This is a genomic window from Pseudomonas sp. (assembly GCF_050739775.1).
GTDB lineage: Bacteria > Pseudomonadota > Gammaproteobacteria > Pseudomonadales > Pseudomonadaceae > Aquipseudomonas.
This window is the reverse complement of the sequence record NZ_JBOICA010000020.1, coordinates 1-92,510: the sequence shown is the minus strand read 5'-3', so window position 1 is coordinate 92,510 and position 92,510 is coordinate 1. Positions and strand designations below refer to the sequence as shown.

The following is a 92,510-nucleotide window of genomic DNA, read 5'->3' as shown; positions in this document are numbered from 1 at the left end:
GGGCAAGCCCGCTCCCACATTGAAATCTGTGGGAACGGGCTTGCCCCGCGAAGGATAAAGCCTTGCGCTTAGTTCCAGCCAGCCCGATCCATCAGACGAATCGCTTCAGCCTGACGTTTACCCGCGATTTCAACCGGGATGGAGTCAGCCTTGAATGAACCCCAGGCCGCCACTTCTTCCGAAGGTACGACTTTCGGATTGGCCGGGAACTCCTGGTTCACACCAGCAAAAATTTTCTGGGCTTCTTCACCGGTCATCCACTCGACCAGTTTCTTGGCGGCTTCCGGGTGTGGGGCATATTTTGTCAGGCCGATGCCCGACAGGTTGACGTGCACGCCACGGTCAGCCTGGTTTGGCCAGAACAGCTTGACCGCCAGTTTCGGGTTTTCCTTGTGCAGGCGACCGTAGTAGTAGGTGTTGACGATACCGACGTCGCACTGGCCAGCATTGATGGCTTGCAGCAGCGCAGTGTCATCGGAGAACACGTCGGTGGACAGGTTATTGACCCAGCCCTTGATGATTTCCTCGGTTTTCTTCTCGCCGTGGGTTTCGATCAGGGTAGCGGTCAGCGACTGGTTGTAGACCTTCTTCGCCGTGCGCAGGCACAGGCGACCTTCCCAGTTCTTGTCGGCCAAAGCTTCGTAGGAGCTCAACTCTTCGGGTTTGACCCGCTCGGTGGAGTAGGCGATGGTTCGTGCACGCAGGCTCAGACCCGTCCAGTCATGGGACGAGGCGCGGTACTGCTTGGGAATGTTGGCGTCGATCACGTCCGATTTGATCGGCTGCAGGATGCCCATCTGCTCGGCCTGCCAGAGGTTGCCGGCATCGACGGTGAGCAACAGGTCGGCGGTGGCGTTCTGCCCTTCGGCCTTGATCCGCTGCATCAGCGGAGCTTCCTTGTCGGTGATGAACTTGACCTTGACCCCGGTCTTGGCCGTGTAAGCATCGAACACCGGCTTGATCAGCTCGTCGATGCGCGAGGAATACACCACCACCTCGTCCGCCGCTTGGGCGGTGCCGCCCAACAGGGTCAGAGCCAGGGCGGCCAATACGTGCTTGCGTGGCAACATGGTGCAGTCCTCGGAGTTCAAATAGAGGCGCAAATGGTAGTTAATCCTATTTGCCTTCTCAACTGAACTCACCGGGGAGGAGTTACCAGATGTTACGAAAAAAAAGACCTGGCTTCAGGCTCGCGCCAGTTCCGGCAGGTCGCCGCTCAGGCCCAGGGCCTGACGAACGAACACGGCTTTCGCCTCAGGCAGTTGCTCGACCCATTTAAGGCCACTGTTGCGCAACCAGCGCAACGGCAGCGGATCAGCCTGGAACAAACGTTCGAAACCTTCCATGGCCGCCATCAGCGCCAGGTTATGCGGCATGCGACGACGCTCATAGCGGCTCAATACGCGCACATCCGCCAGCCGCTCACCCCGTTCATAGGCACGCAGCAACTCTTCGGCCAGTACGGCCGCATCGAGAAAGCCCAGGTTGACCCCCTGCCCAGCCAGCGGGTGAATGGTGTGCGCAGCGTCACCGATCAGGGCCAGGCCTTCGGCCACATAACGTTTGGCATGGCGCTGGCGCAGCGGCACGCAGAGCCGTGGGTCGGCCTGCAGCACAGCGCCAAGGCGGCCTTCGAAGGCGCGTTCGAGTTGCGCGCAAAAATCAACATCGTCCAACTTCATCAGGCGTTCGGCGTGTTCCGGGGTAGTCGACCAGACGATCGAGCACCAATCCTGTCGGCCATCGCACTGCAGTGGCAGGAAGGCTAGCGGCCCATCGTCGGTAAAGCGTTGCCAGGCTGTGGCCTGATGCGGCTCGGCACAGCGCACGCTGGTGACAATGGCGTGGTGCAGGTAATCCCACTCGCGGGTCTCGCAGCCGGTCAGGCGCCGCACCGCCGAGTTCGCACCGTCGGCCGCGATTACCAGCGGCGCGCGTAACGTACGGCCATCGGCGAGGGTCAGCAGCCACTCGTCACCGGAGCGACGCATCTGCTCCAGGCGCGCGTTGGCCAGCAGGCCAATTTCGCTGTCATGCAGGCGTTCCAGCAGACCATCCTGGACCACCCGGTTCTCGACGATATGCCCCAACACCTCGGCATGCACGCTGGCCGCCGAGAAATGGATCTGACCGGTGCCACTGCCGTCCCAGACGCGCATGTCCGAGTAGGGGCTTACACGTCGCTGCGCAATCCCCTGCCAGGCCCCCACGCGTTCGAGAATGCGCTGGCTGGCCATCGACAGGGCACTGACCCGTGGCTCAAAGGCGGCCTGCTCGTCAAAGGGTTTGATCGACAGCGGACTGCCGTCGAGCAGGAGAATTTCCAGGCCACTGTGCTGTAATGCCAGGGCCAGGGCGCTGCCGACCATACCGGCACCGACAATCAACAGATCTGCGCGCATTTCCATGCCTTAAGCCTGTCTCGCTTGCGGCTTTAGCCGCACGTAAAGGATTTTGTCGACCTGCGCCACCAACTCACCGGCAGCGTCACGGATACCGACCTGAAGTCGTGGCAGGTATTTCTTGCCGCCTGCGGTGTGCTCGCGAATCTCGGCCAGCAACCCATCGTCGATGCGCAGGTCGGCGAACACCGGACCTTTGCCCGGAGCAACAAAATCGATACTGGCCGCCTTGTCCCAGACAATATATTCGCGGCCCAATAGCTCCATCAGCATCAGCATGTAGAACGGATCGACCATCGAATACAGGCTGCCGCCAAACTGGGTGCCGACATAGTTGCGATTGAACCAGCCCAGGCCCATGCGCACCTTCACTTGGCGAAAGTCCGGGCTAATGCTTTGCACGCGAATGCCGGCACCGATGTAGGGCGGATAAATATTCAGCATCCAGCGCAGCATACGCGCACGCCGTGCCAGTTTGCGCGGATCGCCCATGCTCAGCTCCGTGGGTCCGGACGGGTTCCCAGACCCATGGCCTGGCGGGCAAACCAGCGCTTGGCCGGTGGCAACAGATCGAGCCCGAGCAGCCCCAGGTTTCGCCCGGTGGCAATCAGCGGTTGAGCGTTGCCGAATAAACGGGTGACCCGGTCGGAGAAACCCACGGTCAAGTCCTGGTCCAGGCGCTGACGCTCGCGATAGGCTTGCAGCGTAGCAAAATCACCAGGAACGGCAGGGCCTGCCAGCAATCCTTCGGCCAGCGACTGCACATCGCGCAGGGACAGGTTGAAGCCCTGCCCGGCAATCGGATGCAGACTGTGGGCGGCATTGCCCAGGACCACCAGGTGTGGACGCACCTGCTCCTGGGCCTCGATCAGCGACAAGGGGTACAGATTCCGTGCGCCGACTTGACGCAACGTGCCCAAACGGTAGCCGAACACACCCTGCAACTCGCTAAGAAAGCTACGCTCGTCCAGTTCGGCCAGGCGCTTGGCGTCCATGCCGGCGCGGGTCCAGACCAGCGCACAGCGGTTTTCCGGCAATGGCAGCAGGGCCATTGGCCCCTCATCGGTGAAGCGCTCGAAAGCCTGGCCACAGTGGGCTTCGCTCGGGGTGATATTGGCAATCAACGCGCTCTGGTTGTAAGGCCTCTGGCTGACATGGATGCCCAGTTGCTCACGCAGCCCGGAGCGACCACCATCGGCCAGCACCGCCAGGTCGCACTCAACCAGGGTGTCGTCGTTAAGCGACAGGCGATAACCGTCTTCCAGCGCCTGCATGGCGGTTACTTCAGCCGGACAGCGCCAACTCACCACCTCGGCATCCAGGCCTTTCCACAGGCACTGACCCAGCCAGGCGTTCTCCACCACATAACCCAGAGCAGGAACACCTTCCTCCAGCGCATCCAGACGCGTGGCGCCAAAACGGCCACGGTCGGAGACCTGGATCTGGCGGATAGGCTCGGCCCGGCGGGCGATCTGCTGCCACAGGCCCAGGCGCTCGTAGATCTGTCGGGTGCCAAAGGACAAGGCCGAGGAGCGTGCGTCATAGCTTGGCTGGTAAGTGTCACCCGGTGCGAAGGGTTCGATCAGCAGGATCTTCCAGCTGCGGGCCTTGGCACCGGCTTGCAAGGCAAGCGCCAAGCTGGCGCCGACCAGGCCACCACCAATGATTGCCAGGTTCACCCGATTCATGCCGCAGCACTGCGCGCGGCAGCCATCAAGGCCTCGATTTCGACGACCGTCTTCGGCACACCTGAGGTCAGGATTTCACAGCCCTGCTTTGTTACCACTACGTCATCCTCGATACGTATACCAATGCCGCGCCATTTCTTGGCGACACTCTGGTTGTCGGCACCGATATAGATGCCAGGTTCCACCGTCAGGGCCATGCCCGGTTCAAGTACGCGCCATTGGCCACCGACCTTGTACTCACCAACATCGTGCACATCCATGCCCAACCAGTGTCCGGCCCGATGCATGTAGAAGGCCCGGTAGGCTTCGCTTTCGATCAGGTCTTGGACCTTACCCTTGAGCAGCCCCAACGCCACCAGCCCTTCAGTGATCACCTGAACCGTCGCTTCATGGGCGTGGTTCCAGTGCTTGCCCGGCGCAATGACGGCAAACGCCGCTTCCTGGGCCTTGAGCACCAGTTCGTAGATCGCCTTCTGCTCCGGCGAGAACTGCCCGCTGACCGGAAAGGTACGGGTAATGTCGCTGGCGTAGCAGTCGATCTCGCAACCGGCGTCGATCAATACCAGATCACCGTCCTTGAGCAGCGCGTCGTTCTCCTGGTAGTGCAGGATGCAGCTGTTGCGCCCGGCCGCGACAATCGAGCCGTAGGCCGGCATCTTCGCCCCACCTTTGCGGAACTCGTAATCCAGCTCGGCTTCCAGGCTGTACTCACGCAAGCCGGCACGACAGGCCTGCATGGCCCGTACATGGGCCCGGGCGGAAATGGCTGCGGCTTCGCGCATCACTTTTACTTCTGCTGCCGATTTATACAGGCGCATGTCGTGCAGCAGATGATCCAGGGCAACGAACTCGTTCGGTGGCTGAGCGCCAAGACGGGCCTTGGAGCGGATCACGTTGATCCACTCCATCAGGTGACGGTCGAATTCCGGGTTGCTGCCCATGGCCGAGTAGACCCGGTCACGGCCTTCGATCAGGCCGGGCAGGATGTCGTCGATATCAGTGATGGGAAAGGCGTCATCGGCGCCAAAGTCGCGGATCGCACCATCCTGACCAGCACGCAACCCATCCCACAGCTCACGCTGCGGATTGCGCTCACGGCAGAACAGCACGTATTCGCCGTGCTCGCGGCCGGGGATCAGGGCGATCACCGCCTCGGGCTCGGGGAAGCCGCTGAGGTACTGGAAATCGCTGTCCTGGCGGTACACATGCTCGACGTCGCGGTTACGAATGGCAACCGCGGCAGCGGGCAGGATGGCAATACTGTTGGGCTCCATCTGCGCCATCAGCGCCTTGCGTCGACGGGCGTATTCCGACTTGGGGATATGGCTCATGGGCAGTGGGGTCCCTCTACAATCAGTGCAGCGAAGGTTTGGCTGCAGGCGCGACCGGCTTGGCCAGCTCCGTGTACAGCAGCAGCGGTGCGACACGCAGGTATTCCATGACTTCCATATAGTCGCTTTCGCCGTCTTCGGACTCTTCCAGGGCGTCCTGGACCTGAGAGATCGCGTCCAGGTCCTGCAAGACTTCCTTGGCTTCGCCGCTCAGGCTCAGACCACCTGAGTTCAGGCCAAAGCCATAGAGAAAGCCCTTGCACCACTCACCCAGGGCGGCAGCCCGCTCGGTCAGCGCGGCTTCATCGCCCGGCAGCAGCAATACAACAGTGATATCGTCGCCGGTGAGTTCGCCTTTGACCATCTCCTGCAGGCCGATCAAAGCGTTGCGAACGTTGTCTGCCGGATCGTTTTCCAACAGGTGGGCGGCATCGGCCAACCAGGCCTCGGCATCGAAGCCGGCACCGGCGCAACTGCGTCCGAGCAATAGCCCGTGCAGTTCGGCAGGGGAAACAGGATGCCCGTTGCTGCTGAGCAAGGTGGCGAAAGCGGTGTACGGCGAATTGGTATTGGGCATGGGCAACTAGGCGCCAGACGGCGCAATGACTAGAATGAAGACCTTGTATCCTAGCACCGGCAGGCGCGCCAAGACCATCGACGTGGCCAACTCGGGGCAGGCCGGGGCACAAACCGGGCAACCACCCGCCAGACCGAATCGAGTGGCAACCAATGCAAGAGAACGATCTGCAAGCGCTGATGGGCCGATTCGAACTGCTGATTGAGCGAGTCGAGCAACTAAAACGGCAAAATGCACTCCTATTAGCTCAGGAAAAGTCCTGGCGCGAGGAGCGCGCCCACCTCATCGAAAAAAACGAAATCGCCCGGCGTAAGGTCGAATCGATGATTTTGCGACTCAAGGCCCTGGAGCAAGACTCATGAGTTCAAGCAATAGCGTCACTGTTCAGATCCTCGACAAAGAATATTCGATCATCTGTCCGCCTGAAGAGCGCAGCAACCTGGTCAGCGCCGCGCGCTACCTGGATGGCAAAATGCGCGAAATCCGCAGCAGCGGCAAAGTGATCGGTGCCGACCGGATAGCTGTGATGGCTGCACTGAACATCACCCACGACCTGCTGCACAATCAGGAACGCCCTGAAGTACCAGCAGGCGGCGCCACCCGTGAACAGGTACGTGACCTGCTCGATCGCGTCGATCAGGCGCTGGCCGACGATCAAGATTCAAATAAGGGTTGAGTATCGGTATACTGGCGCCACTCCCTGGAGTGCTTGCCAGTCGGTCATGTCCCTGAGCCGATACGCACAACCACGGGGGTTGCACGTGGGGCCGGTGTGCATGTCCGCTTGACGGAAAGCCTTAACGCCTCCTGCAATCTCCACCTTGAACTTTCGGGTTCAAGGGCTACACCGACAGCGGTTCGTCGGGGAGCCTGAATTACCTTTGCCCGCGCCATCAAGCGGGCAAATCGAGCTGTCGCCCCTGGCGCGACAGCCCTCTCTGGGAACGCCCGTGCCATGACCGACACCGCGCCGCTCACCCGCCCCCAACTCCGCCGCCTGTTACGCGATGCCCGCCGCGCCTTGAGCCCGGCCCAGCAACGTCAGGCAGCGCTTGGGCTGTACCGGCAACTGGCCCAGCATCCGCTGTTCCGCCGCGCCCGACACATCGCCCTGTACCTGCCCAATGATTGCGAGATCAACCCACACCTGCTGCTGCGTGAAGCCCAACGGCGCGGCAAGCGCACCTATTTACCGGTGCTGCACGCCTGGCCGAAAAGCAAAATGGTCTTCCAGCGCATCGAGCACGGCGAAAAACTGCGCCCCAACCGTTTTCGCATTCCCGAACCACACATCAGCCTGGCACGACAACGACCGATCTGGGCGCTGGACCTGATCCTGCTGCCGCTGGTGGGGTTTGACCAAGCAGGTGGCCGGTTGGGCATGGGGGGTGGCTTCTATGATCGAAGCCTGGCCTATCAGACCCGTCGCAAAGCCTGGAAAAAACCCTTGCTGCTGGGCCTGGCCCATGAATGCCAGAAAGTCGAACGTCTGGCCCTGGCCAGTTGGGACGTGCCGCTACAAGGAACGGTCTCGGACCGTGGTTGGTACCTGGCGCCTGTCTACGAAGCGCCAGCGAAGTGATCAACGCTGTTGCGGATTGACCGGCATTTGGTAAGGAGCGTCGAGCTTGCGCTCCCAAAGGCTTTGCGCATAACCGGTAGTGACCACACCCAAACCGAAGAGAAACACCAGGATCCAGAGCAAGTCCGGTTTGCGATTCATCGATTGCCCCCCTCAGGCAAACTGATCACGTGTCAGCAACTTTTTTTAAATGGTTGCAGCAGCGTCAAGCTTAAAAGTGGCGCATTCTCCGACAACCTGAGACGACACGCAAACCTTGACGCCAACCGACTGTCGGTTTCATGCAACAGGTTATTTCTAACTTCGCCAGGAGCAGCACCCATGGCCTATTGGCTAATGAAATCCGAGCCCGACGAACTCTCGATCAAGGATCTGGCGCGCCTGCAGCAAGCGCGCTGGGACGGCGTTCGCAACTATCAGGCACGCAATTTCCTGCGCAGCATGGCGGCGGGTGACCAGTTTTTCTTCTACCACTCCAGTTGCCCCGAGCCCGGCATCGCCGGTATCGCCCGGATCAGCAGCGCCGCCTACCCCGACCCGACGGCCCTGGACCCGCAAAGCCATTACTTCGATGCCAAGGCCAACGACGAGAAGAACCCTTGGAGTGCGGTCGACGTTGCCCATGTGGAGACCTTCAGCAAAGTCCTGGGTCTGGGTTACCTCAAACAGCAGGCGGCCCTTGCCGAATTGCCACTGGTTCAGAAAGGTAGCCGTCTGTCGGTAATGCCGGTTACCCCTGAACAATGGGCCGCAGTACTCGCACTGCGTTAAACGGGGCAGACGAGCCAACATACCCCGAAACGCCTTGCCGCTATCCTGGGACGTTTTCGCCGCAGCCTGACGTCCTGGGGACCGTGCGGGTTACTGCACGATCAGGTTGTTGAACAACAGATCATCAACCATCGGCTTGCCTTCTTCGTTTTCCAGTACCTGTTGGACCTGCTTCAGGGCTTCCTGACGCAGCCTCTCCTTGGCCTCGACATTGCTCATGCTTTCCAGGTTCTGTTGGGTAAACAGCGCCACCAACTGATTGCGGATCAGCGGCTCATGATGTTTTACCGCAGTCGCGGCCGCATCGCTGTTGACCCGCAGGGCTACGTCGGCTTTGTACACGCGCAGCTTCGGACCGCCATCAAGGGCATAGTTGCCAACGAACGGTGGGCTCAGAGAGATGTAGGAGACCTTCGGCTCCCCTTCCTTGGCTTCTTCGGCCATGGCCGCCATCGGCAGCATCAGCGCCAGTACCATCAAGATCCACGCTTTCACGAATTCGCTCCTCAAACAGTTGGCGCCAGCATACCCAGCGCACCGGTCAAACCCAAGCCCGGGCTTATGCCGGCCTATCAGGACGGGCCATGCTCGTTGACCCGGCACCTGACCCACCTACACTTATCGGCCACTACGCGCAAAGGAATAGTCCCGATGAAAGCAGTGCTGTGTAAAACCCTGGGCCCGGCTCAGGACCTGGTCCTGGAAGAGGTCGCAAGTCCCGTGCCGAAGAAAAACGAGATCCTTCTGGATGTGCATGCAGCCGGGGTCAACTTTCCGGACACCCTGATCATCGAGGGCAAGTATCAGTTCCAGCCGCCGCTGCCCTTCTCTCCCGGTGGAGAGGCGGCCGGCATCGTCAGCGCGGTAGGTGAAATGGTCACCACTCTCAAGGTCGGCGACCGGGTCATGGCCCTGACCGGCTGGGGCAGTTTTGCCGAGCAGGTGGCCGTACCGGTCTATAACGTGCTGCCGATTCCTGAGCAAATGGACTTCACCCGCGCAGCCGCCTTTGGCATGACCTACGGCACCTCGATGCATGCCCTGCAGCAACGCGGCCAGCTCAAGGCTGGCGAGACCCTGTTGGTGCTGGGCGCCTCGGGTGGTGTCGGGCTGGCGGCGGTGGAAATCGGCAAGGCCATGGGCGCGCGGGTCATCGCCGCAGCCAGCAGCGCCGAGAAGCTCGCCGTGGCCAAGGCCGCCGGTGCCGATGAACTGATCAACTACAGCGAGCACAGCCTCAAGGATGAGATCAAACGCCTGACCGGCGGCAATGGCGTCGACGTAATCTACGACCCCGTCGGCGGCGACTTGTTCGACCAGGCAGTGCGCGGCATTGCCTGGAATGGCCGCCTGCTGGTGGTGGGCTTTGCCAGTGGACGCATCCCGCAGCTACCGGTGAACCTGGCGCTGCTCAAGGGTGCGGCAGTGCTCGGGGTGTTCTGGGGCGCATTTGCCCAGCGCCAGCCGGCCGACAACGCAGCGAACTTCAAGCAGCTGTTTACCTGGTTCGCCGAGGGCAGGCTCAAGCCTTTGGTGTCGCAGACCTACCCGTTGGCCGAGACCGGGGCAGCCATCGACAGGCTCGGTCAGCGTAAAGCGGTGGGAAAGCTGGTAGTGACCATGAGGTAGGACTCCCGCCCTATAGTTGCCCGAGAGAATGGCAGCGCCGGAACCGGGCTTCCAGGTTGCGATCCGGCATGGCGTGACTGCGCAAGGCATTGAGGGTCTGCTCGACGTAGTCACGGGTACTGCCATAGCGCCCCTTGGCATTGGCGAAGATCTGACTGAGCAGATCATCCGGCAGGTTGCCGGCGTAGCACGGCAGATGCCGCTCCAGCACAAAACCCAAAGCCTGGACCTTGCTGCCATCGTCGAGGCGACAGGTAAGCCAGTGTGGCCGATAAGCCGGGTAAGGCATCTCGCGTTGCCACAGAGCCAACAAGGAGTCTTCCAGGTGCTCGTCCGGCAAGCGATAGGCAAATCCGCCGCACGAGCCACCCCGGTCCAGGCCGAAGACCAGCCCCGGACACTCCGGAGTACCCCGGTGCTCATGGGACCAGAGGTAAAGGCCGCGATGATAACCATGCACCTTGGCGCGTCGGCGCTCGGCGGCATTGCACTCCGGGCGCCAGATAAGCGAACCGTAGGCAAACAGCCAGACCGGGCCACCCTGGTGGCGGGACATGGTGTGCTGTACCGAAAACTGAAGTTGCTCGCGAGACAGTTGTTGTCCGAAGTCGAGCAACGGAGGATAGGCCACATTCAAAGATGCAGTTTCAATCGCCGACATAGCTGCCGCCAGAACTCCTCGTGAACTACTGAAGTGAGTCACTGTAAACGAATACATCATCCGCGCACTTACCGTACGGCAGATTGTGTATTGAATACAAGCCTCACCACACCCAGAAAGCGCCCTGTAGCGAGGCTTTGAGAAAACCACGGGGTGTTGTTTCAAGTGTAGCGAAAGTTATTTACGTTACTGGCAATAATAGCCGCCCCCTGCCGAGGGCAAACAACGCTGGCTATTAACGCCGGCACGCTATTGCGGCGTGCCTTATTCCGTCATTCAACCGCGAGGCGCATAAGCAAATACATCGGCGCGCATCTGGTGAGCATCCATGCCGGCTTCGACCAGGGCATCGAGGGTGGCATAGATCATGTTGGGCGAACCACTGGCATAAACATGGACACCCGCCAGGTCGCTCAGATCTTCGCAGACGGCCTCATGCAGCATCCCGCAGCGCCCTTCCCAACCACACAGATCACTGACCACCTTGTGCAGGAACAGGTTCGGCAAGCGCTGCCATTCAGCCCAATGCTCAATCTGATAGAAGTCTTCAGGAAGGCGCACCCCCCAGTACAGGTGAACCGGATGCTTGAAACCCTGGGCCCGGCAATGCTCGATCAAGCTGTGCATTTGCGCCATCCCGGTGCCCGCGGCAATCAGCACCAGCGGTCCATCGGGAAGCTCGGCCAGGTGAGTATCGCCAAACGGCATCTCGAGCCGCGCCATACGGTTGCGCTGCAACTGAGCGATCAACTCTACAGCACTGTTCTCGCGGGCCAACACGTGCAGCTCAAGGTCGCGTCCGCTGTGGGGTGCCGATGCCAGGGAGAAGGCGGCCTTGTCGCCCGCTTCGCGCTCGATCATCAAGTACTGCCCGGCGTGGTAGCGCGGAGGTTTGCCCGCTGGCGCCCGTAGGCGCACGCGCCAGACGTCGCCACCGACCTCGACGCACTCACTCAACTGACAGGCCAGTGTCCGTACCGGCAACTCGCCTAACGCGAGCACGCCATCCCATAACAAGACACAGTCCTCCAGCGGCTCGGCGATGCAGGTGAACAGCTCGCCATGGTCACGCTCCTGCCCATCCTGGCGCACCCGTCCTTCAACCAGCAACGCCGCGCAGACATGGCAGTTGCCATTGCGGCAGCTCTGCGGGCAGTCGTAGCCCAGACGCCGTGCCCCATCCAGAATCCTTTCCCCGGGGTTGAGCACCAACACCGCCCCGGACGGCTGCAAGGTTACCTGCATTTAGTCTATTCCCAACTGGTTCCACAGCTCATCGATCCGCCGGGTGACAGCTTCATCCTTGACGATGACCCGCCCCCATTCACGGGTGGTTTCTCCTGGCCACTTGTTCGTCGCATCCAGGCCCATCTTCGAACCCAGGCCGGATATTGGCGAAGCGAAGTCCAGGTAGTCGATCGGGGTGTTGTCGATCATCACCGTATCGCGCTTGGGGTCCATGCGTGTGGTAATCGCCCAGATCACATCATTCCAGTCACGGGCATTGATGTCGTCGTCAGTGACAATAACGAACTTGGTGTACATGAACTGTCGCAAAAACGACCAGACACCAAGCATGACGCGCTTGGCGTGCCCCGGATACTGCTTTTTCATGGTCACCACCGCCATGCGGTAGGAGCAGCCTTCGGGTGGCAGGTAGAAGTCGGTGATCTCCGGGAACTGCTTCTGCAGAATCGGCACGAACACTTCGTTGAGCGCCACACCGAGAATCGCCGGCTCATCTGGCGGCCGGCCGGTGTAGGTGCTGTGGTAGATCGGCTTTTGCCGGTGGGTGATGCGTTCGACCGTGAACACCGGGAAGCTGTCCACTTCGTTGTAGTAGCCGGTATGGTCGCCGTAAGGACCTTCCGGCGCCATCTCGCCCGGATGTATCACCCCTTCGAGAATGATTTCAGCGGTAGCCGGTACTTGCAGGTCATTGCCACGGCATTTGACCAGCTCGGTACGATTGCCGCGCAAAAGGCCAGCGAAGGCGTACTCGGAGAGGGTGTCCGGCACCGGCGTTACCGCACCGAGGATGGTCGCAGGGTCCGCTCCCAGGGCCACGGACACCGGGAACGGCTGGCCAGGGTGCTTCTCGCACCACTCGCGATAGTCCAGCGCGCCGCCGCGATGGCTGAGCCAGCGCATGATCACCTTGTTGCGGCCAATTACCTGCTGGCGGTAGATCCCCAGGTTCTGGCGCTCCTTGTTCGGCCCGCGGGTCACTGTCAGGCCCCAGGTGATCAGCGGCGCCACATCGCCCGGCCAGCAGTGCTGCACCGGCAGCATGCCGAGGTCGACGTCGCCACCTTCGATGATCACTTCGTGACAGGCAGCATCCTTGACCACTTTCGGCGCCATGGACACGACCTTCTTGAAGATCGGCAGCTTCGACCAGGCATCCTTGAGGCCCTTGGGCGGCTCAGGTTCCTTGAGAAAGGCCAGCAGCTTGCCGATCTCGCGCAGTTCGCTGACCGATTCAGCGCCCATGCCCATGGCCACCCGCTCCGGGGTGCCAAACAGGTTGCCGAGCACCGGAATGTCGAAGCCCGTGGGCTTCTCGAACAATAGCGCCGGGCCTTTGGCGCGCAGGGTGCGGTCGCAGACTTCGGTCATTTCCAGGACTGGAGAGATCGGAACCTGGATGCGCTTGAGTTCGCCGCGCTGTTCCAGGCCACGGATAAAGTCGCGCAAATCGCGATACTGCATGCAAAAGCCTCGTATTCGCCGTACCGGTCGGGGTGCAAAGTGTATCGCCTAACCCGGCCAGCCAGAATAGCCAAAGTACAGATAGCAAAAAGCCGGGTTGCCCCGGCTCTTGCGTAACGCACTCGTTTACTTGCGTTTCATCGACAAGAAGAACTCGTCGTTGGTCTTGGTCTGCTTGAGCTTGTCGATCAGGAACTCGATGGCCGCCACTTCATCCATCGGGTGCAGCAGTTTGCGCAGGATCCACATGCGCTGCAGCTCGTCGTCGGCGGTCAGAAGCTCTTCGCGACGGGTACCCGAACGGTTGATGTTGATGGCCGGGAACACACGCTTCTCGGCGATCTTGCGGTCCAGCGGCAGCTCCATGTTGCCGGTGCCCTTGAACTCTTCGTAGATCACTTCATCCATCTTCGAGCCGGTTTCAACCAGCGCGGTGGCGATGATGGTCAGCGAGCCGCCTTCTTCGATGTTACGTGCAGCACCGAAGAAACGCTTTGGCTTCTCCAGGGCGTGGGCATCGACACCACCGGTCAGGACCTTGCCGGAGCTCGGGATCACGGTGTTGTAGGCACGGGCCAGACGGGTGATCGAGTCAAGCAGGATGACCACGTCTTTTTTGTGTTCGACCAGGCGCTTGGCCTTCTCGATGACCATTTCCGCAACCTGCACGTGGCGGGTTGGTGGCTCGTCGAACGTCGAGGCAACCACTTCGCCGCGCACGGTGCGCTGCATTTCGGTCACTTCTTCCGGGCGCTCGTCGATCAGCAGGACGATCAGGTGGCACTCGGGGTTGTTACGGGTAATGTTGGCCGCGATGTTCTGCAGCATGATGGTCTTGCCCGCTTTTGGCGGAGCGACGATCAGGCCACGCTGGCCTTTGCCGATCGGGGCGCAGAGGTCGATAACCCGGCCGGTGAGGTCTTCGGTGGAACCGTTACCGGCTTCCATCTTCAGGCGCTTGTTAGGGAACAGCGGCGTCAGGTTTTCGAACAGGATCTTGTTCTTCGCGTTTTCCGGCCGGTCGAAGTTGATGGTATCGACTTTCAGCAGGGCGAAATAACGCTCGCCTTCTTTTGGCGGGCGGATCTTGCCGACAATGGTGTCGCCGGTGCGCAGGTTGAAGCGACGGATCTGGCTTGGCGACACGTAGATGTCGTCCGGGCCTGCCAGGTAGGAGGCGTCAGCCGAGCGCAGGAAGCCGAAGCCGTCCTGGAGAATCTCCAGCACGCCGTCACCGGAGATTTCCTCGCCGCTTTTCGCATGCTTTTTCAACAGGGAGAAAATCACATCTTGCTTGCGCGAACGGGCCATATTTTCTATGCCCATCTGTTCGGCCATTTCGAGCAGATCGGTAATCGGCTTTTGCTTGAGTTCAGTCAGGTTCATAAGGGGAGTGACGTAATCATGTAAGAAGGGGAAATTAAGCTTCTGGCTTAATGAAGCCGCGCCGCAAAGAAGGCGACAGGATCGCGTACTGATTCGAATTAGGGATGCGTCGGCGACGGCGTGCAGAGGGCACCGAAGAAACAGTGCGAGGCCGAATGTAACACCTGCTTTTTCTGGCGTCTAGTCACCCGATAAAGAAAAGCCCCGGCGAATGCGGGGCTTTTTTGACTCAGATATTGGCGTCCAGGAAGGCTGCCAGCTGAGACTTGGACAGTGCGCCGACCTTGGTGGCCTCGACGTTGCCGTTCTTGAACAGCATCAGCGTCGGGATACCACGCACGCCGTGCTTGGCCGGGGTTTCCTGGTTATCGTCGATGTTCAGCTTGGCGATGGTCAGTTTGCCCTGGTAGGAAGCGGCGATGTCGTCCAGAACCGGAGCGATCATTTTGCAAGGGCCGCACCATTCAGCCCAGTAGTCGACCAGCACCGGGCCTTCAGCCTTCAGGACTTCGGCTTCGAAGGTGGCGTCAGTGACGTGTTTGATAAGATCGCTGCTCATGGAAGTCTCCAAGGTCGTAAGCAAAAAAACGTGGCCCATCATAGCCGCACCGGCGACTTACAGGAAGTCGCGGACGATTGAGTGTAACTATAGTTGTGCATGACCGCGCATATCATCGCCGTCAAGGAAAGTCATATTTCCTCAATCAACCTGCCCCATATCAAGCCTTGATAAGCTGCGCGTTGGCGTCAGCCCTGGATCGTGGCAGGATTGCCGGGTTATCGACCGAGAAACCATGACCATGCCGCAAACCACAGCCAAGAATCTGTCCTTGATCGCTGCCATCGACTTGGGCTCCAACAGTTTCCATATGGTTGTGGCCAAGGCCCACCATACCGAGATCCGCATCCTTGAGCGGCTCGGGGAAAAGGTTCAGCTGGCCGCCGGGATCAACGAAGAGCGCCAGCTCAACGAAGAATCCATGCAACGCGGCCTGGATTGCCTCAAGCGTTTCGCCCAGCTGATCAGCGGCATGCCAGACGGCGCCGTGCGCATCGTCGGCACCAACGCCCTGCGTGAGGCGCGCAACCGCGGCGAGTTCATCCGCCGCGCCGAAGAAATTCTCGGCCATCCGGTAGAAGTGATTTCCGGTCGAGAGGAAGCCCGCCTGATCTACCTCGGTGTTTCCCACACCCTGGCCGATAACCCCGGAAAACGCCTGGTTGCCGATATCGGCGGCGGCAGTACCGAATTCATCATCGGCCAGCGTTTCGAGCCGCTGCTGCGCGAGAGCCTGCAAATGGGCTGCGTCAGTTACACCCAACGCTACTTCCGTGACGGAAAAATCACCCCGGCGCGCTACGCCCAGGCCTACACCGCCGCGCGCCTGGAGCTGATGAGCATCGAAAATGCCCTGCACCGCCTGACCTGGGACGAAGCCATCGGTTCCTCCGGAACCATCCGCGCCATCGGCCTGGCGCTCAAATCAGGCGGCATGGGCAACGGCGAGGTCAACGCCGAGGGCCTGGCCTGGCTCAAACGCAAACTGTTCAAGCTGGGTGAGACCGACAAGATTGACTTCGACGGCGTCAAGCCGGACCGCCGGGCGATCTTTCCGGCGGGCCTGGCCATCATGGAAGCGATTTTCGATGCGCTGGAACTGCAGCGCATGGACCACTGCGACGGCGCCCTGCGCGAAGGCGTGCTCTACGACCTGCTGGGCCGCCATCACCACGAAGACGTGCGTGAGCGCACCCTGACCTCGCTGATGGAGCGGTATCACGTCGATCAGGGGCAGGCCGCCCGGGTCGAGCGCAAGGCCCTGCACGCCTTCGACCAGGTGGCCGAAGCCTGGGACCTGGAGGACGGTATCTGGCGTGAGCTGCTCGGCTGGGCGGCCAAGGTACATGAGGTGGGCCTGGACATTGCCCACTATCAATACCACAAGCACGGCGCCTACCTGATCGAACACTCGGACCTGGCAGGTTTCTCCCGCGAAGACCAACAGATGCTCGCGCTGCTGGTACGCGGTCACCGACGCAATATTCCCAAGGACAAGTTCGCCGAGTTCGGCGAAGACGGAGCCAAGCTGATTCGCCTGTGCGTGCTGCTGCGCTTTGCGATCCTGTTCCACCACATCCGTGGCACCCAGCAAATGCCCACCGTCACCCTGCACGCCGCTGGCGACAGCCTGGATGTCGAGTTCCCAGCAGGCTGGCTGGAACAGAATCAGCTGACCCAGGCCGACTTCGGCCTGGAGGCCGAGTGGCTGGCCCGGGTCGGCTTCGTCCTCAGCGTACGCTGAGGACCGGGTTGCTCAGGCGCTCGAGCAGAGCCGCCTGGGCACTGCGCGGGTTCTGGTTGCCGGTTGGCGTGCTGCGCACATAGCGGCCGTCCGGTTGCAGGATCCAGGCGTGGGTATTGTCGGTCAGGTACCCTTCCAGTTCTTTCTTCACGCGCAGGATCAACTTCTTGCCCTCGACCGGGAAGCAGGTCTCGACCCGCTTGTCGAGGTTGCGCTCCATCCAATCGGCGCTGGAGAGGAACATCTGCTCCTCGCCGCCATTGAGGAAGTAGAACACCCGGGTGTGCTCCAGGAAGCGACCGATGATCGAACGCACATGGATGTTGTGCGACACCCCGGCAATCCCCGGACGCAGGCAGCACATGCCGCGTACCACCAGATCGATACGCACCCCTGACTGGCTGGCCTTGTACAAGGCGCGGATAATCTTCGGGTCGGTCAGCGAGTTGAACTTGGCGATGATGTGCGCAGGCTTGCCGTCGAGGGCGAACTGGGTTTCGCGCGCGATCATGTCGAGCATGCCCTTCTTCAGGGTAAACGGCGCGTGCAGCAGCTTCTTCATGCGTAGCGTCTTGCCCATGCCGATCAACTGACTGAACAGCTTGCCGACGTCTTCACACAAGGCATCGTCCGAGGTCAGCAGGCTGTAGTCGGTGTACAGGCGAGCGTTGCCAGCGTGGTAGTTGCCGGTACCCAAATGCGCGTAGCGAACGATCTCGCCCGCTTCGCGACGCAGAATCAGCATCATCTTGGCGTGGGTCTTGAAGCCGACCACACCGTAGATCACCACCGCACCGGCGGCCTGCAGACGGCTGGCCAACTGCAGGTTGGACTCTTCGTCGAAGCGCGCGCGCAATTCGATCACCGCGGTGACCTCCTTGCCGTTACGCGCCGCATCGACCAGCGCATCGACGATCTCCGAGTTGGCGCCGCTGCGGTACAGGGTCTGGCGCACGGCCAGGACGTGCGGGTCTTTGGCGGCCTGGCGCAGCAGATCGACCACTGGCGTGAACGACTCGAAAGGGTGCATGAGCAGGATGTCCTGCTTGCCGACCACACTGAAAATATTCTCGGCGTTCTGCAACAGCTTGGGAATCGCTGGCGTGAACGGGGTGTATTGCAACTCAGGGTGACTGTCCAGGCCGGTAATGCTGAACAGCCGGGTCAGGTTGACCGGACCATTGACCTGGTACAGCTCGCTTTCACTCAGGCTGAACTGCTTGAGCAGATAGTCCGAGAGGTGTTTGGGGCAGGTGTCGGCCACTTCCAGACGCACTGCATCCCCGTAGCGGCGCGAGAACAGCTCGCCACGCAGGGCCCGGGCCAAGTCTTCGACATCTTCGGAGTCCAGCGCCAGGTCGGCGTTACGGGTCAGGCGGAACTGGTAGCAACCCTTGACCTTCATGCCCTGGAACAGGTCATCGGCGTGAGCATGGATCATCGAAGAGAGGAAGACGTAGTTATCGCCAGGACCACCCACCTCCTCCGGAACCTTGATTACCCGCGGCAACAATCGTGGTGCCGGAATGATCGCCAGGCCAGAGTCGCGGCCGAAGGCGTCCACGCCTTCAAGCTCGACGATGAAGTTCAGACTTTTGTTCACCAACAACGGGAACGGGTGCGTCGGGTCGAGGCCGATCGGCGTGATGATCGGTGCGATCTCGTCGCGGAAGAAGCGCCGCACCCAGATCTTGAGTTTGGTATTCCAGTGACGGCGACGGATAAAGCGGATCTGGTGCTTTTCCAGCTCCGGCAGCAGCACATCGTTGAGGATCGCGTACTGGCGATCGACTTCGCTGTGTACCACTTCACTGATCCGCGCCAACGCCTGATGCGGCTGCAGGCCATCGGCTCCGGCCTGCTCACGGGCAAAGGTGATCTGTTTCTTCAGGCCCGCCACACGAATTTCGAAGAACTCATCCAGGTTGCTGGAGAAGATCAGCAGGAACTTCAGCCGCTCCAGCAACGGGTAGTTCTCATCCAGCGCCTGTTCCAGCACGCGGATGTTGAACTGCAGCTGGGACAACTCGCGGTGAATGTACAGGCTGCTGTCATCCAAACCGGGGATAGCGATGGCCGGTGCCGCCGGGGCAGGCGCTGGCGCAGGCGCCTCGAGCTCAGCCACAGGCTCAGGCACCGCAGCAGGCTCCGGCGGCGTTTCGAGCATCTGCTCCGGCACGGGCTGGGCTTGCTTCATCTCGATATCACTGAGTACTTCGTTATTCATCTGGCGTTCCTGAAGGGCGTTACTGCCCTCTCATCAATTGAGCAGCGCGAACAGCGAAATAGGTCAGGATGCCATCAGCTCCTGCCCGTTTGAAGGCCGTGAGGGATTCCAGGATCACTCCTTCACTGAGCCAGCCGTTCTGAATCGCGGCCATGTGCATGGCGTACTCGCCACTGACTTGATAGACAAAGGTCGGGACCTTGAATTCATCCTTGACCCGATAAAGGATATCCAGGTACGGCATCCCTGGCTTGACCATGACCATATCGGCGCCTTCGGCCAGGTCCGCAGCCACTTCATGCAGGGCTTCCTGGCTGTTGGCCGGGTCCATCTGGTAGGAGGCCTTATTAGCCTTGCCCAGGTTCAGGGCCGAGCCGACCGCATCGCGGAATGGGCCGTAATAGGCACTGGCGTACTTGGCCGAGTAAGCCATGATACGCACGTTGACGTGTCCAGCCAGCTCCAGCGCTTCACGAATGGCCTGGATACGGCCGTCCATCATGTCCGAAGGGGCTACCACCTGGGCACCGGCTTCGGCATGGGACAAGGCCTGACGCACCAGAGCATCGACGGTGATGTCGTTCTGTACGTAGCCTTCTTCGTCGAGAATACCGTCCTGACCGTGGGTGGTGAACGGGTCTAGGGCGACGTCGGTGATCACGCCCAGCTCCGGGAAACGTTCACGCAGGGCGCGGGTGGCACGCTGGGCGATACCGTCCGGATTCCAGGCTTCGGCACCGTCCAGGGATTTTTTCTCGGTTGGCGTCACCGGGAACAGGGCCAGGGCTGGAATACCCAGTTTCACCCACTCTTGTGCAGCTTCCAGCAACAGATCAATGCTCAGACGCTCGACGCCTGGCATCGAGGCCACTTCCTCGCGGCGATTCTCGCCATCGAGGACAAACACCGGGAGGATCAGGTCATCAACGGTCAGCACGTTTTCGCGAACCAGGCGACGGGAAAAATCGTCACGACGGTTGCGACGCAGACGGGTGGCAGGAAACAAACGGTTAGCGGGGGTAAAGCTCACGGCAGACTCCTGAGCCCGCGCAGGCGGGCGAGCGCGACAGTTATAAGCAGCCATTATGACGCTTGAATGACAGTCTGGGACAACCCTGCGACTTGAGGACGCAGCCATTGTCCTTGTAGGAAATGTTAACGTCGAGACACATTTGGATACTTTCCCCAACGGCCACGAAGGGTTAGGCTGCGCGTTCATTTCGCCAGCACCCAGAAAATGCTCCAACAATTCCTGCAGGATTTTGGCTACTTTGCCCTTTTTCTCGGCACGTTTTTCGAAGGTGAGACCATCCTGGTTCTCGCAGGCTTCCTTGCGTTCCGCGGATACATGGATATCAACCTGGTGGTCCTGGTGGCCTTCTTCGGCAGCTATGCCGGCGACCAGCTCTGGTACTTCATGGGTCGCAAGCACGGGCGCAAGCTGCTGGCGCGCAAACCACGCTGGCAGCTGATGGGCGACCGGGCGCTGGAGCACATTCGCCGCCATCCGGACATCTGGGTACTGAGTTTCCGCTTCGTCTACGGCTTGCGCACGGTCATGCCGGTGGCCATAGGCCTGTCCGGCTACCCACCACGCCGCTACCTGCTGCTCAACGGTATCGGTGCGGCGGTCTGGGCCCTGGCCCTGGGCGCCGCCGCCTATCACTTTGGCGCCATTCTCGAAGGCCTGCTGGGCAACGTGAAAAAATACGAGCTATGGGTGCTCGGCGGCCTGCTGGCCCTCGGCGGCTGCCTGTGGTTGCGTCGTCGCTTCAAGGCGGCGCGCGTCGCCCGCAAGGAGGCGGCTGCCATACAGGCCGAGCAAGCTGAGCAGGCTGTAGCCAAGCAGCACGACCCAGACCAGGACGGTGACCGGCCATAAGCCGGTGATCCCGGCCAGAACCATGGCCGGGACATTCAACCCCAGCCGTGCCAGTTCCAGCCTAAAGGCCCAGGGGCGACTCTCAAGCACCGTGCCGAACACAAACAACCCGAACGCCATCACCCCCCAGCCCAGCAGCAAAGCCGCACCAGACAACTGTTCAGCGTGCTCCATCAGGTAGCTGCCAAAGGCAACGTACACGGCAAACTGCAGCACCACATACACCTGCTGCGGCCAGCCCAGCGGCACTTCAAACTTGCGAAAACGGCTCAGGTCCTGCTTGGGTTGCGGAAAACGCTGCACAACATCTGCCGGACGCCAGCCAGTGGGCATGAACCAGATACGCACCTTGTCCCACCAACGCTCGGCGTGGCGCGCGTCATGCCATAGCTGGGCGTAGAACTGCAGGTTGGCCCATAAGGGATTCCAGCTGGCCAGCGGCGTGGTCACGCCGAAAATCACCGGCTCGTTGTCGTCCTCCTCCTGAAAGGTGCCGAACAGGCGATCCCAGACAATGAACACTCCACCGTAGTTGCGATCCAGATACAGAGGATTTTGCGCATGGTGGACGCGATGATTGGACGGCGTGATGAACAGCCACTCGAACCAGCCCAGTTTGGGAATGTGCCGGGTGTGCACCCAGAACTGATAGAGCAGGTTCAACGCCGCGACCGTGATGAACACCAGCGGCGGCACGCCCAGCACCGCCAGCGGCAGGTAAAAGATCCACGACAGCAGGAAACCGCTGCTGGTCTGGCGCAAGGCCGTGGACAGGTTGTAATCCTCACTCTGGTGATGCACCGAATGCGCCGCCCAGAGAATATTGCGCTCGTGCCCGAAGCGGTGTAGCCAGTAATAGCAGAGGTCGTACAAGACAAAGGCCGCTACCCAGACCCAGAGCGCATCGCCCGACAACTTGAGCAACGCCAGATGCTCCCAGGCCAAGGCGTAGGTGACCAGGCCGACACCCTTGGTCAGCAGGCCTGTGGTCGTCGACAGCACCCCGGTGCTGAGGCTGTTGATAGCGTCAGCCAGACGGTAGGTGCGCATGCCCCGCAGGCGGTCGGCGATCAACTCGACCACAATCAGGACAAAGAAGAACGGTACCGCCAACAGAATCAGATCCATGGGTCATCCATCTCCAGGCTATTGCCCAAGATTAGGCCTGGTTTGCAGGAAACCCTATGGCGACATCTGCCAATTTAGAGGACATTTAGCGCCTCGACTCGGGAGTAGTGAGCATGACCAAAAAAAAAGTTGCAGTGATTCTTTCCGGCTGTGGTGTCTATGACGGCGCCGAAATTCACGAGAGCGTGATCACCCTGCTGCGCCTGGATCAGCGTGGTGCCCAGGTGCAGTGCTTTGCGCCGAACATTGCGCAGATGCATGTGCTCAATCACCTGACCGGCGAAGAAATGCCAGAATCGCGCAACGTCCTGGTGGAATCGGCGCGCATCGCCCGCGGCAACATCAAGGACCTGCGTGAAGCCGATGCCAAGGACTTTGACGCCTTGATCGTGCCCGGCGGTTTCGGTGCGGCAAAGAACCTCTCGAATTTTGCCGTTGAAGGCTCGGGCTGCAGCATCCACCCGGATGTGCTGGCCCTGGCCGAAGCGTTTGCCGAAGCGGGCAAGCCGGTCGGCCTGATCTGCATCTCACCTGCCCTGGCGGCGAAGATCTACGGTCCTGGCGTGGTCTGCACCATCGGCAACGACGCCGACACCAGCGCAGCCATCGTCAAGATGGGCGGTACCCACGAAGAATGCGATGTCCATGACATTGTCGAAGATACCCAGCGCAAGCTGGTCAGCACCCCGGCCTACATGCTGGCACAGTCGATCAGCGAAGCCGCTGGCGGCATCTACAAGCTGGTCGACCGGGTGCTGGAGCTGACCCACGAAGCCGACTGAGTCGGCCCCCACAGCCCCGCGATCAGACCGGAAACTCACGCGCCAGACGCGTGAGGATGCGGTCCAGGGAATTGGCGAAGGCCTGTTTCTCACGGTCACCATAGGGCGCCTGTCCGCCACCGACCTGCCCCTGCTCGCGCAGGTCGGTGAACAGGTTACGCACTGCCAGGCGTTCACCCATGTTGCGCTCGTCGAACTCTCGCCCGCGTGGATCGAGACAGGCAACGCCGTTCTTGACCAGCCGGTCGGCCAACGGCACATCGCTGCAGATCACCAGCTCACCGGGCACGGCATGCTCGACCAGGTAATCGTCGGCAGCATCCGGCCCACTGGGCACGACAATCAACCTGACGCAGGCGAACGCCGGCTTGATCTGGCTCTGCCCGGCCACCAGCACCACTTGCAGCTGGCGCTTGAGGGCAAATTTGACGACCTGATCCTTGGCCGCCTTGGGGCAGGCATCGGCATCAATCCAGATACGCATGACAAAAAATTCCAACAAAAACGGGCCGACAGTATCCCCGCTCGCCCGCTCGGCTTCAAATCAACCCGCTGACACGCGCTGTTTCTCGGCCAGACGGCTGCGCCCGTAAAGAATCGCGATGGCCAGCAAGGCAACCACTTGCGCCGCCAGCGAGTAGGCATCGGCGTGGATACCCAACCAGTCGAAGTCAAAGAAAGCCACCGGACGGGTACCGAACACGCCAGCCTCCTGCAACGCCTTGACCCCGTGACCGGCAAACACCACCGACAAGGCGCACAGCAGCGCGGCGTTGATGCTAAAGAACAGTGCCAGCGGCAACTTCGCCGAACCGCGCAGGATCACCCAGGCAAGCCCGACCAGCAGCACTAGCGCCGTAGCGCCACCCGCCAGTACCGCCTGATGCCCGGCGGGTCCCGCCTGCAACCACAGCGTTTCATAGAACAGAATCACTTCGAACAGTTCACGGTAGACCGAGAAGAATGCCAGCAAGGCAAAGCCGAATCGCCCTCCACCGCTGACCAGGCTGCTCTTGATGTAGTTCTGCCAGGCTGCCGCATGCCGGCGATCATGCATCCACACGCCCAGCCAGAGCACCATGACGCTGGCGAACAGCGCCGTGCAGCCTTCGAGCAGTTCGCGCTGTGCGCCGCCGACATCGATGACATAGGCCGCCAGTGCCCAGGTGCCGAAACCGGCCAGCAACGCCAGGACCCATCCGGCGTTGACGCTACGCACCGCCGACTGCTGGCCGGTGTTGCGCAGGAAGGCGAGAATCGCTGCCAGCACGAGGATCGCTTCCAGACCTTCACGCAGCAGGATCAACAACCCGGAGATATAGCTCAGCGACCAGCTCAGGCCATCACCGCCCAGCAAGTCGGCAGCCTCCTTGAGTTTGGCCTTGGCCGCCTCCAGACGCTGGCTTACCTGCTCAAGCGGCAGGCCGTCCTGTAGCGATTGGCGGTAGGCCATGAGCGACTTTTCAGTGTCCTTGCGTACGTTGGCGTCAACGTTGTCCAAGGAGCTTTCGACCAGTTCGAAGCCTTCCAGGTAGGCCGCCACCGACAGGTCATAAGCCTGCTCGTGGTCACCGCTCTGGTAGGCCACCAAGCTCTTGTCCAGCGTGCTGGCGGTGTAGTCCAGCAACTGCGCCGGGCCACGCTGGACCTGTGGTGGCTGGGCGCGCTGGGCACGAAACACAGCCGCCGCTTGCAGCCCTTGCGAAGCTTCAACTTCCAAAGGTGTCTGGCGAGCCAGATCAGCGAGGTTGTAGGTTGTGTCGCCCTTGGCCTTGGCCGGGTCCGCGGTGAAACTGGCGACATAGGTGGCCAGGTCCCAGCGCTGACGCTCATCGAGCTGGTCGGCAAAGGACGGCATGTCAGTGCCTTCGATGCCTTGCCCCAAGGTGTTGTAGAGATCGAACAGGCTCAGTCGTGCCAGGCGTTCGCTGCTGCGCAGGTTGGCCGGCGGCGGCTCCAGGCCTACTCCCGCCGGGCCGTCACCGGCACCGGTGTCGCCATGACAGACCGAGCAGTGCTGTGCATACAGTGGCGCACCGCGGGTGGGGTCTGGGGTGATGATGGGAGCCTGGCTGACTTCATAGGCGAGCGCCAGCTTGGCACCGAGCTGGCGGGCCTGACGAGCGACGCTGGCACCGTCCTGACGTTGCTTGATCGCCTGGCGCAGGCTGGCCACGCCCTGCTCCAGAGCTTGCCGCTCGGCACGGGCCGGCAAGCCACTGACCAGGCCTTGCAGCACGTCAGTGAACTCCAACTGCTCGCGGTATTCCCCGTCATCCACGACCTTGCCCGCCTCGACCGTCGCCGGATAGTCGGCACCGATGTAGTCGAGCAGGTGCAATGCCTTGGCGGCGTTATCGACAGTGTCGGCCAGCAGAACAGAACTGCTCAGCGCCAGCACTGGCCAGAGCAGCCAGGCGAGCATGCGGGAACGGGGTATCATGAGCCAATCTCAAATAACAATGCGAGGTATTGCATTGTTCACTTCCAATGACGATCGCTCAAGGCTTGCGCGGCAATCTCTGTAAAATTTAGTGACAATTTCATCTTCGTTGCTGCCAAAACAAGAAAGGCGACCCGAAGATCGCCTTTCCTGAATGAACCGCAAAGCAGTCCAGAGGGGTCAAACCGGCGCTCGCCGAATCGTCGCCAGCAAGGTCGCAGCCCCCAGGAACAACCCGGCAAAGGTACGGTTCATCCGCCGCTGTTGCTTAGGCGTGCGCAGCAAACGCAACACCCGCGCCGCCAGTCCGGTGTATCCGGCCATGACCAACAGATCGACGGTGACCATGGTTGTGCTGATGATCAGGTACTGGGGCAGCAGCGGGGCATGGGGGTTGATGAACTGCGGCAGCACCGCCAGCATGAAGATCAGCGCCTTGGGGTTGCTGACGTTGACCAGAAAACCGCGAAACACCAGGCTCAGGGGCTTGCCGATAGGCCGTACGGCAGACTCGTCGCTGATGTCAGCCGGCAGGGCGCGCCACTGTTTGACGGCCAGGTAGACCAGGTAAGCAACGCCGAACCATTTGATCACCTGGAACGCGGTAGCTGACGCTGCGAGGATGGCGCCGACGCCGGCAGCAATGATCGCAATCTGCAGCACCAGGCCCAGCTGCAGGCCCAGGGCGTTCCAGTAGCCGCGCCAGAAGCCGTACTGCAGGCCACAGGACATCGAGGCAATAGCCCCGGCGCCCGGTGAGAGACTGATCACCCAGCAAGCGGCAAAAAATGCCAGCCACGTTTCCAACGACATCGCACACCTCGGCCAAAGCTTGTTACAAAGCTCTAAGCTAGTGCGCTGGCGAAAAAAGCACCATGATTTTTTTCAGCTACCGATCAACTGCCTGCGGTTTTGTCTTCGCCGACCAGTGGCACGACTTCAGCGCCACGCCAGCGCCTGACCGACTTCTGGAAGAACTGACTGTTGGGAACCTGAACAGTCGCCCCACCGGCCTCCGGCAATTCGATCAGCGTAGTGAACAGCAGGTTGATGGCCACCACCCGTCCTTTCACGCCGGGTTTGTCGATAGTCTCGACCAGCTCCACCACGTCGCCGATACGAAACGGCCCGACCGTGAAGATCAGCACCGCACACAACAGGTTCGACAACACACTCCACATGGCGAAGAACGCCACCGCCGCCACGGCCACGAAGCCGGACAAGGCCGTCCACAGCACCGTGGCAGAAACGCCCAGACGCTCGAGCACGAATACCAGCGCGCTGCCCATGATCAGCCAGCGCAGGCCGCCGCGCACCGGCATCATCAGCTCGGGGGGCAAGGGATAGCGTTCGCCCAGGCGCTTCAGGCAGCGCCCGACCAGGCGCTGCAGGACAAATGCGGCGCACAGGATCAGGAGAATCTGCAAACCCATCCAGAACGGTGTAATCCACTCCGGCGGCACTGGCAACTGCAACGACGCCATCAAGACAATGCCTCCAGCTCCGCCTGCATGGTCTCCAGCTGCTCAAGGGCGGCCATCCAGGCTTCTTCCAGCTCTGCTTCGCGGACTTTGACCTTGGCCTGCTGGGCCAGCAAGTCGCGCAGCTCGTCCTTGCGTGCAGCTTCGTAGAGGGCGCTATCACCCAGGCTGGCATCAATCTTCGCCAGTTGCTCATGCAGGCTGCCCAGTTCACGTTCAAGCTTGTCGGCTTCACGCTTGTGCGGGGCCAACTGCTGACGCAGCGCTGCCGCTGCCTGACGCTGGGCTTTCTTGTCGGTCTTGTCGGCGTTGACCGGCGTGCTACTGACCGGCGCGTTGCGCTGGCGGTACTCGACCAGCCAGCGGGTGTAGTCGTCCAGGTCGCCATCAAAGGTCTCGACCTTGCCGTCGGCCACCAACAGGAAGTCATCCGTGGTGCTCTTGAGCAAGTGACGGTCGTGGGAAACCACCAGCACCGCACCACTGAACTCCTGCAGCGCCATGGTCAGCGCCAGACGCATTTCCAGGTCCAGATGGTTGGTAGGCTCATCGAGCAACAGCAGGTTCGGGCGCTCCCAGGCAATCAGTGCCAAGGCCAGCCGGGCCTTCTCACCACCAGAGAAGTTCAGCACCGGCTCGTCGATACGCCCACCGCGGAAGTCAAAGCCACCGAGGAAGTCACGCAACGTCTGCTCGCGCTCGGTCGGCGCCAGACGCTGCAGGTGCAGCAACGGGCTGGCCTTGTTGTCCAGCGAATCCAGCTGGTGCTGAGCGAAGTAGCCCACCGACAGGTTCTCACCACGCACCAGGCGTCCGCCCAATGGCTCCAGCTCACCGGCCAGGTTCTTGATCAGCGTCGACTTGCCCGCGCCGTTGGGGCCAAGCAAACCGATACGCGCCCCCGGAGTGAGCTGCAGCTTGACCTTCTCGAGGATGGTCTTTTCGCCATAGCCCAGGCGGCCTTCGGACAGATCAAGCAAGGGGCTGGAGATTTTCTCCGACTCACGGAAGGTGAAATCGAACGGCGAGTCCACATGGGCAGCCGACAGCTCTTCCATGCGTTCCAAGGCCTTGATCCGGCTCTGGGCCTGGCGGGCTTTAGTGGCCTGAGCCTTGAACCTGGCGATGTACTTTTCCATGTGCGCGCGCTGGGCCTGCTGCTTCTCGTAGGCCTGTTGCTGCTGCGCCAGACGCTCGGCACGGGTACGTTCGAAGGCGCTGTAACCACCACGATAGAGCGTCAGTTTGCACTGCTCGACGTGGGCCACATGATCGACCACCGCATCGAGAAAATCGCGGTCGTGGGAAATCAGTAACAGTGTGCCCGGGTAACCCTTGAGCCAGTCTTCCAGCCAGAGGATCGCATCGAGATCCAGGTGGTTGGTCGGCTCGTCGAGCAACAGCAGGTCGGAGGGGCACATCAGCGCCTGGGCCAGGTTCAGGCGCATCCGCCAGCCACCGGAGAAGTCGCCGACACGGCGGTCCATCTGCTCGTTGGTGAAGCCCAGACCGGCCAGCAGTTTGCGGGCACGGGCATCGGCGGTGTAGCCGTCGGCGCTGTCAAGTTCGATATGCAGACGTGCCAACGCCGTACCGTCGTGGGCCGCTTCGGCGGCAACGAGGTCCACCTGAACCTTGCGCAGGCGGGCATCACCGTCGAGAACATAGTCGACCGCCAGCCGGTCGAGGGTGTCGACCTCCTGGCGCATGTGTGCGATACGCCAGTCAGCCGGTAGCTGACAGTCGCCTGAATCAGGCGTCAGCTCACCGCGCAGCAAGGCGAACAGGCTGGATTTACCGGCGCCATTGGCGCCGATCAAGCCGGCCTTGTGACCGGCGTGCAGGGTCAACTCGGCGCCTTCTAGCAGGCGCTGGGGACCACGCTGTAAAGTGAGGTTCGATAGTCTGATCATAATGGCCGCGGAGTCTACCAGCTTCGTCGGCAACTGGCGCGAGTGGGACCATGCACACCGACCTGTGGAATTTTGCCCTGAATCTTTACGCCCGCCCAGGTGTGGAGGCGGCCTGCCTGCACTGGCAGGATCAAGGCGGCGATGTCTGCCTGCTGCTTTGCGCGGCGTGGCTCAACAAACGCGGTGTAGTAGCAAGTGATCAACGGGTGCAAGCGCTGCGCGAGTCGGCCGAGACCTGGCAGACCGACGTGATCAAACCACTACGCAGCCTGCGTCAACAATGGCGCAAAGCGGCCGTACAGGATCCGCAGTTGGCGAGCTTGCGTGAGCACGTGAAGGGACTGGAACTGGAAGCAGAACGCGTCTTGCTGGAGCGCTTGCAGGGGGTCTGTGAAGGCTGGGCAGCAACAACCGAACCTGGCGCCGACTGGCTGCAATGTCTGGCGCCAATGGACGCCGGTTTGCACCACGACGCGCTGCACAAGCTGCGCGCCGTGATGCAGTCGACTCAGGATCCCGAAGACGGCGTCTGAGACGGCGTTACCGAGGATGCAGGTGCAGGCGTTGTGCTCGCCGATGCAGTGGCTGCAGGTGCTGGCGTTGGCACAGTGGCAGGCTTGGCAGGTGCTTTCGCCGTAACAGGCTTGGCCGCTGCTGGCTTGGCTAGTGCCTTCGCCGCTGCGGGTTTGGCCGCAGGCCTGGCTGGTGCTTTCGCGGCAACAGGTTTGGCCGCTGCTTTCGCTGCTACTGGCTTGGCTGCTGGTTTGGCTGCTGCGGGTTTAGCTGCGGCAGTCCTGACCGCTGGTTTGGCAGCAGGTTTAGCAGCGGCTTTGGCCGCAGGCTTGGCTGCAGGTTTTGTCGCAGCAGGTTTGGCAGGCGCTTTAGCGGCAGCAGGTTTAGCCGCTGCAGTTCTGACCACAGGCTTGGCGGGTGTTTTTGCCGCTACAGGCTTGGCAGCGGTACGCACAGGGGCTTTTGCCGCTGCTGGCTTGGCGGCTGCTTTGACCGCTGGTTTGGCGGCAGGTTTGCTCGCGGCCTTGGCCGGTGCCTTGGCGGCCGGTTTGGCAACTGCAGGCGCAGGTTTTGCCAAACGCTGAGTCAGCGCCTTGGCAGCAGCTTCCTTGACCTTGCCAACACCCTGGGCCAGCTTCAGGCTTTCCTGGGCATCACGCTTGAGTTGCAGAATATAGGTACGCGTCTGCGACTGGCGCTCTTTGAGCGAGTCGAGCAACTCTTCCAGTTCAGCTGCTGCCGACTTGGCCTTGGCCTGTGCCTTGGCTTTTCCGGACTTGGCCGCATCCTGCAATTTGAGACGAGAATTGTGCAGTTTTTCTTGTGCCTTACCGCGTTGCTTTTCCAACTTGGCAAGCAGTTTTTCAGCATCAGCCAGCGCTTGTGAGCAGGCATTTTCCAAATGATCGAGCAGGCTGCCCGAGAGTTGCTGGAGCAGGTGCAACGGCGTACTTACTGGCTTCTTATTGGCCGACATGGTTTACCTCCTGGCTGACGAGAGTGCGGCTCATACTATGCTTCTGCTGCTACCGCCGCTAGGGCATGTTGACAGTATCGAAGGCGCCGCGTTGCATGCCTGGGCAAAGTTGTTATCGCTGCAGCTGGAATCAAGTGTAGATGCTTCACAAAGTGTTGCTGATATTTACACGAGGTCGCAGGCGAAGGCTGGCATACTTTATTTCCACTGAAGCAGGAGTGAGCCAGTGTCGCGCTATCTAATACTAGCTGTTTTTCTATTGCCGGCAGCGCTCATGGCAGCGCCTGCCAATACCACGACAAATGAACACGACCTGGCTTACAGCCTGGGCGCAAGCCTGGGGGAACGCTTACGCACGGAAGTTCCCGACCTGCAGTTGGAAGCCTTGCTTGAGGGATTACGTCATGCTTATCAGAACAAGCCGCTAGCCCTGAGCAAAGAACGCATGGCGGTAATACTCAGCGAACATGAAACCCGGGCCAATGAAACGGCGCTACACGCACAAAACGAACAATTGCTGACAGCGGAAAAACGTTTCATGGCCACTGAGCGAGCCCGCGCCGGTGTCCGCGAATTGGCTGACGGTATTCTCATCAATGAACTGGTCAAGGGTACTGGCGGCAAACCTACTGCCAAGGGCAAAGTCCAGGTTCGCTATGTCGGCAAGTTGCCAGACGGCACTGTCTTCGATCAGAACCAGCAAGCGCAGTGGTTCAACCTGGACAGTGTGATCGAAGGGTGGCAAGTGGCGTTGCCAGAAATGGCGACAGGATCGAAGTGGCGCCTGGTAATTCCTTCAGCCCAGGCTTATGGCGCCGAAGGCGCGGGCGACCTGATTGCGCCCTATACGCCACTGGTGTTCGAGATCGAGTTGCTTGGAGTCGCCGACTGACGCGTCGGCACACCACTCAAGCCTGTAACGCGCCCTCTTCATTGTGCGCGTTGTGCAGTACTTCGATCAGGCAGTCTTCGAGTTCGAAACGCTCGCGTAGCTGACCACCGAGGTTTTTCAACTCTTCGGCGAAACGCTCAATATCGTTGCAATCACCTTTGTGACAGTGATCGTTGAACGACAATGCCTTTTCAGTGCTCACATCGATACGCGGGTTGATCTGTTCGGCCAGCTCCAGCCCGCGCGCGTCACCAAATGCCTTGGCCTCGCTGGCCAGTTGTTCACACACCTCGAAGTGCCAGGCGGAAACATAATCCACGAGGATTTCGCAAAAGCGCCCATTCAATGACTTGTCGGCAAAGGCCGGCTTCGCGTCGCGCAGCTCACGAAAGGCTTTCACCAGCTCCTCACGCTCTTCCAGCAAGCGGTCAATGAGCTTGTGAACCCCACCCCAGCGTTCCTGAGCATTCTGACAACTATCTAGCATGGCGATCTCTTCCCTTCTGGGTAATGCTCCTGCCCCTGCCCGCAAGTGTGCGCAGCAAAGGTGAAATCGGCAGGCGGCATCGAGCAGCTGTGTTTTCGGTATGCGTGCAGGGAGATTATTCCCGTGCGCCCTTGGCTTCAAGGTACGCAGGCGACAAAGTTCATACAAGTGTTTAATCCCACTCGGACTTGCCGCCGGTCGCTTGCACCTGGACCCTATCGCTTCAGCTTTTTGCCGGATGGCTGATGAGCGAACGCCTGTGCGCGGGCAGGCGCAAGAGGAGTAGAGCGGCCAGCAGCACAAATGACAGCAGGCTCCACTCAGGAATCGTCAAGTCGAGAAAACTCCAGTTGATGGGCATGCATTCAGGGCTGCCGAGCACCATGATCTTGAGCAACTGACTCAGAGGCATGCTCTCGGCAAAATAGCCCATCGATGACTGGCAGCCAATGTTCAAAGGCGGCGTGCCTTGCAACCACACATGCCTGGCCGCGAGCAACGCCCCTCCCGCGGCACATAACAGCGCCAGCGCCGCGTATATGCGTGTGCCCAGGCGTCCGGGGGCTTGCACCACTGCGCATAGGCAGACCACTGTAAAGCCCCCCAGACACAACCGCTGGCTATAGCACAACGGACATGGCTCCAGCGCCATACCCCATTCAAGATAGGACGCAGCAGCCAGCATCAGCACCGAGGCCAGCAACGCCGGAAGGAACATTGAACGCAAGCGGGCCAACGGCATGGGAGTTCCGGAATCGAGATAGACAAGTTTCAACGGTAGAGGAAAGTCGCATCTTGTTTCAAGGCGCGACTAATAGGGTAAATCGTTGACTACAAAGAGAATAGTCGTGAAGTGAGCCGGAAATTTCTTCAGATGTTGCCGGAAAAGGAAGTGATAGCGTGTAAGCATTTTCGTCAACGGCTTGGGCTCGCGGATTGGCGCAAGCCCAAGGGTACCTCAAGCTCGAACAGCCTCCGGCAAGGGCAACGCCAGCAGGCGCTGGTCAAGCAGGCCCAACCCCTCCTGGAACAACTGGTTGCTGCGCTCGGTATCACCCAATCCGGCCAACAGACGCGCCAGTTCGGCGCAGGCCTCGGGATTGCGCTGCAGTCGCAAGCTACTTTCCAGGTAATCGCGCGCCTTGCCCCACAGGCGGTTCTGCAGGCTCAACCGCCCCAAGGTGAGCAACAGGCCAGGGTCATCGCCATGCTGCTTCAACCAGCCTTCGGCGGTCTGTAGCTGGCGCGCCAGGTCGGTCCCGCGCACCAGACCATAGAGCCGCGCCAAGTGGCTTTCGTACTGGCGCTTGAGTGCAGTACGCAGGACCTCCTCGGCCTCGCTCTCCGCCCCCAGCTGACGTAGTTGCTCGGCATAGGCCAAGACCAGCTGCGGCTCCTGACGCTGGGCGGCAGTAAGCTGCTGCCAGGCCCGCTCCAGGGACTGACGGGCACTCTGCTCTTCACCTTCACGGCTGGCGGCCAGGCTGAGGTTCTCTCCCCAGGCTCGGCGCTCCAGCTCCGCCAGTTCAATGGAGGGCAAGACCTTGTCCTTGCGCAACTCTGGCAACAACCGGATCAGCGCCGACCAGTCCCCGCGTTCGCGGTACAACCGTTGCAGCAGGCGGAGTACCTGGACGTTATGCGGGTGACGCTCCTGCATGGCCTGCAACGTGACCAGGGCCGCATCACTCTCACCATGATCCATCTGCAACTGGGCATGGCTCAAGGCGATAGCCAGTTCCGCTTGCGGCTGGCGCTCCAGCGCGCGCTCAAGCAGGTTGTCACGGTCTTCGCTGCGCCCCAGTTCATTAGCGGCCCGCGCAGCGCCCAGGTAGTACAGCAGCGGTTGACGCTCGGCCTCAGCGGCGCGTTGCAGGTGGCGTTGGGCACTGGCCCAGCGCCCCTCAGCCAGGTCCAGTTGGCCCTGTTCAATGGCCAGGCGGGTTCGACGGCTGCGATTGCGCCGCGACCAGGGGTTGACCACGCCGCTGGAGGTCAGTACCAGGCCGACCAGGTAGCGCACCAGCAGCACAGCCAGGATGATACCGACCAACACCGCCAGTGCCGCCCAGAGTCCTGACTGATAACGAAAGCTGCCGTAGGAAATCAGCACATAGCCGCTGTGCTTGGCGATCGCGATCCCGAGCGCGGCGGCGGCGACAATGGCCACGACCACCAACAGGTAGACGCGCTTCATGGCTTGGCCTCCTCGACCGGCAGGTGCCGACGCTCAAGGTAAGCTTGCACAGCACTGAGACTGTCCGCCAGGTCCGGGACCACCACCGACACCGTTTCCTCGGCCAATGCATTGAGGCTGTCGAGCATTGCCTTGCTTTGCGGGTTGTCCGGGTTGAAGTTGGCCAGCAGGACGCTACGCGCATCGTCCAGGGCCTGGGTATAGACCTTCGCTTCGCCGTTAAGCGCTGCCCACTGGGCATGCTCGATGGTCAGACTCAGCGCCAGGCGCAGTTGATTGAGCGACTGCCCGGCAAGCAACGGACGAATGTTCTCGTCAGCGTTGAAATCAATCTGGAAATACTTGGACAACTCGGCCCACCACTGCGACCAGCGACTGGCGCCATCGCCATCGGCGGTCAAGGCGCCCAGTGCATCGGCATCGCTGTTGAACTCCGGCGACAGGGCACTGAGCTGCTGCACGAGCTCACGCTGGGCTGCCAGCTTCAGGAACAAGCCGGTACGGTCCGGTTGCTGGACGCTGTTGAGAGTGGCCAGACTCTTGGCCAGTTGCTCGCGGGCGGCAAAAGCACCCGGGTCGCTCTGCTCGCGCAGGATGTCATCGGCACCCTGGACCAGTGCGCGGGCGCTGACGATGTCCTGCAGGGCAGACAAACGCAGACTCGCCAGGCGCAGTAAATGCTCGGCCTCTGCCAGGCGCCAGTCCTTGCGGCTGGCACCAAGGATGGTTTCCAGGCGCTGGCTCAGACGCTGTTGATCACCCTGCAATTGAGCCACCAGACGGCGACGGTCTTCGAGTTCGGTGGCTGCAGGCAAAGCTGCCAACTGCGTCGACATCTGCTGCTCACGCAATTGCAGTGCCTGGGTCTTTTCGCTCAAGGTTTGCAGGTACTGACCCTGACCTTGTTCGGCGCCCTGAAGCTGGCGCACCTGCCATACCCCCCAACCACCGACGGCAACGCCCGCAGCACCGAGCAGCAAGGCCAGGATTGCAAGACCATTGCCCGAACGCTTGCCCGGTGTGGTGGTGGAGGGTTGAGACGCTTCTGGCGTCGATTGCAAGTCATCGTTGGGCAAGACAGTTTCGCTCACGTATCCATCCTTTGCATTGGGCTCGTCGCCAATCAGCTTAGCGCTTCAGAGGGCAGGTGCAGGCATTTGCTGCAGGGCTGCCAACAACGCCGCGGCACTGGCACCGCGGCAGTCCACTACATTCTGTGCCCCGGCATCCCTGGCTTGCGCGGCAACACGCGAGCTGGGTACGAACAGCGGCAGCTGCGCCAGCTGCGGCCAATCATCCGCGGCCAGTTGCCGCAGGTGTTCAAAACCCTGCCCACTGCTGACTACCAGGCCGTTCAGGTGTTCCCCGGCAACACGCGCGGACAAGGTGCCGCCCGGGTAGACCGGCAGGTAGCGGCGGTAGAGTTCCAGATAATCGACACTAGCACCTTGCTCGGTGAGACGCTCGGCGAGCAATTCGCGCCCTCCTTCGCCACGCATGATCAATACCCGCGGTGCCGGGCCGGCAATGGCCTGATGCAACACCGGTAGCTGCAGCAGCGCCTCGCTGTCGTCGCCGGCCGCTGGATAGCTGACCTGACAGCCATGGTCCTGGAGAATCTGCGCAGATGCAGCGCCCACGGTAAACCAGGCTGACCGAGGCAGCTGCGGCCAATAGCGGGACAGTTCAGCCAGCCCAAGACGAGCAGCCGGCTTGCTGACCACGATAATCGCAGCGTAGCGATCAAACCTGCGCAACAGGCCGAGCCGGGCCTCATCCAGGCTCAGCGCCTCGATTTCGAGCAGTGGCAGGCTGCTGCTGATAACCCCTTGTTCAGCCAGCACCTGTGCCAGCGCAGCGCATTCTTCCGCCGGCCGGGTCAGGAGCAGGCGCCAGTTGCTCACGGGTGACCGGCCTCGCCATAGACGGCTTTGAGGATGTCCTCGGCGCCTTGTTTGAGCAGGTCTTCGGCCACCTGAATACCCAAAGCTTCAGCATCGTTGCGCGGCGCACGGGCCTGGGCGGTCAGCAATTTGCCGCCACTGGGCTCACCCACCAGGCCTCGTAGCCACAGCTGGTCACCTTCCAGCACGGCGTAACAGGCAATCGGCACCTGGCAACCGCCATTGAGATGCTTGTTCAGCGCCCGCTCGGCAGTCACGCGATCAGCGGTGTCCTTGTGATGCAGCGGCGCCAGCAGTGCATGAATCTCGCTGTCGGCGCTGCGGCATTCAATACCCACGGCGCCCTGGCCACCGGCAGGCAGACTGTCTTCGACACTGATACCCGAGGCAATGCGGTCTTCGAAGCCGAGACGGATCAGGCCGGCCGCGGCGAGGATGATCGCGTCGTACTCGCCGGCATCGAGTTTGGCCAGGCGGGTGTTGACGTTGCCGCGCAAGAAACGGATCTCGAGGTCCGGGCGACGGGCCAGCAACTGGGCCTGACGGCGCAAGCTGGAAGTGCCTACAACACTGCCGGCAGGCAGGTCATCGAGGCTCTTGAAGGTATTGGAAACAAAGGCGTCACGCGGGTCTTCGCGCTCGCAGATGCAATACAGGCCCAGACCTTCGGGGAAGTCCATAGGCACGTCTTTCATCGAGTGCACGGCGATGTCGGCCTGGTTTTCCAGCAGCGCGGTTTCCAGTTCCTTGACGAACAGCCCCTTGCCACCAATCTTCGACAGCGGCGAGTCGAGCAGCTTGTCGCCGCGGCTGACCATCGGCACCAAGGTAACCAGCAGACCAGGATGCGCTTGCTCCAGGCGTGCTTTGACGTATTCGGCCTGCCACAGGGCAAGGGCACTTTTGCGCGTGGCAATGCGGATTTCATGAGTGGACATGGATCGATCCGTACAAGATTGATGTAACGGATGATAACAGTTCATTCCGACCCGCTTGCAGATCTATGTCATAGGAGAAATGAACCATCCTTGGTAGGAGTACTCTCCAATCCCTGTCTAAAGCTGCTGCATCATCTTGCGCACGCCTGCCACATGCCTGCGGCTGACAATCAATGCATCACCATTGAGCCCCTTCAGATACAACTGAAAATGCCCTAGCGGCGTGCGTTGCAGACGCTCGATGCGATTGCGGGCAACCAGGGCATTGCGGTGAATACGTACGAAACGATCGCCAAACTCGTCTTCCAGCGCCTTGAGTGGCTCATCCAGGAGCACTTCGCCGGCTTCATGGCGCAGGGTCACGTATTTGTGGTCGGCGATGAAGTAAATCACCTGATCCAGCGGGATCAGCTCGATACCCTTGCGGGTTCGGGCACTGATATGGCTGCGTGGCCCACTGCCGCTCTCGGCAGCCGGCCGCGTCAGTGCCGCCAGTTGTACCCGACTGGGACGCTCGGCCTTTCTCAACGCTTCTCGCAGGGCGTCGGCCGCAACCGGTTTGAGCACATAGCCCAGGGTGCTGTCCATGAAGGACTGCACGGTGAATTCGTCATCACCGGTACAGAACACCACGGCAGGCGGGGCTTCGCGCTCACACAGGCGGGCAGCGACCTGAAGACCATCCAGGCCCGGCATGCGGATGTCGAGCAGGACCACCTCGGGCTTGAGGCTGTCAATCAGGGCCAGAGCCTCTTCGCCATTGGTGGCGCTGGGCTCCAGCACTGTATAGCCCCCGAGTTCGCCAAGCAGTCGGCTCAGGCGTTCCCGGGCTTGGAGTTCGTCATCAACGATCAGGACATTCATATTGCGCTGGATTCCTGCGTGAGTCTCGCACAAGGGTAGCGTAGACAGGTGAGGTGACGACCGTCACGGCGATCCACGCTCAGACTCGCACGATGGCTAAAGATTCACTGGTCGGCAGGAAACATGCCGATCCTCTGTCCAACTGTAGACGGTTGCCGGAACGCTGCCGTTCATTCGATAAATATCCTGTTGCACGCGTGTTGTCGCCTGCCTCTGGCGCGACATAATCACGCATTTGCCCCGACCGCCGCCCTGCGGCACGGCGCTCAACCCTGTTATCATCGGCGCCACTTTTCCGTTCACGCCTTCAACGAGTGAATCCATGAGCACCGACAAGACCAATCAGTCCTGGGGCGGCCGCTTCAGTGAGCCCGTCGACGCCTTCGTCGCCCGTTTCACCGCCTCCGTCAATTTTGACCAGCGCCTGTACCGCCACGACATCATGGGTTCGATCGCCCACGCCACCATGTTGGCGAAGGTCGGCGTGCTCACCGACGCCGAGCGCGACACCATCATCGATGGCCTGAAGACCATCCAGGGTGAAATCGAGGCCGGCAACTTCGACTGGCGCGTCGACCTCGAAGACGTGCACATGAACATCGAAGCACGCCTGACCGACCGCATCGGCATCACCGGTAAAAAGCTGCACACCGGCCGCAGCCGCAACGACCAGGTCGCCACCGACATCCGCCTGTGGCTGCGTGACGAAATCGACCTGATCCTGGCCGAAATCACTCGCTTGCAGAAAGGCCTGCTGGAACAGGCCGAGCGTGAAGCCGAGACCATCATGCCCGGCTTCACCCACCTGCAGACCGCCCAGCCGGTGACCTTTGGCCACCACCTGCTGGCCTGGTTCGAGATGCTCAGCCGTGACTACGAGCGCCTGGTCGACTGCCGCAAGCGCACCAACCGCATGCCCCTGGGCAGCGCCGCACTGGCGGGCACCACCTACCCGATCGATCGCGAACTGACCTGCCAGCTGCTGGGCTTCGAAGCCGTAGGTGGCAACTCGCTGGACGGCGTCTCCGACCGCGACTTCGCCATTGAATTCTGCGCCGCCGCCAGCGTCGCAATGATGCACCTGTCGCGCTTCTCCGAAGAACTGGTGCTGTGGACCAGTGCCCAGTTCCAGTTCATCGACCTGCCTGACCGCTTCTGCACCGGCAGCTCGATCATGCCGCAGAAGAAGAACCCGGACGTTCCGGAGCTGGTTCGCGGCAAGACCGGCCGTGTGTTCGGCGCCCTCACCGGCCTGCTGACCCTGATGAAAGGCCAGCCGCTGGCCTACAACAAGGACAACCAGGAAGATAAAGAGCCGTTGTTCGACGCCGCCGACACCCTGCGCGACTCGCTGCGTGCCTTTGCCGACATGATCCCGGCAATCAAACCGCGCCACGCGATCATGCGCGAAGCCGCCCTGCGTGGTTTCTCCACCGCCACTGACCTGGCCGACTACTTGGTGCGCCGTGGCCTGCCGTTCCGTGACTGCCATGAGATCGTCGGCCACGCGGTCAAATACGGTGTTGATAGCGGCAAAGACCTGGCCGAGATGAGCCTGGACGAACTGCGCCAGTTCAGCGACCAGATCGAGCAGGACGTGTTCGCCGTGCTGACCCTCGAAGGCTCAGTCAACGCCCGTGACCACATTGGTGGTACTGCACCGGCCCAGGTGCGGGCCGCAGTAGTACGCGGCAAGGCGCTGCTGGCCAGCCGTTAAGCCAGAGCACAGGCTCGCCGGCGTCCTGCCGCGAGCCTGCTGCATCAGCTGTCAGCGCTTGCCGCTACGCACCATTTCGAGGAACGCCGGCATCTGCGCTTCCTTGTCGGCCGCGATCTTCTGCACATTCGGATTGTTCTTGAAGCGCTCAAGCAGCTCGCGCGCCTGCGGGAAGTCTTCCAGCACATCGATGCCCAATACCTTCTTGCCCACCGCATAAGCCAGATCGACGCTAAAGCAGAACAGCACATCGGCAATGGTCAGGCTATCGCCGGCTACATACGGGCTGAACTTACCGTTGCGCTTGAGGGTGGCAATACCCGCCAGCAGCTCGCCCTTGGCCTTGTCCTTGATGGCCGGGTCGACCTGAGCACCAAAGAAGGCTTCGGGGTAGCAGGCGCGGGCAGGCAACTCGATGTACAGCTCGATCTCCTTGGCCAGCTCGTGCACCTTGGCCTGGGCGAAAACCCCTTCCGGCAACAGCGCCTTACCCGCCTGGGTCTGCTCGATGTAATCGAGGATCAGGTTGGTTTCACTGAGAAAGCCGTGCTCGGTCTCCAGCGCCGGCACCTTGCCGCGTGGACTGATCTTCAGCGCTTCGGGGCTCTGGCCGCCGAAAAACAGCACCTCTTCAAACGGTACGCCCTTTTCCAGCAGCGCCAGTTTGACCATGTTGTAGTAGTTGCTGACCGCGAATCCATGAAGCTTGAGCATGAAAACAGCCTCCAGGCCGTAAAGGGGTTGGCCGGGTTGTTATAGACCCATGGCGGGGTACTGACCAGCATCATGGAGATTGTCGATAGCAAGGCATTGACGTCTGGCTCGTGGCAAACTGGCCCCCCCTCAGAGGAGATCGCCCATGAGCGAGCCAACCGATATCGACAACGACGAAGAAGAGTTCGCCGAGTCGACCCTGATCGAAGCGATCGAAAACCAGATCGAAAGCGACAATCCACCTGCCGCCAAAGCCACGTTCAACAAACTGACGCTGGTAGGTTACGAGCGCGAAGACATTCTCAATCTCATGGCCCACGTGCTGGCCTACGAGATTGACGCGATGCTAGAGGACGACCGTGCGTTCAATACCCAATGGTATGAAACCGCCCTACGCGCCCTGCCCGATCTGCCGCCTGAAAAGGACTGAAGCAAAGCAGGATTTCCCTGACTACACTGCAAAACCAGGCACCGGCGACGGTGCTGCCCTCCTTGTCTGGAAGTCGGAGTCTCTATGTCGTTTACCCCCGAACTGATTGCCGAGCTGGAAGTCCTTGCCCTGTTCAACCTGGATAGCAGCCAGGAAGGCATCAAGGTCCATAACACTGCCTCCAAAGACGTTATCGATGCCGCACAGCGCCTTTACGATAAAAAACTGACTGACCAACCCGACGGTGGTTACCTGACAAGCCTGGGGCATGATGCTGCCGAGCATGTACAACAGTTGCTGACCATCCTGAAGCTCGCCCAGCCGGCCTGATACTAATTTGTGGGAGCGGACTCATCCGCGAAGGACTGCGCAGCAGTCCCGTCATTTGGGGCCGCTACGCGCCCCTTCGCGGATGAATCCGCCCCCAGCGCGTTAGTAAAATGGCGTCAAAATTAAATTAGCGCTTAAACTTGCCACTGCTCCCCCTGACGGCCGGTTTTAGCTCGCGATGAACCACCCCCACGAAATTCGCCCCGACCTTGATCAGGGCATTGACCGCAAGGTGCTCAGCCAGCTGCGCCAACGCTTCCTGACGCTCAATCAAGGTCGCCTGGCCCGAGCGATGGAAGGGTTGTCGAGCCGCCAGCAGCAAGTGCTGACCCTGCTGCCGCTGTTCTTGCACGTCAACCACCCGCTGCTGCCCGGCTACGTGTCCGGAACCACGCCGGCAGGTGTCGCGAATTTCGAACCTGATGCGCAGTTGCTGGCCGAAGCCCAACGCCTGACGCGTTCCTTCTCCTACAAGGCGCGCCGTGGCAACCCGCCGCAACCGATTCACGGGTTGTTCCTGATGGGCAGCCTGGGCACGCTTGCCCAGGCCGAACAGAGCGACATGGATGTCTGGGTATGCCACGCAGCCGATCTGAGTGACAGTGAACTGGCAGAACTGCGCAAAAAGTGTCGGCTCCTGGAAGTCTGGGCCGCCAGTCAGGGTACCGAAGCCCACCTGTTCCTGATCGAGCCAGAAAGCTTCGTCAAAGGCGAACGCAACGGCCAACTGAGTTCCGATGACTGCGGCACCACCCAACATTACCTGCTGCTCGACGAGTTCTACCGCACCGCTCTCTGGCTCGCCGGACGTACCCCTTTGTGGTGGTTGGTACCGGTCTACGAAGAACCGCGCTATCACCACTACATCGAAACCCTCCAGTCCAAGCGCTTCGTGCGCGCCGAGGACAACCTCGACCTGGGCCATCTGGCACATATCCCACCCGGCGAATTCGTCGGCGCTGGGCTCTGGCAGTTGTTCAAGGGGATCGAGTCGCCCTACAAATCGGTGCTCAAGCTGCTGCTGACCGAGGTGTATGCCAGCGAACACCCGCAGGTGCAGTGCCTGAGCCTTCAGTTCAAGCAAGCAGTGTTCGCCAATCGCCTTGACCTCGACGAGCTCGATCCTTACATGATGGTCTACCGGCGTATCGAGCAGTACTTGCAAGGGCGCGGCGAACACCAACGCCTGGAGCTGGTGCGCCGCAGCCTGTACCTGAAAGTGAACAAGAAACTCAGTGGCCTGCCCCGCCAACGCAGCGCCAGCTGGCAGCGCGACCTACTGCAGCGGCTAAGCCAGGAGTGGGGCTGGGACGAACGCCAACTGGCCCTGCTCGACAGCCGCAGTCAGTGGAAAGTGCGCCAGGTGGCTATCGAACGCCGGGAGCTGGTGGCCGAGCTCAACTACAGCTACCGCTTCCTGTGCCAGTTCGCCCGCAGCCAGAACGCTACAAGCCGCATCGACCAACGCGACCTCAGCGTCCTCGGACGGCGCCTGTATGCAGCATTCGAGCGCCGCGCCGGCAAAGTCGAGTTCATCAACCCGGGGATAGCCCCGGATCTGGCCGAAGACACCCTGACCCTGGTCCAGTCACCCAACCGCAAAGAACTCGGGCAGGTTCACTGGGGCTTGTACAATGGCAACCTTGGCGCTCACGAGTGGGAACACTTCGCCCCGATCAAGCGCTGTCGCGAATTGCTCGAACTGCTGACCTGGGCTCACCGCAACGGCGTGATCGACAGCACTACACGCCTGGCCTTGCACCCAGGCAGCAGCGACCTGAGCGAATATGAACTGTTCAACCTGCTCGGTAGTCTGCAACAGAGCGTCGCCCTGCCCCTGCAAACGGTCAGCGAGCAGCGCCTGCTGCAGCCAAGCGTGGCTGACGAGATCCTCTTGCTGGTCAACGTCGGCATCGACCCGCTGCAGCACCATCGCGACCTGAACATTCTGATGACCACCGAGCGCACCGACTCACTGAGTTATGCCGGTGTGCGCGAGAACCTGGTGCTGACGCTGGACCAGGTCACACTCAACAGCTGGAACGAGGTTCAGGTCCATCGCTACGATGGCGAACATGCCTTGCTGCGCTGCTTGCGCGACTACCTCAACAGCCTCGGTGACTCCCGGCACCTGCCCAGAGTGCGGGTGCGCTGCTTCTGCCACAACCGCGCCCAGGCCATCGCCCAGCGGGTAGAGGAGGTATTCACCACCGCCCAGACACTACTGGTGCAGAACCTCAACTATCGCTATCTGCTGCAGGTCCAGCAACACACTCATGTACTGGAGCTGCAGGCCGGCGCGGTGAACCTGATCACGCTTGATGATCAGGACGCCGTGCTGCGTTACCTCAGCGAAGAACGCAGCGACTACAGCCCGCTGCACCTGGACGCCAACGCCTTGCAGGAGCTGGACCTGGCGCAGGTCTTGCCCCTGGGGCAGCCGCAATGCATCCAGCTTTTCTATCGAGTGCAGGATGCCTGGGCGGATGTCTATGTACTGGATGAGCACAACGCTCTATGGCAACAACACCTGCCGTACCACGATGAAAGCAGCCTGCTGCTGCCGTTGCAGCGCTTTTTGCAATCGATCGTTTTCCGCCGTGAAGCGCGTTTGCCACTGGACAGCCTGCAGGCCCGGGGCTCGCTGGAGATTCTTTATTACCAATTGTTGCCATCTGGTACCGGCAAGGTCCGCCAGGTGGATGCGCGGCAGGTCGAGATCAAGGCGCTCGACAAGCCCTACTACGAAGTACAGGCGATCTTGCAGGCAGGCGCCAGCGACGACGTGCAGGTCACGCTTTACTGCAATCAGCGGGAGTTTTCCGAGCTTGAGCACGGCGACCAGCTGTATGCCGTGGTCGCCCGCGAGATCATCGGGCAGCGCCGCGAGGCCGAGCGCTACCGTTGCTACATCACCGACCTGGACCTGTCCGGCCTGCTGGCCGACGGCCTGGGATCAAGCATTCTCTACCTGCGCTACAAGGGCGAACTGGAGCGGGCGCTCAACGCAGCCCTGGCGCAGGCGTAAGGCTCAGAGGTCGAAGTCGCCAGCGGCTTCTGGCTGGTACTCGACTTCCAGCAGCTTGAGCTTGAGGGTCTTGCCGCCCGGTGCCGGCCAATCGATCTGCTCACCCACCGACAGCCCCAGCAAAGCGCTGCCGATCGGCGCGAGGATCGAGATCTTGCCCTCATCGGCATTGGCATCCTTCGGATAGACCAGCGTCAGGTGGTAGTCCTTGCCGCTGGCTTCTTCGCGGCAATGAACCCGGGAGTTCATGGTCACGACACCGGCCGGAACTTCCTCGTGACCGACCTGCTCGGCGCGGTCCAGCTCGTCCTGCAAGGCGAGCACACCCTTCGAGTCCTGCGTCTTCTCATCGAGGCTGTCGATCAGACGCTCGAGACGCTGAACGTCCAATCGGGTGACGATAATGGAAGGCTTGGTGCTCATGATCCAGTCAGGCTCCTTTTTTTGAGCGATATAAAGCAAAACCCCGCCCAAGGGCGGGGTTTGCAGGAATTCGGCACAGCCGAAGCACGTTCGACACTACCACAGCCAAGTAAATACACAATACCCGGGGGGTTTAAGCCAAACCTGCCAACTGACGACGGCTGTGAGCCTCTCGGCAGATCTGCCGGCGCTGCTCATCATCCGCCGAGCGCCACTGGCGAATGTCCTCGACATGCCGGAAACAGCCAACACAGACTTTGTGCTCATCCAACCGACAGGTACTGATGCACGGCGACGGCACTGCCGGGCTGACATTGCTGTAGAGCGGCTTGGCCGGCTTTGGTGCGCTGTTCATCTCAGATTTCTTCGAAGTCGAGCTTGACGCCCGCACGCTCCCAGACGATGCGTTCAAGCATCTCGCCGAGCAACTCTTCGCTCTTCTCGCAGGTCCACTTACCGTTTGTTTCATCGTAGTCGAAGTGGAAGCCACCGGACTTGTCGGCCAGCCACAGTTGGCGCAACGGCTCCTGGCGGCTGAAGATCAGCTGGGCGCCGTCTTCGAACTTGATGGTCAGGATCCCTGCCGAGTTCTCCATGTCCAGATCCAGATCAGCTTCGTCGAACAGGTCTTCCAGGGCCTGTTGGGTCGCGTCGACCAGGTCGTGAAAACGCGCTTCGGTCAAACTCATTGCAAGAACCTCAAAAATGTCTGCACACACGCAAGCCGGGCAAGATACGAGCGCGGCGCGCCGAATGCAAAGGATACCGACCTGCGTCAGCCGGCGCAGCCACTACACCGCCCGACGGCGGGCTGCCTACATAGGCAAGGCGGCAGGTGCTCGGTATACTCGGGCGTAATACTGCTTATTTCAAAGGATTACGCCATGAAGCGCCTGATCTCCTCCCTCGCGGCGCTCGTCGCGATTGCCTGTCTTGTTTCCGCCTGCGGCCAGAAGGGCCCGCTGTACCTGCCAGACGACAGTAAAGACGGTCAAAAGTCGCAATCGCACAAGCATCAGTAAGGGTAACCCATGGACGCTTTCAACTACCGCGACGGTGAACTGTTCGCGGAAGGCGTGGCCTTGTCGGCCATTGCCGAACGTTTCGGCACGCCAACCTACGTCTACTCGCGCGCCCACATCGAGGCCCAGTACCGTAGTTATGCCGACGCACTGCAAGGTGTTTCGCACCTGGTCTGCTTTGCCGTCAAAGCCAACTCCAACCTCGGCGTGTTGAATCTGCTGGCCCGTCTGGGCGCAGGTTTCGACATCGTTTCCGGTGGTGAGCTGGAGCGTGTCCTGGCTGCGGGTGGTCGCGCCGACCGCGTGGTCTTCTCCGGAGTCGGCAAGACCCGTGAAGACATGCGTCGTGCCCTGGAAGTCGGCGTGCATTGCTTCAACGTCGAATCCACCGACGAGCTCGAGCGCCTGCAGGTGGTTGCCGCCGAAATGGGCCTGCGCGCCCCGATTTCGCTGCGGGTCAACCCGGACGTCGACGCCGGCACCCACCCGTACATCTCCACGGGCCTGAAAGAAAACAAGTTCGGTATCGCCATCGCCGATGCTGAAGAGGTCTACATTCGCGCCGCCCAGCTGCCAAACCTGGAAGTGCTCGGTGTCGATTGCCACATCGGTTCGCAGCTGACCACTCTGGAGCCCTTCCTCGACGCCCTCGACCGCCTGCTGGCGCTGATCGACCGCCTCGGCGACTGCGGCATCCACCTGCGTCACCTGGACCTGGGTGGCGGTATCGGTGTGCGTTACCGTGATGAAGAGCCGCCGCTGGCGGGCGACTACATCAAGGCCATTCGCGAGCGCGTCGGCGAGCGCGATCTGGCCCTGGTGTTCGAGCCCGGCCGCTACATTGTGGCCAACGCTGGTGTCCTGCTGACCCGCGTCGAATACCTCAAGCACACCGAACATAAAGACTTCGCCATCGTCGATGCGGCCATGAACGACCTGATTCGTCCGGCCCTGTACCAGGCCTGGATGAACGTCACCGCCGTGCAGCCGCGCACCGGTGAAGGGCGTACCTACGACGTGGTCGGGCCGATCTGCGAAACCGGCGATTTCCTGGCCAAGGAGCGCACGCTCAACCTGGCCGAAGGCGATCTGCTGGCGGTGCACTCGGCGGGCGCCTATGGTTTTGTCATGAGCTCGAACTACAACACCCGTGGTCGCTGTGCCGAAGTCCTGGTCGATGCTGACCAGGCGTTCGAAGTGCGCCGCCGGGAAACCGTAGCCGAGTTGTTCGCCGGCGAAAGCCTGCTGCCGGAGTAAACCCATGCTGCTGCGTTTTACCAAAATGCATGGGCTGGGCAACGACTTCATGGTCCTTGACCTGGTCAGCCAGCATGCGCACATCCTGCCCAAGCACGCCAAGCAATGGGGTGATCGGCACACCGGTATCGGCTTCGACCAGTTGCTGATCGTCGAAGCACCGAGCAATCCGGAAGTGGACTTCCGCTACCGGATCTTCAATGCCGACGGTTCCGAAGTCGAGCAATGTGGCAACGGTGCGCGCTGCTTCGCCCGCTTCGTGCTGGACAAACGTCTGACCGCGAAAAAACGCATCCGCGTTGAAACCAAGGGCGGCATCATCGAACTGGACGTGCGCAACGACGGACAAATCTGCGTCGACATGGGCCCGCCACGGCTAGTGCCGGCCGACATTCCGTTCGATGCTCCGAACCAGGCCCTGAGCTACCCGCTGGACGTGGCTGGACAGCACGTCGAACTGGCTGCCGTGTCAATGGGTAACCCCCACGCTGTGCTGCGGGTCAACGACATCAACAGTGCCCCGGTTCACGAACTGGGCCCACAGATCGAGCACCATCCGCGCTTCCCGCAGCGGGTCAACGTCGGTTTCATCCAGGTCATTGACCGCCACCGCGCCCAATTGCGCGTTTGGGAACGCGGCGCCGGGGAAACCCAGGCCTGCGGTACCGGCGCTTGCGCAGCTGCCGTGGCCGCGATCAGCCAGGGCTGGATGGATTCGCCGTTGCTGATCGACCTTCCTGGTGGGCGCCTGTCCATCGAATGGGGAGGGCCAGGCAAGCCGGTACTGATGACCGGCCCAGCCGTACGCGTCTTTGAAGGACAGGTTCGTCTATGAGTGAGTACCAACCATGACCGATCAGCCCCAGGCTCCTGCCGAACAGCCCACCGACCTTAGCGCCGAGGGCTCGACGCCCGCCTTCGGGGCTGAGGCCGTGGTTGCCTACCTGCGTGACAACCCGACGTTCTTCGCTGAACACGACGAGCTGCTCAGCGAGCTGCACATCCCCCATCAGCGCGGCGACAGTGTTTCGCTGGTGGAGCGCCAGCTCAAGCTGCTGCGCGAGCGCAACATCGAGATGCGCCACCGCCTCTCGCAGTTGATGGACGTGGCCCGTGACAACGACCGGCTGTTCGACAAAACCCGTCGGCTGATTCTCGACCTGCTCGACGCCGACAGCCTGGAGACCGTGGTCATGGCCGTCGAAGACAGCCTGCGCCAGGAATTCAAGGTACCCTTCGTCAGCCTGATCCTGTTCGGTGAAAGCGCCGCACCTGTTGGCCGTTGGGTCAATAGCGCCGACGCCCAGCAAGCCATCGGTGGCCTGTTGTGCAGCGGCAAGACGGTCAGCGGCAACCTGCGCGACCATGAACTGGACTTCCTGTTTGGTGAAGAACAGCGCAAGGAAGTCGGCTCCACCGCCGTCGCCACCCTGAATCACCAGGGCCTGCATGGTGTATTGGCAATCGCCAGCCGTGACCCACAGCACTACAAAAGCACCGTCGGCACCCTGTTCCTCGGCTACATCGCCGAAGTGCTGGGCCGCGTGGTGCCACGCTTTACCCAGACCCTGCGCCCGGTGCGCTGATGGAACGCCAGCTGCAGGCCTTCAGCGCGCACCTGCGCAATGAACGCCAGGTGTCCGAGCACACCCAGCTGGCCTACCGCCGCGACCTCGACAGTGTCCTGGCGTTCTGCGCCAAAGCCGGTATCGGCAGCTGGAATGCCCTGCAGATCCAGCACCTGCGCCAGCTGATCGCCCGCCAGCATCACCAGGGTCAGTCATCTCGTAGCCTGGCTCGCCTGCTCTCGGCAGTGCGCGGCTTCTACCGCTACCTCAACCGCGAAGGCGTATGCAGCCATGATCCGGCCAATGGCCTGTCGGCGCCCAAGGGTGAACGACGCCTGCCGAAAACCCTCGACACCGACCGTGCTTTGCAATTGCTCGAAGGCGCCGTGGAAGACGATTTCCTTGCCCGGCGCGACCAAGCCATGCTCGAACTGTTTTACTCCTCCGGCTTGCGCTTGTCGGAGCTGACCAGCCTCAATACCGACCAGCTCGACCTACCGGCTGGTCTGGTCCAGGTGCATGGCAAGGGCAGCAAGACCCGGGTGCTGCCGGTTGGTCGCAAGGCACGCGAAGCCTTGGAACAATGGCTTGCGCTACGGGGCATCAGCGCCCCGCAGGACAACGCAGTATTTGTCAGCCGCCAGGGGCGCCGCCTCGGCCCACGCGCCATCCAGTTGCGCGTACAGGCTGCCGGCGAGCGTGAGTTGGGCCAGAACCTGCACCCGCACATGCTGCGGCACTCTTTTGCCAGCCACCTGCTGGAGTCGTCCCAGGACCTGCGCGCCGTACAAGAGATGCTCGGCCACGCCGACATTGCCACCACGCAGATCTACACTCACCTTGATTTCCAGCACTTGGCCGCCGTCTATGACAGCGCCCATCCTCGGGCCAAACGCAGTAAGGGCAGCGATTCATGAGTATCAAGCTGATCACCTTCGATCTGGACGACACACTGTGGGACACCGCACCGGTGATTGTCAGCGCTGAAGCCATTTTGCGTGACTGGCTGGCCGCCAATGCGCCGGACCTGGGCGCAGTACCGGTGGAGCACCTGTACGCCATCCGTGAACGTCTGGTGCAGGCTGAGCCCGGGCTCAAGCACCGCATCAGCGCCTTGCGCCGCCGCGTGCTGTTTCGCGCACTCGAGGACGTCGGCTACAGCGAGAACAAAGCCCGCGAGCTTGCCAACGAAGGCTTTGAAGTGTTCCTCCACGCTCGCCATCAGATCGATATCTTCCCTGAGGTCCAGCCGGTACTGGAAATTCTCCGCCACAGCTATACCCTCGGCGTGGTCACCAACGGCAATGCCGATGTGCGCCGCCTGGGGCTTGCCGACTACTTCAAGTTTGCCCTGTGTGCCGAGGACCTGGGGATCGGCAAGCCCGACCCGCAGCCCTTCCTCGAAGCCCTGCGCCAGGGCCAGGTCGAAGCCCATGCAGCAGTGCATATCGGCGATCATCCCGGCGACGATATTACCGGGGCTCAGCGCGCCGGTCTGCGGGCGATCTGGTTCAACCCACAAGGCAAGACCTGGGAGGCCGAGACCCGGCCCGACGCCGAGATCCAGCGCCTTTCACAACTGCCCGAGCTGCTCAACAGCTGGCGCTGAATCGCGGCCACAAAAAAGCCCGCAGCGACGGCGGGCTTTCTTGCTGATGAAACCACTCAGATAGGGCGGCTACCGTACTTGTTGTCCGGTTTCTTGGGCGGATCGGCAACCACATTGGCCTCCACTTCCTGCACCTTGCCACCACGGGAGAGGAACTCTTCCATGGCCTTGGCCAGTGCATCACGCTCCTTCTGCTTGGCTTCCATACTCGGCATCTCGTCTACCGAGACAGCGGCCGACTTCTTGCCTTTAGCTACGGGTGCCGGGCTATCGTCGCCACTGTCGTCAGCCACATCATCGGCTGCCGCTTCGAGGCCTTCATCACCTTCGTCTTCGTCGCCTACTTCGAGGTCGTCATTTTCCAGATCGTCGTCGCTCATGTTCTACCTCATGACTTGCGAAAAGCAGATTAGTTATAGACCAGCAGCGCCGAGAATCGACAGCCACCGGAAAAAATTCAAAGGGTCGCGGGTTTGCCGCCACCTCGGGTGCGCACCCAAAAGCCTGGTGAGCACCGTGCAGGTCCCGCTCTTGGCAGGACCTGACGAAATTAAAGAGCTGCCGACAGTAAATCCGTCGGCCTACCCTGGCGTGATCAGCCTGCTCATTGGCAAGCCTAGCAAAGGCTAACGAAGTTTGCGGACAGCTTGTCAGCTCCCTTCGGCGCGCATTCTAGCGTGCTCAGAGAAAAAGCAAAGTGCCTAACTACCACTCTGCTCTGTAAGTTTTCTGCCTGCATGAGGCCAGCCGAAAAAGCAACGGTAAAAGCGTCCAAAGAAACCGTTTGCGTTCGCTGAAACCGCCAAACTGCAGGCAAAAAAATGCCCGGCAAGCCGGGCAGGTTTTTTCGAGGGGTTACAGGTTGTAGCCACGCTCGTTGTGTTGCGCCAGGTCGAGACCGACCGACTCTTCTTCTTCGTTAACCCGCAGGCCCATGACCAGATCCAGCACCTTGAGAATCACGTAGGTGACGATCGCGGTGTAGATCACGGTAAAGCCAACGCCCTTGGCCTGAATCCAGACTTGCGCGCCGATGTCTTCGACGGTACCGAAGCCACCCAGTGCAGGGGCTGCGAACACGCCAGTGAGGATCGCGCCGACGATACCGCCGATACCGTGTACACCGAAGGCGTCCAGGGAGTCGTCGTAGCCGAGCTTGCGCTTGAGGCTGGTGGCGCAGAAATAGCAAATCACACCCGCTACCAGACCGATCACCAGAGCGCCCATAGGGCCAACAGTGCCCGCAGCCGGGGTGATGGCGACAAGGCCTGCGACCACACCCGAAGCAATGCCCAGAGCGCTTGGTTTGCCATGAGTCAGCCATTCGGCGAACATCCAGCCCAGGGCCGCAGCGGCGGTAGCAATCTGGGTCACCAGCATGGCCATACCCGCAGTACCGTTGGCGGCCGCGGCGGAGCCGGCGTTGAAACCGAACCAGCCGATCCACAGCATGGCCGCACCCATCAGGGTGTAACCGAGGTTGTGCGGCGCCATAGGCGTGGTCGGGAAGCCTTTGCGCTTGCCCAGCACCAAGCAGGCGACAAGACCCGCGATACCGGCGTTGATGTGCACCACAGTGCCGCCAGCGAAGTCGAGTACGCCCCAATCCCACATCAGGCCACCATTGCCGCTCCAGACCATGTGCGCAATCGGTGCGTAGACCAGGGTGAACCAGATAGCCATGAAGATCAGCATCGCCGAGAACTTCATACGCTCGGCAAAGGCACCGACGATCAGCGCCGGGGTAATGATCGCAAAAGTCATCTGGAAGGTGATGAACACCGCTTCGGGGAACAGCGCTGCCGAAGAGGTCAGGCTCGCCGGGGTCACGCCAGCCAGGAAGGCTTTGGACAGGCCACCGACGAAGGAATTGAAGTTGACTACACCTTGCTCCATACCGGTGGTATCGAACGCCAGGCTATAACCGTAAACCACCCACAGAACGCTGATCAGGCCGGTGATCGCAAAGCACTGCATCATCACCGACAGCACGTTCTTGGAACGCACCATACCGCCGTAGAACAGGGCCAGACCGGGGATGGTCATGAACAGCACCAAGGCTGTGGCGGTCAACATCCAGGCAGTGTCGCCGGAGTTGAGCACGGGGGCTGCCTCCTCGGCCAGGGCCAAGCCGGGCATTACGAGGGACAAAAGGGCTCCTAGCCCTGCGAATTGACGCAGAGTCATGTTGTTATCTCCTGGGGCGTTGGGGTTTGGTGAGGCTTTTTTTTAGATCGCGTCGGTATCGGTTTCGCCGGTACGGATGCGAATCGCCTGCTCCAGATTGACCACGAAAATCTTCCCGTCACCGATCTTGCCGGTGTTGGCGGCCTTGGTGATCGCTTCGATGACCCGGTCCAGATCCTTGTCGTCGATGGCGACGTCGATTTTCACCTTGGGCAGGAAATCAACCACATACTCAGCACCGCGATACAGCTCGGTGTGGCCCTTCTGCCGACCGAAGCCTTTGACCTCAGTGACAGTAATACCCTGCACGCCGATTTCAGACAGCGACTCGCGCACGTCGTCCAACTTGAACGGCTTGATGATGGCAGTGACTAGCTTCATGAAACTCTCTCCCGAATTGGTGGACTTGCCCCAGGAAAACAAACCCGACTCAAGTCTAAGCGCAGCGCCTGGCTTTGTAACGCGTCGTCGACCGAAACAGCTTGATGCTCCGCCTGCACCCCGCCTCGTCACGGTGACTGCATCAGTGCATGGTCACTAAGGTCTTAGCAGAAACCTTGCCAGATCCGCTAAATCGTCCAATTACAGGTACTTGCGTTAGTCAGTGCTCATTGGCCAGTCGTCAGCACCGTCTGACTGCACAATTACAGTGCGCAACGATTCACTGCAATGCGCAAAAAGCGTGCAGCTCAAGGTCAGCAAAGCTGCGTGCTACACTGTCGCCCCACTTGGATACAGCGGATAGCCGAACATGCTCGCGCCCAAAGCCTTTCTCGATGCCCTGAGCGACCAAGCCTCGCGCCTGTTCAGCGGCGACACCTCGCAACCCCGCGCTGAACTCGAAAGCCAGTTCAAGGCCCTGCTGCAAAGCGGCTTCAGCAAGCTGGAACTGGTCAGCCGGGAAGAATTCGACAGCCAGATGGTGGTATTGGCCCGCACCCGCGCCCGTCTTGAAGCGCTGGAAGCCAAGGTTGCGCAAATGGAAGCACGCCTGAATCCGCCAGCGGCGGAGTAAAACGACTAAACCACCCCCGGTGGGCGGGCTTGCCCGCGATTGCAGACTGTCAGACACATCGCATCGCGGGGCAAGCCCGCTCCCACCGGTACGGCTCCTTGGCCTGTAAAAGCCAGACTCACTCTTTCCCGCCTTTGCCCACTTCACCCCACTATCCTTGCAAAGCCGCAGGACGCGGCCCCGCATCGATCATGGAGTGTTCATGTCCCTCGCCCTTGTCCACAGCCGCGCTCAGGTCGGTGTATCAGCCCCGGCTGTCAGTGTCGAAGCTCATCTGGCCAACGGCCTGCCGGCGCTGACCCTGGTTGGCTTGCCTGAAGCCACAGTCAAGGAAAGTAAAGACCGGGTGCGCAGCGCGATCCTCAATTCGGGCCTGGAGTTCCCCGCCCGGCGCATCACCCTCAACCTCGCCCCGGCAGACTTGCCCAAAGATGGCGGACGCTTCGATCTGGCGATTGCCTTGGGGATTCTGGCCGCCAATGGCCAGTTCCCGGTCACTGCTCTGGGCGAACTGGAATGCCTGGGAGAACTGGCACTATCCGGCGCCATACGCCCGGTACAAGGTGTGCTACCGGCAGCCCTGGCAGCCAGAGCAGCCGGCCGAGCCCTGGTAGTCCCTCAAGAGAATGCCGAGGAAGCCTGCCTGGCATCCGGTTTGGTGGTGTACGCGGTCGGGCATCTGCTGGAGCTGGTGGCCCATCTCAACGGGCAGACACCGCTCAACCCCTACGCCGCCAATGGCTTGCTGCTGCAGGTCCGTCCGTATCCCGATCTGAATGAAGTCCAAGGCCAGCAAGCTGCCAAACGCGCGCTGCTGGTCGCTGCCGCCGGGGCGCACAACCTGCTGTTCAGCGGCCCACCGGGCACCGGCAAAACCCTGCTCGCCAGCCGTCTGCCCGGGCTCTTGCCGCCACTGGACGAACGTGAGGCCCTGGAAGTGGCGGCGATTCAATCAGTGGCCAGCCATGTGCCGTTGAGCAGTTGGCCGCAGCGACCGTTCCGGCATCCTCATCACTCGGCGTCCGGGGCTGCGTTGGTGGGTGGCGGCAGCCGCCCGCAGCCCGGCGAGATCACCCTCGCCCATCACGGTGTGCTGTTTCTCGATGAATTGCCGGAGTTTGAACGGCGGGTGCTGGAAGTGCTGCGCGAACCATTGGAGTCCGGTGAAATCGTCATCGCCCGAGCCAAGGACAAGATCCGCTTTCCGGCACGCTTCCAGCTGGTCGCGGCGATGAATCCCTGCCCCTGTGGATATCTCGGCGACCCCAGCGGACGCTGTCGCTGTGGCAGCGATCAGATCCAGCGCTACCGCAACAAGCTCTCCGGCCCCTTGCTCGACCGCATCGACTTGCACCTGACCGTTGCCCGCGAAGCCACGGCCCTGTCCCCGGTTGCAGGCAATGGCGAAAGCAGCGCCAGCATCGCGGCGCACGTCGCTAGCGCCCGGGAGCTTCAGCAACAGCGTCAGGGATGCGCCAATGCCTTTCTCGACCTGCCGGGCCTGCGCCAGCACTGCGCGTTATCCACAGCCGACCAGCACTGGCTGGAAAGCGCCTGTGAACGCCTCAGCCTGTCCCTGCGCGCTGCACATCGCCTGTTGAAGGTAGCCCGTACTCTGGCTGATCTTGAGCAAGCCAGACACATTGACCGCCCCCATCTTGCCGAAGCATTGCAGTACCGGCCGACAACTACAGCGTGAGCAATTATTTCAATCTTGAAATATACAGTTCCCGATATTTTATTAATGCACTCACGCAATGGCAAGCGCCCTTCATCGACTTGCTTCGCTGATAACGACCACTATAATAGTGATGAATTTCACAACGCGCGTAATGTTTGATGATCTACAATTTTCGACTTAAAAACAGCGACCTTGTGGAGTTTAATTCCGAGCACTGCAAGATTACTATCAGCAAAAACCAAGGTGCGCCAGAGGAATTAACACTGGCGCGCGCAGAGTCGCGAATACTCGAACTTCTGCTGATGGAACCCGGCGCGATCTGTTCGCGCGAAGCGATTCTGGAGTTCGCCTGGGATGACCGTGTCGTCTCGGCAGGCAGCCTCAACCAATCCATCTTCATGCTCAGAAACATCCTCGGCGATGGCAAGGATCACGAGATAGTGATCACCGTGCCGCGACGCGGCTATCGCTTCAACAGTGACCAGGTGGTCGGCCACTCCGAGGCCGCATCGGCGCCTGTAGCGGAACCGCTGGAGACAAGTACGCCAAGCGCCATTGCCCCCGCAGCCTCGCCTGACAGTCGGCAAGGCATTGGAACGGCGGTGCGCTGCGGATACCTGGCTGCGGCGGTATTGGCTGGCTTGTCCATCTGGCGCCTGATTGCCTGGTATGAGCCCATCAGTGAATTGCATATTGCAGTTATCCAACAAGGTGAACTTTCAATTTCAGCAGTCGGCAAAAGCGAGCACGATGTAAACAAGCTCAAGACCGACGTAGCAAATTTAAATTTCCCCACTGAAAACATTAAAGGCCAGGTTTTTATAAGCCGCAAGGGATCGCGCATGAACATGTCCTGCATCCGCACAACAGGACGCACTTACAACTTTGAATTTCAGCACCAGGATAAGCAACTCATCGATATGTTAAAAAAATGTGTGGGTGCATAATGAAAAACGATCGAGCCGCATGGCGCCACGGGTTGATTATTGCCATTATTTTTCTGGCATGCCTGGTAATGCTTTTGATCACACTGCCGCGCCCCTATATTAACAGCCAGCCTTATCGAACAGAGGGGCGAAACTTCATAGCACACGAAGTCATGGAGTCCAAGGAAGCGCTGACGATCAGTGAACCCAGTGCTGTCATTAGTGTACTTGAGCGCCTGGGCGATAAAGAGCGGCATGTTGCCGTCGGCGCCTCGCTCGTTGATACCTCGCGCTGGCGAGTAAAAATCAAGGTTGAAGATATCCAGGCCAGTAGCCAGACAGAACTGTTCGACGTCAGCCGTCATTCCGATCTGTTGTTTGCTCGCCAGTACTTCAGGCTCGGCTCCATTCTCAGCCTGGTCATCATCCCGACCGATAACGATGCGCTGTGCTACTACTTCCTTGAGCTTGACCGGATGCGCTGCATGAGCAATTGATGGCGGACCGCGGCGCACGGCGCGTGAACCGCCGCGACGGCCACAAATAACAATTTTTGATTCCTGTTTTCCCCTCCTGCGGCCCTAGAGTGGGGATAAGTCGGTCACCCTTGACGTGACGTCACCAGGAATCTCCATGCCTTTTAAAAAGCTTTTGCCGCTGTTGCTCTCGATGAGCCTGTTTGGTTGTTCGCTGGCGCCAAGCATCGACACCGCGATAACCCCGGAACAACAAAAAACCAACGCGCCCCTGCATGTTATCGAACACGATGACGCTACTGTTGCCTGGAAGAAATCAGATGCGCCTTTGTCAAAAAACCATGACAAAGCCATTTTCATCAACTTGCCGAAAAGCATTTCTTTCGACAGTACCGATCCGCGCCTTGCCAGGTTTAATGGCGATGCAGACAAACTGCGCCAGCACTTCCGAAGCCAGTTGGTAAAACAACTGACCGCCGGCGGTTATCGCCTGGTCGACAAACCCACCAAGGGGGCGCTGTCACTGCAAGTATCGGTTGCCGATATTGAACGCAAACCGCGTGACCCTAATGTCACCGAATACATTCCGATCGGCATGCTGGTTGGCCTCTCCCTGCACGCCACTGGCGTACGCGATGAAACCCTTTATCTGTTCTTGCGCAGTGATATCAGCGACAGCCTGAGCGGTGAAACCCTTGCCCGCGCCGTCGACCGGGCCAGTGGCCGGAATATCGGACAAGACAAGGCACCTGTGGTCGAGGACATTTACCCGGCCATGGATACCGCCGCGCAGATGATCCGTGAACGCCTGGACAGAGAGTTCCTGCCCAAGAAACCGGCTTGATCAGCCCCTTCTCCCATTAACCAAACTCCATTGGACGAACGATGAACTTCGCAAAACAGCTTGCAGCCGCCCTCCTTGTACTCAGTTCTGTGAACGCCGTGGCAGATGACCGTGGCCTCTATCTGGGCGGCGGCCTGACCAGGGTGGAAACCGATGAGCACCAGCTCAGTGACGACGACAACGCCTACAAGGCCTTTGTCGGCTACCGGCTGAATCCGTATCTGGCAGTGGAAGGCGCCTGGGTAGACCTGGGCAACTTCAGCGGCAAGGACGGCGACTTCGAAGGCCATTCGCTACAGGCCGCCGCGCATTTCGGCATTCCGCTCGGTCAACGCGTGCGCCTGTTCGCCAGCGCCGGCGTGCATGCCTGGGATGCGGACAACGATATCGCCGGCGATAGCAGCGACCTGGACATGACCTACGGCCTCGGTGTCGAGCTGGACGTATTACGCAACATCGGTGTACGTCTGGAGCAGGAAGTGCTGAAAGTTGGCGATATCGATCTGGACCAGACCAGCGCCAGCGTCTACGTGATGTTCTGACCCCACGCGCCAGTAGTAATTGCCGCCAACCTGCTCTTTACTAGCAACATCCCAGCGTCGTGAGACAGGTATGTTCGCCTTTGCCCAGAGTTATCCGCTGCTGATCGGCATTACCCTGATCGCGCTCGATCTTCTGCTCTGGCAGGTGATCCCAATCACGCGGCGCCCCTTGCGCATCGGTTTGCGGCTGGGTGTATTCCTGCTGTTCACCTGGGTGCTGATCAGTGCTGGGGTCAGCCCGCTGCAAGCCGCGCCCTGGGTCGAGGATGTACCGCGCAATTTGCTGGCGACAGTGCTGGGGATCGGTTGGTGGCTGTTCGCGGCGCGGACAATTACGGTAGTGATGGGGGTCGTTCTGGGGTCACGCAGCGGCCACACCGGGCGACTGCTGCAGGATGTGCTGGGTGCGGTGATCTTCCTAGTCGCTATTGTTGCCGCGGCCGCGTATGTCCTGCAATTGCCGGTCAAAGGCCTGCTGGCGACGTCCGGGGTGATGGCAATCGTCATTGGTCTGGCACTGCAGAGTACGCTCAGCGATGTGTTCTCCGGTATTGTCCTCAACACCACCCGTCCCTACCAGATCGGCGACTCGATTAACATCGACGGCACCGAAGGCAAGGTGATCGATATCGACTGGCGCGCCACCCGCCTGCTCACCGGCAACGGCAGCATGGCGGTGATCCCTAACTCGGTGGCGGCCAAGGCCAAACTGCTCAACTTTAGCCAGCCCAGCGATGTACACGGTGTGTCGATCAGCGTCGTGGTTCCCGCCAAGATACGCCCTCGGCGTGTTCTCGATGCACTGGAAAAAACCTTGCAGGGCACCCGCTTGCTGCTGAGCGCGCCCCCGCCCAAGGTAACAATCAAGAGTTCGACCCTCGAATCGGTCGAGTACGAGGCCACCGGCTTCGTCAGCGCCATGAGCCAGAAAACCGATGTGCGCAATCACATGTTCGACCTTGCCCACCGCCACCTGGAGGCTACCGGCGTGGTCTGGAATGCCGACACGCTGACGTCGCAGGCCTGGAATCGCCAACGCGCACTGTTGGAGGATGTGCGTATCTTCCGCTCGCTGAGCAGCGAGGAAAAAGACAACCTCAGCCAGCGCATGACCTCGGTGGAGTACCTGGCTGACCAAGTGATTCTAGGGGTTGGGGATAACTCGGAGTATCTGCTGGTGATCGGCACTGGCGTGGTGTCTGCAGGCATCCGCGACGGCGACAAGCTGATCGAAGCCGGGCGCATGGGGCCAGGCGAGATTCTAGGCCTTGAAGGTTTGCTCGACGCCGACGACTCCACCGCCGAATTCCGCACCCTCACCAGTTGCCTGCTATACCGCATCGACAAGGCCCAAGTGCGCAGCTGCCTGGAACAACGTGGAGAGATCAAGACCGCGCTGATCAAAATGCAACGCATCCGCCAGCAAACCCGGCAGTCGTTGCTGGAGCAGAAACCGGCAGCCATCAAGAAAGGCGGCTTTCTCAGCTGGCTGCACAAGTAGCGGTTACAGCACCACGCGCAAACATTGCCCGGCGTGATACAGCGAAAACCCGGTTTCGTAGAAGCCGGTGCGCAGCGCCGGGGCCGATACCGGTTTCATTGGCGAGAACGGAATCGGCAATGCATCCGGGTTGTCGTGCAGCAGGAACTGGGCAAAGGCTTTGCCGATCACCGTGCCGGTGGTGTTGCCACGGCCGTTGTAGCCGGTCACCGCAACCAGTCCCGGGGCCGGCTCGAACAGGCGCATCAGGTGATCAGGGGTGAAGTCGATGCAGCCGGTCCAGTGCATTTGCCACTCGACTTTGCCCAGCTGCGGGAAGTAGTGATTCTGGATGCGGTCGGCCCAGCTGCGGATGAACCAGCTCGGCTTGTTGTCGACACGCCCCAGGCTACCGAGCAGCAAGCGGCCTTCATCATCACGACGAATGCTGCTCAACACCGTGCGGGTATCCCAGGAGCCCTGACCGTGCTTGAGTACATTGTCGGCGGCTTCGCCTTGCAGTGGCACTGACGCGACTTGATAGTAGTAACCGCGGAAGAAGTGTTTCTGCAGGGTGGTCCAGTCGCCTTCGGTGTAAGCGCCGGTAGAGATCACTACCTTGTCGGCACTGACCGAGCCTTGGCCGGTCTTCACCCGCCAACCGCGGCCTTCACGCTCCAGGCCCTCGACGGCTGACTGCTGGAAGATCTGCCCACCCAGGCGGGTGACAGCTGCGGCCAGGCCTTGGGTGTAGGCCATGGGGTTGATAGTGCCAGCGCGGCGATCAAGCAGCGCTGCGGAAATCTTGTCGGTACCGCAATACTCCTCGCAGCGTGCGCCGGTGAGCAGTTCGACGTCGGCACCACGACGGCTCCACTGCTGATGACGCGCTTCGAGGTCGGCAACGCCAGTGGCGTTATGAGCCATGTGCAGGGTACCGGTGTTGTGTGCCTGGCAGTCGATACCCAAGCGTTTGATGGTGGCGAATACTTCAGCGGGGGCTTCGCCCAGCACTTTGTTCAGGCGGCTGCCTTGCTGTAGGCCAAGGGTGGCTTCGACGTCGTCGGGACGAATCCAGGTACCGGCGTTGACCAGCCCGACGTTGCGCCCGGAGCCGCCGTGGCCGATTGTCCAGGCCTCCAGCAGGACGACCGATTTGCCCGCCTCCAGCAGGTGCAGCGCAGCGCTCAGCCCAGTGATACCGCCGCCAATGACACAGACATCGGCCTTGAGTTCGGTGGCCAGTTTATCGACCGGTGTAGCGAGCCTGGTTACGTGTTCCCACAGACATTGTTGGCGCAGCTCTGGCATGGCCGGCTTCCTTCTTTGTTCTTGTTATTCGCGGGGCAAGCCCGCTCCCACCGGAATCTCTGTGGGAGCGGGCTTGCCCCGCGATGGCGCTGATCAGTCGAACACAATCCCCTGAGCCAACGGCAGCTCACGCGAATAGTTCACCGTGTTGGTCTGCCGACGCATGTAGGCTTTCCAGGAATCGGAACCCGACTCGCGGCCGCCACCGGTTTCTTTTTCGCCACCGAAAGCACCACCAATTTCCGCACCGCTGGTGCCGATATTGACGTTGGCGATACCGCAGTCACTGCCCGAAGCACTCTGGAAACGCTCAGCTTCACGCAGGTCAGTGGTGAAGATGCACGAGGACAGGCCTTGTGGCACTTCGTTGTTCAGACGCAGGGCCTCTTCGAAGTCGTCATAGGCCAGCACGTAGAGGATCGGCGCGAACGTCTCGTGACGCACCACAGCGCTCTGCGCCGGCATCTCGGCAATGGCTGGCGACACGTAGTAAGCGTTCGGGTACTGCTCCTGCAGCTGGCGCTCACCGCCGAACACCTGACCGCCTTCGTCGCGGGCACGGGCCAGGGCGTCCTGCATGGCGCTGAAGGACTGCTTGTCGATCAGCGGACCGACCAGGTTGTCTTTGCGTGGATCACCGATACGCACCTTGGCGTAAGCGGCTTTGACCCGCGCCACCACCTCGTCCTTGATCGAACGGTGCACGATCAGGCGGCGCAGGGTGGTGCAACGCTGGCCGGCAGTACCGACGGCGCTGAACAGGATGCCGCGCACGGCCAGGTCCAGATCGGCGCTCGGCGCCAGGATCATGGCATTGTTGCCACCCAGTTCAAGGATGCTGCGACCAAAGCGTGCGGCAACCCGCGGACCGACTTCACGGCCCATGCGGGTGCTGCCGGTGGCGCTGACCAGCGGCACGCGCGGGTCATCGACCAGGGCTTCACCGGCTTCGCGATCACCGATGATCAGCTGGCTGAGGCCTTCTGGTGCATCACCAAAGGCTTTCAGGGCTTTCTCGAACAGCGCCTGGCAGGCCAGGGCGGTCAGCGGCGTCTTCTCCGATGGCTTCCAGACCACGGCGTTGCCGCAGACCAACGCCAGCGAAGTGTTCCAGGCCCAGACCGCGACCGGGAAGTTGAAGGCGCTGATGACCCCGACCACACCCAGCGGGTGCCAGGTTTCACGCATGTGGTGACCAGGACGCTCGGAGGCGATGGTCAGGCCGTACAGCTGGCGCGAGAGGCCAACGGCAAAGTCGCAGATGTCGATCATTTCCTGCACTTCACCCAGGCCTTCCTGGGTGATCTTGCCGGCTTCGACGGAAACCAGCTCACCCAGATCGGCCTTGTACTCGCGCAGTACTTCGCCGAACAGACGAATCAACTCACCACGACGCGGCGCCGGAACGTTGCGCCAGGCCTGGAACGCCTGCTCGGCCTTGTCGATTTTGGCCACGACCTGGGCTTTGCTTTCCAGGTGTACCGAGGCAATCGCGCTGCCATCGATAGGGGTGTGAACGGGATGGTTGCCACGGGTGTAGGCATTGGCCGGGACACCAAGGCGGTCAAGCAGTCCATCAACCATTTTCTTCTCCTGCATGCGATGAGTGGTTGAATTAGTGATCAGGATCAGTATTAATCCGATCACTCTGGCGCAACAAACGACCTTTATTCTGCATATCATTCCGCCAGGTAATGATCTACCCGCTTAGAGACCACTATGTCCAAACGTCTGGTGCCATCGATGGCCGCCCTGCAGTGTTTCGAGGCTGCCGCCCGGCACCTGAGCTTCACCCGTGCTGCCGAAGAACTGCACCTGACCCAGAGCGCGGTGAGCAAACAGGTCGCACAACTTGAGGAGATGCTTCGCCATCATCTGTTCTTGCGCATCCGCCGACGCCTGCAGCTGACACCAGCTGGCGCGCTTTACCTGGCCGAGGTCAACAAGATCCTCACCCAGGTCGACATGTCCAGCCGCTACATCCTCTCTTATGGCGAGCAAACTGAAGTATTGAAGGTAGCCACTCAACCGAGTTTTGGCGTGCGCTGGTTGATTCCGCACCTAAAAGGCTTCGGCAAGCGCCACCCGAACATCCACCTGGATATCCGCAATGAGATGGAGCCCTTCGCCTTGCTGCAGGGCAAGGCCGACGTGGTGTTCTTCTTCGGCCAGGGCACCTGGCCGGGGGCGACCTGCGTCGAACTGTTCGGCGAAGAGGTGGTGCCGGTCTGTGCGCCGGAGCTGTTGCAGGACCGCACCGTGCAAGACGCCAGCGAGCTGGCCGAGCTGGTGCTGCTGCAAAGCACCTCGCGCCCGGAGGCCTGGCATGAATGGTTCCTCGAACAAGGTCTGCATTCGGTCCACAGCTACCACGGTCCGCGCTTCGACACTTTCTATATGAGCCTGAGCGCAGCGCAATCCGGTTGCGGCGTGGCCCTGGTGCCGCGTTACCTGGTGGCTCAGGAGCTGGCCGAAGGCAAATTGGTCGTACCCTGGCAGCACAGCATGCGCAGCAATGGCTCGCATTTTCTGGCGTTTGCCGAACATGCGGCGGAAGTGCCCAAGGTCCGTGCGCTGGTCGACTGGATCGCCGCCGAGCTGGCGCCAAAAGATCAAGAAACCACGGAATGACTGATCGACTTTTTTTCGCTTGCGGGAGCACTGCATTCCTCGCTTTCATGTAGGGGTGCCCACTTCACCAGGAAGCTTTCGATGCCCGCTCAAGATTTCGTCAGCCCGGACAGCATTCGCGCGCAGTTCTCCGCCGCCATGTCGCTCATGTACAAACAGGAGGTGCCGCTGTATGGCACCCTGCTGTCGCTGGTGAGCGAAATCAACCAGCAGGTCATGGCCCAGCAGCCAGAAGTGGCCCAGGCCCTGCGCTGGACCGGTGAGATCGAGCGCCTGGATCAGGAGCGTCACGGCGCTATCCGCGTCGGCAGCGCTGAAGAACTGGCTACCATCGCCCGCCTGTTCGCCGTCATGGGCATGCAACCGGTGGGCTACTACGACCTCAGCTCGGCAGGCGTACCGGTGCACTCCACCGCCTTTCGCGCCGTTCACGAACAATCGCTGCACATCAGTCCGTTCCGGGTCTTCACCTCGTTGTTGCGCCTGGAGCTGATTGATAACCCGGCCTTGCGTGAACTGTCCCGGCAGCTCCTCGCCAAGCGGCAGATCTTCACCCCGCGCGCTCTGGAGCTAATCCAACAGTTCGAGCGTGATGGCGGCCTGAACACCGACGATGCCAGCACCTTTGTTGACGAGGCCCTGCACACTTTCCGCTGGCACCACGACGCCACGGTGACTGCCGAGCAGTATCAACAGCTGCACGACCAACACCGCCTGATTGCCGATGTGGTGGCCTTCAAGGGCCCGCATATCAACCACCTGACCCCGCGCACCCTGGACATCGATGCAATCCAGTTGGGCATGCCGGCCAAGGGCATTCCACCCAAGGCGGTGATTGAAGGCCCACCACCGCGTCGCTGCCCGATCCTGCTGCGCCAGACCAGCTTCAAGGCCCTGCAGGAAAAGGTCGCATTCAGCGATCAACAAGGCGCTGCGGGCGGCAGTCACACCGCACGCTTCGGCGAGATCGAACAGCGTGGCGCAGCGCTGACGCCCAAGGGGCGTCAACTCTATGACCAACTGCTCGACGCCGCCCGCGCGGCGCTGGGTGGGGTGCCGGCAGAAGCCAATGCCGAGCGCTACATGGCGCTGCTCAAAGACAGTTTCCAGGCGTTCCCGGATGATCTCGCGCAGATGCGTGAGCAAGGCCTGGCGTACTTCCGCTACTTTCCGACCGAACGCGGCCTGGCTGCACGCGCTGACGCAGGGCGCCCGACTGCGCTGGATGACCTGATCGACGCCGGGCATGTGCATTTCGAAGCGCTGGTGTATGAAGACTTCCTGCCGGTCAGCGCTGCGGGGATCTTCCAGTCCAACCTGGGTGATGAGGCGCAGAGCGAGTACGGCAGCAATGCCAATCGCAATGCCTTTGAACAGGCGCTGGGCAAGTCGGTGCAGGATGAACTGGCGCTGTATGCGCAGAGTCAGCAGCGGTCGTTGCAGGCGTGTGCCAAGGCGCTGGATTTGCCAGGGCTATAAGGGCCTCTTCGCGGGCTTGCTCCGCGATGGCTATCTGAGGACTTGCACCTTCGGCAGGTCCATCGCATCAGCCTCGCCCTGCAAAAAATCACTCAATCGACGCAACCGCTCACCACCTGGACGAGTTTTCGGCCATACCAGGTAATAGTCCAGGCCGCTGGCCACAGCGGTCGGCCAAGGCAGGCTCAAACGCCCCTGGGCGACATCTTCGGCCACCATCAACAAATCGCCCATGGACACACCATAACCCCGTGCGGCAGCGATCATGCCCAACTCCAGGGTATCGAACACCTGACCGCCCTTGAGCGAGACCTTGTCGGTCAGCCCCATGCGCGCCAGCCAACTGCGCCAGTCACGCTTGTCCGGTGTCGGGTGCAAAAGTTCGATACCGGCCAGATGCTTGGCGTCCCAAGGCCCTTCATCCAGCAGATCGGGCGCCCCCACCGGGATCAGCAGTTCGGAAAACAACCGCGCCACTTCCCAGTCCGGCGGAAAGTGGCCATCCCCAAGCAGTACCGCGCAGTCGAAGGGCTCATGGTTGAAATCGACATGATCGACATCCATCCAGGCACTGGTCAGTTGCACTTCATTGCCCGGCTGCAGATGACGAAAGCGGCTGAGCCGCGCCAGCAACCAGCGCATGGTCAGCGTCGAGGGCGCTTTCATGCGCAGGATGTCATCCTCGCTGCGTAGCGTATTGCAGGCGCGCTCCAGTGCGGCAAAGCCCTCACGTACGCCCGGCAGTAACAACCGGGCTGCTTCGCTCAGCTGCAGGCTACGGCCATTGCGCACGAACAAACGGCAGGCGAAATGCTCTTCCAGCGTACGAATATGGCGGCTGACAGCGCTCTGGGTGATCGATAACTCATCCCCGGCGCGCGTAAAGGAGCTGTGCCTGGCAGCAGCTTCGAAGGCACGCAAGGCGTATAACGGTGGTAAACGACGGGACATGGACGAATCTTCCGCGTTGGTCCAAGGCAATGCACAGCATCATACTGATATGAGTTTTAATCATGCCAATGATCGTTTTTATCCTTTTGTGCAAATCCGCATAAAAGATGAGAATTTCAGGCTTTCCCCAAGCAATATCAGAAAAGGACGATTCAATGCAGGCCGCACCCACTCATGAACTCAAGGCCCTGTTGCGCCTGGCCGGTCCCCTGATCGCCTCGCAGCTGGCCCACATGCTGATGGTGCTGACCGACACCCTGATGATGGCCCGCATCAGCCCCCAGGCCCTGGCTGGTGGTGGACTGGGTGCGGCCAGTTATTCGTTCGTGTCGATTTTCTGCCTGGGGGTGATTGCTGCAGTCGGCACGCTGGTGGCGATTCGCAAGGGTGCCGGCGATATCGCCGGCGCTACTCGCCTGACCCAGGCCGGACTGTGGCTGGCCTGGGTTATGGCCCTGGTAGCGGCGCTGGCGCTGTGGAACCTGGAACCGGTGCTATTGCTGCTCGGCCAGAGCCCTGACAACGTCGAGGCAGCCGCCCAGTTCCTGCTGTTGCTGCCCTTCGCCCTGCCCGGCTACCTGAGCTTCATGGCCCTGCGTGGCTTTACCAGCGCCATCGGCCGTTCAACACCGGTGATGGTCATCAGCCTGGTCGGCACCGTGGCCAACTTCCTGCTCAACTATGCGCTGATTGAAGGCATGTTTGGCTTGCCGAAACTGGGCCTGGTCGGCATCGGCCTGGTCACCGCCGTCGTTGCCAACTGCATGGCGGTGGCCATGGCCCTGTACATCCGCTGGCACCCGGCTTATGCCCCCTATCCGATCAGCAAGGGACTAAGCCGCCCTTCATGGCCGGCCCTGCGTGAACTCTGGCGCCTGGGTCTGCCTATTGGCGGGACGTATACCGTGGAAGTCGGCCTGTTCGCCTTTGCCGCGCTGTGCATGGGCGTACTCGGCAGCACTGAACTTGCGGCCCACCAGATCGCCCTGCAGATCGTTTCGACCGCGTTCATGATCCCGGCAGGGCTGTCCTATGCGGTGACCATGCGCGTCGGGCTCTACTACGGCGCTGACAATTTGCTCGGGGCGCGGCATGCCGGACGGGTCGGGATCGGATTTGGCGCAACGATGATGTTGATGTTCGCCATCCTGTTCTGGCTGCTGCCGGACCCGCTGGTGGGGCTGTTCCTTGACCACGGCGACCCGGCCTTTGCCGACATCATCCAGCTGGCCGTGAGCCTGTTGATGGTCGCGGCCTGGTTCGAGCTGTTTGACGGCGTGCAGACCATCGCCATGGGCTCGATCCGCGGCCTCAAGGATGCCAAGACCACCTTCCTGGTCGGCCTGTTCTGCTATTGGGTAATCGGCGCCCCGGCTGCCTGGTTGCTGGCCTTCACCTTGGGTCTGGGGGCGGTTGGCGTCTGGTGGGGCCTGGCGCTTGGCCTGGCCTGTGCGGCGGTGACCCTGACGCTGGCGTTCGAGTGGCGGATGAAGCGGATGTTGGGGCGATCCAACGGTGCGAACAAGGCCGCAGCTACAATGACCTAAGATAAATCCCACAGGTGTTACAAGGCCATTGACTGCTGCGCCGAACCACACAGCAAAAATTCCATCAACTCATCAATCGGCAACGGCCGGCTGATCAGAAAACCCTGCACCTGGTCGCAATTGAAGCTGCGCAACAGGTCCATCTGCTCCGGGGTCTCCACACCTTCGGCCACGACCTCAAGGTTGAGGTTGTGCGCCAGGTTGATCATGGCGTGAACCAGCTTGCGGTTCTCTTCACGCTTCTCCATTCCGCCGACAAAGCTGCGATCGACCTTGAGCAAGGTGATCGGCAGGCTGTTGAGGTGGACAAAGGACGAAAAGCCGGTGCCAAAGTCATCGAGGGAAAAGCGCACACCCAGACGGCCAAGGGCGTCCATGGTCTGCTCGACCAGGTCGTTGCGGCGCATCACCGCCGTTTCGGTGAGCTCGAACTCCAACCAACGCGCATCGACGCCATGCTCGATAATCAGCCGGCTCAAGGTGGCCAGCAACTGACTGTCCTGAAACTGGCGAAACGACAGGTTCACCGCCATGTGCAGTGGCGCCAGACCCTGTTCACGTAACGCCTGCATATCGCGCAAGGCCCGGGAAATTACCCAGTAACCCAAGGGCACGATCAGCCCGCTCTGCTCGGCCAGGGGAACGAATTCGCTGGGCGGCAACAATCCACGTTCGGCGTGACGCCAGCGCACCAGCGCCTCCAGACCGACAATGTGCCCATCGGCCATGTTCAGCCGTGGCTGGTAGTGCAACTCCAGCTCGTCGCGACGCAGGGCGCGGCGTAGCTCGCTTTCCAGATCGGCGAGGCTGCGCGCGTTGCGGTTGATCCGTTCGTTGAAGACATGAAAGGTGCAGCCTTGGATGCCCTTAGCCTGTTGCATGGCAATGTGCGCGTGCCACATCAGCGGGTCCGCACCGCCTTGGGCGCGGGCATGGGCAACGCCCAGGCTGCAGCCAAGCAACAGGCTCTCGCCGTCGATCCAGTAGGGTTCGGCCAGGGCCTCGGTAATACGTTCGGCCATCCATTCGGCGCGTTGTGGCTCACGGCGCGTGTCGATCAGCAGGGCAAACTCATCGCTGCCCAGACGGGCCACCTGATCGCCGGCTTCAAGCTGGCTTTTCAGGCGCCCGACCACTTGCAGGATCAAGCGATCACCGGCCTGATGGCCAAGCGCGTCGTTGGCACGGCGAAAGTTGTCCAGGTCCAGGTGACCAAGGGCTACCCCACGCCCTTCGTTGTCGGCCAGGCGTGCGGCCAGCAGGGTCTGGAAGCCCTGGCGGTTGGCGATGCCGGTCAGCGGATCCTGTTCGGCCAGGCGCTGCAGGGTGGCCTCCAGCACACCGCGCTCACGCACATGGCGCAGGCTGCGGCGCAAGGTATCGGGGCCGAGCTGGTCAAGTACCAGCCAGTCGCTGACGCCTGGCGGGGGCACCTGCGGCTCATGCTCAAGCAACAACACCATCGGCAAAATGCATCGCCCGGGCGCCGGCTGCAGCTGTGGAGTGGCCAGCACCAATGCGTTGCGATCATTGGCAAACAGGCTGTCGACAGCTTCCCAGTTCGGTGCGGTCAACATCACCGCACTGCCCGCCAGCGGCATCAGGCAGTCACGCAAGACAGCAGCCCATTCGGGCTCGTCAGCCAGCAAGAGCAAACGCAAGGGTTCGACAGGCGTAGACAAGCTGGCTCCTTAGGACGTGGACACAGTCAAATGACAATGGGCAGCGAGAGGCTCATCCTAAACCATTAGTGAAAATGATTTTCACTTGAAGTCGGGCCATTCCATTGCCGACATCCCGCAGGTTGCGCCACGCATCCTGCGGGAAAGTATCAAAAGCGGCAAATTTAGATCGCGTGCTACGTCACACTGTCAGACGGTCGCGGCAGAATCTTTCCACCCCTGCTAAAATGCGCGGCTATTTTTCAGGCGACCCCGGTTTTCGTCATGTCCCGACTCAATCCCCGGCAACAAGAAGCCGTGAACTACGTCGGCGGCCCTCTTTTGGTGCTCGCCGGTGCCGGTTCCGGCAAAACCAGCGTGATCACCCGCAAGATCGCGCACCTGATCCAGAATTGCGGCATCCGTGCGCAGTACATCGTGGCCATGACCTTCACCAACAAGGCCGCACGGGAGATGAAAGAGCGGGTCGGCACCCTGCTGCGCAAAGGCGAGGGGCGCGGCCTGACCGTGTCGACCTTCCACAACCTGGGCCTGAACATCATCCGCAAGGAGCATGAACGGCTGGGCTACAAGCCGGGCTTCTCGATCTTTGACGAGACCGACGTCAAGGCCCTGATGACCGACATCATGCAGAAGGAATACTCGGGCGACGACGGTGTCGACGAGATCAAGAACATGATCGGCGCCTGGAAAAACGACCTGATCCTGCCGCCCGAGGCCCTGGAAAAGGCACGCAACCCCAAGGAGCAGACCGCCGCCATCGTCTACGCCCACTACCAGCGCACGCTCAAGGCGTTCAACGCGGTGGACTTCGACGACCTGATCCTGCTGCCGGTGAAGCTGTTCGAGGAACACGCCGACATCCTGGAAAAATGGCAGAACAAGGTGCGCTACCTGCTGGTGGACGAATACCAGGACACCAACGCCAGCCAGTATTTGCTGGTGAAAATGCTGATCGGCACGCGCAACCAGTTCACCGTGGTCGGCGACGACGACCAGTCGATCTACGCCTGGCGTGGCGCGCGGCCGGAAAACCTGATGCTGCTCAAAGACGACTACCCATCACTGAAGGTGGTGATGCTCGAGCAGAACTACCGTTCCACCAGCCGCATCCTGCGCTGCGCCAACGTGCTGATCTCGAACAACCCGCATGCGTTCGAGAAGCAACTGTGGAGCGAGATGGGCCATGGTGACGAGATCCGAGTGATCCGCTGCAAGAACGAGGAGTCCGAGGCCGAACGGGTGGCCATGGAAATCCTCAGCCTGCACCTGCGTACCGACCGGCCTTACAGCGATTTCGCGATCCTGTACCGCGGCAACTACCAGGCCAAGCTGATCGAACTGAAACTGCAGCACCATCAGGTGCCGTACCGCCTGTCCGGCGGCAACAGCTTCTTCGGACGCCAGGAAGTGAAAGACCTGATGGCTTACTTCCGCCTGCTGGTAAATCCGGACGACGACAACGCCTACCTGCGCGTGATCAACGTACCGCGCCGTGAAATCGGCTCGACCACCCTGGAAAAGCTCGGCAACTACGCCACCGAGCGCAAGATCTCGATGTACGCCGCCAGCGAGGAGCTGGGCCTCGGCGAGCATTTGGACAGCCGCTTCACCGACCGTCTGCAGCGCTTCAAGCGCTGGATGGACAAGGTCCGCGAGCAGGTTGCCCTGGAAGATCCGATTGCGGCCCTGCGTGGCATGGTCACCGACATCGACTACGAGAACTGGATTCGCACCAACAGCTCCAGCGACAAGGCCGCGGACTTTCGCATGGGCAACGTCTGGTTCCTGATCGAGGCGTTGAAAAACACCCTGGAGAAGGACGAAGACGATGGCATGACCATCGAGGAAGCCATCGGCAAGCTGGTCCTGCGTGACATGCTCGAACGTCAGCAGGAAGAAGAAGACGGTGCCGAGGGCGTGCAGATGATGACCCTGCATGCCTCCAAGGGCCTGGAATTCCCCTACGTGTTCATCATGGGCATGGAGGAAGAGATTCTTCCCCACCGCTCCAGCATCGAAGCCGACACCATCGAAGAGGAACGGCGCCTTGCCTACGTGGGCATTACCCGCGCACGCCAGACCCTGGCCTTCACCTTTGCGGCCAAGCGCAAGCAGTACGGCGAGATCATCGATTGCGCGCCGAGCCGCTTCCTTGACGAGCTGCCCGACGATGACCTGGCCTGGGAAGGCCTGGACGATGCACCCACCGAAGTGAAGGCGGCGCGCGGCAATAATGCACTGGCCGATATCCGCGCCATGCTCAAACGTTAGATAATCAACCTTTGCTGCGGCGCACTGCCGTAGCCACTCTTGCTACATCGAGGAAATACCACAGTGGAAGCACTGCACCAGAAGATTCGCGAAGAAGGCATTGTGCTTTCCGATCAGGTTCTCAAAGTCGATGCGTTTCTCAACCATCAGATCGACCCTGCGCTGATGCAACTGATTGGCGACGAGTTCGCCCGGCTGTACGCCGACTCTGGCGTCACCAAGATCGTCACCATCGAGGCCTCGGGTATTGCCCCGGCGGTGATGACCGGCCTGAAGCTGGGTGTCCCGGTGATTTTCGCGCGTAAGCACCAGTCGCTGACCCTGACTGAGAACCTGCTGACCGCCTCGGTGTACTCCTTCACCAAGCAGACCGAAAACACCGTGGCGATCTCCCCACGCCACCTCAACAGCAGCGACCGCGTGCTGGTGATCGACGACTTCCTGGCCAACGGCAAAGCCTCCCAGGCGCTGATCTCGATCATCAAGCAAGCGGGTGCCACCGTTGCCGGCCTGGGTATCGTCATCGAGAAGTCGTTCCAGGGCGGTCGTGCCGAACTGGACAGCCAGGGCTACCGCGTTGAATCGCTGGCTCGGGTCAAGTCGCTGACCGATGGTGTGGTTACCTTCATCGAGTAAGCCGAACCGGTCTCATCGCCGGCAAGGCCGGACTCCTACAGTGGTTCAGGGTGAACACCATACCCGTAGGAGCCGGCCTTGCCGGCGATTGGCCCTCAAGTGCCCGCTGTAGCCTGCAACCCCGCCAGCAACAGCCGCTGATACAGCTCCTCCTTCAGCCCCTGCGGCTGCGCCAGCCCCATGCGCGCCAGCTGTTGTGGATAAGCCTCGGGCGCTGGTGCGTCCAGCGCTGCCTTGCCCAGCTCCAGCACCTCAGTCAACTTGAACTTGCTCTTGAGCCAGCTCAGTGCCCGCAATAAATCGCGCTCCTCATCCACCTCTCTCACCTCAGAGCTTACCTCCAGCCATAGACACAAGCGGGCTTGCCCCGCGATTGCGAGCTGTCAGTCACATCGCATCGCGGGGCAAGCCCCCACAGAGGCCCAAAAACAACAAAGCCCGCACATGGCGGGCTTTGTTGGAGAAGCGCAGGCTTACAGGCCGGACATCTTCTTGATGGCACCCATCAGGTCGTCATCCGAGCAGTCCGCGCAGGTGCCTTTAGGCGGCATGGCGTTGAGCCCGGTGATGGCCTTGGCGAGGATACCGTCCAGGCCACCCTGGTGGTCGGCACGCTGTTTCCAGGCGGCAGTGTCACCGATCTTCGGCGCGCCGAGCAGGCCAGTGCCGTGGCAAGCGTTGCAGTGCTTGGCGATGATTTCATCCGGGGTCTTGGCTCCGCCGCCGCCCGCGGAGGCAGCCACTTCCATTCCCTTGCATTCCTGACCTTGTACACACACCTGGCCGACCGGTTCCAGTCGCTTGGCGATGTCGTCGTTGGTCGCAGCTTGTGCGCTGACTGCCCAAAGGGCCAATACGGCAGCTGGTACGGCCAGCATTTTCTTGATTAGATTCACACGTACACCCTCATGGTGGCTAGTCGCGCCCGCGGCCACGGTTTCGCAGGCGGCGCAAGTATAACGGGAACCCTGCCATACCGAAACAACCCTAGTGTCCAAAGGGTCTTAGCCGCGACAATCCGCCGCGCGCCGTACGCCTTAGAAGTTGGCCGGGGTCGCCGCGCTGATCAGCCGAGCCGGCTCATCGTATGGATTACGGAAACGGTGCGGCTTGGTACTTTCAAAATAGTAGCTGTCGCCCGCTTCGAGGATAAAAGTTTCCAGCCCGACCACCAGTTCCAGGCGCCCTTCGAGGAGAATGCCGGTCTCTTCACCGTCGTGGGTAAGCATCTCTTCACCGGTATCGGCACCCGGTGGGTAGACCTCGTTGAGAAAAGCGATCGCCCGGCTCGGATGCGCCTTGCCGACCAGCTTCATGGTCACCGCACCGTCGGAGATATCGATCAGCTCATGGGCCTTGTAGACGATTTGTGTGGGGTTCTCCGGCTGCAGTTCTTCGGAGAAGAACTCGACCATGGACATCGGAATACCGCCCAGCACTTTGCGCAGCGAGCTGATTGAGGGGCTGACGCTGTTCTTCTCGATCATCGAGATCGTGCTGTTAGTGACGCCCGCGCGTTTGGCGAGTTCACGCTGGGACAGGCCCTTGAGCTTGCGAATGGCTTGCAGTCGTTCACCGACGTCCAATGCTGGAGCCCTCCTAAACGAACGAGTGGAGTCGAAATTGAACGTTATCATCGCAACAGCGTTCAGTATTTACAACACTTCGACCCGCAGCCTGTCCGCTTTGCCACCTCAATCGCCGATGTAGTCCAGCGGCACGCGCTTGAGGTTGCAGAAAATCTGGTACGGGATCATCCCCGCCTGCTGTGCCACATCGCTGGCCAGCACATTTTTGCCCCACAGCTCGACCGGGCTGCCGATGCCCGCTTCAGGCACGTCGGTCAGATCGATGCAGAGCATGTCCATGGACACCCGTCCGATCAATTGGCTGCGCTTGCCCGCTACCATCACCGGCGTACCGGTCGGCGCCTGGCGCGGATAGCCGTCGGCATAGCCCATGGCAACCACACCGACCCGGGTCGGACGCGGGCTGATGAATTTAGCCCCGTACCCCACCGGCTCACCGGCTGGCAGTTCGCGAACACTGATGACCCGTGATTGCAGGGTCATCACCGGCTGCAGGCGTGCCGCCTCGGCGTGCGGCACTTCGAACGGGGTGGCGCCGTAGAGCATGATGCCCGGACGCACCCAGTCGCTGGGAATGTTCGGCCAACCCAAGACAGCAGGTGAGTTGCGCAGGCTGACTTCGGCACTCAAACCCTGGCGAGCGGCCTGGAACACCGCGACCTGGTCACTGCTTGCACTGCTGTCGAGTTCGTCGGCGCGGGCAAAGTGGCTCATCAGCACGATGCGGGTGACCTTGCCACTGGCCAGCAGGCGCTGGTAGGCCGCCTGATAATCCTTGGGGTGCAAGCCTACCCGGTGCATGCCGCTGTCGAGCTTGAGCCAGACGGTGATCGGCGTGCTCATGCGCGCCTGTTCGATAGCCTCCAGTTGCCACAGCGAATGCACCACGCACCACAAGTCATGCTGGGCGATCAGTTCCAACTCGTTGGCCTCGAAAAAGCCTTCGAGCAGCAACACCGGTGCCTTGATCCCGGCCGCGCGCAACTCCAGCGCCTCCTCGATGCAAGCCACGGCAAAACCATCGGCCTGCGGCTCGAGCGCCAAGGCGCAACGCACGGCGCCATGACCATAGGCATCAGCCTTGATCACGGCCAGGGCTTTGGCTCCGGTCAGTTCGCGGGCAAGTTGATAGTTGTGACGCAGGGCTTGAAGATCGATCAGGGCACGGGCAGGACGCATGACGGCAGCCTTCTGGGCAGTCTGGTTAGAAGTAAAAACCCGGTGCTCAATTGCAGCTTGTGGGCCGCCAGCGGCACCGGGTGAGGGATTGCAATTACGGCAGGGCAGCCACTACCGACAGTTCTACAAGGATTTCCGGTTCGCACAATTTGGCTTCTACGGTAGCGCGAGCCGGCGCGACACCTTTTGGCAGCCACTTGTCCCAGACACTGTTCATGCCCTGGAAGTGCGCATCGATATCCTTCAGATAGATGGTCACCGAGAGCACGCGGCTCTTGTCGGTGCCCGCCAGTTCCAGTAGACGCTCGATGTTGCCCAGGGTTTCACGGGTCTGCTGCTCAATCCCGGCGTTCATGTCATCGCCCACCTGGCCCGCCAGGTAGACGGTGCCATTGTGGGTAACGATCTGACTCATGCGCTCATTGGTGAGCTGGCGCTGGACTGACATTTTCTGCAGGCTCCTGGTGTTTTCCGTAACGAGAGATATCGAGGCCTTCGGCACTGATCTGTGGTTTTTTGCGTGCGATCAAATCGGCCAGCAAGCGACCGGAACCGCAGGCCATGGTCCAGCCCAGTGTACCGTGACCGGTGTTGAGGAACAGGTTACGGAACGGCGTGGCACCGACGATCGGCGTGCCGTCCGGGGTGGTCGGACGCAGGCCGGTCCAGAAACTGGCCTGGCTCAGGTCGCCGCCGCGAGGATAAAGATCGTTGACGATCATCTCCAGGGTTTCGCGTCGACGCGGGTTCAGCGACAGGTCGAAACCGGCGATCTCGGCCATGCCGCCAACGCGGATGCGGTTGTCGAAACGGGTGATCGCGACCTTAAAGGTCTCGTCAAGAATGGTCGAGGTCGGGGCCATGGCCGGATCGGTGATCGGCACGGTCAGCGAGTAACCCTTGAGCGGATAGACCGGGGCCTTGATGCCCAGCGGCTTGAGCAACTGCGGCGAATAGCTGCCCAGCGCCAGCACGTAGCGGTCGGCGGTTTCCAGCTTGCCATCGACCCATACGCCATTGATGCGGTCACCGGCGTAGTCCAGGCGCTGGATGTCCTGACCGAAGCGGAACTCGACACCGAGCTTGATCGCCATTTCCGCCAGGCGGGTGGTAAACAGCTGGCAGTCGCCGGTCTGGTCGTTGGGCAGGCGCAGGGCGCCGGCCAGAATGTCGGTGACGTTGGCCAGGGCCGGCTCGACGCGGGCGATGCCTTCGCGGTCGAGAACCTCATACGGCACGCCGGACTGCTCGAGAACAGCGATGTCCTTGGCGGCGTTGTCCAGTTGCGCCTGGGTGCGGAACAGCTGGGTGGTACCCAGGGTGCGGCCTTCGTAGGCGATGCCGGTTTCAGCACGCAATTCGTCGAGGCAGTCGCGGCTGTACTCGGACAGGCGGACCATGCGCTCTTTGTTCACGGCATAGCGGTTGGCGGTGCAGTTGCGCAGCATCTGCGCCATCCACAGGTATTGGTCGATATCAGCGGTGGCCTTGATCGCCAGAGGCGCATGGCGCTCGAGCAGCCACTTGATGGCCTTGAGCGGCACGCCCGGCGCGGCCCAGGGTGAGGCGTAGCCTGGCGAGACCTGGCCGGCGTTGGCAAAGCTGGTTTCCATGGCGACTGCCGGTTGACGGTCGACCACGACGACTTCAAAACCCTGCCGTGCCAGATAGTAGGCACTGGCGGTTCCGATCACACCGCTACCAAGTACCAGAACTCGCATGTTGATTACCCTCGACGCAGCGTACTGCTGACATTTGTTGTTAATGGCATAGATGGGCGCAGTATAGGAAGGTATGACCAGTGCTTTTCACTATATAAAAGCCTATATTTGGCGAGAATTCTCGGCAAGGTTGGCTTTTACGGAGGGGCATCCACTATGAGAACCCAGCACCAAAGCAAACGTGAACTGGACAAGATCGACCGCAATATCCTGCGGATCCTGCAGGCAGATGGACGCATCTCGTTTACTGAACTGGGCGAAAAGGTCGGCCTGTCGACCACACCCTGCACCGAACGGGTCCGGCGCCTGGAACGCGAAGGGATCATCATGGGCTACAACGCCCGGCTCAACCCGCAGCACCTCAAGGGCAGCCTGCTGGTGTTCGTCGAGATCAGCCTGGACTACAAGTCGGGCGACACCTTCGAAGAATTCCGCCGCGCAGTGCTGAAACTGCCCCACGTCCTGGAATGCCACTTGGTCTCGGGCGACTTCGATTACCTGGTCAAGGCGCGGATCTCGGAGATGGCCTCTTACCGCAAGCTGCTGGGCGACATCCTGCTCAAGTTGCCGCACGTACGCGAATCGAAGAGTTACATTGTCATGGAAGAGGTCAAAGAGAGCCTCAACCTGCCAATTCCGGAATGAGCCTCAGACCAGCACCTGACGGGTGCTGGCGATGTACTGGTGCACCAGCTTCTCGGCCTGGGGATCGATCATTTCGGCCGGGCCGCGACCATTGGGGCAAGGCAAGTGTGCAGTGGTACCGAACAGCCGGCAGATCAGCGGCCGCTCTTCGTACACCGTGCAACCGTCAGGCCCCAGGTGCACACAGTTCAGTTCGGCCAGGGCGGTTTCCTGCTCGGCCGCGCTTTTGCGCGGCAGGCGGGCCATTTCTTCCGAGGACGTGGTGACCGGCCCGCAGCAGTCATGGCAACCGGGGACGCACTCGAAAGATGGGATCTGATCGCGCAGGAAACGGATCTTGTGGCTGTTGCAACTCATGGCGGCCTGCGGCGAAGAAAGGGAATGGCGCTATTTTGCCCCATGGTTGCCCGGCGCCGAAAGTGCAGCTTATCCTGCGTCAATTTTTCCAAACACTTCAAGCCAGGACTCATCCATGAGCGTCCCTGTTCAACCACCCGCTTCTCATGTCGCTTCCTACTACGCCGTCAGCAGCCTGCCGCAGCCGGAATATCCGCCGTTGCAGGGGGAGTTGAGCTGCGATGTCTGTGTGGTCGGCGGCGGTTTTTCCGGGCTGAACACAGCGATCGAACTGGCCGAGCGTGGCCTCAATGTGGTGCTCCTCGAAGCCCGCAAGATCGGCTGGGGCGCCAGCGGGCGCAATGGCGGGCAGCTGATTCGCGGCGTCGGCCACGGCCTTGATCAGTTCACCTCGGTGTTGGGCAGCGACGGTGTGCGCGAGCTAAAACTGATGGGCCTGGAAGCGGTGGACATCGTCCGCCAGCGCATCGAACGTCACTCGATCAATTGCGACCTGACCTGGGGCTACTGCGACCTGGCCAACAAGCCGCGGGACCTGCAAGGCTTTGCCGAGGATGCCGAGGAACTGCGCAGCCTGGGCTACCGCCATGAACTGCGCCTGGTGCAACCTGAGCAAATGCGCACGGTGGTCGGTTCGGACCGCTATGTCGGCGGCCTGATCGACATGGGCTCGGGGCATCTGCACCCACTGAACCTGGCCTTGGGTGAGGCCGCCGTAGCCAACAAGCTGGGGGTTCGCCTGTTCGAACAATCGGCGGTCACCCGCATCGACTATGGCTCACAGGTGCGGGTGCATACTACCCAGGGCTCGGTGCAAGCCAGCACCCTGGTACTTGGCTGCAACGCCTACCTGAATGACTTGAATGCCGAACTGGGTGGCAAGGTGCTGCCCGCCGGCAGCTACATCATCGCCACCGAACCCTTGAGCGAAGCACTGGCGCGGGAACTGCTGCCTCAGAACATGGCGGTATGCGACCAGCGTGTAGCCCTGGATTACTACCGTCTGTCCGCTGATCGTAGGCTGCTGTTCGGTGGCGCCTGCCATTATTCCGGACGCGACCCGCAGGATATCGCTGCTTACATGCGGCCGAAGATGCTCAAAGTGTTCCCGCAACTGGCCGACGTACGCATCGACTACCAGTGGGGCGGCATGATCGGTATCGGTGCCAACCGCCTGCCGCAGATTGGCCGCCTGCCGGACCAGCCGAATGTGTACTTTGCCCAGGCCTACTCCGGCCACGGAGTCAACGCCACTCACCTGGCTGGCAAATTGCTGGGTGAGGCCATCAGCGGTCAGCACAGTGGGCGTTTCGATCTGTTTGCCAAGGTACCGCACATTACTTTCCCTGGCGGCAAGCACTTGCGCTCACCGCTGCTGGCTTTGGGCATGCTCTGGCACCGACTGAAAGAGCTGGTCTGAGCCCGCTGCACATCAGCTACGCCAGAAGGGCTTGAGCCCTTCCGCGCGCGCCTGCTCCGGCGTCAGGCCAACATCTCGCAGTTGCTCGGGGGTCAGCTCCAGCAATGCGCGCCGGCTGTGCCAACGGTGCGCCATCAACCCCCAGGTCCCGAGACCGGCCGGGACATTGAACAGCTGCAAACGCTGCTCACGGCTCAGTTCTTCAGCGTGCAATTTAAGGCGCACATCGCTCATACCGCTCATTGCTTGAATCCTCCGGGGCTGGATAACCGTAGGAAAAGCTTGCGCGCTTGGACAAAAGCATTACAGATTCAAAATACAGTTATTATTTCCATACAGATTTGGTAGTTTTCATACTGAATGCTGTATTTTTCTCTCATCTGTATTGGTCGCCAGCGAACGCCTGCTGCGGGAGTATGCCATGACCCTCTATGTCAACCTTGCCGAGCTACTCAGCGCCCGCATCGAGCAGGGCCTGTACCGCCCCGGCGACCGCCTGCCATCTGTGCGCGCCTTGAGCATGGAACATGGTGTCAGCCTGAGCACCGTGCAACAGGCCTATCGCCTGCTGGAAGACAATGGTCTGGCCGCGCCACGCCCCAAGTCCGGTTACTTCGTACCCACAGACCGTAGCCTGCCAGCGCTGCCCGCCGTCAGTCGGCCGGCGCAACGGCCGGTGGAAATTTCCCAATGGGAACAGGTCATGGAGCTGATCCGCAGCGTGCCGAGCAAGGATGTGGTGCAACTCGGCCGCGGCATGCCCGACGTCGACAGCCCTACCCTCAAGCCCCTGCTGCGCAGCCTGGCCCAGCTCAGCCGGCGCCAGGACATGCCCGGACTGTACTACGACACCATTTCCGGCACTCTGGCCCTGCGTGAACAGATCGCCCGGCTGATGCTCGACTCCGGCTGCAACCTCGGCCCGGCCGACCTGGTGGTGACCACCGGCTGCCATGAGGCGCTGTCGGCCAGCATCCGCGCGGTGTGCCAACCCGGCGATATCGTCGCGGTGGACTCACCGAGCTTTCACGGCGCCATGCAGACCCTCAAGGGCCTGGGCATGAAAGCCCTGGAGATCCCCACCGACCCGGTCACCGGCATCAGCCTCGAAGCCCTTGAGCTAGCCCTGGAGCAATGGCCGATCAAGCTCATCCAGATCACTCCGAGCTGCAACAACCCGCTGGGCTACATCATGCCCGAAGCACGCAAGAAGGCCTTGCTGACCCTGGCCCAGCGTTTCGACGTGGCGATCCTCGAAGACGACGTGTATGGCGACCTGGCCTATACCTACCCTCGCCCGCGGACGATCAAGTCGTTCGACGAAGACGGCCGGGTGCTGCTCTGCAGCTCGTTTTCCAAGACCCTGGCCCCAGGCCTGCGCATCGGCTGGGTCGCCCCCGGACGCTACCTGGAACGGGTGCTGCACATGAAGTACATCAGCACCGGCTGCACGGCGACCCAACCGCAATTGGCCATCGCCGACTTCATCGAAGCCGGGCACTACCAGCCACATCTGCGGCGCATGCGCAGCCAGTACCAGCGTGGACGTGACCAGATGAGTGACTGGGTCACCCGCTACTTCCCGCCAGGCACCCGCGCCAGCCGGCCACAGGGTGGTTTCATGCTGTGGATAGAATTACCAGACAGTTTCGACACCCTGCGCCTGAACCGGGCTTTACTTGGGCAAGGCGTACAGATTGCCGTGGGGAGTATTTTTTCCGCCTCGGGCAAGTACCGTAACTGCCTGCGAATGAATTTCGCCGCACGCCCCACTGCCGAGATCGAGGCGGCAGTACGCAAGGTTGGCGAAACCGCCATTCGTCTACTGGCCGAAGCCGACGGCGGCGAGTAACTTTGCGCCACCGTTCGCGGTCGATATCCATAAGCCCCTGTCGTGAAGGACCCATTGCCTTGAGAAGCCTGCGCGCGCTGCCCCTGCTGCTGTCGCTGACGCTTGGTATGAGTGGATGTGCCAGTGTCAGCCAGCCACGGGAGATCACTCAGGCACTGCCGGCCAGCGACTCGGCCTTCGGTCGCTCAGTGCAACGCCAGGCATCGGCCTACGAAGGACGCTCCGGTTTTCGCCTGCTAGCCAACAGCAATGAAGCGTTCCGCGCGCGGGCCGAGCTTATCCGCAACGCCCAGTCGAGCATCGACCTGCAGTACTACATCGTTCATGACGGCCTCAGTACCCGCGCTCTGGTGCACGAGCTGCTGCAGGCTGCGGACCGCGGCGTGCGCGTGCGCATCCTGCTCGATGACACCACCAGCGATGGTCTCGACGAAAAGATGGCCACCCTCGCCGCCCACCCGAACATCCACATCCGCGTGTTCAATCCGTTGCACCTGGGCCGCAGCACTGGCGTGACCCGGGCCGTAGGCCGACTGTTCAACCTCAACCTGCAACACCGGCGCATGCACAACAAGCTGTGGCTGGTGGACAACAGCATGGCCATTGTCGGTGGCCGCAACCTGGGCGATGAATACTTCGACGCCGAGCCCAACCTGAACTTCACCGATATCGACCTGCTGGGCATCGGCCCGGTCGCCGAGCAACTGGGGCACAGCTTCGATCAGTACTGGAACAGCGCACTGAGCCGACCAATCGGTGACTTCCTCATGACTCAGCCTGATGCCAACGACCTGCGCGCTAGCCGCCAGCGCCTGGAGGCCTCACTGGCCGAGGCCCAGGTCGAGCGCAAGGCGCTCTACGATCGCCTGATGGCCTACAAAACCAATCCGCGCCTGGGTATCTGGCGCAACGAATTGATCTGGGCCCACAATCAGGCACTGTGGGATGCACCAAGCAAGGTCCTGGCCCGCGATGAGCCGGACCCGCAATTGCTGATGACTCATCAGTTGGCCCCGGATATGAATGATGTCAAGCACGAGCTGATCATGATCTCGGCCTACTTCGTGCCTGGCGAGCCCGGCCTGTTGTACCTGACCAGCCGCGCCGATGCCGGCGTCTCAGTCAAATTGCTGACCAACTCCCTGGAGGCCACCGATGTGCCCGCGGTACATGGTGGTTACGCGCCCTACCGCAGGGCGCTGCTGGAACATGGCGTGCATCTGTATGAACTGCGTCGCCAGCCGGGCGACCCCAGTTCGAAACGCGCCCGGCACCTCTACGGCAGTTCCGACTCGAGCCTGCACAGCAAGGCGATCATCTTCGACCGGCGCAAGACCTTCATTGGCTCGTTCAATTTCGACCCGCGCTCGGTGCTGTGGAACACCGAGGTCGGCGTTCTGGTCGATAGCCCCGAACTTGCCGAGCACACCCGCGACCTGGCGGTCCAGGGCATGGCCCCGGCGCTGAGCTACCAGCCCCAACTGGTCGACGGCGAACTGGTCTGGGTGACCGAAGACAATCACCACCTGCACACCCTGACCACCGAACCCGGTGGCCTCTGGCGCCGCTTCAACGCCTGGATCAGCAAGGCCGTGGGCCTGGAGCGAATGCTCTAGACCGGTGCCGGCTCGAAAGCATTCGGCCGCCGTGCAAGCAGCACCAGGCCTGCAGCGCCAGCGGCCATCAGCAGCGGTAAGGCATGACCACTGATCCACTGGCTGCCGGCACCTGCGGCCAGCGGCCCGACCAGACAACCGATCCCCCAGAGCTGTGCCACGTGGGCGTTGGCCCGCACCAGCGCATCATCGCGGTAACGCTCGCCAATCAGTACCAGCGACAAGGTGAACAAGCCGCCGGCACTGGCGCCGAACAACACCCACAGCGGCCAGATCAACCAGGTCTGCAACGTCAGCGGAATGGCCAGGCTCGACAACAGCAGCGTCAGCGCACAACCATTGAACAGGGTGCGCCGCGACATGCGATCGGCCAGCGCGCCAATAGGCAGCTGCAGCAGCGCATCACCGACCACCACAGTGCTGACCATGAACAGGGCGATCTCGGTGCTGAAGCCTTGCTGCAGGCAATACACCGGCAGCAGGGTCAGAATCATTGCCTCGAAGGCGGCGAACAGGGCGATCGCCCAGGCAATCACCGGCAAGCGCCGACAGAAACCAATCAGATCAAACAGGGTCACGCTGCAAGCCTCTGCGCTCGGCGCCCCACCACGCCCCAACAGCACCAGGGGCGCTACCAGCAGCAGGCCCGCGCCGATCCAGAAGCCCAGGTCATCTTCCGATCCCAGTATGCCGAGCAACAACGGTCCGGCCAACTGACTCAAGGCGTAACTGCTGCCATACAGGGCCACCAGCCGACCGCGCCATTGTTCGACCACCAGTTGGTTGATCCAGCTCTCGCCGAGGATGAAGACAATGGTCAGGATCATCCCGATCAGCAGACGCAGCAGCAGCCACAGCGGATAGCTGGGCAACAGCGCCAGCAGGCCGATGGACAGTGCTCCCGCCCACAGGCACAAGCGCATCAGCCCGGGTGTGCCGAAGCGAGCGGCGAGCCGACTGGAGATACTGGCGCCGACCAGCACGCCGATAGCTGGCATCGCCGCCATCACACCGATGGCAAAGCTGCCGTAGCCCCAACTCTCCAGACGCAAGGACACCAGCGGCATGCTCACGCCCAGCGCCAGGCCGACACTGAGCACCGCCGTCAGCACAGCGAAATAGGTTCCCCAACGCATTGCAGCCTCCCAGGCTGTTGTGGATCTGCAGAAACAACACAGCCGAACCTGCGTCAAGCAAGGTCCGGCTGTGAACGGGATCGCGCGGTTGCGGTTACAGCTTGATCCAGGTCGCCTTCAGCTCGGTGTACTTGTCCAGCGCGTGCAAGGACTTGTCACGGCCGTTGCCCGATTGCTTGAAGCCACCGAACGGTGCAGTCATGTCGCCACCATCGTACTGGTTGACCCAGACGCTACCGGCACGCAGGGCCTTGGCGGTCAGATGAGCCTTGGAGATATCCGCGGTCCACACACCGGCTGCCAGGCCGTATGGAGTGTCGTTGGCGATGTTGATCGCTTCTTCGACGCTGTCGAAGGTAATCACCGACAGCACAGGGCCGAAGATTTCTTCCTGGGCAATACGCATGGCATTGCTGACGCCGTCGAAAATCGTCGGCTCGACGTAGGTGCCACCGGTTTCTTCGAGGATACGCTTGCCGCCGACCAGCAGCTTGGCGCCATCACTGTGGCCTGCTTCGATGTACGACAGCACGGTGTTCATCTGCTGGGTGTCAACCAACGCGCCTACAGTGGTAGCTGGATCCAGCGGGTTGCCAGGCTTCCAGGCCTTGAGGGCTTCGAGCACCAGCGGCAGGAACTTGTCCTTGATCGAGCGCTCGACCAGCAGACGCGAACCGGCAGTGCAGACTTCGCCCTGGTTGAAGGCAATGGCGCTGGCGGCAGCTTCGGCAGCAGCATGCAGGTCCGGTGCGTCGGCGAAGACGATGTTCGGGCTCTTGCCACCGGCTTCCAGCCAGACACGCTTCATGTTCGACTCGCCCGCGTAGATCATCAATTGCTTGGCGATCTTGGTCGAACCGGTGAACACCAGAGTGTCCACATCCATGTGCAGGGCCAGGGCCTTGCCGACGGTGTGACCGTAACCTGGCAGCACGTTGAGGACGCCCGCAGGAATACCGGCTTCGATCGCCAGCTGAGCGATGCGAATGGCGGTCAGTGGCGATTTCTCCGAAGGTTTGAGCACTACCGAGTTGCCGGTGGCCAGGGCCGGGCCGAGTTTCCAGCAGGCCATCAGCAGCGGGAAGTTCCACGGCACGATGGCGGCAACCACACCCACAGGCTCGCGGGTCACCAGACCCAGCTGATTGTGCGGAGTTGCAGCGACTTCGTCGTAGATCTTGTCGATCGCTTCACCGTTCCAGCTCAGGGCCTGGGCGGCACCTGGCACGTCGATGGTCAGCGAGTCGTTGATCGGCTTACCCATGTCCAGGGTTTCCAGCAGCGCCAGCTCTTCGACATGCTTATTGAGCAGGGCGGCAAAGCGGATCATGGTGGCCTTGCGCTTGGCCGGGGCCAGACGCGACCAGACGCCGGAAGCGAAGGTAGCGCGGGCGTTTTCCACGGCGCGCTGGGCGTCGGCTTCGTCACAGCTGGCGACCTGCGCCAGCAGACGGCCATCGACCGGGCTGAGGCATTCGAACGTCGCGCCGGAAACGGCGGCGGTGTATTCACCATTGATGAAAGCGCGGCCTTCGACCTTCAGTTGTTGGGCACGCTGTTCCCAATCCGCACGAGTCAGGGTGGTCATACGAAACTCCTCCTCTTGTTAAGGTGCAGTGCCGCACGAGGGCTCACGGGCACTGTCAAAAATTCTGGCTGGGCGAGCTACGCGCACAGGCATCTGCCACCCTAAACCACTGGCGACCAAATTATCAATATATTTGACATAATTGCACCAAACGCCTACTGATGTTCATTTTATTAAACAAACAAGAGATATAGCCATGCGCATTGAGCAGATCATCGACTTCGCCCAGGTCCTCACCGAGGCTGAACGCTATCGCCCGGCTGCCGAAAAAGTCCTCAAGGGCGATCCTGAACAGGCGGTCTACAACCACTATTCCAGCCCTTGTGGTCAGTTTGCTGCGGGAGTCTGGGAAGGCGCAGTCGGGCAATGGACCGTCAATTACACTGAACACGAGTACTGCGAGATCGTTCTAGGCGTTTCGGTGCTGCGCGATGAAGACGGCGGGGCGAAAACCTTGCGCACGGGTGATCGCTTTGTGATCCCGGCAGGTTTCAAGGGCACCTGGGAAGTGCTGGAGCCGTGCCGCAAGATCTACGTGATGTTTGAGCAGAAGTAACGCTCGCAGGGTGCGGGGGCAGACAGTGCTTCCACACCCATAAAAAAGGGCCCGTATCCAGAGATACGGGCCCTTTTTTCGTCAGCCGGATCAATTACTTGATCTTGGCTTCCTTGTAGATCACGTGCTTGCGAACAACCGGATCGAATTTTTTGATTTCGATTTTGTCCGGAGTGGTGCGCTTGTTCTTGTCGGTGGTGTAGAAGTGGCCGGTATTAGCGGTCGACACCAGACGGATCAATTCACGCATGATTCTCTCCCTTAGACCTTAGCGCCGTTACGGCGAATGTCGACCAGAACGGCATCGATGCCGCGCTTGTCGATGATGCGCATGCCTTTGGCAGATACGCGCAGACGCACGAAACGCTTCTCGGACTCGACCCAGAAGCGATGATGCTGCAGGTTCGGCAGGAAACGACGACGGGTTTTGTTGTTTGCGTGGGAAATGTTATTCCCGGTTACCGGACCCTTACCGGTAACTTGACAGACTCTCGACATGCCTCAGCCCTCTAAAACCACATGCCCAACCCGGCATGGGTTGGCCGCTTAATCTCTCAGTCTTTGGCGCCAGGCGCCGTGTTTCTTCGGGGTCTTATCGACTCAATCAGCAGATGCGACAAGCCGAGCCCCTAGAAAAGAGCGCTGCTTTATACCAGAAAGACCAGAGCACAACAACAGAAGATGTGCTTTGACTTGCTGATCGACACGCCGGAGCAGCATAACGACTGGCCCGGCAAGGTGTCGACCACTCGTCGCACGATTGGCAAAAAAGGCTATGGTTATTTCCGGCCCGGCACACTAGGGTAAGACTTTTCCAGACTGCACTGGCAGATGGGTCATCGATCAGCCAAGGAATCCCCATGCGCGCTGCCGCTCTACCCCTGTTGTTCGCCACCCTGCTCGGCCCGGCACTCGCCCAGGCGGCCGCGCTGAGTGTATGCACCGAAGCCAGCCCCGAAGGCTTCGACGTGGTTCAGTACAACTCGCTGACCACCACCAATGCTTCAGCCGATGTGCTGATGAATCGCCTGGTCGAATTCGATGCCGCAACAGGCCAGGTGGTACCGAGCCTAGCCGAAAGCTGGACGGTTTCCGCCGATGGCCTGATCTATGAGTTCAAGCTGCGCCCCGAGGTGAAGTTCCACAGCACCGGTTATTTCAAGCCCGGCCGCACCCTCGACGCCGACGACGTCCTGTTCAGCTTCCAGCGCATGCTCTACTCCGCACATTCCTGGCACAAGATCGCCCAGAGCGGTTACCCCCATGCGCAATCCCTGCAGCTGCCCAGCCTGATCAAGCAGATCGAAGCAGTGGACCCGCTGACCGTGCGCTTCACCCTCAACCACGCCGATGCGACGTTCCTGCCGACCCTGAGCATGGGCTTCGCCTCCATTTACTCCGCCGAATATGCCGACCAGCTGCTCAAGGCCGGCACCCCGGAGAGGCTCAACAGCCAGCCGATCGGCACCGGCCCGTTCGTGTTCAACCGTTTCCAGAAAGACGCGGTGATCCGCTACCGGGCCAACCCGGACTACTTTGCCGGCAAGCCTGCGGTTGATCCGCTGATTTTCGCCATCACCCCGGATGCCAACGTGCGCCTGCAAAAACTCAAGCGCAACGAATGCCAGATCGCCTTGTCGCCCAAGCCGCTGGATATCGCCGCCGCCAGCGAAGATCCGGCGCTGAAGGTGGAAAAGACCGCAGCCTTCATGACCGCTTTCGTGGCTATCAATAGCCAGCATGCCCCGCTGGACAAGCCCGAAGTACGCCAAGCCATCAACCTGGCGTTCGACAAGGCCAGTTACCTCAAAGCGGTGTTCGAAGACACCGCAGTCGCTGCCAATGGCCCCTACCCGCCCAACACCTGGAGCTATGCCAAGGACCTGCCGGGCTACCCCACCGACCAGGACAAAGCCAAAGCGCTACTGGCCAAGGCCGGCCTTAAAGACGGCTTCAGCACCACGATCTGGACCCGCCCGCAAGGCAGCCTGCTCAACCCCAACCCGAGCCTCGGCGCGCAGCTGCTCCAGGCCGACCTTGCCAAGATCGGCATCAAGGCCGAGATCCGCGTGATCGAGTGGGGCGAGCTGATTCGCCGGGCCAAGGCTGGCGAGCATGACCTGCTATTCATGGGCTGGGCCGGTGACAACGGCGATCCGGATAACTTCCTCAGCCCGCAGTTCGGGTGCGCAGCGGTGAAGTCCGGCACCAACTTTGCCCGCTATTGCGACCCGCGCCTTGACCAGCTGATCAGTGCCGGCAAGACCACCACCGACCAGAGCGTGCGTAGCCGCCTGTACCAGCAGGCTCAGGGGTTGATCCAGCAGCAGGCCCTGTGGCTGCCGCTGGCGCACCCGACTGCCGCTGCGCTGTTGCGCAAGAGTGTTGAGGGGTACCAGGTGAGCCCGTTTGGTCGCCAGGACTTCGCCAAGGTCAGCTCGACGCATTGAACCAGCCATGCTCGACCATCGACAGGGGCTCGCCATCGCCCACAATGAGATGGTCGAGCACCCTGACATCAACCAGCTCCAGTGCAGTCTTCAAGCGCCGAGTCAGTACCAGATCAGCATGACTGGGCTCGCTCACGCCTGATGGATGGTTATGGCAAAGAATCAATGCCGCAGCATTGTTTGCCAAGGCACGCTTGATGACTTCCCGGGGATAGACACTGGCACTGTCGATCGAGCCGCGAAACAGCACCTCAAAACCTAGCGGGCGGTGCTTGGTATCGAGAAACAGGCATCCGAATACCTCGCTTTGCTCATGGCGCAGCTTGGCTTTCAGGTAGCGGCGCACCGCACCAGGGCTTTGAAGTGCCGAGTCGCGAACAATCGTTTGCTCCAAGTGCCGTCGACCGATTTCCAGCACTGCCTGCAACTGGGTGTATTTCGCCGGCCCCAACCCGACTTCGCGCTGAAACGCGACCTGATCGGCCTCAAGCAAATGCCGCAATCCACCAAACTGCTTCAACAGATGCCGGGCCAAATCGACGGCGCTCATGCCCGCTACACCTGTGCGTAGAAAAACCGCAAGCAGCTCGGCATCCGACAGGCTACTCGCCCCACGCTGCAACAACTTTTCCCGCGGCCGCTCCGCCGCAGGCCAGTCCCTGATACTCATCCTGCCTCCCTGTCTATCGGTTACTGCTCCTGTGTTTCAGCCCTGTGCTACATTAGCCGCACTTTTTTACGCGACGATTCGGCCTGGGGAGGCGTCGTCGCCGCGTGCAATCACTGAGCAAAAGGCAAGCCTATGCAGCGGCTGTATCGTAAGCGCATCGTTCTCGGCGTCGGCGGCGGCATCGCCGCCTACAAGAGTGCCGAACTGGTTCGCCGACTCCTGGAACACGGTGCGCAGGTGCGTGTCGTCATGACCCGCGGCGGCGCGGAGTTCATCACCCCGCTCACCCTGCAAGCACTGTCCGGTCACCCGGTGCACATGGACCTATTGGACCCTGCTGCCGAAGCGGCGATGGGCCATATCGAACTGGCCAAATGGGCCGACCTGGTGCTGATCGCCCCTGCTACCGCCGACCTGCTGGCGCGCATGGCCCAAGGCGTAGCCGACGATCTGCTGACCACCCTGGTGCTGGCCACCGACGCCACCGTAGCCGTTGCCCCGGCCATGAACCAGGCCATGTGGCGCGACCCGGCCACCCAGGCCAACCTCGAACTGCTGCAGAGCCGCGGCATAAAGGTCTTCGGCCCGGCCTCCGGCAGTCAGGCCTGTGGCGATGTCGGTCTCGGCCGCATGCTCGAGGCCACCGACCTGGCCTGGTGCGCCGCCGAAAGCTTCAAACGCGAATCGCTGACCGGCAAGCATATCGTGATCACTGCCGGACCGACCCAGGAAAACATCGACCCGGTGCGTTACATCACCAACCACAGCTCCGGGAAAATGGGCTTTGCCCTGGCCGAAGCGGCGGTGGAAGCCGGTGCCAAGGTGACCCTGATCAGTGGCCCGGTGCACCTGCCAACGCCCGACCGGGTTACCCGTATCGACGTGGTCAGCGCCCGCGACATGCTGGCTGCCTGCGAAGCGGCGATGCCCTGCGATATTTTCATCGCCTCGGCCGCGGTCGCAGACTACCGCCCAGAAGTGGTCGCACCACAGAAACTCAAGAAAGACCCTACGACAGGTGACGGCCTGCTGCTGCAGATGGTCCGCAACCCGGACATTCTGGCCAGTATCGCCACCCGCCCCGATCGCCCGTTCAGCGTCGGCTTCGCCGCCGAGACCGAACACCTGCTCGACTACGCTGCACGCAAGCTCAAGGACAAGAACCTCGACCTGATTGTCGCCAACGATGTGGCCAACCCCAGCATCGGCTTCAACAGCGAGGAGAACGCCTGCAGCGTGATCGATCGCCAGCTTCACGAAACACTCTTCGCACAGACCAGCAAGGGCAAGATCGCCCGCCAGCTGGTTGCTTTCATCGCCGAACGTCTCAACCAGGTTTAACTCTGCATGCACGCTCTACAAGCCAAGATTCTCGATCCACGCATCGGCAACGAATTCCCGCTGCCGCAGTACGCCACCCCAGGCTCGGCCGGGCTCGACCTGCGCGCCATGCTCAAGCAGGACACGGTCCTTGAGCCGGGTCAGACCATGCTGATTCCTACCGGCCTGTCGGTGTACATCGGCGACCCAGGCCTGGCCGCACTGATCCTGCCGCGCTCGGGTCTGGGCCACAAGCACGGCATCGTGCTGGGCAACCTGGTCGGCCTGATCGACTCCGACTATCAGGGTGAGCTGATGGTTTCCTGCTGGAACCGTGGTCAGACCCCGTTCACCATCGCTGTCGGCGAGCGTATTGCGCAACTGGTTCTGGTACCAGTGGTGCAGGCTCATTTCGATATCGTCGAAGCCTTCGACGAGAGTCAGCGCGGTGCTGGTGGCTTTGGTCATTCCGGCAGCAACTGATCCACTCGCTGCCCACTGTGCGCCAAGGATGGCGAACTCTCTGGCGAAAAGACCGTCAAAGCGTTCAGTTTGAGCCTGCCCTGCACGCCCTCGATATTGGAGCTCCCCAGAGATGAACGACATGGCACACCTGGTACCTGCACTCCCGGAAAGCATCTTCCGCGCCTACGACATCCGTGGCGTGGTCGATGACACCCTGAGCGCCGAAACCGCCTACTGGATCGGCCGCGCCATCGGTGCACAAACCCTGGCCCAAGGCGAACCGAACATTTCGGTAGGCCGTGATGGCCGCCTGTCCGGCCCGATGCTGGTCGAACAACTGATCAAGGGCCTGGTCGAAGCCGGCTGCCAAGTCAGCGATGTCGGTCTGGTGCCGACTCCTGCCCTGTACTACGCCGCCAATGTCCTGGCCGGCAAGTCCGGTGTCATGCTCACCGGCAGCCACAACCCGCCGAACTACAACGGTTTCAAGATCGTCATTGCCGGCGACACCCTGGCCAACGAGCAGATCCAGGCGCTGTTGACCCGCCTGAAGACCAACGACCTGAGCCACGGCGAAGGTAGCGTCGTCCAGGTCGAAATCCTTGATCGCTATTTCCAGCAGATCACCAGCGACATCAAGCTGGCGAAAAAACTGAAAGTCGTCGTCGACTGCGGTAACGGTGCGGCAGGCGTGATTGCCCCGCAACTGATCGAAGCCCTGGGCTGCGAAATGATCCCGTTGTTCTGCGAAGTCGACGGCAACTTCCCTAATCATCACCCGGACCCGGGCAAACCCGAGAACCTGGTCGACCTGATCGCCAAGGTCAGGGAAACTGGTGCAGACCTCGGTCTGGCCTTCGACGGCGATGGCGACCGCGTCGGCGTGGTGACCAACACCGGCAGCATCGTCTACCCCGATCGCCTGCTGATGCTGTTCGCCCAGGACGTACTTGAGCGCAACCCGGGCGCCGAGATCATCTTCGACGTCAAATGCACGCGCCGCCTGACCCCGCTGATCGAGCAGTACGGTGGTCGCGCGCTAATGTGGAAGACTGGTCATTCGTTGATCAAAAAGAAGATGAAGCAAACCGGCGCCTTGCTGGCCGGCGAGATGAGCGGACACATTTTCATCAAGGAACGCTGGTACGGTTTCGACGACGGCATCTACAGTGCCACGCGCCTGCTGGAGATCCTCAGCAAGGCCAAAACCGATGCCGAACAGCTGTTCGCCGCATTCCCGAATGATATTTCCACACCGGAAATCAACATTGATGTGACCGACGACGGTAAATTCAGCATCATTGATGCACTGCAACGCGACGCCGACTGGGGCAACAACGCCAACCTGACCACCATCGATGGTGTGCGGGTCGACTATCCCCACGGTTGGGGCCTGGTTCGCGCCTCCAACACCACACCGGTGCTGGTACTGCGCTTCGAGGCTGACAACGACGCCGAACTGCAGCGTATCCAGGAAGTATTCCGCGCCCAGTTGCAGCGCGTTGCTCCTGATCTGCAACCCAAGTTCTGACTGACTATCTGTTCCAACTGGAGCCCTGCATGACCCTCGATCGCGATGCCGCCACCCATGTCGCCCAGGTTTTGTCCGAAGCGCTGCCTTACATCCGCCGTTTTGTCGGCAAGACCCTGGTGATCAAATACGGCGGCAACGCGATGGAGAGCGAAGAGCTCAAAACCGGTTTTGCCCGCGATATCGTGCTGATGAAAGCGGTCGGCATCAACCCGGTGGTCGTGCATGGCGGCGGCCCGCAGATCGGTGACCTGCTCAAGCGCCTGTCGATCGAAAGCCACTTCATCGATGGCATGCGCGTTACCGACGCGCAGACCATGGACGTGGTCGAGATGGTCCTCGGCGGCCAGGTGAACAAGGACATCGTCAACCTGATCAACCGTCATGGCGGCAGCGCCATTGGCCTGACCGGTAAAGACGCCCAGCTGATCCGTGCGAAAAAACTGACCGTTACCCGTCAGACGCCGGAGATGACCACCCCGGAAATCATCGATATCGGCCATGTCGGCGAAGTCACCAACGTCAACACCGACCTGCTGAACATGCTGGTCAAAGGTGACTTCATCCCGGTCATCGCGCCAATCGGCGTCGGTGCCAACGGTGAGTCGTACAACATCAATGCCGACCTAGTGGCTGGCAAGGTGGCCGAAGCGCTGAAAGCTGAAAAGCTGATGCTGCTGACCAACATCGCCGGCCTGATGGACAAGCAAGGCACCGTACTCACCGGCCTGACCACCGAGCAGGTCAACGAGCTGATCGCTGACGGCACCATCTACGGCGGCATGCTGCCGAAGATCCGCTGCGCCCTGGAAGCCGTGCAAGGCGGCGTCAACAGCTCGCACATCATCGACGGCCGGGTGCCTAACGCGGTGCTGCTGGAGATCTTTACCGACAGTGGTGTCGGTACCCTGATCACCAATCACAAACCTCGTTAAAACATCAATCGCGGGGCAAGCCCGCTCCCACCGCAATGGTAGGAGCGGGCT

93 protein-coding genes, 1 other RNA gene and 4 pseudogenes are annotated in these 92,510 nt (G+C 61.0%); 44 read left to right on the top strand and 54 right to left on the bottom strand.

What is annotated here, in order from left to right; genetic code table 11:
• Positions 1-68 precede the first annotated feature (68 nt).
• The 6 genes from ACRESH_RS12705 to ACRESH_RS12680 all read right to left on the bottom strand — a co-directional run bounded on the left by ACRESH_RS12705 (position 69) and on the right by ACRESH_RS12680 (position 5,998).
• Entirely contained in the window at positions 69-1,070 is a 1,002-nt protein-coding gene (locus ACRESH_RS12705) for an extracellular solute-binding protein (RefSeq protein ID WP_431742321.1), read from the bottom strand.
• 114 nt (positions 1,071-1,184) lie between these two features.
• Positions 1,185-2,402 carry a 2-octaprenyl-3-methyl-6-methoxy-1,4-benzoquinol hydroxylase gene (locus tag ACRESH_RS12700; RefSeq protein WP_431742324.1) on the bottom strand — a complete coding sequence of 406 codons (1,218 nt, stop codon included), beginning with the start codon at positions 2,400-2,402 and terminating at the stop codon, positions 1,185-1,187.
• 9 nt (positions 2,403-2,411) lie between these two features.
• Positions 2,412-2,894: a DUF4442 domain-containing protein gene (locus tag ACRESH_RS12695; protein WP_431742320.1), complete on the bottom strand. Its 483-nt coding sequence runs from the start codon at positions 2,892-2,894 to the stop codon at positions 2,412-2,414.
• A gap of 2 nt (positions 2,895-2,896) precedes the next feature.
• Positions 2,897-4,090, bottom strand: coding sequence for a 2-octaprenyl-6-methoxyphenyl hydroxylase (gene ubiH, locus ACRESH_RS12690; RefSeq protein ID WP_431742319.1), 1,194 nt, complete (start codon positions 4,088-4,090; stop codon positions 2,897-2,899).
• Positions 4,087-5,421 (bottom strand): Xaa-Pro aminopeptidase, encoded by a 1,335-nt coding sequence (pepP, locus tag ACRESH_RS12685; protein ID WP_431742318.1) that lies wholly within the window; start codon positions 5,419-5,421, stop codon positions 4,087-4,089. Before pepP ends, ubiH begins: the two co-directional genes overlap by 4 nt.
• A 22-nt stretch (positions 5,422-5,443) precedes the next feature.
• Entirely contained in the window at positions 5,444-5,998 is a 555-nt protein-coding gene (locus tag ACRESH_RS12680) for a YecA family protein (RefSeq protein WP_431742317.1), read from the bottom strand.
• Between the two features lie 152 nt (positions 5,999-6,150).
• Here ACRESH_RS12680 and ACRESH_RS12675 point away from each other — a divergent pair, with 152 nt between their 5' ends.
• The 4 genes from ACRESH_RS12675 to ACRESH_RS12660 all read left to right on the top strand — a co-directional run bounded on the left by ACRESH_RS12675 (position 6,151) and on the right by ACRESH_RS12660 (position 7,580).
• Positions 6,151-6,360: a TIGR02449 family protein gene (locus ACRESH_RS12675; protein WP_010221172.1), complete on the top strand. Its 210-nt coding sequence runs from the start codon at positions 6,151-6,153 to the stop codon at positions 6,358-6,360.
• Complete coding sequence (locus ACRESH_RS12670; RefSeq protein ID WP_431742316.1) at positions 6,357-6,674, top strand: cell division protein ZapA; 318 nt, start codon at positions 6,357-6,359, stop codon at positions 6,672-6,674. The genes ACRESH_RS12675 and ACRESH_RS12670 overlap by 4 nt, the downstream gene beginning before the upstream one ends.
• A gap of 18 nt (positions 6,675-6,692) precedes the next feature.
• A non-coding RNA gene (gene ssrS, locus ACRESH_RS12665) (6S RNA) lies at positions 6,693-6,870 on the top strand.
• 83 nt (positions 6,871-6,953) lie between these two features.
• Positions 6,954-7,580, top strand: coding sequence for a 5-formyltetrahydrofolate cyclo-ligase (locus tag ACRESH_RS12660; RefSeq protein WP_431742315.1), 627 nt, complete (start codon positions 6,954-6,956; stop codon positions 7,578-7,580).
• Here ACRESH_RS12660 and ACRESH_RS12655 read toward each other — a convergent pair whose 3' ends face one another.
• Complete coding sequence (locus ACRESH_RS12655) at positions 7,581-7,721, bottom strand: hypothetical protein (RefSeq protein WP_431742314.1); 141 nt, start codon at positions 7,719-7,721, stop codon at positions 7,581-7,583.
• A 180-nt stretch (positions 7,722-7,901) separates the two neighbouring features.
• Between ACRESH_RS12655 and ACRESH_RS12650 the strand changes: the two genes are divergently transcribed.
• The gene (locus ACRESH_RS12650; protein ID WP_431742313.1) at positions 7,902-8,351 is read left to right on the top strand and encodes an EVE domain-containing protein; all 450 of its coding nucleotides are present in this window, start codon (positions 7,902-7,904) and stop codon (positions 8,349-8,351) included.
• A gap of 90 nt (positions 8,352-8,441) precedes the next feature.
• Here the strand turns inward: ACRESH_RS12650 and ACRESH_RS12645 are convergent, their stop codons facing one another.
• Positions 8,442-8,846: a flagellar basal body-associated protein FliL gene (locus ACRESH_RS12645; protein ID WP_431742312.1), complete on the bottom strand. Its 405-nt coding sequence runs from the start codon at positions 8,844-8,846 to the stop codon at positions 8,442-8,444.
• A 156-nt stretch (positions 8,847-9,002) separates the two neighbouring features.
• On the opposite strand from ACRESH_RS12645, the gene ACRESH_RS12640 reads away from it, so the two are divergent.
• On the top strand, positions 9,003-9,980 hold the full coding sequence (locus tag ACRESH_RS12640) for an NADPH:quinone oxidoreductase family protein (RefSeq protein ID WP_431742311.1): 978 nt from the start codon (positions 9,003-9,005) through the stop codon (positions 9,978-9,980).
• A 10-nt stretch (positions 9,981-9,990) separates the two neighbouring features.
• Here ACRESH_RS12640 and ACRESH_RS12635 read toward each other — a convergent pair whose 3' ends face one another.
• The 5 genes from ACRESH_RS12635 to trxA form a co-directional block, all read right to left on the bottom strand.
• Positions 9,991-10,641, bottom strand: coding sequence for a gamma-glutamylcyclotransferase (locus ACRESH_RS12635; protein WP_431742310.1), 651 nt, complete (start codon positions 10,639-10,641; stop codon positions 9,991-9,993).
• Between the two features lie 276 nt (positions 10,642-10,917).
• Positions 10,918-11,886 carry a CDP-6-deoxy-delta-3,4-glucoseen reductase gene (locus tag ACRESH_RS12630; protein ID WP_431742309.1) on the bottom strand — a complete coding sequence of 323 codons (969 nt, stop codon included), beginning with the start codon at positions 11,884-11,886 and terminating at the stop codon, positions 10,918-10,920.
• Positions 11,887-13,353, bottom strand: coding sequence for a 4-hydroxy-3-polyprenylbenzoate decarboxylase (gene ubiD, locus ACRESH_RS12625; protein WP_431742308.1), 1,467 nt, complete (start codon positions 13,351-13,353; stop codon positions 11,887-11,889).
• Positions 13,354-13,479: 126 nt separating this feature from the next.
• Positions 13,480-14,739, bottom strand: coding sequence for a transcription termination factor Rho (gene rho / locus ACRESH_RS12620; protein ID WP_038615733.1), 1,260 nt, complete (start codon positions 14,737-14,739; stop codon positions 13,480-13,482).
• A gap of 229 nt (positions 14,740-14,968) precedes the next feature.
• The gene (gene trxA / locus ACRESH_RS12615) at positions 14,969-15,298 is read right to left on the bottom strand and encodes a thioredoxin TrxA (RefSeq protein ID WP_431742307.1); all 330 of its coding nucleotides are present in this window, start codon (positions 15,296-15,298) and stop codon (positions 14,969-14,971) included.
• A gap of 241 nt (positions 15,299-15,539) precedes the next feature.
• Here trxA and ppx point away from each other — a divergent pair, with 241 nt between their 5' ends.
• Positions 15,540-17,042, top strand: a complete 1,503-nt coding sequence (ppx, locus tag ACRESH_RS12610; protein WP_431742323.1) for an exopolyphosphatase — start codon at positions 15,540-15,542, stop codon at positions 17,040-17,042.
• Here ppx and ppk1 read toward each other — a convergent pair.
• Together ppk1 and hemB are read right to left on the bottom strand one after the other, a co-directional pair.
• Positions 17,029-19,209 carry a polyphosphate kinase 1 gene (gene ppk1, locus ACRESH_RS12605; protein WP_431742322.1) on the bottom strand — a complete coding sequence of 727 codons (2,181 nt, stop codon included), beginning with the start codon at positions 19,207-19,209 and terminating at the stop codon, positions 17,029-17,031. The genes ppx and ppk1 overlap by 14 nt on opposite strands.
• A gap of 79 nt (positions 19,210-19,288) precedes the next feature.
• Positions 19,289-20,299 carry a porphobilinogen synthase gene (gene hemB / locus ACRESH_RS12600; protein WP_431742306.1) on the bottom strand — a complete coding sequence of 337 codons (1,011 nt, stop codon included), beginning with the start codon at positions 20,297-20,299 and terminating at the stop codon, positions 19,289-19,291.
• Positions 20,300-20,506: 207 nt separating this feature from the next.
• On the opposite strand from hemB, the gene ACRESH_RS12595 reads away from it, so the two are divergent.
• Positions 20,507-21,151, top strand: a complete 645-nt coding sequence (locus ACRESH_RS12595; RefSeq protein WP_431742305.1) for a DedA family protein — start codon at positions 20,507-20,509, stop codon at positions 21,149-21,151.
• 501 nt (positions 21,152-21,652) lie between these two features.
• Here the strand turns inward: ACRESH_RS12595 and ACRESH_RS12590 are convergent.
• Positions 21,653-22,201 (bottom strand): annotated as a pseudogene (locus ACRESH_RS12590) (sterol desaturase family protein); the annotation flags it as partial.
• Positions 22,202-22,392: 191 nt separating this feature from the next.
• On the opposite strand from ACRESH_RS12590, the gene elbB reads away from it, so the two are divergent.
• Positions 22,393-23,061 (top strand): isoprenoid biosynthesis glyoxalase ElbB, encoded by a 669-nt coding sequence (gene elbB, locus ACRESH_RS12585; protein ID WP_431742304.1) that lies wholly within the window; start codon positions 22,393-22,395, stop codon positions 23,059-23,061.
• A gap of 22 nt (positions 23,062-23,083) precedes the next feature.
• Here elbB and ACRESH_RS12580 read toward each other — a convergent pair whose 3' ends face one another.
• The 5 genes from ACRESH_RS12580 to ACRESH_RS12560 form a co-directional block, all read right to left on the bottom strand.
• A complete protein-coding gene (locus tag ACRESH_RS12580; RefSeq protein WP_431742303.1) occupies positions 23,084-23,545 on the bottom strand; it encodes a YaiI/YqxD family protein in 462 nt (153 codons plus the stop codon).
• Between the two features lie 60 nt (positions 23,546-23,605).
• Entirely contained in the window at positions 23,606-25,504 is a 1,899-nt protein-coding gene (locus ACRESH_RS12575; protein WP_431742302.1) for an FTR1 family protein, read from the bottom strand.
• Positions 25,505-25,684: 180 nt separating this feature from the next.
• On the bottom strand, positions 25,685-26,317 hold the full coding sequence (locus ACRESH_RS12570; RefSeq protein WP_431742301.1) for a LysE family transporter: 633 nt from the start codon (positions 26,315-26,317) through the stop codon (positions 25,685-25,687).
• Positions 26,318-26,400: 83 nt separating this feature from the next.
• Complete coding sequence (locus ACRESH_RS12565; RefSeq protein WP_431742300.1) at positions 26,401-26,988, bottom strand: mechanosensitive ion channel domain-containing protein; 588 nt, start codon at positions 26,986-26,988, stop codon at positions 26,401-26,403.
• Complete coding sequence (locus ACRESH_RS12560; RefSeq protein ID WP_431742299.1) at positions 26,988-28,898, bottom strand: ATP-binding cassette domain-containing protein; 1,911 nt, start codon at positions 28,896-28,898, stop codon at positions 26,988-26,990. Before ACRESH_RS12560 ends, ACRESH_RS12565 begins: the two co-directional genes overlap by 1 nt.
• A gap of 50 nt (positions 28,899-28,948) precedes the next feature.
• On the opposite strand from ACRESH_RS12560, the gene ACRESH_RS12555 reads away from it, so the two are divergent.
• The gene (locus ACRESH_RS12555) at positions 28,949-29,431 is read left to right on the top strand and encodes a TIGR02444 family protein (protein WP_431742298.1); all 483 of its coding nucleotides are present in this window, start codon (positions 28,949-28,951) and stop codon (positions 29,429-29,431) included.
• Here ACRESH_RS12555 and ACRESH_RS12550 read toward each other — a convergent pair.
• A complete protein-coding gene (locus ACRESH_RS12550) occupies positions 29,407-30,387 on the bottom strand; it encodes an AlgP family protein (protein WP_431742297.1) in 981 nt (326 codons plus the stop codon). The two genes, ACRESH_RS12555 and ACRESH_RS12550, sit on opposite strands and share 25 nt — an antisense overlap.
• 226 nt (positions 30,388-30,613) lie before the next feature.
• On the opposite strand from ACRESH_RS12550, the gene ACRESH_RS12545 reads away from it, so the two are divergent.
• Positions 30,614-31,279: an FKBP-type peptidyl-prolyl cis-trans isomerase gene (locus ACRESH_RS12545; protein ID WP_431742296.1), complete on the top strand. Its 666-nt coding sequence runs from the start codon at positions 30,614-30,616 to the stop codon at positions 31,277-31,279.
• Between the two features lie 16 nt (positions 31,280-31,295).
• Here ACRESH_RS12545 and rsd read toward each other — a convergent pair whose 3' ends face one another.
• The 8 genes and pseudogenes from rsd to ACRESH_RS12505 all read right to left on the bottom strand — a co-directional run.
• On the bottom strand, positions 31,296-31,766 hold the full coding sequence (gene rsd / locus ACRESH_RS12540; RefSeq protein WP_431742295.1) for a sigma D regulator: 471 nt from the start codon (positions 31,764-31,766) through the stop codon (positions 31,296-31,298).
• Positions 31,767-31,989: 223 nt separating this feature from the next.
• Positions 31,990-32,508: a disulfide bond formation protein B gene (locus ACRESH_RS12535; protein ID WP_431742294.1), complete on the bottom strand. Its 519-nt coding sequence runs from the start codon at positions 32,506-32,508 to the stop codon at positions 31,990-31,992.
• 216 nt (positions 32,509-32,724) lie between these two features.
• A complete protein-coding gene (locus ACRESH_RS12530; protein WP_431742293.1) occupies positions 32,725-33,963 on the bottom strand; it encodes a heme biosynthesis protein HemY in 1,239 nt (412 codons plus the stop codon).
• Positions 33,960-35,054: a uroporphyrinogen-III C-methyltransferase gene (locus ACRESH_RS12525; RefSeq protein WP_431742292.1), complete on the bottom strand. Its 1,095-nt coding sequence runs from the start codon at positions 35,052-35,054 to the stop codon at positions 33,960-33,962. Before ACRESH_RS12525 ends, ACRESH_RS12530 begins: the two co-directional genes overlap by 4 nt.
• A 45-nt stretch (positions 35,055-35,099) precedes the next feature.
• Positions 35,100-35,867 (bottom strand): uroporphyrinogen-III synthase, encoded by a 768-nt coding sequence (locus tag ACRESH_RS12520; protein ID WP_431742291.1) that lies wholly within the window; start codon positions 35,865-35,867, stop codon positions 35,100-35,102.
• Positions 35,864-36,805, bottom strand: a complete 942-nt coding sequence (gene hemC / locus ACRESH_RS12515; protein ID WP_431742290.1) for a hydroxymethylbilane synthase — start codon at positions 36,803-36,805, stop codon at positions 35,864-35,866. Before hemC ends, ACRESH_RS12520 begins: the two co-directional genes overlap by 4 nt.
• A 117-nt stretch (positions 36,806-36,922) precedes the next feature.
• The gene (locus tag ACRESH_RS12510) at positions 36,923-37,669 is read right to left on the bottom strand and encodes a LytR/AlgR family response regulator transcription factor (RefSeq protein WP_431742289.1); all 747 of its coding nucleotides are present in this window, start codon (positions 37,667-37,669) and stop codon (positions 36,923-36,925) included.
• Positions 37,666-37,773: pseudogene (locus ACRESH_RS12505) on the bottom strand (sensor histidine kinase); the annotation flags it as partial. The pseudogene ACRESH_RS12505 and the gene ACRESH_RS12510, both read right to left, overlap by 4 nt.
• Before the next feature lie 218 nt (positions 37,774-37,991).
• Between ACRESH_RS12505 and argH the strand changes: the two are divergent.
• On the top strand, positions 37,992-39,386 hold the full coding sequence (argH, locus tag ACRESH_RS12500) for an argininosuccinate lyase (RefSeq protein WP_431742288.1): 1,395 nt from the start codon (positions 37,992-37,994) through the stop codon (positions 39,384-39,386).
• A gap of 51 nt (positions 39,387-39,437) precedes the next feature.
• Here argH and ACRESH_RS12495 read toward each other — a convergent pair whose 3' ends face one another.
• Positions 39,438-40,100, bottom strand: coding sequence for a glutathione S-transferase (locus ACRESH_RS12495; RefSeq protein WP_431742287.1), 663 nt, complete (start codon positions 40,098-40,100; stop codon positions 39,438-39,440).
• Between the two features lie 145 nt (positions 40,101-40,245).
• On the opposite strand from ACRESH_RS12495, the gene ACRESH_RS12490 reads away from it, so the two are divergent.
• The 3 genes from ACRESH_RS12490 (at position 40,246) to ACRESH_RS12480 (ending at position 43,888) form a co-directional block, all read left to right on the top strand.
• On the top strand, positions 40,246-40,530 hold the full coding sequence (locus ACRESH_RS12490) for a hypothetical protein (RefSeq protein ID WP_431742286.1): 285 nt from the start codon (positions 40,246-40,248) through the stop codon (positions 40,528-40,530).
• A gap of 84 nt (positions 40,531-40,614) precedes the next feature.
• Complete coding sequence (locus ACRESH_RS12485) at positions 40,615-40,860, top strand: TIGR02647 family protein (RefSeq protein ID WP_431742285.1); 246 nt, start codon at positions 40,615-40,617, stop codon at positions 40,858-40,860.
• Positions 40,861-41,038: 178 nt separating this feature from the next.
• Entirely contained in the window at positions 41,039-43,888 is a 2,850-nt protein-coding gene (locus ACRESH_RS12480) for a class I adenylate cyclase (RefSeq protein ID WP_431742284.1), read from the top strand.
• Between the two features lie 3 nt (positions 43,889-43,891).
• Here the strand turns inward: ACRESH_RS12480 and rnk are convergent, their stop codons facing one another.
• From rnk to cyaY, 3 genes are all read right to left on the bottom strand, one after another.
• On the bottom strand, positions 43,892-44,311 hold the full coding sequence (rnk, locus tag ACRESH_RS12475; protein WP_431742283.1) for a nucleoside diphosphate kinase regulator: 420 nt from the start codon (positions 44,309-44,311) through the stop codon (positions 43,892-43,894).
• Positions 44,312-44,444: 133 nt separating this feature from the next.
• A complete protein-coding gene (locus ACRESH_RS12470; RefSeq protein ID WP_431742282.1) occupies positions 44,445-44,666 on the bottom strand; it encodes a DUF1289 domain-containing protein in 222 nt (73 codons plus the stop codon).
• Between the two features lies 1 nt (position 44,667).
• Positions 44,668-45,000, bottom strand: coding sequence for an iron donor protein CyaY (cyaY, locus tag ACRESH_RS12465; protein WP_431742281.1), 333 nt, complete (start codon positions 44,998-45,000; stop codon positions 44,668-44,670).
• A 195-nt stretch (positions 45,001-45,195) separates the two neighbouring features.
• On the opposite strand from cyaY, the gene lptM reads away from it, so the two are divergent.
• From lptM to ACRESH_RS12435, 6 genes are read left to right on the top strand one after another with little or no spacing between them, the layout of a single operon-like run.
• On the top strand, positions 45,196-45,333 hold the full coding sequence (lptM, locus tag ACRESH_RS12460; RefSeq protein WP_128321863.1) for an LPS translocon maturation chaperone LptM: 138 nt from the start codon (positions 45,196-45,198) through the stop codon (positions 45,331-45,333).
• Between the two features lie 9 nt (positions 45,334-45,342).
• Positions 45,343-46,590: a diaminopimelate decarboxylase gene (gene lysA / locus ACRESH_RS12455; RefSeq protein ID WP_431742280.1), complete on the top strand. Its 1,248-nt coding sequence runs from the start codon at positions 45,343-45,345 to the stop codon at positions 46,588-46,590.
• A 4-nt stretch (positions 46,591-46,594) separates the two neighbouring features.
• Positions 46,595-47,425 carry a diaminopimelate epimerase gene (gene dapF, locus ACRESH_RS12450; protein ID WP_431742279.1) on the top strand — a complete coding sequence of 277 codons (831 nt, stop codon included), beginning with the start codon at positions 46,595-46,597 and terminating at the stop codon, positions 47,423-47,425.
• A 13-nt stretch (positions 47,426-47,438) separates the two neighbouring features.
• Positions 47,439-48,176, top strand: a complete 738-nt coding sequence (locus tag ACRESH_RS12445; RefSeq protein ID WP_431742278.1) for a DUF484 family protein — start codon at positions 47,439-47,441, stop codon at positions 48,174-48,176.
• Positions 48,176-49,075 (top strand): tyrosine recombinase XerC, encoded by a 900-nt coding sequence (xerC, locus tag ACRESH_RS12440; RefSeq protein WP_431742277.1) that lies wholly within the window; start codon positions 48,176-48,178, stop codon positions 49,073-49,075. The genes ACRESH_RS12445 and xerC overlap by 1 nt, the downstream gene beginning before the upstream one ends.
• Positions 49,072-49,767 carry an HAD family hydrolase gene (locus ACRESH_RS12435; protein WP_431742276.1) on the top strand — a complete coding sequence of 232 codons (696 nt, stop codon included), beginning with the start codon at positions 49,072-49,074 and terminating at the stop codon, positions 49,765-49,767. The genes xerC and ACRESH_RS12435 overlap by 4 nt, the downstream gene beginning before the upstream one ends.
• A gap of 56 nt (positions 49,768-49,823) precedes the next feature.
• Here ACRESH_RS12435 and sutA read toward each other — a convergent pair whose 3' ends face one another.
• The 3 genes from sutA to glnK form a co-directional block, all read right to left on the bottom strand.
• Positions 49,824-50,147 carry a transcriptional regulator SutA gene (sutA, locus tag ACRESH_RS12430; RefSeq protein WP_431742275.1) on the bottom strand — a complete coding sequence of 108 codons (324 nt, stop codon included), beginning with the start codon at positions 50,145-50,147 and terminating at the stop codon, positions 49,824-49,826.
• Between the two features lie 475 nt (positions 50,148-50,622).
• Positions 50,623-51,954, bottom strand: a complete 1,332-nt coding sequence (locus ACRESH_RS12425) for an ammonium transporter (RefSeq protein WP_010221118.1) — start codon at positions 51,952-51,954, stop codon at positions 50,623-50,625.
• A 42-nt stretch (positions 51,955-51,996) separates the two neighbouring features.
• A complete protein-coding gene (glnK, locus tag ACRESH_RS12420; protein WP_002555808.1) occupies positions 51,997-52,335 on the bottom strand; it encodes a P-II family nitrogen regulator in 339 nt (112 codons plus the stop codon).
• 370 nt (positions 52,336-52,705) lie between these two features.
• Between glnK and ACRESH_RS12415 the strand changes: the two genes are divergently transcribed.
• The 7 genes from ACRESH_RS12415 (at position 52,706) to ACRESH_RS12385 (ending at position 58,939) form a co-directional block, all read left to right on the top strand.
• Positions 52,706-52,969 carry an accessory factor UbiK family protein gene (locus ACRESH_RS12415; protein WP_431742274.1) on the top strand — a complete coding sequence of 88 codons (264 nt, stop codon included), beginning with the start codon at positions 52,706-52,708 and terminating at the stop codon, positions 52,967-52,969.
• A 202-nt stretch (positions 52,970-53,171) separates the two neighbouring features.
• Positions 53,172-54,668, top strand: a complete 1,497-nt coding sequence (locus tag ACRESH_RS12410; RefSeq protein ID WP_431742273.1) for a YifB family Mg chelatase-like AAA ATPase — start codon at positions 53,172-53,174, stop codon at positions 54,666-54,668.
• A gap of 140 nt (positions 54,669-54,808) precedes the next feature.
• The gene (locus ACRESH_RS12405; RefSeq protein ID WP_431742272.1) at positions 54,809-55,597 is read left to right on the top strand and encodes a winged helix-turn-helix domain-containing protein; all 789 of its coding nucleotides are present in this window, start codon (positions 54,809-54,811) and stop codon (positions 55,595-55,597) included.
• Positions 55,597-56,073: a hypothetical protein gene (locus tag ACRESH_RS12400; protein ID WP_431742271.1), complete on the top strand. Its 477-nt coding sequence runs from the start codon at positions 55,597-55,599 to the stop codon at positions 56,071-56,073. Before ACRESH_RS12405 ends, ACRESH_RS12400 begins: the two co-directional genes overlap by 1 nt.
• Before the next feature lie 136 nt (positions 56,074-56,209).
• Positions 56,210-56,896 carry a DUF3313 family protein gene (locus ACRESH_RS12395; RefSeq protein WP_431742270.1) on the top strand — a complete coding sequence of 229 codons (687 nt, stop codon included), beginning with the start codon at positions 56,210-56,212 and terminating at the stop codon, positions 56,894-56,896.
• A 41-nt stretch (positions 56,897-56,937) separates the two neighbouring features.
• Positions 56,938-57,438, top strand: coding sequence for an outer membrane beta-barrel protein (locus ACRESH_RS12390; RefSeq protein ID WP_431742269.1), 501 nt, complete (start codon positions 56,938-56,940; stop codon positions 57,436-57,438).
• 70 nt (positions 57,439-57,508) lie between these two features.
• Positions 57,509-58,939 carry a mechanosensitive ion channel domain-containing protein gene (locus tag ACRESH_RS12385; protein ID WP_431742268.1) on the top strand — a complete coding sequence of 477 codons (1,431 nt, stop codon included), beginning with the start codon at positions 57,509-57,511 and terminating at the stop codon, positions 58,937-58,939.
• Between the two features lie 3 nt (positions 58,940-58,942).
• Here the strand turns inward: ACRESH_RS12385 and amaA are convergent, their stop codons facing one another.
• A complete protein-coding gene (gene amaA, locus ACRESH_RS12380; RefSeq protein ID WP_431742267.1) occupies positions 58,943-60,229 on the bottom strand; it encodes an L-pipecolate oxidase in 1,287 nt (428 codons plus the stop codon).
• 93 nt (positions 60,230-60,322) lie between these two features.
• Entirely contained in the window at positions 60,323-61,813 is a 1,491-nt protein-coding gene (gene amaB / locus ACRESH_RS12375; RefSeq protein WP_431742266.1) for an L-piperidine-6-carboxylate dehydrogenase, read from the bottom strand.
• 135 nt (positions 61,814-61,948) lie between these two features.
• On the opposite strand from amaB, the gene ACRESH_RS12370 reads away from it, so the two are divergent.
• Together ACRESH_RS12370 and hglS are read left to right on the top strand one after the other, a co-directional pair.
• Positions 61,949-62,860 (top strand): LysR family transcriptional regulator, encoded by a 912-nt coding sequence (locus tag ACRESH_RS12370; protein WP_431742265.1) that lies wholly within the window; start codon positions 61,949-61,951, stop codon positions 62,858-62,860.
• An 81-nt stretch (positions 62,861-62,941) separates the two neighbouring features.
• Positions 62,942-64,339 carry a 2-oxoadipate dioxygenase/decarboxylase HglS gene (hglS, locus tag ACRESH_RS12365; RefSeq protein ID WP_431742264.1) on the top strand — a complete coding sequence of 466 codons (1,398 nt, stop codon included), beginning with the start codon at positions 62,942-62,944 and terminating at the stop codon, positions 64,337-64,339.
• A gap of 30 nt (positions 64,340-64,369) precedes the next feature.
• On the opposite strand, the gene ACRESH_RS12360 is transcribed toward hglS, so the two are convergent.
• Positions 64,370-65,290, bottom strand: a complete 921-nt coding sequence (locus ACRESH_RS12360) for a LysR substrate-binding domain-containing protein (protein ID WP_431742263.1) — start codon at positions 65,288-65,290, stop codon at positions 64,370-64,372.
• Between ACRESH_RS12360 and ACRESH_RS12355 the strand changes: the two genes are divergently transcribed.
• Positions 65,289-65,468 (top strand): hypothetical protein, encoded by a 180-nt coding sequence (locus ACRESH_RS12355; protein ID WP_431742262.1) that lies wholly within the window; start codon positions 65,289-65,291, stop codon positions 65,466-65,468. The genes ACRESH_RS12360 and ACRESH_RS12355 overlap by 2 nt on opposite strands.
• Positions 65,446-66,837, top strand: a complete 1,392-nt coding sequence (locus ACRESH_RS12350) for a NorM family multidrug efflux MATE transporter (RefSeq protein ID WP_431742261.1) — start codon at positions 65,446-65,448, stop codon at positions 66,835-66,837. Before ACRESH_RS12355 ends, ACRESH_RS12350 begins: the two co-directional genes overlap by 23 nt.
• Before the next feature lie 17 nt (positions 66,838-66,854).
• On the opposite strand, the gene ACRESH_RS12345 is transcribed toward ACRESH_RS12350, so the two are convergent.
• On the bottom strand, positions 66,855-68,519 hold the full coding sequence (locus ACRESH_RS12345) for a putative bifunctional diguanylate cyclase/phosphodiesterase (protein WP_431742260.1): 1,665 nt from the start codon (positions 68,517-68,519) through the stop codon (positions 66,855-66,857).
• A gap of 264 nt (positions 68,520-68,783) precedes the next feature.
• Between ACRESH_RS12345 and rep the strand changes: the two genes are divergently transcribed.
• On the top strand, positions 68,784-70,793 hold the full coding sequence (gene rep, locus ACRESH_RS12340) for a DNA helicase Rep (RefSeq protein WP_431742259.1): 2,010 nt from the start codon (positions 68,784-68,786) through the stop codon (positions 70,791-70,793).
• A 63-nt stretch (positions 70,794-70,856) separates the two neighbouring features.
• Positions 70,857-71,429: a xanthine phosphoribosyltransferase gene (locus ACRESH_RS12335; RefSeq protein WP_431742258.1), complete on the top strand. Its 573-nt coding sequence runs from the start codon at positions 70,857-70,859 to the stop codon at positions 71,427-71,429.
• 95 nt (positions 71,430-71,524) lie between these two features.
• Here the strand turns inward: ACRESH_RS12335 and ACRESH_RS12330 are convergent.
• From ACRESH_RS12330 to dadA, 6 genes and pseudogenes are all read right to left on the bottom strand, one after another.
• Positions 71,525-71,740: pseudogene (locus ACRESH_RS12330) on the bottom strand (acetyl-CoA hydrolase); the annotation flags it as partial.
• 162 nt (positions 71,741-71,902) lie between these two features.
• Complete coding sequence (locus ACRESH_RS12325; RefSeq protein ID WP_431742257.1) at positions 71,903-72,325, bottom strand: c-type cytochrome; 423 nt, start codon at positions 72,323-72,325, stop codon at positions 71,903-71,905.
• A gap of 141 nt (positions 72,326-72,466) precedes the next feature.
• Positions 72,467-73,015 carry a cupin domain-containing protein gene (locus ACRESH_RS12320; protein WP_028942437.1) on the bottom strand — a complete coding sequence of 183 codons (549 nt, stop codon included), beginning with the start codon at positions 73,013-73,015 and terminating at the stop codon, positions 72,467-72,469.
• 108 nt (positions 73,016-73,123) lie between these two features.
• Positions 73,124-74,197, bottom strand: a complete 1,074-nt coding sequence (gene alr, locus ACRESH_RS12315) for an alanine racemase (RefSeq protein WP_431742256.1) — start codon at positions 74,195-74,197, stop codon at positions 73,124-73,126.
• Positions 74,198-74,291: 94 nt separating this feature from the next.
• On the bottom strand, positions 74,292-74,645 hold the full coding sequence (locus tag ACRESH_RS12310) for a RidA family protein (protein ID WP_431742255.1): 354 nt from the start codon (positions 74,643-74,645) through the stop codon (positions 74,292-74,294).
• Positions 74,617-75,918 carry a D-amino acid dehydrogenase gene (dadA, locus tag ACRESH_RS12305; RefSeq protein ID WP_431742254.1) on the bottom strand — a complete coding sequence of 434 codons (1,302 nt, stop codon included), beginning with the start codon at positions 75,916-75,918 and terminating at the stop codon, positions 74,617-74,619. The genes ACRESH_RS12310 and dadA overlap by 29 nt, the downstream gene beginning before the upstream one ends.
• A 156-nt stretch (positions 75,919-76,074) precedes the next feature.
• On the opposite strand from dadA, the gene ACRESH_RS12300 reads away from it, so the two are divergent.
• Positions 76,075-76,563, top strand: a complete 489-nt coding sequence (locus tag ACRESH_RS12300; protein ID WP_431742253.1) for an Lrp/AsnC ligand binding domain-containing protein — start codon at positions 76,075-76,077, stop codon at positions 76,561-76,563.
• 3 nt (positions 76,564-76,566) lie between these two features.
• Here ACRESH_RS12300 and ACRESH_RS12295 read toward each other — a convergent pair whose 3' ends face one another.
• Complete coding sequence (locus ACRESH_RS12295; RefSeq protein WP_431742252.1) at positions 76,567-76,920, bottom strand: YkgJ family cysteine cluster protein; 354 nt, start codon at positions 76,918-76,920, stop codon at positions 76,567-76,569.
• A gap of 115 nt (positions 76,921-77,035) precedes the next feature.
• Here ACRESH_RS12295 and ACRESH_RS12290 point away from each other — a divergent pair, with 115 nt between their 5' ends.
• Entirely contained in the window at positions 77,036-78,340 is a 1,305-nt protein-coding gene (locus tag ACRESH_RS12290) for an NAD(P)/FAD-dependent oxidoreductase (protein ID WP_431742251.1), read from the top strand.
• A 12-nt stretch (positions 78,341-78,352) separates the two neighbouring features.
• On the opposite strand, the gene ACRESH_RS12285 is transcribed toward ACRESH_RS12290, so the two are convergent.
• Complete coding sequence (locus ACRESH_RS12285; RefSeq protein WP_431742250.1) at positions 78,353-78,583, bottom strand: DUF1127 domain-containing protein; 231 nt, start codon at positions 78,581-78,583, stop codon at positions 78,353-78,355.
• Positions 78,584-78,761: 178 nt separating this feature from the next.
• Between ACRESH_RS12285 and ACRESH_RS12280 the strand changes: the two genes are divergently transcribed.
• Positions 78,762-80,192, top strand: a complete 1,431-nt coding sequence (locus tag ACRESH_RS12280; RefSeq protein ID WP_431742249.1) for a PLP-dependent aminotransferase family protein — start codon at positions 78,762-78,764, stop codon at positions 80,190-80,192.
• Positions 80,193-80,251: 59 nt separating this feature from the next.
• The gene (locus ACRESH_RS12275; protein WP_431742248.1) at positions 80,252-81,808 is read left to right on the top strand and encodes a phospholipase D family protein; all 1,557 of its coding nucleotides are present in this window, start codon (positions 80,252-80,254) and stop codon (positions 81,806-81,808) included.
• Here ACRESH_RS12275 and ACRESH_RS12270 read toward each other — a convergent pair.
• Together ACRESH_RS12270 and ACRESH_RS12265 are read right to left on the bottom strand one after the other, a co-directional pair.
• A complete protein-coding gene (locus ACRESH_RS12270) occupies positions 81,805-82,944 on the bottom strand; it encodes an MFS transporter (protein ID WP_431742247.1) in 1,140 nt (379 codons plus the stop codon). The two genes, ACRESH_RS12275 and ACRESH_RS12270, sit on opposite strands and share 4 nt — an antisense overlap.
• A 94-nt stretch (positions 82,945-83,038) precedes the next feature.
• Positions 83,039-84,532, bottom strand: a complete 1,494-nt coding sequence (locus ACRESH_RS12265) for an aldehyde dehydrogenase (RefSeq protein WP_431742246.1) — start codon at positions 84,530-84,532, stop codon at positions 83,039-83,041.
• Between the two features lie 196 nt (positions 84,533-84,728).
• On the opposite strand from ACRESH_RS12265, the gene ACRESH_RS12260 reads away from it, so the two are divergent.
• Positions 84,729-85,088, top strand: a complete 360-nt coding sequence (locus tag ACRESH_RS12260; protein ID WP_431742245.1) for a cupin domain-containing protein — start codon at positions 84,729-84,731, stop codon at positions 85,086-85,088.
• 94 nt (positions 85,089-85,182) lie between these two features.
• Here ACRESH_RS12260 and rpmG read toward each other — a convergent pair whose 3' ends face one another.
• Both rpmG and rpmB read right to left on the bottom strand, forming a co-directional pair.
• The gene (gene rpmG / locus ACRESH_RS12255) at positions 85,183-85,338 is read right to left on the bottom strand and encodes a 50S ribosomal protein L33 (protein ID WP_010225867.1); all 156 of its coding nucleotides are present in this window, start codon (positions 85,336-85,338) and stop codon (positions 85,183-85,185) included.
• A gap of 11 nt (positions 85,339-85,349) precedes the next feature.
• Positions 85,350-85,586, bottom strand: a complete 237-nt coding sequence (gene rpmB / locus ACRESH_RS12250) for a 50S ribosomal protein L28 (RefSeq protein ID WP_010225868.1) — start codon at positions 85,584-85,586, stop codon at positions 85,350-85,352.
• 362 nt (positions 85,587-85,948) lie between these two features.
• Between rpmB and ACRESH_RS12245 the strand changes: the two genes are divergently transcribed.
• Positions 85,949-87,538, top strand: coding sequence for an ABC transporter substrate-binding protein (locus ACRESH_RS12245; RefSeq protein ID WP_431742244.1), 1,590 nt, complete (start codon positions 85,949-85,951; stop codon positions 87,536-87,538).
• On the opposite strand, the gene radC is transcribed toward ACRESH_RS12245, so the two are convergent.
• Positions 87,522-88,208, bottom strand: a complete 687-nt coding sequence (gene radC, locus ACRESH_RS12240; RefSeq protein ID WP_431742243.1) for a RadC family protein — start codon at positions 88,206-88,208, stop codon at positions 87,522-87,524. The two genes, ACRESH_RS12245 and radC, sit on opposite strands and share 17 nt — an antisense overlap.
• Before the next feature lie 132 nt (positions 88,209-88,340).
• Between radC and coaBC the strand changes: the two genes are divergently transcribed.
• The 4 genes and pseudogenes from coaBC (at position 88,341) to argB (ending at position 92,459) form a co-directional block, all read left to right on the top strand.
• On the top strand, positions 88,341-89,549 hold the full coding sequence (coaBC, locus tag ACRESH_RS12235) for a bifunctional phosphopantothenoylcysteine decarboxylase/phosphopantothenate--cysteine ligase CoaBC (protein WP_431742242.1): 1,209 nt from the start codon (positions 88,341-88,343) through the stop codon (positions 89,547-89,549).
• A 6-nt stretch (positions 89,550-89,555) separates the two neighbouring features.
• The gene (dut, locus tag ACRESH_RS12230; protein WP_431742241.1) at positions 89,556-90,011 is read left to right on the top strand and encodes a dUTP diphosphatase; all 456 of its coding nucleotides are present in this window, start codon (positions 89,556-89,558) and stop codon (positions 90,009-90,011) included.
• A 136-nt stretch (positions 90,012-90,147) separates the two neighbouring features.
• Positions 90,148-91,524 (top strand): annotated as a pseudogene (locus ACRESH_RS12225) (phosphomannomutase/phosphoglucomutase); the annotation flags it as partial.
• Between the two features lie 29 nt (positions 91,525-91,553).
• On the top strand, positions 91,554-92,459 hold the full coding sequence (argB, locus tag ACRESH_RS12220; protein WP_431742240.1) for an acetylglutamate kinase: 906 nt from the start codon (positions 91,554-91,556) through the stop codon (positions 92,457-92,459).
• Positions 92,460-92,510: the final 51 nt, after the last annotated feature.

Excerpts from the sequence above, each read along its gene's own strand:
- ACRESH_RS12705 (WP_431742321.1), bottom strand. The coding sequence starts at position 1,070 with ATGTTGCCACGCAAGCACGTATTGGCCGCCCTGGCTCTGACCCTGTTG.
- ACRESH_RS12700 (WP_431742324.1), bottom strand. The coding sequence starts at position 2,402 with ATGCGCGCAGATCTGTTGATTGTCGGTGCCGGTATGGTCGGCAGCGCC.
- ACRESH_RS12695 (WP_431742320.1), bottom strand. The coding sequence starts at position 2,894 with ATGGGCGATCCGCGCAAACTGGCACGGCGTGCGCGTATGCTGCGCTGG.
- ubiH (WP_431742319.1), bottom strand. The coding sequence starts at position 4,090 with ATGAATCGGGTGAACCTGGCAATCATTGGTGGTGGCCTGGTCGGCGCC.
- pepP (WP_431742318.1), bottom strand. The coding sequence starts at position 5,421 with ATGAGCCATATCCCCAAGTCGGAATACGCCCGTCGACGCAAGGCGCTG.
- ACRESH_RS12680 (WP_431742317.1), bottom strand. The coding sequence starts at position 5,998 with ATGCCCAATACCAATTCGCCGTACACCGCTTTCGCCACCTTGCTCAGC.
- ACRESH_RS12675 (WP_010221172.1), top strand. The coding sequence starts at position 6,151 with ATGCAAGAGAACGATCTGCAAGCGCTGATGGGCCGATTCGAACTGCTG.
- ACRESH_RS12670 (WP_431742316.1), top strand. The coding sequence starts at position 6,357 with ATGAGTTCAAGCAATAGCGTCACTGTTCAGATCCTCGACAAAGAATAT.
- ACRESH_RS12660 (WP_431742315.1), top strand. The coding sequence starts at position 6,954 with ATGACCGACACCGCGCCGCTCACCCGCCCCCAACTCCGCCGCCTGTTA.
- ACRESH_RS12655 (WP_431742314.1), bottom strand. The coding sequence starts at position 7,721 with ATGAATCGCAAACCGGACTTGCTCTGGATCCTGGTGTTTCTCTTCGGT.
- ACRESH_RS12650 (WP_431742313.1), top strand. The coding sequence starts at position 7,902 with ATGGCCTATTGGCTAATGAAATCCGAGCCCGACGAACTCTCGATCAAG.
- ACRESH_RS12640 (WP_431742311.1), top strand. The coding sequence starts at position 9,003 with ATGAAAGCAGTGCTGTGTAAAACCCTGGGCCCGGCTCAGGACCTGGTC.
- ACRESH_RS12635 (WP_431742310.1), bottom strand. The coding sequence starts at position 10,641 with ATGTCGGCGATTGAAACTGCATCTTTGAATGTGGCCTATCCTCCGTTG.
- ACRESH_RS12630 (WP_431742309.1), bottom strand. The coding sequence starts at position 11,886 with ATGCAGGTAACCTTGCAGCCGTCCGGGGCGGTGTTGGTGCTCAACCCC.
- ubiD (WP_431742308.1), bottom strand. The coding sequence starts at position 13,353 with ATGCAGTATCGCGATTTGCGCGACTTTATCCGTGGCCTGGAACAGCGC.
- rho (WP_038615733.1), bottom strand. The coding sequence starts at position 14,739 with ATGAACCTGACTGAACTCAAGCAAAAGCCGATTACCGATCTGCTCGAA.
- trxA (WP_431742307.1), bottom strand. The coding sequence starts at position 15,298 with ATGAGCAGCGATCTTATCAAACACGTCACTGACGCCACCTTCGAAGCC.
- ppx (WP_431742323.1), top strand. The coding sequence starts at position 15,540 with ATGCCGCAAACCACAGCCAAGAATCTGTCCTTGATCGCTGCCATCGAC.
- ppk1 (WP_431742322.1), bottom strand. The coding sequence starts at position 19,209 with ATGCTCGAAACGCCGCCGGAGCCTGCTGCGGTGCCTGAGCCTGTGGCT.
- ACRESH_RS12595 (WP_431742305.1), top strand. The coding sequence starts at position 20,507 with ATGCTCCAACAATTCCTGCAGGATTTTGGCTACTTTGCCCTTTTTCTC.
- elbB (WP_431742304.1), top strand. The coding sequence starts at position 22,393 with ATGACCAAAAAAAAAGTTGCAGTGATTCTTTCCGGCTGTGGTGTCTAT.
- ACRESH_RS12580 (WP_431742303.1), bottom strand. The coding sequence starts at position 23,545 with ATGCGTATCTGGATTGATGCCGATGCCTGCCCCAAGGCGGCCAAGGAT.
- ACRESH_RS12575 (WP_431742302.1), bottom strand. The coding sequence starts at position 25,504 with ATGATACCCCGTTCCCGCATGCTCGCCTGGCTGCTCTGGCCAGTGCTG.
- ACRESH_RS12570 (WP_431742301.1), bottom strand. The coding sequence starts at position 26,317 with ATGTCGTTGGAAACGTGGCTGGCATTTTTTGCCGCTTGCTGGGTGATC.
- ACRESH_RS12565 (WP_431742300.1), bottom strand. The coding sequence starts at position 26,988 with ATGGCGTCGTTGCAGTTGCCAGTGCCGCCGGAGTGGATTACACCGTTC.
- ACRESH_RS12560 (WP_431742299.1), bottom strand. The coding sequence starts at position 28,898 with ATGATCAGACTATCGAACCTCACTTTACAGCGTGGTCCCCAGCGCCTG.
- ACRESH_RS12555 (WP_431742298.1), top strand. The coding sequence starts at position 28,949 with ATGCACACCGACCTGTGGAATTTTGCCCTGAATCTTTACGCCCGCCCA.
- ACRESH_RS12550 (WP_431742297.1), bottom strand. The coding sequence starts at position 30,387 with ATGTCGGCCAATAAGAAGCCAGTAAGTACGCCGTTGCACCTGCTCCAG.
- rsd (WP_431742295.1), bottom strand. The coding sequence starts at position 31,766 with ATGCTAGATAGTTGTCAGAATGCTCAGGAACGCTGGGGTGGGGTTCAC.
- ACRESH_RS12535 (WP_431742294.1), bottom strand. The coding sequence starts at position 32,508 with ATGCCGTTGGCCCGCTTGCGTTCAATGTTCCTTCCGGCGTTGCTGGCC.
- ACRESH_RS12530 (WP_431742293.1), bottom strand. The coding sequence starts at position 33,963 with ATGAAGCGCGTCTACCTGTTGGTGGTCGTGGCCATTGTCGCCGCCGCC.
- hemC (WP_431742290.1), bottom strand. The coding sequence starts at position 36,805 with ATGTCCACTCATGAAATCCGCATTGCCACGCGCAAAAGTGCCCTTGCC.
- ACRESH_RS12510 (WP_431742289.1), bottom strand. The coding sequence starts at position 37,669 with ATGAATGTCCTGATCGTTGATGACGAACTCCAAGCCCGGGAACGCCTG.
- argH (WP_431742288.1), top strand. The coding sequence starts at position 37,992 with ATGAGCACCGACAAGACCAATCAGTCCTGGGGCGGCCGCTTCAGTGAG.
- ACRESH_RS12495 (WP_431742287.1), bottom strand. The coding sequence starts at position 40,100 with ATGCTCAAGCTTCATGGATTCGCGGTCAGCAACTACTACAACATGGTC.
- ACRESH_RS12490 (WP_431742286.1), top strand. The coding sequence starts at position 40,246 with ATGAGCGAGCCAACCGATATCGACAACGACGAAGAAGAGTTCGCCGAG.
- ACRESH_RS12485 (WP_431742285.1), top strand. The coding sequence starts at position 40,615 with ATGTCGTTTACCCCCGAACTGATTGCCGAGCTGGAAGTCCTTGCCCTG.
- ACRESH_RS12480 (WP_431742284.1), top strand. The coding sequence starts at position 41,039 with ATGAACCACCCCCACGAAATTCGCCCCGACCTTGATCAGGGCATTGAC.
- rnk (WP_431742283.1), bottom strand. The coding sequence starts at position 44,311 with ATGAGCACCAAGCCTTCCATTATCGTCACCCGATTGGACGTTCAGCGT.
- ACRESH_RS12470 (WP_431742282.1), bottom strand. The coding sequence starts at position 44,666 with ATGAACAGCGCACCAAAGCCGGCCAAGCCGCTCTACAGCAATGTCAGC.
- cyaY (WP_431742281.1), bottom strand. The coding sequence starts at position 45,000 with ATGAGTTTGACCGAAGCGCGTTTTCACGACCTGGTCGACGCGACCCAA.
- lptM (WP_128321863.1), top strand. The coding sequence starts at position 45,196 with ATGAAGCGCCTGATCTCCTCCCTCGCGGCGCTCGTCGCGATTGCCTGT.
- lysA (WP_431742280.1), top strand. The coding sequence starts at position 45,343 with ATGGACGCTTTCAACTACCGCGACGGTGAACTGTTCGCGGAAGGCGTG.
- dapF (WP_431742279.1), top strand. The coding sequence starts at position 46,595 with ATGCTGCTGCGTTTTACCAAAATGCATGGGCTGGGCAACGACTTCATG.
- ACRESH_RS12445 (WP_431742278.1), top strand. The coding sequence starts at position 47,439 with ATGACCGATCAGCCCCAGGCTCCTGCCGAACAGCCCACCGACCTTAGC.
- xerC (WP_431742277.1), top strand. The coding sequence starts at position 48,176 with ATGGAACGCCAGCTGCAGGCCTTCAGCGCGCACCTGCGCAATGAACGC.
- ACRESH_RS12435 (WP_431742276.1), top strand. The coding sequence starts at position 49,072 with ATGAGTATCAAGCTGATCACCTTCGATCTGGACGACACACTGTGGGAC.
- sutA (WP_431742275.1), bottom strand. The coding sequence starts at position 50,147 with ATGAGCGACGACGATCTGGAAAATGACGACCTCGAAGTAGGCGACGAA.
- ACRESH_RS12425 (WP_010221118.1), bottom strand. The coding sequence starts at position 51,954 with ATGACTCTGCGTCAATTCGCAGGGCTAGGAGCCCTTTTGTCCCTCGTA.
- glnK (WP_002555808.1), bottom strand. The coding sequence starts at position 52,335 with ATGAAGCTAGTCACTGCCATCATCAAGCCGTTCAAGTTGGACGACGTG.
- ACRESH_RS12415 (WP_431742274.1), top strand. The coding sequence starts at position 52,706 with ATGCTCGCGCCCAAAGCCTTTCTCGATGCCCTGAGCGACCAAGCCTCG.
- ACRESH_RS12410 (WP_431742273.1), top strand. The coding sequence starts at position 53,172 with ATGTCCCTCGCCCTTGTCCACAGCCGCGCTCAGGTCGGTGTATCAGCC.
- ACRESH_RS12405 (WP_431742272.1), top strand. The coding sequence starts at position 54,809 with ATGATCTACAATTTTCGACTTAAAAACAGCGACCTTGTGGAGTTTAAT.
- ACRESH_RS12400 (WP_431742271.1), top strand. The coding sequence starts at position 55,597 with ATGAAAAACGATCGAGCCGCATGGCGCCACGGGTTGATTATTGCCATT.
- ACRESH_RS12395 (WP_431742270.1), top strand. The coding sequence starts at position 56,210 with ATGCCTTTTAAAAAGCTTTTGCCGCTGTTGCTCTCGATGAGCCTGTTT.
- ACRESH_RS12390 (WP_431742269.1), top strand. The coding sequence starts at position 56,938 with ATGAACTTCGCAAAACAGCTTGCAGCCGCCCTCCTTGTACTCAGTTCT.
- ACRESH_RS12385 (WP_431742268.1), top strand. The coding sequence starts at position 57,509 with ATGTTCGCCTTTGCCCAGAGTTATCCGCTGCTGATCGGCATTACCCTG.
- amaA (WP_431742267.1), bottom strand. The coding sequence starts at position 60,229 with ATGCCAGAGCTGCGCCAACAATGTCTGTGGGAACACGTAACCAGGCTC.
- amaB (WP_431742266.1), bottom strand. The coding sequence starts at position 61,813 with ATGGTTGATGGACTGCTTGACCGCCTTGGTGTCCCGGCCAATGCCTAC.
- ACRESH_RS12370 (WP_431742265.1), top strand. The coding sequence starts at position 61,949 with ATGTCCAAACGTCTGGTGCCATCGATGGCCGCCCTGCAGTGTTTCGAG.
- hglS (WP_431742264.1), top strand. The coding sequence starts at position 62,942 with ATGCCCGCTCAAGATTTCGTCAGCCCGGACAGCATTCGCGCGCAGTTC.
- ACRESH_RS12355 (WP_431742262.1), top strand. The coding sequence starts at position 65,289 with ATGGACGAATCTTCCGCGTTGGTCCAAGGCAATGCACAGCATCATACT.
- ACRESH_RS12360 (WP_431742263.1), bottom strand. The coding sequence starts at position 65,290 with ATGTCCCGTCGTTTACCACCGTTATACGCCTTGCGTGCCTTCGAAGCT.
- ACRESH_RS12350 (WP_431742261.1), top strand. The coding sequence starts at position 65,446 with ATGCAGGCCGCACCCACTCATGAACTCAAGGCCCTGTTGCGCCTGGCC.
- rep (WP_431742259.1), top strand. The coding sequence starts at position 68,784 with ATGTCCCGACTCAATCCCCGGCAACAAGAAGCCGTGAACTACGTCGGC.
- alr (WP_431742256.1), bottom strand. The coding sequence starts at position 74,197 with ATGCGTCCTGCCCGTGCCCTGATCGATCTTCAAGCCCTGCGTCACAAC.
- ACRESH_RS12310 (WP_431742255.1), bottom strand. The coding sequence starts at position 74,645 with ATGTCAGTCCAGCGCCAGCTCACCAATGAGCGCATGAGTCAGATCGTT.
- dadA (WP_431742254.1), bottom strand. The coding sequence starts at position 75,918 with ATGCGAGTTCTGGTACTTGGTAGCGGTGTGATCGGAACCGCCAGTGCC.
- ACRESH_RS12300 (WP_431742253.1), top strand. The coding sequence starts at position 76,075 with ATGAGAACCCAGCACCAAAGCAAACGTGAACTGGACAAGATCGACCGC.
- ACRESH_RS12295 (WP_431742252.1), bottom strand. The coding sequence starts at position 76,920 with ATGAGTTGCAACAGCCACAAGATCCGTTTCCTGCGCGATCAGATCCCA.
- ACRESH_RS12290 (WP_431742251.1), top strand. The coding sequence starts at position 77,036 with ATGAGCGTCCCTGTTCAACCACCCGCTTCTCATGTCGCTTCCTACTAC.
- ACRESH_RS12285 (WP_431742250.1), bottom strand. The coding sequence starts at position 78,583 with ATGAGCGGTATGAGCGATGTGCGCCTTAAATTGCACGCTGAAGAACTG.
- ACRESH_RS12280 (WP_431742249.1), top strand. The coding sequence starts at position 78,762 with ATGACCCTCTATGTCAACCTTGCCGAGCTACTCAGCGCCCGCATCGAG.
- ACRESH_RS12270 (WP_431742247.1), bottom strand. The coding sequence starts at position 82,944 with ATGCGTTGGGGAACCTATTTCGCTGTGCTGACGGCGGTGCTCAGTGTC.
- ACRESH_RS12265 (WP_431742246.1), bottom strand. The coding sequence starts at position 84,532 with ATGACCACCCTGACTCGTGCGGATTGGGAACAGCGTGCCCAACAACTG.
- ACRESH_RS12260 (WP_431742245.1), top strand. The coding sequence starts at position 84,729 with ATGCGCATTGAGCAGATCATCGACTTCGCCCAGGTCCTCACCGAGGCT.
- rpmG (WP_010225867.1), bottom strand. The coding sequence starts at position 85,338 with ATGCGTGAATTGATCCGTCTGGTGTCGACCGCTAATACCGGCCACTTC.
- rpmB (WP_010225868.1), bottom strand. The coding sequence starts at position 85,586 with ATGTCGAGAGTCTGTCAAGTTACCGGTAAGGGTCCGGTAACCGGGAAT.
- ACRESH_RS12245 (WP_431742244.1), top strand. The coding sequence starts at position 85,949 with ATGCGCGCTGCCGCTCTACCCCTGTTGTTCGCCACCCTGCTCGGCCCG.
- radC (WP_431742243.1), bottom strand. The coding sequence starts at position 88,208 with ATGAGTATCAGGGACTGGCCTGCGGCGGAGCGGCCGCGGGAAAAGTTG.
- coaBC (WP_431742242.1), top strand. The coding sequence starts at position 88,341 with ATGCAGCGGCTGTATCGTAAGCGCATCGTTCTCGGCGTCGGCGGCGGC.
- dut (WP_431742241.1), top strand. The coding sequence starts at position 89,556 with ATGCACGCTCTACAAGCCAAGATTCTCGATCCACGCATCGGCAACGAA.
- argB (WP_431742240.1), top strand. The coding sequence starts at position 91,554 with ATGACCCTCGATCGCGATGCCGCCACCCATGTCGCCCAGGTTTTGTCC.